106 protein-coding genes, 6 tRNA genes, 3 rRNA genes, 1 other RNA gene, 3 pseudogenes and 1 other annotated feature (2 of these 120 cut by a window edge) are annotated in these 113,619 nt (G+C 56.6%); of the genes and pseudogenes, 57 read left to right on the plus strand and 62 right to left on the minus strand.

All coding sequences use genetic code 11. The features are described from left to right. The 7 genes from gutQ to srlA form a co-directional block, all read right to left on the minus strand. Nucleotides 1–56, minus strand: the start of a protein-coding gene (gene gutQ / locus LGL98_RS05520; protein WP_136030387.1) for an arabinose-5-phosphate isomerase GutQ. Its footprint begins 910 nt before the window's first position; 56 of the gene's 966 nt are visible here — the first part of the coding sequence; its start codon is at nt 54–56; the stop codon falls past the left edge of the window. After that, nucleotides 49–822: a glucitol operon DNA-binding transcriptional repressor SrlR gene (gene srlR, locus LGL98_RS05525; protein WP_136030389.1), complete on the minus strand. Its 774-nt coding sequence runs from the start codon at nt 820–822 to the stop codon at nt 49–51. The genes gutQ and srlR overlap by 8 nt, the downstream gene beginning before the upstream one ends. Before the next feature lie 66 nt (nt 823–888). After that, a complete protein-coding gene (gene gutM / locus LGL98_RS05530; RefSeq protein ID WP_136030391.1) occupies nt 889–1,248 on the minus strand; it encodes a transcriptional regulator GutM in 360 nt (119 codons plus the stop codon). 124 nt (nt 1,249–1,372) lie between these two features. Continuing rightward, nucleotides 1,373–2,152 (minus strand): sorbitol-6-phosphate dehydrogenase, encoded by a 780-nt coding sequence (gene srlD, locus LGL98_RS05535; protein ID WP_002914815.1) that lies wholly within the window; start codon nt 2,150–2,152, stop codon nt 1,373–1,375. Between the two features lie 12 nt (nt 2,153–2,164). Further along, nucleotides 2,165–2,527, minus strand: a complete 363-nt coding sequence (gene srlB, locus LGL98_RS05540) for a PTS glucitol/sorbitol transporter subunit IIA (protein WP_136030392.1) — start codon at nt 2,525–2,527, stop codon at nt 2,165–2,167. 13 nt (nt 2,528–2,540) lie between these two features. Further along, the gene (srlE, locus tag LGL98_RS05545) at nt 2,541–3,521 is read right to left on the minus strand and encodes a PTS glucitol/sorbitol transporter subunit IIB (protein WP_040223733.1); all 981 of its coding nucleotides are present in this window, start codon (nt 3,519–3,521) and stop codon (nt 2,541–2,543) included. Then, a complete protein-coding gene (srlA, locus tag LGL98_RS05550; RefSeq protein ID WP_002914812.1) occupies nt 3,518–4,081 on the minus strand; it encodes a PTS glucitol/sorbitol transporter subunit IIC in 564 nt (187 codons plus the stop codon). The genes srlE and srlA overlap by 4 nt, the downstream gene beginning before the upstream one ends. 275 nt (nt 4,082–4,356) lie before the next feature. Between srlA and mltB the strand changes: the two genes are divergently transcribed. The 20 genes from mltB to LGL98_RS05650 all read left to right on the plus strand — a co-directional run bounded on the left by mltB (nt 4,357) and on the right by LGL98_RS05650 (nt 20,402). Beyond that, nucleotides 4,357–5,436 carry a lytic murein transglycosylase B gene (gene mltB, locus LGL98_RS05555; RefSeq protein ID WP_168435246.1) on the plus strand — a complete coding sequence of 360 codons (1,080 nt, stop codon included), beginning with the start codon at nt 4,357–4,359 and terminating at the stop codon, nt 5,434–5,436. Between the two features lie 648 nt (nt 5,437–6,084). After that, the gene (locus LGL98_RS05560; protein WP_168435247.1) at nt 6,085–6,795 is read left to right on the plus strand and encodes a metal ABC transporter ATP-binding protein; all 711 of its coding nucleotides are present in this window, start codon (nt 6,085–6,087) and stop codon (nt 6,793–6,795) included. Next, on the plus strand, nt 6,792–7,655 hold the full coding sequence (locus LGL98_RS05565) for a metal ABC transporter permease (protein ID WP_136030398.1): 864 nt from the start codon (nt 6,792–6,794) through the stop codon (nt 7,653–7,655). The genes LGL98_RS05560 and LGL98_RS05565 overlap by 4 nt, the downstream gene beginning before the upstream one ends. A 7-nt stretch (nt 7,656–7,662) precedes the next feature. After that, the gene (locus LGL98_RS05570) at nt 7,663–8,541 is read left to right on the plus strand and encodes a metal ABC transporter substrate-binding protein (protein WP_136030409.1); all 879 of its coding nucleotides are present in this window, start codon (nt 7,663–7,665) and stop codon (nt 8,539–8,541) included. 139 nt (nt 8,542–8,680) lie between these two features. Continuing rightward, complete coding sequence (gene pncC / locus LGL98_RS05575; RefSeq protein WP_136030400.1) at nt 8,681–9,178, plus strand: nicotinamide-nucleotide amidase; 498 nt, start codon at nt 8,681–8,683, stop codon at nt 9,176–9,178. Between the two features lie 90 nt (nt 9,179–9,268). Then, nucleotides 9,269–10,327, plus strand: coding sequence for a recombinase RecA (recA, locus tag LGL98_RS05580; protein WP_025712760.1), 1,059 nt, complete (start codon nt 9,269–9,271; stop codon nt 10,325–10,327). Nucleotides 10,328–10,394: 67 nt separating this feature from the next. Beyond that, nucleotides 10,395–10,895, plus strand: a complete 501-nt coding sequence (recX, locus tag LGL98_RS05585; RefSeq protein ID WP_136030401.1) for a recombination regulator RecX — start codon at nt 10,395–10,397, stop codon at nt 10,893–10,895. A gap of 250 nt (nt 10,896–11,145) precedes the next feature. Then, the gene (alaS, locus tag LGL98_RS05590) at nt 11,146–13,773 is read left to right on the plus strand and encodes an alanine--tRNA ligase (RefSeq protein ID WP_136030403.1); all 2,628 of its coding nucleotides are present in this window, start codon (nt 11,146–11,148) and stop codon (nt 13,771–13,773) included. 363 nt (nt 13,774–14,136) lie between these two features. Continuing rightward, nucleotides 14,137–14,322 (plus strand): carbon storage regulator CsrA, encoded by a 186-nt coding sequence (csrA, locus tag LGL98_RS05595; protein ID WP_000906486.1) that lies wholly within the window; start codon nt 14,137–14,139, stop codon nt 14,320–14,322. Between the two features lie 326 nt (nt 14,323–14,648). Beyond that, nucleotides 14,649–14,741: transfer RNA gene (locus tag LGL98_RS05600), tRNA-Ser, on the plus strand. A gap of 4 nt (nt 14,742–14,745) precedes the next feature. Beyond that, nucleotides 14,746–14,822: transfer RNA gene (locus LGL98_RS05605), tRNA-Arg, on the plus strand. A gap of 150 nt (nt 14,823–14,972) precedes the next feature. After that, nucleotides 14,973–15,049: transfer RNA gene (locus LGL98_RS05610), tRNA-Arg, on the plus strand. Nucleotides 15,050–15,110: 61 nt separating this feature from the next. Continuing rightward, nucleotides 15,111–15,187, plus strand: a tRNA-Arg gene (locus tag LGL98_RS05615). A 228-nt stretch (nt 15,188–15,415) separates the two neighbouring features. Next, nucleotides 15,416–15,492, plus strand: a tRNA-Arg gene (locus LGL98_RS05620). 355 nt (nt 15,493–15,847) lie between these two features. Then, nucleotides 15,848–16,162 (plus strand): BON domain-containing protein, encoded by a 315-nt coding sequence (locus LGL98_RS05625; RefSeq protein ID WP_002914359.1) that lies wholly within the window; start codon nt 15,848–15,850, stop codon nt 16,160–16,162. Nucleotides 16,163–16,287: 125 nt separating this feature from the next. Next, nucleotides 16,288–16,854: a fructose-1-phosphate/6-phosphogluconate phosphatase gene (gene yqaB, locus LGL98_RS05630; RefSeq protein WP_004174701.1), complete on the plus strand. Its 567-nt coding sequence runs from the start codon at nt 16,288–16,290 to the stop codon at nt 16,852–16,854. Further along, the gene (locus LGL98_RS05635) at nt 16,851–17,279 is read left to right on the plus strand and encodes a YqaA family protein (RefSeq protein ID WP_136030411.1); all 429 of its coding nucleotides are present in this window, start codon (nt 16,851–16,853) and stop codon (nt 17,277–17,279) included. Before yqaB ends, LGL98_RS05635 begins: the two co-directional genes overlap by 4 nt. A 66-nt stretch (nt 17,280–17,345) precedes the next feature. After that, a complete protein-coding gene (gene gshA / locus LGL98_RS05640) occupies nt 17,346–18,902 on the plus strand; it encodes a glutamate--cysteine ligase (protein WP_136030412.1) in 1,557 nt (518 codons plus the stop codon). Between the two features lie 164 nt (nt 18,903–19,066). Continuing rightward, complete coding sequence (luxS, locus tag LGL98_RS05645) at nt 19,067–19,582, plus strand: S-ribosylhomocysteine lyase (protein WP_002914351.1); 516 nt, start codon at nt 19,067–19,069, stop codon at nt 19,580–19,582. A gap of 52 nt (nt 19,583–19,634) precedes the next feature. Further along, complete coding sequence (locus LGL98_RS05650; protein ID WP_136030526.1) at nt 19,635–20,402, plus strand: AraC family transcriptional regulator; 768 nt, start codon at nt 19,635–19,637, stop codon at nt 20,400–20,402. Here LGL98_RS05650 and leuA read toward each other — a convergent pair. From leuA to LGL98_RS05720, 14 genes are all read right to left on the minus strand, one after another. Beyond that, nucleotides 20,381–22,057, minus strand: coding sequence for a 2-isopropylmalate synthase (gene leuA, locus LGL98_RS05655; RefSeq protein ID WP_136030414.1), 1,677 nt, complete (start codon nt 22,055–22,057; stop codon nt 20,381–20,383). The two genes, LGL98_RS05650 and leuA, sit on opposite strands and share 22 nt — an antisense overlap. A gap of 136 nt (nt 22,058–22,193) precedes the next feature. After that, nucleotides 22,194–23,732, minus strand: a complete 1,539-nt coding sequence (gene emrB, locus LGL98_RS05660; RefSeq protein WP_002914342.1) for a multidrug efflux MFS transporter permease subunit EmrB — start codon at nt 23,730–23,732, stop codon at nt 22,194–22,196. Nucleotides 23,733–23,747: 15 nt separating this feature from the next. Continuing rightward, a complete protein-coding gene (emrA, locus tag LGL98_RS05665) occupies nt 23,748–24,920 on the minus strand; it encodes a multidrug efflux MFS transporter periplasmic adaptor subunit EmrA (RefSeq protein WP_136030416.1) in 1,173 nt (390 codons plus the stop codon). A 125-nt stretch (nt 24,921–25,045) separates the two neighbouring features. Further along, entirely contained in the window at nt 25,046–25,576 is a 531-nt protein-coding gene (gene mprA, locus LGL98_RS05670; RefSeq protein ID WP_002914337.1) for a transcriptional repressor MprA, read from the minus strand. Between the two features lie 90 nt (nt 25,577–25,666). Continuing rightward, entirely contained in the window at nt 25,667–26,002 is a 336-nt protein-coding gene (gene ygaH, locus LGL98_RS05675; RefSeq protein WP_136030417.1) for an L-valine transporter subunit YgaH, read from the minus strand. Further along, nucleotides 25,992–26,738, minus strand: coding sequence for an AzlC family ABC transporter permease (locus LGL98_RS05680; protein WP_136030419.1), 747 nt, complete (start codon nt 26,736–26,738; stop codon nt 25,992–25,994). Before LGL98_RS05680 ends, ygaH begins: the two co-directional genes overlap by 11 nt. Before the next feature lie 179 nt (nt 26,739–26,917). Then, nucleotides 26,918–27,916 carry a glycine betaine/L-proline ABC transporter substrate-binding protein ProX gene (proX, locus tag LGL98_RS05685; protein ID WP_136030421.1) on the minus strand — a complete coding sequence of 333 codons (999 nt, stop codon included), beginning with the start codon at nt 27,914–27,916 and terminating at the stop codon, nt 26,918–26,920. A 77-nt stretch (nt 27,917–27,993) separates the two neighbouring features. Continuing rightward, the gene (gene proW, locus LGL98_RS05690) at nt 27,994–29,061 is read right to left on the minus strand and encodes a glycine betaine/L-proline ABC transporter permease ProW (protein ID WP_136030422.1); all 1,068 of its coding nucleotides are present in this window, start codon (nt 29,059–29,061) and stop codon (nt 27,994–27,996) included. Further along, entirely contained in the window at nt 29,054–30,256 is a 1,203-nt protein-coding gene (gene proV, locus LGL98_RS05695; protein ID WP_025714840.1) for a glycine betaine/L-proline ABC transporter ATP-binding protein ProV, read from the minus strand. Before proV ends, proW begins: the two co-directional genes overlap by 8 nt. 356 nt (nt 30,257–30,612) lie before the next feature. After that, entirely contained in the window at nt 30,613–31,575 is a 963-nt protein-coding gene (nrdF, locus tag LGL98_RS05700) for a class 1b ribonucleoside-diphosphate reductase subunit beta (RefSeq protein WP_136030424.1), read from the minus strand. A 10-nt stretch (nt 31,576–31,585) separates the two neighbouring features. Beyond that, the gene (gene nrdE / locus LGL98_RS05705; protein WP_136030426.1) at nt 31,586–33,727 is read right to left on the minus strand and encodes a class 1b ribonucleoside-diphosphate reductase subunit alpha; all 2,142 of its coding nucleotides are present in this window, start codon (nt 33,725–33,727) and stop codon (nt 31,586–31,588) included. After that, nucleotides 33,700–34,110, minus strand: coding sequence for a class Ib ribonucleoside-diphosphate reductase assembly flavoprotein NrdI (nrdI, locus tag LGL98_RS05710; RefSeq protein WP_136030428.1), 411 nt, complete (start codon nt 34,108–34,110; stop codon nt 33,700–33,702). Before nrdI ends, nrdE begins: the two co-directional genes overlap by 28 nt. Further along, nucleotides 34,107–34,352, minus strand: coding sequence for a glutaredoxin-like protein NrdH (gene nrdH, locus LGL98_RS05715; RefSeq protein ID WP_136030430.1), 246 nt, complete (start codon nt 34,350–34,352; stop codon nt 34,107–34,109). Before nrdH ends, nrdI begins: the two co-directional genes overlap by 4 nt. A gap of 183 nt (nt 34,353–34,535) precedes the next feature. Continuing rightward, nucleotides 34,536–34,967: a carboxymuconolactone decarboxylase family protein gene (locus tag LGL98_RS05720; protein WP_136030432.1), complete on the minus strand. Its 432-nt coding sequence runs from the start codon at nt 34,965–34,967 to the stop codon at nt 34,536–34,538. A gap of 88 nt (nt 34,968–35,055) precedes the next feature. Between LGL98_RS05720 and pdxR the strand changes: the two genes are divergently transcribed. Further along, nucleotides 35,056–36,417 carry a MocR-like pyridoxine biosynthesis transcription factor PdxR gene (gene pdxR, locus LGL98_RS05725; protein WP_136030434.1) on the plus strand — a complete coding sequence of 454 codons (1,362 nt, stop codon included), beginning with the start codon at nt 35,056–35,058 and terminating at the stop codon, nt 36,415–36,417. A 119-nt stretch (nt 36,418–36,536) separates the two neighbouring features. On the opposite strand, the gene LGL98_RS05730 is transcribed toward pdxR, so the two are convergent. After that, on the minus strand, nt 36,537–36,884 hold the full coding sequence (locus tag LGL98_RS05730) for an ElaB/YgaM/YqjD family protein (protein WP_002914293.1): 348 nt from the start codon (nt 36,882–36,884) through the stop codon (nt 36,537–36,539). A 149-nt stretch (nt 36,885–37,033) separates the two neighbouring features. On the opposite strand from LGL98_RS05730, the gene LGL98_RS05735 reads away from it, so the two are divergent. After that, nucleotides 37,034–37,396: a DUF2002 family protein gene (locus LGL98_RS05735; protein ID WP_002914291.1), complete on the plus strand. Its 363-nt coding sequence runs from the start codon at nt 37,034–37,036 to the stop codon at nt 37,394–37,396. 78 nt (nt 37,397–37,474) lie between these two features. Here the strand turns inward: LGL98_RS05735 and alaE are convergent, their stop codons facing one another. Beyond that, the gene (gene alaE / locus LGL98_RS05740; protein WP_136030436.1) at nt 37,475–37,924 is read right to left on the minus strand and encodes an L-alanine exporter AlaE; all 450 of its coding nucleotides are present in this window, start codon (nt 37,922–37,924) and stop codon (nt 37,475–37,477) included. Nucleotides 37,925–38,652: 728 nt separating this feature from the next. Here alaE and stpA point away from each other — a divergent pair. Continuing rightward, a complete protein-coding gene (gene stpA, locus LGL98_RS05745) occupies nt 38,653–39,054 on the plus strand; it encodes a DNA-binding protein StpA (protein WP_136030439.1) in 402 nt (133 codons plus the stop codon). Nucleotides 39,055–39,130: 76 nt separating this feature from the next. Here the strand turns inward: stpA and LGL98_RS05750 are convergent, their stop codons facing one another. Further along, complete coding sequence (locus LGL98_RS05750) at nt 39,131–39,310, minus strand: GDFGVC terminal motif YodC-like protein (protein WP_136030441.1); 180 nt, start codon at nt 39,308–39,310, stop codon at nt 39,131–39,133. 204 nt (nt 39,311–39,514) lie between these two features. Between LGL98_RS05750 and lpxO the strand changes: the two genes are divergently transcribed. Beyond that, complete coding sequence (lpxO, locus tag LGL98_RS05755; protein WP_136030443.1) at nt 39,515–40,417, plus strand: lipid A hydroxylase LpxO; 903 nt, start codon at nt 39,515–39,517, stop codon at nt 40,415–40,417. On the opposite strand, the gene LGL98_RS05760 is transcribed toward lpxO, so the two are convergent. From LGL98_RS05760 to LGL98_RS05770, 3 genes are all read right to left on the minus strand, one after another. Next, the gene (locus LGL98_RS05760) at nt 40,398–40,943 is read right to left on the minus strand and encodes a rhodanese family protein (protein ID WP_136030445.1); all 546 of its coding nucleotides are present in this window, start codon (nt 40,941–40,943) and stop codon (nt 40,398–40,400) included. The two genes, lpxO and LGL98_RS05760, sit on opposite strands and share 20 nt — an antisense overlap. Nucleotides 40,944–40,950: 7 nt before the next feature. After that, nucleotides 40,951–41,250, minus strand: a complete 300-nt coding sequence (locus LGL98_RS05765; protein ID WP_136030447.1) for an ArsR/SmtB family transcription factor — start codon at nt 41,248–41,250, stop codon at nt 40,951–40,953. A 75-nt stretch (nt 41,251–41,325) separates the two neighbouring features. Then, complete coding sequence (locus LGL98_RS05770; RefSeq protein WP_136030450.1) at nt 41,326–41,931, minus strand: FMN-dependent NADH-azoreductase; 606 nt, start codon at nt 41,929–41,931, stop codon at nt 41,326–41,328. Nucleotides 41,932–42,034: 103 nt separating this feature from the next. Between LGL98_RS05770 and LGL98_RS05775 the strand changes: the two genes are divergently transcribed. Together LGL98_RS05775 and LGL98_RS05780 are read left to right on the plus strand one after the other, a co-directional pair. Beyond that, nucleotides 42,035–42,952: a LysR family transcriptional regulator gene (locus LGL98_RS05775; protein WP_136030451.1), complete on the plus strand. Its 918-nt coding sequence runs from the start codon at nt 42,035–42,037 to the stop codon at nt 42,950–42,952. A gap of 59 nt (nt 42,953–43,011) precedes the next feature. Beyond that, nucleotides 43,012–43,608 (plus strand): undecaprenyl-diphosphatase, encoded by a 597-nt coding sequence (locus tag LGL98_RS05780; RefSeq protein ID WP_136030453.1) that lies wholly within the window; start codon nt 43,012–43,014, stop codon nt 43,606–43,608. Nucleotides 43,609–43,610: 2 nt separating this feature from the next. On the opposite strand, the gene LGL98_RS05785 is transcribed toward LGL98_RS05780, so the two are convergent. Next, complete coding sequence (locus LGL98_RS05785; protein WP_136030455.1) at nt 43,611–45,398, minus strand: sigma-54-dependent Fis family transcriptional regulator; 1,788 nt, start codon at nt 45,396–45,398, stop codon at nt 43,611–43,613. Between the two features lie 263 nt (nt 45,399–45,661). Between LGL98_RS05785 and exaC the strand changes: the two genes are divergently transcribed. The 5 genes from exaC to LGL98_RS05810 all read left to right on the plus strand — a co-directional run bounded on the left by exaC (nt 45,662) and on the right by LGL98_RS05810 (nt 53,021). After that, nucleotides 45,662–47,182, plus strand: coding sequence for an acetaldehyde dehydrogenase ExaC (exaC, locus tag LGL98_RS05790; protein WP_136030456.1), 1,521 nt, complete (start codon nt 45,662–45,664; stop codon nt 47,180–47,182). Nucleotides 47,183–47,881: 699 nt separating this feature from the next. Continuing rightward, a complete protein-coding gene (locus LGL98_RS05795; protein ID WP_136030460.1) occupies nt 47,882–48,475 on the plus strand; it encodes a fimbrial protein in 594 nt (197 codons plus the stop codon). A gap of 192 nt (nt 48,476–48,667) precedes the next feature. Then, nucleotides 48,668–49,330, plus strand: a complete 663-nt coding sequence (locus LGL98_RS05800) for a fimbrial biogenesis chaperone (RefSeq protein WP_136030462.1) — start codon at nt 48,668–48,670, stop codon at nt 49,328–49,330. 36 nt (nt 49,331–49,366) lie between these two features. Next, nucleotides 49,367–51,919, plus strand: a complete 2,553-nt coding sequence (locus LGL98_RS05805; protein ID WP_136030464.1) for a fimbria/pilus outer membrane usher protein — start codon at nt 49,367–49,369, stop codon at nt 51,917–51,919. A gap of 7 nt (nt 51,920–51,926) precedes the next feature. Further along, entirely contained in the window at nt 51,927–53,021 is a 1,095-nt protein-coding gene (locus LGL98_RS05810; RefSeq protein ID WP_136030466.1) for a fimbrial protein, read from the plus strand. 12 nt (nt 53,022–53,033) lie between these two features. On the opposite strand, the gene LGL98_RS05815 is transcribed toward LGL98_RS05810, so the two are convergent. From LGL98_RS05815 to LGL98_RS05835, 5 genes are all read right to left on the minus strand, one after another. Continuing rightward, on the minus strand, nt 53,034–54,062 hold the full coding sequence (locus tag LGL98_RS05815; protein ID WP_136030467.1) for a fimbrial protein: 1,029 nt from the start codon (nt 54,060–54,062) through the stop codon (nt 53,034–53,036). 2 nt (nt 54,063–54,064) lie between these two features. After that, complete coding sequence (locus LGL98_RS05820) at nt 54,065–56,602, minus strand: fimbria/pilus outer membrane usher protein (RefSeq protein ID WP_136030469.1); 2,538 nt, start codon at nt 56,600–56,602, stop codon at nt 54,065–54,067. A gap of 29 nt (nt 56,603–56,631) precedes the next feature. Beyond that, the gene (locus tag LGL98_RS05825) at nt 56,632–57,300 is read right to left on the minus strand and encodes a fimbrial biogenesis chaperone (RefSeq protein WP_009486158.1); all 669 of its coding nucleotides are present in this window, start codon (nt 57,298–57,300) and stop codon (nt 56,632–56,634) included. 41 nt (nt 57,301–57,341) lie between these two features. Next, nucleotides 57,342–57,890, minus strand: coding sequence for a fimbrial protein (locus tag LGL98_RS05830; protein WP_136030470.1), 549 nt, complete (start codon nt 57,888–57,890; stop codon nt 57,342–57,344). Between the two features lie 103 nt (nt 57,891–57,993). Beyond that, complete coding sequence (locus LGL98_RS05835) at nt 57,994–58,611, minus strand: LuxR C-terminal-related transcriptional regulator (protein WP_004218900.1); 618 nt, start codon at nt 58,609–58,611, stop codon at nt 57,994–57,996. A 353-nt stretch (nt 58,612–58,964) separates the two neighbouring features. Here LGL98_RS05835 and LGL98_RS05840 point away from each other — a divergent pair, with 353 nt between their 5' ends. Beyond that, entirely contained in the window at nt 58,965–59,813 is an 849-nt protein-coding gene (locus LGL98_RS05840; RefSeq protein WP_136030472.1) for a transporter substrate-binding domain-containing protein, read from the plus strand. Nucleotides 59,814–59,868: 55 nt separating this feature from the next. Here LGL98_RS05840 and LGL98_RS05845 read toward each other — a convergent pair whose 3' ends face one another. The 8 genes from LGL98_RS05845 to speB form a co-directional block, all read right to left on the minus strand. Beyond that, nucleotides 59,869–60,489 (minus strand): transporter, encoded by a 621-nt coding sequence (locus LGL98_RS05845; protein WP_136030474.1) that lies wholly within the window; start codon nt 60,487–60,489, stop codon nt 59,869–59,871. Between the two features lie 199 nt (nt 60,490–60,688). Then, on the minus strand, nt 60,689–61,621 hold the full coding sequence (locus LGL98_RS05850) for a 2-hydroxyacid dehydrogenase (RefSeq protein WP_136030476.1): 933 nt from the start codon (nt 61,619–61,621) through the stop codon (nt 60,689–60,691). A 5-nt stretch (nt 61,622–61,626) separates the two neighbouring features. Continuing rightward, complete coding sequence (locus LGL98_RS05855) at nt 61,627–62,355, minus strand: class II aldolase/adducin family protein (RefSeq protein WP_136030478.1); 729 nt, start codon at nt 62,353–62,355, stop codon at nt 61,627–61,629. Next, nucleotides 62,356–63,876, minus strand: a complete 1,521-nt coding sequence (locus LGL98_RS05860; RefSeq protein WP_136030480.1) for an amino acid ABC transporter permease/ATP-binding protein — start codon at nt 63,874–63,876, stop codon at nt 62,356–62,358. Nucleotides 63,877–63,906: 30 nt separating this feature from the next. Further along, complete coding sequence (locus tag LGL98_RS05865; protein ID WP_136030528.1) at nt 63,907–64,710, minus strand: ABC transporter substrate-binding protein; 804 nt, start codon at nt 64,708–64,710, stop codon at nt 63,907–63,909. Between the two features lie 19 nt (nt 64,711–64,729). Further along, a complete protein-coding gene (locus tag LGL98_RS05870; RefSeq protein ID WP_136030482.1) occupies nt 64,730–65,797 on the minus strand; it encodes an isopenicillin N synthase family dioxygenase in 1,068 nt (355 codons plus the stop codon). Next, the gene (locus LGL98_RS05875) at nt 65,794–66,657 is read right to left on the minus strand and encodes a sugar phosphate isomerase/epimerase family protein (RefSeq protein ID WP_136030484.1); all 864 of its coding nucleotides are present in this window, start codon (nt 66,655–66,657) and stop codon (nt 65,794–65,796) included. Before LGL98_RS05875 ends, LGL98_RS05870 begins: the two co-directional genes overlap by 4 nt. A 10-nt stretch (nt 66,658–66,667) precedes the next feature. Continuing rightward, nucleotides 66,668–67,618 carry an agmatinase gene (gene speB / locus LGL98_RS05880; RefSeq protein WP_136030486.1) on the minus strand — a complete coding sequence of 317 codons (951 nt, stop codon included), beginning with the start codon at nt 67,616–67,618 and terminating at the stop codon, nt 66,668–66,670. A 115-nt stretch (nt 67,619–67,733) separates the two neighbouring features. Here speB and LGL98_RS05885 point away from each other — a divergent pair, with 115 nt between their 5' ends. Further along, nucleotides 67,734–68,645, plus strand: coding sequence for a LysR family transcriptional regulator (locus LGL98_RS05885; RefSeq protein WP_004205760.1), 912 nt, complete (start codon nt 67,734–67,736; stop codon nt 68,643–68,645). Between the two features lie 412 nt (nt 68,646–69,057). After that, nucleotides 69,058–69,537, plus strand: coding sequence for an efflux pump transcriptional repressor OqxR (gene oqxR / locus LGL98_RS05890; protein ID WP_000888203.1), 480 nt, complete (start codon nt 69,058–69,060; stop codon nt 69,535–69,537). A gap of 67 nt (nt 69,538–69,604) precedes the next feature. Here oqxR and oqxB read toward each other — a convergent pair whose 3' ends face one another. After that, a complete protein-coding gene (oqxB, locus tag LGL98_RS05895; protein ID WP_000347934.1) occupies nt 69,605–72,757 on the minus strand; it encodes a multidrug efflux RND transporter permease subunit OqxB in 3,153 nt (1,050 codons plus the stop codon). A 23-nt stretch (nt 72,758–72,780) separates the two neighbouring features. Next, on the minus strand, nt 72,781–73,956 hold the full coding sequence (oqxA, locus tag LGL98_RS05900; protein WP_136030488.1) for a multidrug efflux RND transporter periplasmic adaptor subunit OqxA: 1,176 nt from the start codon (nt 73,954–73,956) through the stop codon (nt 72,781–72,783). Between the two features lie 333 nt (nt 73,957–74,289). Here oqxA and rarA point away from each other — a divergent pair, with 333 nt between their 5' ends. Then, on the plus strand, nt 74,290–74,643 hold the full coding sequence (gene rarA / locus LGL98_RS05905; protein WP_168435249.1) for an efflux pump transcriptional regulator RarA: 354 nt from the start codon (nt 74,290–74,292) through the stop codon (nt 74,641–74,643). Between the two features lie 19 nt (nt 74,644–74,662). Here rarA and LGL98_RS05910 read toward each other — a convergent pair. Further along, a pseudogene (locus LGL98_RS05910) lies at nt 74,663–74,866 on the minus strand (flavin reductase); the annotation flags it as partial. Nucleotides 74,867–74,896: 30 nt separating this feature from the next. Here LGL98_RS05910 and LGL98_RS05915 point away from each other — a divergent pair. Then, nucleotides 74,897–75,381: pseudogene (locus LGL98_RS05915) on the plus strand (LysR substrate-binding domain-containing protein); the annotation flags it as partial. Nucleotides 75,382–75,531: 150 nt separating this feature from the next. Here LGL98_RS05915 and LGL98_RS05920 read toward each other — a convergent pair. From LGL98_RS05920 to smpB, 4 genes and pseudogenes are all read right to left on the minus strand, one after another. Next, on the minus strand, nt 75,532–76,878 hold the full coding sequence (locus LGL98_RS05920; protein ID WP_136030492.1) for a B12-binding domain-containing radical SAM protein: 1,347 nt from the start codon (nt 76,876–76,878) through the stop codon (nt 75,532–75,534). Between the two features lie 192 nt (nt 76,879–77,070). Then, nucleotides 77,071–77,590 (minus strand): annotated as a pseudogene (locus tag LGL98_RS05925) (integrase core domain-containing protein); the annotation flags it as partial. Between the two features lie 184 nt (nt 77,591–77,774). Continuing rightward, nucleotides 77,775–78,137, minus strand: a transfer-messenger RNA (tmRNA) gene (gene ssrA, locus LGL98_RS05930). A gap of 143 nt (nt 78,138–78,280) precedes the next feature. Next, nucleotides 78,281–78,763, minus strand: coding sequence for an SsrA-binding protein SmpB (gene smpB, locus LGL98_RS05935; RefSeq protein WP_002914164.1), 483 nt, complete (start codon nt 78,761–78,763; stop codon nt 78,281–78,283). 149 nt (nt 78,764–78,912) lie between these two features. Here smpB and LGL98_RS05940 point away from each other — a divergent pair, with 149 nt between their 5' ends. Together LGL98_RS05940 and LGL98_RS05945 are read left to right on the plus strand one after the other, a co-directional pair. Then, nucleotides 78,913–79,350: a type II toxin-antitoxin system RatA family toxin gene (locus LGL98_RS05940; RefSeq protein WP_004174798.1), complete on the plus strand. Its 438-nt coding sequence runs from the start codon at nt 78,913–78,915 to the stop codon at nt 79,348–79,350. After that, nucleotides 79,340–79,630 (plus strand): RnfH family protein, encoded by a 291-nt coding sequence (locus tag LGL98_RS05945; protein WP_136030494.1) that lies wholly within the window; start codon nt 79,340–79,342, stop codon nt 79,628–79,630. Before LGL98_RS05940 ends, LGL98_RS05945 begins: the two co-directional genes overlap by 11 nt. A gap of 66 nt (nt 79,631–79,696) precedes the next feature. On the opposite strand, the gene bamE is transcribed toward LGL98_RS05945, so the two are convergent. The 3 genes from bamE to nadK form a co-directional block, all read right to left on the minus strand. Beyond that, on the minus strand, nt 79,697–80,038 hold the full coding sequence (gene bamE, locus LGL98_RS05950; protein WP_002914160.1) for an outer membrane protein assembly factor BamE: 342 nt from the start codon (nt 80,036–80,038) through the stop codon (nt 79,697–79,699). Nucleotides 80,039–80,185: 147 nt separating this feature from the next. Next, a complete protein-coding gene (gene recN / locus LGL98_RS05955; RefSeq protein WP_136030496.1) occupies nt 80,186–81,847 on the minus strand; it encodes a DNA repair protein RecN in 1,662 nt (553 codons plus the stop codon). A gap of 86 nt (nt 81,848–81,933) precedes the next feature. Further along, complete coding sequence (nadK, locus tag LGL98_RS05960) at nt 81,934–82,812, minus strand: NAD(+) kinase (protein ID WP_136030498.1); 879 nt, start codon at nt 82,810–82,812, stop codon at nt 81,934–81,936. A 124-nt stretch (nt 82,813–82,936) separates the two neighbouring features. On the opposite strand from nadK, the gene grpE reads away from it, so the two are divergent. Further along, on the plus strand, nt 82,937–83,527 hold the full coding sequence (gene grpE, locus LGL98_RS05965) for a nucleotide exchange factor GrpE (protein WP_008806096.1): 591 nt from the start codon (nt 82,937–82,939) through the stop codon (nt 83,525–83,527). A 119-nt stretch (nt 83,528–83,646) separates the two neighbouring features. On the opposite strand, the gene LGL98_RS05970 is transcribed toward grpE, so the two are convergent. Beyond that, entirely contained in the window at nt 83,647–84,933 is a 1,287-nt protein-coding gene (locus LGL98_RS05970; protein WP_136030500.1) for an HlyC/CorC family transporter, read from the minus strand. Between the two features lie 19 nt (nt 84,934–84,952). Beyond that, a complete protein-coding gene (locus tag LGL98_RS05975; protein ID WP_002914153.1) occupies nt 84,953–85,744 on the minus strand; it encodes a cytochrome C assembly family protein in 792 nt (263 codons plus the stop codon). A 163-nt stretch (nt 85,745–85,907) separates the two neighbouring features. Between LGL98_RS05975 and ffh the strand changes: the two genes are divergently transcribed. From ffh to LGL98_RS06010, 7 genes are all read left to right on the plus strand, one after another. Continuing rightward, complete coding sequence (ffh, locus tag LGL98_RS05980) at nt 85,908–87,272, plus strand: signal recognition particle protein (RefSeq protein WP_002914152.1); 1,365 nt, start codon at nt 85,908–85,910, stop codon at nt 87,270–87,272. Nucleotides 87,273–87,603: 331 nt separating this feature from the next. After that, nucleotides 87,604–87,852: a 30S ribosomal protein S16 gene (gene rpsP, locus LGL98_RS05985; protein ID WP_002914149.1), complete on the plus strand. Its 249-nt coding sequence runs from the start codon at nt 87,604–87,606 to the stop codon at nt 87,850–87,852. 18 nt (nt 87,853–87,870) lie between these two features. Then, the gene (gene rimM / locus LGL98_RS05990) at nt 87,871–88,419 is read left to right on the plus strand and encodes a ribosome maturation factor RimM (protein WP_004150977.1); all 549 of its coding nucleotides are present in this window, start codon (nt 87,871–87,873) and stop codon (nt 88,417–88,419) included. A 31-nt stretch (nt 88,420–88,450) separates the two neighbouring features. Beyond that, a complete protein-coding gene (gene trmD, locus LGL98_RS05995; protein ID WP_023318899.1) occupies nt 88,451–89,218 on the plus strand; it encodes a tRNA (guanosine(37)-N1)-methyltransferase TrmD in 768 nt (255 codons plus the stop codon). A gap of 39 nt (nt 89,219–89,257) precedes the next feature. After that, complete coding sequence (gene rplS / locus LGL98_RS06000) at nt 89,258–89,605, plus strand: 50S ribosomal protein L19 (RefSeq protein WP_002914145.1); 348 nt, start codon at nt 89,258–89,260, stop codon at nt 89,603–89,605. A 119-nt stretch (nt 89,606–89,724) separates the two neighbouring features. Further along, nucleotides 89,725–90,183 (plus strand): DUF2946 domain-containing protein, encoded by a 459-nt coding sequence (locus LGL98_RS06005; RefSeq protein ID WP_136030502.1) that lies wholly within the window; start codon nt 89,725–89,727, stop codon nt 90,181–90,183. Between the two features lie 56 nt (nt 90,184–90,239). After that, complete coding sequence (locus LGL98_RS06010) at nt 90,240–91,610, plus strand: PepSY-associated TM helix domain-containing protein (RefSeq protein WP_136030504.1); 1,371 nt, start codon at nt 90,240–90,242, stop codon at nt 91,608–91,610. Nucleotides 91,611–91,618: 8 nt separating this feature from the next. Here LGL98_RS06010 and LGL98_RS06015 read toward each other — a convergent pair whose 3' ends face one another. The 3 genes from LGL98_RS06015 to yfiR are packed head-to-tail and all read right to left on the minus strand — an operon-like array spanning nt 91,619 to nt 93,840. Beyond that, on the minus strand, nt 91,619–92,101 hold the full coding sequence (locus LGL98_RS06015) for an OmpA family protein (protein WP_136030506.1): 483 nt from the start codon (nt 92,099–92,101) through the stop codon (nt 91,619–91,621). Nucleotides 92,102–92,114: 13 nt separating this feature from the next. Beyond that, nucleotides 92,115–93,338, minus strand: a complete 1,224-nt coding sequence (gene dgcN, locus LGL98_RS06020) for a diguanylate cyclase DgcN/YfiN (protein ID WP_136030508.1) — start codon at nt 93,336–93,338, stop codon at nt 92,115–92,117. Then, the gene (gene yfiR / locus LGL98_RS06025; protein WP_136030510.1) at nt 93,331–93,840 is read right to left on the minus strand and encodes a regulatory sequestration protein YfiR; all 510 of its coding nucleotides are present in this window, start codon (nt 93,838–93,840) and stop codon (nt 93,331–93,333) included. The genes dgcN and yfiR overlap by 8 nt, the downstream gene beginning before the upstream one ends. A gap of 342 nt (nt 93,841–94,182) precedes the next feature. Here yfiR and aroF point away from each other — a divergent pair, with 342 nt between their 5' ends. The 3 genes from aroF (at nt 94,183) to LGL98_RS06040 (ending at nt 97,320) form a co-directional block, all read left to right on the plus strand. Beyond that, nucleotides 94,183–95,253 carry a 3-deoxy-7-phosphoheptulonate synthase AroF gene (gene aroF, locus LGL98_RS06030; protein WP_136030512.1) on the plus strand — a complete coding sequence of 357 codons (1,071 nt, stop codon included), beginning with the start codon at nt 94,183–94,185 and terminating at the stop codon, nt 95,251–95,253. Between the two features lie 9 nt (nt 95,254–95,262). Next, on the plus strand, nt 95,263–96,384 hold the full coding sequence (tyrA, locus tag LGL98_RS06035; protein WP_136030514.1) for a bifunctional chorismate mutase/prephenate dehydrogenase: 1,122 nt from the start codon (nt 95,263–95,265) through the stop codon (nt 96,382–96,384). Between the two features lie 63 nt (nt 96,385–96,447). Continuing rightward, nucleotides 96,448–97,320, plus strand: a complete 873-nt coding sequence (locus LGL98_RS06040; RefSeq protein ID WP_136030516.1) for an SMP-30/gluconolactonase/LRE family protein — start codon at nt 96,448–96,450, stop codon at nt 97,318–97,320. On the opposite strand, the gene pheA is transcribed toward LGL98_RS06040, so the two are convergent. The 4 genes from pheA to bamD form a co-directional block, all read right to left on the minus strand. Continuing rightward, a complete protein-coding gene (gene pheA / locus LGL98_RS06045; RefSeq protein ID WP_136030518.1) occupies nt 97,317–98,477 on the minus strand; it encodes a bifunctional chorismate mutase/prephenate dehydratase in 1,161 nt (386 codons plus the stop codon). The two genes, LGL98_RS06040 and pheA, sit on opposite strands and share 4 nt — an antisense overlap. Before the next feature lie 24 nt (nt 98,478–98,501). Next, nucleotides 98,502–98,626, minus strand: a sequence feature (Phe leader region). Beyond that, on the minus strand, nt 98,578–98,625 hold the full coding sequence (gene pheL / locus LGL98_RS06050; RefSeq protein ID WP_100250063.1) for a pheA operon leader peptide PheL: 48 nt from the start codon (nt 98,623–98,625) through the stop codon (nt 98,578–98,580). It overlaps the preceding feature by 48 nt. Before the next feature lie 105 nt (nt 98,627–98,731). Next, nucleotides 98,732–99,067, minus strand: a complete 336-nt coding sequence (gene raiA / locus LGL98_RS06055; protein WP_002914111.1) for a ribosome-associated translation inhibitor RaiA — start codon at nt 99,065–99,067, stop codon at nt 98,732–98,734. Between the two features lie 271 nt (nt 99,068–99,338). Further along, entirely contained in the window at nt 99,339–100,076 is a 738-nt protein-coding gene (gene bamD / locus LGL98_RS06060; protein ID WP_117120628.1) for an outer membrane protein assembly factor BamD, read from the minus strand. Between the two features lie 131 nt (nt 100,077–100,207). On the opposite strand from bamD, the gene rluD reads away from it, so the two are divergent. From rluD to LGL98_RS06100, 8 genes are all read left to right on the plus strand, one after another. Then, nucleotides 100,208–101,188: a 23S rRNA pseudouridine(1911/1915/1917) synthase RluD gene (gene rluD, locus LGL98_RS06065; RefSeq protein WP_136030520.1), complete on the plus strand. Its 981-nt coding sequence runs from the start codon at nt 100,208–100,210 to the stop codon at nt 101,186–101,188. Beyond that, nucleotides 101,185–101,916: a purine nucleoside phosphorylase YfiH gene (yfiH, locus tag LGL98_RS06070; protein ID WP_136030522.1), complete on the plus strand. Its 732-nt coding sequence runs from the start codon at nt 101,185–101,187 to the stop codon at nt 101,914–101,916. Before rluD ends, yfiH begins: the two co-directional genes overlap by 4 nt. A 128-nt stretch (nt 101,917–102,044) precedes the next feature. Then, the gene (gene clpB / locus LGL98_RS06075; RefSeq protein ID WP_136030524.1) at nt 102,045–104,618 is read left to right on the plus strand and encodes an ATP-dependent chaperone ClpB; all 2,574 of its coding nucleotides are present in this window, start codon (nt 102,045–102,047) and stop codon (nt 104,616–104,618) included. Between the two features lie 465 nt (nt 104,619–105,083). Next, a 16S ribosomal RNA gene (locus tag LGL98_RS06080) occupies nt 105,084–106,623 on the plus strand. 85 nt (nt 106,624–106,708) lie between these two features. Next, nucleotides 106,709–106,784: transfer RNA gene (locus tag LGL98_RS06085), tRNA-Glu, on the plus strand. 178 nt (nt 106,785–106,962) lie between these two features. Continuing rightward, nucleotides 106,963–109,864: ribosomal RNA gene (locus LGL98_RS06090) — 23S ribosomal RNA — on the plus strand. Nucleotides 109,865–110,057: 193 nt separating this feature from the next. Then, nucleotides 110,058–110,173: ribosomal RNA gene (rrf, locus tag LGL98_RS06095) — 5S ribosomal RNA — on the plus strand. The 16S, 23S and 5S rRNA genes sit together here with 1 tRNA gene alongside, the layout of an rRNA operon. A 453-nt stretch (nt 110,174–110,626) precedes the next feature. Next, nucleotides 110,627–111,925, plus strand: coding sequence for an MFS transporter (locus LGL98_RS06100; RefSeq protein WP_136030105.1), 1,299 nt, complete (start codon nt 110,627–110,629; stop codon nt 111,923–111,925). A gap of 3 nt (nt 111,926–111,928) precedes the next feature. Here the strand turns inward: LGL98_RS06100 and LGL98_RS06105 are convergent, their stop codons facing one another. After that, entirely contained in the window at nt 111,929–112,252 is a 324-nt protein-coding gene (locus tag LGL98_RS06105) for a YfiM family lipoprotein (RefSeq protein WP_136030103.1), read from the minus strand. A gap of 41 nt (nt 112,253–112,293) precedes the next feature. Next, nucleotides 112,294–113,619: the 3' portion of a CDP-diacylglycerol--serine O-phosphatidyltransferase gene (pssA, locus tag LGL98_RS06110; RefSeq protein ID WP_136030112.1), read on the minus strand. Its footprint extends 30 nt past the window's final position; only the last 1,326 of its 1,356 coding nucleotides appear in the window; the start codon falls outside the window, past its right edge; its stop codon occupies nt 112,294–112,296.

Genomic DNA, 113,619 nt, shown 5'->3' on the forward strand with positions numbered 1-113,619 from the left:
TCCTGCAGCTCAAGCATCAGGGTCTGGCGTCCGGCCTCTAACAGAAAGTTACTCATGATGTTCTCCAGTAATAATGACTTCTATGCCTTTGGCTTCCAGCGCCTGCTGGAATGCAGGGTCAATATCGGCATCGGTAATCAATTTATCCACGCGCTCCAGGCCGCAGACAATATTGGGGCTTTTACGACCAAACTTGGATGAGTCGGCCATCAGGATCACTTCGCGGGCGGCATTGCACATCGCTTTGCTGACGGTATACACCTCATTGAAGGTGGTCACGCCGGCGTTCAGATCGATGCCGTCGGTGCCCATAAACAGCTTGTCAAAACTGAACTGCTCAAAGGCGTTCTCCGCCAGTTGGCCATGGAACGAGGCCGATTTTTTGCGGAAGGTGCCGCCGGGCATCAGGATAGTCTGTTCATTATCCAGTTCGGCAAGGGCGTTGACGATATGCAGACTGTTGGTCATCACCGTGATGTTATTGAAGTGGCTGAGCAGCGGGACCATTTGCAGCACGGTGCTGCCAGCGTCGAGGATAAGGGAGTCGCCGTCGTGAATAAAACGGACGGCAGCTTCGGCGATGCGCGCTTTTTTATGAGTGTTGATCAGCGTCTTGTGATCGATCGGCGGATCGGCTTCATCCTTGTTAAGCATCACGCCACCGTAGGTGCGAATGACGGTGCCGGCATTTTCCAGCGTGACCAGATCCTTACGGATGGTGGTGCCGGTGGTATCGAAGTGTTGCGCCAGCTCTTCGACCGAGCATTTTCCCTGCGACTGCAGGAACTCGAGAATGGCTGCCTGGCGCTGACGGGGTTTCATAGGCGTCTATCCTGCGTTTAAGTTTCGAAGTGATAATTTCGCAAGATATTTACTTTTACAACGAAATTACCCATGTTTCGGATTAAGCGCTAATGATAGTGCATTCTGACAGCGCGGATCATGGGGAAAGATCACATCAGGTTGCAATTCCGCGATATGTTTGCCGGTAAGCGTGGGAATTTTTTGCGGGCGGGCGAAAATAGTAAAACCTTTCATCAGCAGCGTATCGCTAATGCGGTCGTTATCATCGACGGCGATGGCGACGATGGCGCGCGGTTGAAAGCGCCCGGCGGAGCGGCCGACGCCGACCCGGCCCTGCTGGCAAAGGCTATCAAAGGCGCGATTGAAGCGGCGGATCTGCCAGCCGCCAAAGGCCAGCTGGGTAAGCCAGGCGATGGCGGCGACGGTAATGAGTGCGGTAACCATAATGTCTCCTGAAAGTGTGATACCGGGAACAACCCGGGTACCGTTTGTTGTCGGGTGGCGGCTAGCGCCTGACCCGACCTACCGTTTTGTAGCCCGGATAAGCGCTGCGCCATCCGGGAACCTGTTAAAACATCACCTGGCCGCCGGTGACGTTAATTGACTGGCCCGTGCAGTACGACGCCTGCGGGCTGGCGTAAAACATCAATACGTTCAGCACATCCTGATATTCGCAGCCGCGCTTCAGCGGCACCTTATCGATGTAGTACTGCTCGACTTCGCTCTCATCGATACCGAGCTTGGTGGCGTACTGCGGCAGCAGCGACTGGAACATCGGCGATTTCAACAGATTGCCGAGCATCAGCGAATGGACGGTAATACCGTACTCCGCCAGATCCAGCGCCAGCGACTGGGTCAGCCCGACGCCGCCGAACTTCGCCGCGCTGTAGCCGGAGTTGTGCTTACTGCCGACTTTGCCGGATTTCGAGTTGATCTGAATGATGCGTCCCTTAATGCCGTCGCGGATCATCAGCCGGGAGAACTCGCGGGCGCAGAGGAAATAGCCCACCAGATTGACCTGTAGCGAGCGGTCGAAATCACCCAGCGCAAAGTCGCTAATAAACGCCGCTTTGGCGATCCCGGCACTGTATACCAGCAGATCGACGCGCGAGAAAATCTCGTCCACCCCATGGGCCAGCGCGGTGACGCTGGCCTCGCTGGTGGCGTCGGCGCCGAAACCGTACGCCATACCTTCGCCATATTCAGCGTTGATCTCTTGGGCGACGCGGCTGGCTTTTTCACTTTGAATATCGACCACCGCCACGCGGTAGCCCTCGGCGGCCAGCCCGCGGCACAGAAACTCTCCTAAGGTTTGTCCGCCACCAATGACAACAGCAACCTGATTCATCTCTCTCTCCTTTTAAGCAACAAATTTCAGTACGCAGCCGGGCGCGATGGCGTCCGGCACCGGGCCCGCCACATGGACGGTACCGGGGAACTCCGCTTCACGATGGCCGTCAAAGCGCAGGGTGATGTGGCCCAGCTCGCGCAGGTTTTGTTCGGCTACCTCGCCGACGGCGGTCACCGGGTAGCGCTGTTCGCCAAGCTGCAGCTCTGCCCCCGGCCGCAGCGCGCCGGCCAGCTCGCCGTGGTTGTGAATAAAGCAGTACTCTTCAATATCCGCCGGGGCGCCCTCGCGGAAGGTGATCAGCATTTGCTCTTCCAGCGCCATCGTCGCGCAGGCGCCGATGTGCGTAATGGTGGTCTGGTAAATCACAGTCATCTTCAGGAACCTCTTACTGGTAAATAAATCCGGAAACGAACCACGCGATCAGCACGGTTGGCGCGCCTGTCAGGAAGCGACTGACCAGCACCGACGGCACGCCGACGCGCACGGTATCCTGGCGGGCTTCGGCCAGCGACAGGCCTACCGGAATAAAATCGCAGGCGGCCTGGGCGTTAATGGCGAATAGCGCGGGCAGGGCGAGGTGCGGCGGAATGTTGCCAAGGCCGATTTGAACGCCGATCAGCACGCCGATGACCTGGGCGATAACCGCGCCGGGGCCGAGAAACGGCGACAGCAGCGGGAAGGAGCAGATCAGCGCCAGGGTCACCAGCCCCAGCGGATGGCTGGCGAGCGGCGCCAGGCCGTGGGCAATCCAGTCGCCAATGCCGGAGGCCATGATGATGCCGATCAGCGCCGAGACGAAGGCCATAAACGGCAGAATGGTTTTCAGCACCGTATCAATGGTGTCGCGCCCGGCCTGGAACAGCACTGCCACCACCGATCCCATCCCCATCCCGACCTTCGCCAGCAGGCCATCGCTCTGTTCGGTGATCTTCTTGCTAGTGTCGTAATCGCGACCCGCGCTCTTGTTTTCCGCCGGCGGCTCGGAAACCCCTGCGCTGTCGGGAGCGATGCACTGGATGTTGTCCTCTTTGACGCCGGAGACATAAATATCTTCCGTGATGTACTGGGCCAGCGGCCCTGATTTGCCGGTGGCATGGATATTCACCGTCGGGATGCGGCGTTTAGGATAGAGCCCGCAGCGCAGGGTGCCCCCGCAGTCGATAATCGCCACGCCGATCTCGCTTTCCGCTGGTTCTCCCTCTTTAAACCCGTCCACCGGCTGCCAGCCGGTCAGGCTGGCGATGCGGTCAACGATCGCCGGGCGGGTGCCGGCGGTGATATAGACGATCTTTTTGCCTTCGACGACGTCGAGCTCAAGCGGGCCGCCCCAGCCGCCGGTGCCTTTCTCTATACGAATACGGGTCATGATGTCGCTCCTGACAGATGCACTTTCTGGGAAAGCTGAATCGCCATTTTTCTCTCGAAAATTGAGGTGGTCAGATCGGTGACCCAGCCGCGGAAGAAGTTGGTCACCAGGCCGACCAGCAGGTAGCTCACCGCCAGCGGACCGAGCGGCAGGCCGAGGGTGGTGAGGCCATTGGCGATGCCGAGATAGACGAACAGCTCGCCGGGGTTGATATGTGGAAACAGCCCGTTCATTGAGTGGCAGCTATACGACGCCGCCGCGTAATAGCTGGGCTTGTACTTCTCAGGCATAAAGCGGCCGAGGCTTAACGTCATTGGGTTACAAAACACGAAGGTGCCGATGCAGGGTAGCAGCAGGTAACGGGATATCGGGTTTCCGGCGCAGCGCTGCGCCAGCTTCTCGATCCGCTGCTGGCCGATAAAGTTGATCAGCGCGTTCATGATCACCAGCAGGCTGATCAGTAAGGGGAGGATCCCGGTCACCATGCCGGTAAATACCTCGCCGCCTTTCTGAAACAGGCCGATAAACCACTCCGCGCCGTGGGTCACGACGTCAATCATTGTTCTCTCCTTCAGCATGTTATTTTTCTTGCTAACCGCAGGCTGATTTTAATCACTTTGAAAGGTTTTAAAGTGTTAAATAGATCGCAAAATGAAAGATAAATATTTTATTTTGAAAGATTGAAAGGGGGGATGAAACGTTGCAGGGCATGAAAGCACGCAAAGGAGGAGCCGTTGAAGGACTATTTTGTCTACAAACAGATTGTCGCTTTCTTGTTGGTCGTCGCATGCTTTACCATAATTATCCCTTGCTGAATTTGTTAAACGGAATTCCCATGTTGAAGCGTCGCTATCTGGCTTTACTTCCCCTTTGTGTGCTCCTCGCTGCCTGCAGCAGCAAACCCAACACCCCCGCGGAAACGGAGATGGCGAGTGGAACCGGCGGCTTTTTGCTGGAACCGCAGCATAACGTGATGCAGATGGGCGGCGACTTCGCCAACAACCCGGCGGCGGCACAGTTCATCGATAAGATGGTGGCGAAGCACGGCTTTGACCGGCAGCAGCTGCAGGAGATCCTCTCGCAGGCGAAGCGCCTGGATTACGTCCTGCGGCTGATGGATCGTCAGGCACCGACCGGCCTGCCGCCAACCGGGCCGACCGGCGCCTGGCTGCGCTACAAGAAACAGTTCATTACCCCGGATAATGTGCAAAACGGCGTGGTGTTCTGGAATCAGTATCAGGATGCGCTGAACCGCGCTTATCAGGTGTATGGTGTGCCGCCGGAAATCATCGTCGGTATTATTGGCGTGGAGACTCGCTGGGGCCGGGTGATGGGCAAAACCCGTATCCTTGATGCGCTGGCGACGCTGTCGTTTAGCTACCCGCGCCGCGCCGAATACTTCTCGTCGGAGCTGGAAACCTTCCTGTTAATGGCGCGCAGCGAAAGCGACGACCCGCTGGATCTGAAAGGCTCTTTCGCCGGGGCGATGGGCTACGGTCAGTTTATGCCGTCCTCCTATAAGCAGTATGCGGTCGATTTTAACGGTGACGGACATATCAACCTGTGGGATCCGGTGGATGCTATCGGCAGCGTGGCCAACTACTTCAAACAGCATGGCTGGGTGAGCGGCGATCTGGTGGCGGTGCAGGCGCTGGGCCAGGCCCCGGGGCTGGAGAATGGTTTCAAAACCAAATACAGCGTTTCACAGCTGGCGGCGGCGGGGCTGACCCCCACCCAGCCGCTGGGCAACCATCAGCAGGCCAGCCTGCTGCGGCTGGACGTCGGCACCGGCTATGAGTACTGGTACGGGCTGCCGAACTTTTACACCATCACCCGCTACAACCACAGCACCCACTACGCGATGGCCGTCTGGCAGCTTGGCCTGGCGGTTGCGCAGGCCCGCGGCGGTTATTGATCCTTTCATCCGGCTGACAGATTCCGAGCCTCCCCGGATAGCGGCGCGTAGCGCCTTATCCGGGCTACGGTCTGTTATCCGGTTGGTAGCCCCGGTAAGCGCAGCGCGACCGGGGGAGAGTTCAATGACAGCTTGTCGCCTATTGGCAACACTGCGGCTACGTTACTGACAGATTCCGAGCCTCCCCGGATAGCGGCGTAGCGCCTTATCCGGGCTACGGTCTGTTATCCGGTTGGTAGCCCCGGTAAGCGCAGCGCGACCGGGGGAGAGTTCAATGACAGCAATGACAGCTTGTCGCCTATTGGCAACACTGCGGCTACGTTACGCGTCGTCATCCGCACGTTGGCGGCGGAGTTCGCCAGCGCTTTATCCGGCTACGGTCTGGTATCCGGTTGGTAGCCCCGGTAAGCGCAGCGCGACCGGGGGATGACGCCGGGGAGGCCGCGCTTATCCTCCTGTTTTTTCCCGTCTCCAGGCCTCTTGTTGACCTTTGTTACATTACCGCTGACTGACGCTGATTTACATTCTTTCTTCGCTTCGTTATTGTTATGTTATAACATTAAATTGAGGCGAAAATATGTTCACATCGGTTTTTATGGCATCCGGCGCGACGCGCGCGGCCATCGCAGGCGTGCTGCTGGTGGCGCTATGGCTGGCGACCTGGTGGGCGGTGACGCTGCCATGATTGAACTGGAGCAACTGGTATCCGGCTATGACGGGGTAGCGATTACCCCTCCACTGAGCGGGATGATATGCCCCGGCAGCCTGACGGCAATCGTTGGCCTCAATGGCTGCGGAAAATCGACCCTGCTGAAAACCCTCGCCGGGTTTCTTCCGCCGGTCAGTGGCTGCCTGCGCTGGCAGGGGAAACGGCCGGTGATTGGCTGGCTGGCGCAGCGCCATGCCCTCGAGTCGCAGTTTCCTCTCAACGTGCAGGATGTGGTAAGCCAGGGCGCATGGCCCGGCGTGTCGCTGCTGCGCGGTCTGGGGGGCGACACCCGGCGACGCCTCGGCGCGGTGCTGGAGCGGGTCGGGCTGGCGGGCCTGGCGAAAACGCCGATCGAAGCGCTCTCCGGCGGCCAGTTTCAGCGCATGCTATTTGCCCGGGTGATGGTGCAGCAGGCGCCGCTGGTGATGCTCGACGAGCCTTTCACCGGTATTGACGAAGCGACAAGCCGCGAACTAATGGATTTGATCCTCGAGATGCACCGGCAGGGACAGACCATCCTGGCGGTGCTGCATGATAATCAGCGGGTAGCCGACTTTTTCCCCGAGACGCTGCTGCTGACTCCCCAGCGCGCCTGCTGGGGCGCTACCCGGGCGGTGCTTCCGGCTTTCACTCATGCGAGGTCGGCATGATCTGGCACACCTTCTTTCAGCCTTTCATTGAATTCGGCTTTATGCGCCGGGCCCTCGTGGTGTGTCTGGCGCTGTCGCTGAGCACCACCATGCTGGGCGTCTTACTGCTGCTGCGGCGCATGAGTCTGATGGGCGATGCGCTGTCGCACGCCATTCTCCCCGGGGTGGCGGTGGGGTATTTGCTGAACGGCATGTCGCTGCTGGCCATGACCCTGGGCGGCTTCATCGCCGGCATCATGGTGGCGCTGGTGGCCGGGTGGGTGAGCCGGCGGACACCGTTAAAAGAGGACGCCAGCTTTGCTGGATTTTATCTGGGCTCGCTGGCCCTGGGTGTCACCCTGGTGTCGCTGCGCGGCTCCAGCGTTGACCTCCTGCATCTGCTGTTTGGCTCCATTCTGGCGGTCGATCGCGACGCGGCGCTGTTTGTCAGCGGCGTCGCCAGCCTGACGCTGCTGTGCCTCGCGCTGTGCTACCGCGGTCTGGTCAGCGAGGCGTTCGACAGTGCCTGGCTGCAGGTGAACCACCCCCGCCTTCCCGCGCTGCTGCATGGGCTTTTTCTGGCGCTGCTGGTGCTTAATCTGGTGGCCGGGTTTCAGGTGCTCGGCACGCTGATGGCGGTGGGGGTGATGATGCTTCCGGCGGTCGCCGCGCGCTGCTGGGCGCGCACGCTGCCGGGCATTCTGCTGCTGGCGGCGGGAATGGGTGCGCTCTGCGCCTGGCTGGGATTAAGCCTCTCCTGGGCGATCAGTCTTCCCGCCGGGCCCGCTATTGTCCTGACTGCCAGCGCACTGTTTTTTGTTTCACTTTTTTTTGGCACGCGCAGCCGGCTGCTGGTCGGCTGGCGCACATTGATGGGGTAAGGAAATGATGAAACGTAGTGCAATAGTAGTCGCGCTGGCCCTCGGCCTGATGGCGCAGGGGGCCATGGCGAAAACGCTGAACGTGGTCAGCAGCTTTTCGGTGCTGGGCGATATGGTGCAGCAGGTCGGCGGGGAGCATGTCCATGTGGATACCCTGGTCGGCCCGGACGGCGATCCGCACACCTTCGAGCCCTCACCGAAGGATAGCGCGCTGCTCAGCAAGGCCGACGTGGTGGTAGTCAACGGCCTGGGACTGGAAGGGTGGCTGGATCGCCTGATTAAGGCCTCCGGTTTTAAGGGCGAGCTGGTGGTGGCATCGACAGGCGTCATGACCCATACCCTTGATGAGGATGGTAAAACGGTGACCGATCCCCACGCCTGGAACAGCGCGGCGAACGGCGCGTTGTATGCGCAGAATATCCTCGATGGTCTGGTGAAAGCCGACCCGCAAGATAAAGCGGCGTTGACCAACAGCGGCAAGCGCTACATCGACCAACTGACGAACATCGATGGCTGGGCAAAAACGCAGTTCAGCGCCATTCCGCTGGCAAAGCGCAAGGTCCTGACCAGCCATGACGCCTTCGGCTATTTTGGCCGGGCTTATCACGTGACCTTCCTCGCGCCACAGGGGCTCTCTTCAGAGAGCGAGGCCAGCGCGGCGCAGGTGGCGGCGCTGATTAAGCAAATCAAAGCGGATGGCGTCCATACCTGGTTTATGGAGAACCAGCTTGATCCGCGGTTGGTGAAGCAGATTGCCAGCGCCACCGGCGCGCAGCCCGGCGGCGAACTCTATCCGGAAGCGCTATCTAAGCCGGGCGGCGTGGCCGATAGCTACGTCAAAATGATGCGTCATAACGTTGAGCTTATCGCTAACAGCATGAAGTAACCGGTAGTCTGGTCGTCCTGGTTATCACAGGACGACCCATTTCTGGATCCCCCCTCGTAAAATCGCCACTTCATCCCCATATCTCTGTCGAAAGTGCTATCTTTGATGGCCTCTTTATCCGGAGCAAAGCGGAGCGATAATGACCGATTCAGAATTAATGCAGCTAAGCGAAAAGGTGGGCCGGGCGTTGAAGACGCGTGGTGCAACGGTGACCACGGCGGAATCCTGTACCGGCGGCTGGATAGCGAAAGCGATCACCGATATTGCCGGCAGCTCGGCGTGGTTTGAACGCGGCTTTGTGACCTACAGCAACGAAGCCAAATCGCAAATGATTGGCGTCAGCGAAGCGACGCTGCGCGACAACGGCGCGGTAAGCGAACCGGTGGTGGTTGAGATGGCGATCGGCGCGCTGCGCGCGGCGCGCGCGGATTATGCCATCTCCGTTAGCGGCGTCGCCGGGCCGGACGGTGGTAGCGAGGAAAAGCCGGTCGGGACGGTGTGGTTCGGCGTCGCCAGCGTCAGTGGGCAAGGGGTAACGCGGCGGGAATGCTTTGCCGGAGACCGCGAAGCGGTGCGTCGTCAGGCGACGGCCTATGCGCTCAATCTGCTCTGGCAACAATTTCTACAAAACACTTGATACTGTATGACCATACAGTATAATTGCCTCAACTGAACAAATATTAACGGCAAAGCGAACACGCTTTACCCTGCATGATTAGGAGTAACAATGGCGATCGACGAAAACAAACAGAAAGCGTTGGCGGCTGCACTGGGCCAGATCGAAAAGCAATTCGGTAAAGGCTCCATCATGCGCCTGGGTGAAGACCGCACCATGGATGTGGAAACCATCTCCACCGGCTCGCTTTCTCTGGATATTGCGCTGGGCGCCGGCGGTCTGCCAATGGGCCGTATTGTGGAAATCTACGGTCCGGAATCCTCCGGTAAAACCACCCTGACGCTGCAGGTTATTGCCGCAGCGCAGCGCGAAGGTAAAACCTGTGCGTTCATCGATGCCGAGCACGCGCTGGATCCTGTCTATGCACGCAAACTGGGCGTCGATATCGACAATCTGCTGTGTTCTCAGCCGGACACCGGCGAGCAGGCGCTGGAAATCTGTGACGCGCTGGCGCGCTCTGGCGCGGTTGACGTTATCGTCGTCGACTCCGTCGCGGCGCTGACGCCGAAAGCGGAAATCGAAGGCGAAATCGGTGACTCTCACATGGGCCTCGCGGCGCGTATGATGAGCCAGGCGATGCGTAAGCTGGCGGGTAACCTGAAGCAGTCCAACACGCTGCTGATCTTTATCAACCAGATCCGTATGAAAATTGGCGTGATGTTCGGTAACCCGGAAACCACTACCGGTGGTAACGCTCTGAAGTTCTACGCCTCTGTGCGTCTGGACATTCGCCGTATCGGCGCGGTGAAAGAGGGCGACAACGTCGTCGGCAGCGAAACCCGCGTCAAAGTGGTGAAAAACAAGATCGCGGCACCGTTTAAACAGGCCGAATTCCAGATCCTCTACGGCGAAGGCATCAACTTCTACGGCGAGCTGGTAGACCTCGGCGTGAAAGAGAAGCTGATTGAGAAAGCCGGCGCCTGGTATAGCTACAACGGCGACAAAATCGGTCAGGGTAAAGCGAACGCGATCACCTGGCTGAAAGAGAACCCGGCGGCGGCGAAAGAGATTGAGAAGAAAGTGCGCGAACTGCTGCTCAACAATCAAGATGCGAAGCCAGACTTCGTTGTTGATGACAACAGTGCAGAAGAAACCGAACAGGATTTCTGATATCGTCTGCAAGACTGACAGGGCTGCTTAGGCAGCCCTTTTGCTTTGTGAGATTATCGAGGTGCCTGTGACTGAACCTTCATCACGCCGCTCCGGCTACGCCCGCCTGCTGGACCGTGCTATCCGCATTCTGGCGATGCGCGACCATAGCGAGCAGGAGCTGCGACGCAAGCTGGTCGCTCCGGTGATGAGCAAAAACGGTCCTGAGGCGCTGGACGTTACCCCCGACGAGCTGGAGCAGGTTGTCGCCTGGTGTATCGAAAACCGCTACCTCGACGACAACCGCTTCGTCGGTCAGTTCATCGCCAGCCGGAGCCGCAAAGGCTATGGTCCGGCACGCATTCGCCAGGAACTCAGTCAGAAAGGGATTGCGCGTCAGGCCGTAGAACAGGCGATGCGCGAATGCGATATCGACTGGGTGAGTCTTGCCAGAGCGCAGGCACAGCGGAAATACGGCGAGCCGCTCCCCAACGCGTTTACCGAAAAAGTCAAAATCCAGCGATTCCTGCTCTACCGCGGCTACCTGATGGAAGATATCCAGGAAATCTGGCGAAATTTTGCAGATTGACCCATCGGGGATTTTACTTCGCCGTAAAGAAAACTTATCTTATTCCCACTTTATTCCGTCGGGCCGCTGGTTGTAACCGTGCAGGCAGCGTCCAGGGCGATTATTCCTTTACACCAAATCATTCAAGCTGCATCAGGGCGGCAAGAGAGTGGATCTTCTGGCGCGGACCTCAGTTCGTGAGCGGGGGAGCAAGCAGTGCCAGGACAGAGGCGGCTTGAAGGATGACGTGTAGCTTGATTTCAGGATAATTATGAGCAAGAGCACCGCTGAGATCCGTCAGGCGTTTCTCGACTTTTTCCATAGCAAGGGACATCAGGTAGTTGCCAGCAGCTCCCTGGTGCCGCACAACGACCCGACCCTGCTGTTTACCAACGCCGGGATGAACCAGTTCAAGGATGTTTTCCTTGGCCTCGACAAACGTAATTATTCGCGCGCGACCACCGCGCAGCGTTGCGTGCGTGCGGGTGGTAAGCACAACGATCTGGAAAACGTCGGCTACACCGCGCGCCACCACACCTTCTTCGAAATGCTGGGCAACTTCAGCTTCGGCGATTACTTCAAGCAGGATGCCATCAAATACGCATGGGAACTGCTGACCGGCGAAAACTGGTTTGCCCTGCCGAAAGAAAAACTGTGGGTTACTGTTTACGAGTCTGATGACGAAGCATTTGACATCTGGGCCAATGAAGTGGGCGTCCCGCGTGAGCGCATTATTCGCATCGGTGACAACAAAGGCGCGCCGTTTGCTTCCGATAACTTCTGGCAGATGGGCGACACCGGTCCGTGCGGCCCGTGCACCGAAATCTTTTTCGACCATGGCGACCATATCTGGGGCGGCCCTCCGGGAAGCCCGGAAGAAGACGGCGACCGTTACATTGAGATTTGGAATATCGTCTTCATGCAGTTCAACCGTCAGGCTGACGGTACCATGGAGCCGCTGCCTAAGCCGTCCGTCGATACCGGTATGGGTCTGGAACGTATTGCCGCGGTGCTGCAGCATGTTAACTCCAACTATGAAATCGATCTGTTCCGCGATCTGATTGCCAGCGTGGCGAAAGTGACTGGCGCGACCGACCTGAGCAACAAGTCGCTGCGCGTTATCGCCGACCATATTCGCTCCTGTGCGTTCCTGATTGCCGATGGCGTCATCCCGTCCAATGAAAACCGTGGCTATGTGCTGCGCCGCATTATTCGTCGCGCGATCCGTCACGGCAACATGCTGGGCGCGAAGGACACCTTCTTCTGGAAACTGGTTGCCCCGCTGATCGCTGTGATGGGCTCAGCGGGTGAAGATCTGAAGCAGCAGCAGGCTCAGGTTGAGCAGGTGCTGAAAACTGAAGAAGAGCAGTTTGCCCGCACGCTGGAGCGCGGTCTGGCGCTGCTGGATGAAGAGCTGGCCAAGCTGAAAGGCGACACTCTGGATGGCGAAACCGCTTTCCGTCTGTACGACACCTATGGCTTCCCGGTGGACCTGACCGCGGACGTGTGCCGCGAGCGCAATATCAAGGTTGACGAAGCGGGTTTTGAGGCCGCTATGGAAGAGCAGCGCCGCCGCGCACGCGAGTCCAGCGGTTTCGGCGCTGACTATAACGCGATGATCCGCGTTGACGGCGCCTCTGAATTTAAAGGCTACGATCATCTGGAACTGAATGGCAACGTCACTGCGCTGTTTGTCGACGGCAAAGCGGTGGATAGCGTTAGCGCGGGACAGGAAGCGGTGGTGATCCTCGACCAGACCCCGTTCTATGCGGAGTCCGGCGGTCAGGTAGGCGATAAAGGCGAACTGAAAGGCGCGGGCTTCTCCTTCACGGTCAGCGACACGCAGAAGTACGGCCAGGCCATTGGTCATATCGGTAAAGTCGCCAGCGGCTCCCTGAAAGTGGGTGACGCGGTGCAGGCCGATGTGGACGAGGCGCGCCGTCAGCGCATTCGTCTGAACCACTCCGCGACGCACCTGATGCACGCGGCGCTGCGCCAGGTGCTCGGCACCCATGTGGCGCAGAAAGGCTCGCTGGTCAACGATAAAGCGCTGCGTTTTGACTTCTCGCATTTCGAAGCGATGAAGCCGGAAGAAATTCGTGCAGTGGAAGATCTGGTCAACGCGCAGATCCGTCGTAACCTGGCTATCGAAACCAATATTATGGATATCGATGCTGCGCGGGCCTCCGGCGCCATGGCGCTGTTCGGTGAGAAATACGACGACCGCGTCCGCGTGCTGCAGATGGGAGACTTCTCCACCGAGCTGTGTGGCGGTACTCACGCGTCGCGTACGGGTGATATCGGCCTGTTCCGCATTACCTCTGAATCCGGTACCGCCGCTGGCGTGCGCCGTATTGAAGCGGTGACCGGGGAAGGGGCCATCGCCAGCCTGCATGCGGAAAGCGATCTGCTGGGCGATATTGCCCAACTACTGAAGGGCGATAGCCACAATCTCGGCGAGAAAGTTCGCGCCGCGCTGGAGCGTACCCGTCAGCTGGAAAAAGAGCTGCAGCAGCTGAAAGAGCAGGCTGCGGCGCAGGAGAGTGCAAACCTCTCCAGCAAAGCGGAAGAGATTAACGGCGTTAAGCTGCTGGTCAGCGAGCTGGCTGGCGTTGAGCCGAAGATGCTGCGTACTATGGTCGACGATCTGAAGAACCAGTTGGGTTCGACGGTTGTGGTGTTGGCTACGGTCGCAGACGGTAAGGTTTCTCTGATTGCCGGTGTGTCTAAGGATGTGACAGACCGCGTGAAAGCAGGGGAGCTGGTTGGTATGGTCGCTCAGCAGGTGGGCGGTAAAGGGGGCGGTCGTCCGGATATGGCGCAGGCCGGTGGTACCGATGCGTCTGCTCTCCCTGCAGCGTTAGCCAGTGTGAAAGGCTGGGTCAGCGCAAAACTGTAATAACTATAAACGCATGTACCCTAAATAATTCGGGTTGCAGGAAGGCGGCGACGCAGCGAATCCCCAGGCGCTTACTCAAGCAAGTGGCTGGGGAGAGCGGGGAAAGCCAACACATATGCAACTTGAAGTATGAGGGGGATAGGTGCCTAAGCCTCTGGTTACGGCACCTTGCGCAAGAGACACCGATAACGATAAAGTCGGGTTGAAATTGTGTATATCGGCTAAACTTAGGTTTAACAGAATGTGATGCCATGACTGCCTTATACCGCAAGGTATTTGTCATCGCTTACTTTTTGGCGTTATATGATGGATAATGCCGGGATACGAGAGACCCGACTCTTTTAATCTTTCAAGGAGCAAAGAATGCTGATTCTGACTCGTCGAGTTGGTGAGACCCTCATGATTGGAGATGAGGTCACTGTGACAGTTTTAGGGGTGAAGGGTAACCAGGTTCGTATTGGCGTAAACGCCCCTAAAGAAGTATCGGTTCACCGTGAAGAGATCTACCAGCGTATTCAGGCTGAAAAATCCCAGCAGTCCAGTTACTAAGGTTTCCGCGCCTCGCTGCTCAGTGAGGCGCATCCCTGTCTGCCCTTTTTCTCGCTTTTTCTGTTTTTACTCCCTGCGCAATATCGATTTTCATCAGCCGCGTCTGTGTTGTCCCTCTGGTGTTATGCCAGCGCCAGGGCTTATTTCCTGTTGATAAATTGCCCTTTTTGCCGTTTTTGCATGCGAATTGCGTGCGAAGTGTGCAAACGAAAAAAGGTCTCGAAAAAGTGTTTGACTTATAAGTACCAGAAAGTAATATGTGCGCCATCGCAGCGACGAAGAGCAGAAACAAGTTCTTCGAAGCACTCGAAAGAGGCGTGTTGTGTGGTGAGGTGGCCGAGAGGCTGAAGGCGCTCCCCTGCTAAGGGAGTATGCGGTCAAAAGCTGCATCCGGGGTTCGAATCCCCGCCTCACCGCCATTTTGCATCCGTAGCTCAGCTGGATAGAGTACTCGGCTACGAACCGAGCGGTCGGAGGTTCGAATCCTCCCGGATGCACCATCTTCTCTCTGTAAACAGAAAGAAGAACGCTGTGAAAACAGCGGCCCGCAGTGCGAGGCATAATCGAGTCACTCTACCGATTAGGCCATCATACTCAGTGTGGCATGTGTTAGTTGTGACACTGACGCGTAGTAAAGCAAGTTTTCCGATGCATCCGTAGCTCAGCTGGATAGAGTACTCGGCTACGAACCGAGCGGTCGGAGGTTCGAATCCTCCCGGATGCACCATTCTTTAATAAGAATGGCAAATCGCGAAATTTGATATCAGAATTACAGCAGTAATCCCGATGCATCCGTAGCTCAGCTGGATAGAGTACTCGGCTACGAACCGAGCGGTCGGAGGTTCGAATCCTCCCGGATGCACCATATTCTCCTTAGCAACAGCGACAAAGTTGTTTTATGGTCTGCGAAATCATCGCCAGCACCAGGGAGGATAACGTTGCGTAAGCAACGGCCCGTAGGGCGAGGCGCAGCCGAGTAATCCTCCCGGATGCACCATATTCTCCTTAGTAACAGCAACATTGTTGTTATCTGGTTTACGAAACCATCGTAAGTGCCAGGAGAGTAACCCCGCAGTAAAATAGCTTTCCCGATGCATCCGTAGCTCAGCTGGATAGAGTACTCGGCTACGAACCGAGCGGTCGGAGGTTCGAATCCTCCCGGATGCACCATATTCTCCTTAATAACAGCGACAATGTTGTTTTATGGTCTGCGAAATCATCGCCAGCACCAGGGAGGATAACGTTGCGTAAGCAACGGCCCGAAGGGCGAGGCGTAGCCGAGTCATCCTCCCGGATGCACCACATTCTCCTCAGTAACAATGACGATGTTGTTGCATAGGCTGCGAAATTATCGCAGCACCCGTTCTTAATGCATAATCTTCACTCTTCTCTCACTATCCCGATTACCTCGTTTTCCATTACTGGTTTCATCCTGACTTTTTTATTGGCAAGCCGCGCTTTCCACTATAATTTATCCTTGTATATCAGCGTTATCAGGCTGAGATAAATGCAAGGAGAGAAATCCATGAAATGGTTCAAAGCAATACCTGCTTTTTGCGCGACGCTGCTGGTGACGACTGCCCTCGCTGGCTGTGCGGGATCGGCGACAAAGGAGAGTACGGGCGGCTATATTGACGATACCGTGGTGACCACCAAGGTGAAAACGGCGCTCTTTAACGATAAAGACATCAAGTCTTCAGAAATTAGCGTCCAGACCTTTAAAGGTCGCGTGCAGCTGAGCGGGTTTGTTTCCTCCGCGGAAAGCGCTAAACGAGCCGTAGAAGTCACCCGCCGGGTGCAGGGCGTGAGAATGGTCGAGAACGATCTGCGTATTAAATAAGGTTGGTTATCCGGCCTTATGTTTGAAGGCGCCTGAGGGCGCCTTTGTCGTCTGCGCCGCTGGCCGCGACAACGGCGGGCTTTTGCGTTACAGTAATCATTCCCAAACCGGTTGGTGAGAAGACAATGTACGAAGGTTACGCAGGACTGATCTTTGATATGGATGGCACCATTCTCGATACCGAGCCGACCCATCGGCAGGCATGGAACGAGGTGTTGGGCCGCTACGGTATGCGTTTCGACGAACAGGCGATGGTCGCGCTCAATGGCTCACCAACCTGGCGAATTGCCCAGGCGATTATCGAACTCAACCAGGCCGATCTCGATCCACATCGTCTGGCGCAGGAAAAAACTCAGGCGGTCAAAGCGATGCTGCTGGACAGCGTACGCCCGTTGCCGCTGATTGAGGTAGTCAAGGCCTGGCATGGACGTCGCCCGATGTCGGTGGGAACCGGCAGCGAGAGCGCCGTCGCCGAAGCGCTGCTGGCGCACCTGGGGCTGCGTCATTACTTCTCCGCGGTGGTGGCGGCCGATCATGTGGTCAACCATAAACCCGCACCCGATACCTTCCTGCTGTGTGCCGAGCGCATGGGCGTCGCGCCGGAAAAATGCGTGGTCTTCGAAGATGCCGACTTTGGTCTGCAGGCGGCGAAGCGCGCGGGAATGGATGCTGTTGACGTGCGTTTGCTGTGAGCGACGCGCTGTCACTTACCTCTCTGTTTGCCAGTAGCTTTTTAAGTGCCACGCTGCTTCCCGGCAATTCGGAGGTTGTGCTGGTGGCTATGCTACTGACAGGGGTTAGTCATCCATGGTGGTTAGTATTAATAGCAACAATCGGCAATAGCCTTGGAGGGGTAACTAACGTTATTCTGGGGCGCTTGTTTCCGCTGCGCAAAACCTCGCGCTGGCAGGAGCGGGCGGCCGGCTGGCTTAAGCGCTACGGCGCGGTCACGCTCTTATTGAGCTGGGCGCCGGTTGTCGGCGATTTACTGTGTTTGCTGGCGGGATGGATGCGCATTTCCTGGGGACCGGTACTCTTTTTCTTATGCCTTGGTAAGGCGCTGCGCTATATCGCTATTGCGGCAGCAACGCTTCAGGGCATGACGTGGTGGCACTAATTGGACTGACAGTTCATCCATTACAATTATGCTTATTCAAACGATTTCGACAGGCGGGAGGTCAAATTGATCCCGGACGTATCACAGGCGCTGGCCTGGCTGGAAAAACATCCGCAGGCTCTGCAGGGTATTCAACGTGGTCTGGAGCGGGAGACGCTGCGTGTGAACGCAGACGGCACCCTTGCCACGACCGGTCACCCTCTGGCGTTAGGCTCAGCGCTGACGCATAAATGGATTACCACCGATTTTGCCGAAGCTTTACTCGAGTTCATTACGCCGGTAGATGGCGATATTGAGCATATGCTGACCTTTTTGCGCGATATCCACCGCTATACGGCGCGTCAGCTGGGCGACGAGCGGATGTGGCCGCTAAGTATGCCATGCTATATCGCTCCCGGTCAGGATATTGAACTGGCGCAGTACGGCACCTCTAACGTGGGGCGCCTGAAAACGCTATATCGCGAGGGGCTGAAGAACCGCTATGGCGCGCTGATGCAGACTATCTCCGGCGTGCACTATAACTTCTCCCTGCCGATGGCCTTCTGGCAGGCAAAATGTGGTGTGGAAGATGCCGAGAGTGGTAAAGAGGCCATTTCGGCGGGCTATTTCCGCTCAATTCGTAACTACTATCGCTTTGGCTGGGTGATCCCCTATCTGTTTGGCGCTTCGCCGGCGATTTGCTCCTCGTTCCTGCAAGGCAAACCGACGACGCTGCCTTTTGAGGAGACGGGCAACGGCATGTACTACCTGCCGTATGCCACCTCGCTGCGTCTCAGCGACCTCGGTTATACCAATAAGTCGCAAAGCAATCTCGGAATTACGTTTAACGATCTGCACGAGTATGTGGCAGGATTGAAGCGGGCGATTAAAACACCGTCGGAAGAGTACGCCAAAATCGGGCTGGAGAAAGACGGCAAGTATCTGCAGATCAACAGCAACATTCTGCAGATTGAAAATGAACTCTATGCGCCGATCCGTCCGAAACGCGTTACCCGTCGGGGCGAAACCCCGTCCGATGCGCTGCTGCGCGGCGGTATTGAGTATATCGAAGTGCGTTCGCTGGATATCAACCCGTTCTCGCCGATCGGTGTTGACGCCCAGCAGGTACGTTTCCTCGATCTGTTTATGGTCTGGTGCGCGTTGGCCGACGCGCCGGAGATGAGCAGCGATGAGCTGCTGTGTACACGCACCAACTGGAATCGGGTGATTCTGGAAGGGCGTAAGCCGGGCTTAACGCTGGGCATCGGTTGCGAAAGCGCGCAGTTCCCGCTGGCTCAGGTGGGGAAAGATCTGTTCCGCGATTTACGCCGCGTGGCGCAGACCCTTGACAGTATCCACGGTGGCCAGGCATATCAGCAGGTCTGCGACGAGCTGCTGGCCTGCTTTGACGATCCGGAATTAACCTTCTCAGCCCGCATTCTGCGTTCTATGATTGAAGAAGGGATTGGCGGTACCGGCCGTGCGTTGGCCGATCGCTACCGGACGCAGCTGCGCGAAGAGCCGCTGGAGATCCTGAGCGAAGAAGATTTCATCGCCGAGCGCGACGCGTCGGTGGCGCGGCAGAAGAAAGTGGAAGCCGAAGACAGCGAGCCGTTTGAGGCGCTGCTGGCGCGACACGCGTAGCGTATTGACGATACAAAAGAAAAAGGCCACATCACTGTGGCCAAACTTTCATCTCTGATTCAGGGATGATGATGATAATAAATGCGCGTCTTTCATATACTGAGACTCGCGGTTGAACAAAGAGTTCATTTTATTTTAAAAAAATTCACTCGCGGAGGTGAAGAATGCCGTTGTTAGATAGTTTCACAGTCGACCATACCCGAATGGAAGCCCCGGCGGTGCGTGTCGCGAAGAAAATGAACACGCCGCATGGCGATGAAATCACTGTTTTCGATCTGCGCTTCTGCGTGCCGAACCAGGAAGTGATGCCGGAGCGCGGTATCCACACCCTGGAGCATCTGTTCGCGGGCTTTATGCGCGATCATCTGAACGGGAATGGCGTGGAAATTATCGACATTTCGCCAATGGGCTGCCGTACCGGCTTCTATATGAGCCTGATTGGTACGCCGGACGAGCAGCGCGTCGCTGACGCCTGGAAAGCGGCGATGGCCGATGTGCTGAAGGTGAAAGATCAAAATCAGATCCCGGAGCTGAACGTCTACCAGTGCGGAACCTACACCATGCACTCGCTGGAAGAGGCCCAGGACATCGCGCGTCATATCATTGAGCGCGATGTGCGTATCAACAGCAACGACGAACTGGCGTTGCCGAAAGAAAAACTGCAGGAACTGCACATCTAGTGCTTCTGCCATGGCCCGACGCCTGTCGCCGGGCTGCTCTCCTGACGCCGCGATGACGACGACGCTTTCCTTTTCCTTTCAGCACCGCCCGCTGGTGCCCTTTGCTCATGATTACGCGCACGGTGACCAGGAAGACTGGCATCAGCATGACTGCGCCCAGCTGCTGCATATTTTAAGCGGCGTGGTGCGGGTCGCGACACCGGCAGGTTACTGGGTGGTGCCACCCGGGCGCGGCGTCTGGCTGCCGGCGGAAACCCCGCACGCGTTGCGCATGACCGGCAACGTGGCGGCGCGCACCCTGTTTATCGATCCGCTGGCGCGTGCCGATCTTCCGGCAGGCTGCCAGATCGTACAGATCACGCCGCTGCTGCGGGAACTGATCGTCTCATCCCTGGGACTGGCGGAGCGCTATGCTCCCGCCAGCCGTGACGAACGGATTTATGAGCTGATCCTCGATGAGATCCGCGGGATGCCGATCCTGCCGTTTGGCCTGCCGGAGCCGCAAAGTGACACGCTGCGTCGGCTGTGCCAGCAGGTACGCGAGGCGCCGGGCGAAGCCTGGAGCAGCGGCCAGGCGGCAAAGTTATGCAGCATGAGCGAGCGAACGCTTAACCGCCATTTTCAACAGCAGACTAGCCTGACGTGGCGCGAGTGGGTGCGCCGGGCGAAGCTAATGGAAGCGCTGGTGCGCCTGGCGCAGGGCCATTCCGTGCTGCGAGTGGCCCTGGAGCTGGGCTACGGCAGCCACAGCGCCTTCAGCGCCATGTTTCGTCGGGTGATGGGCGTTGCTCCCAGCGACTATTTTCGTCCACCGGCCTGATCGGCGACGCTGAGCGCATTGCACAATGCCTGCAGCGAAGCGCGCGCCACGTCATTATCAATACCTACCCCCCAGTAGCTTTCACCTTGCGGAAAAACGCAGCGGATATAGGCGACCGACCGGCTGTCGCTGCGTGCGCCAAGGGTATGCTCATGGTAGTCCTTGATCATAAACGGCTGTCTGAGCAGCGCGCTGAGCCCGCTGGCGGCAGCGGACAGCAGGCCGTTGCCCTGGCCCTGCAGGCGTCGGGTTTCGCCGTGGTGTCGCAGCGTCGCCTGCAGGGAAAGCTGACCATCCTGCTGGCTGGCGCTCTGATAATCGAGCAGCGTCAGCGCAGGCTGCGCCAGCAGGCCGTAGCGTGTGCGAAACAGCTGCCACAGCGCGTGGTGGGTCATCTCTTTGCCGTCGCTATCGGTAGCCTGCTGAACATGCTGGCTGAAGTCCTGCTGCAGCCCGCGGGGCAGTTTCAGGCCATGATTTTGTTCGATAAGCCAGGCGCTGCCGCTTTTTCCCGACTGGCTGTTGACGCGGATCACCGCCTCATAGCTACAGCCAATATCCTGTGGGTCAATCGGCAGGTAGGGCATCTGCCACGGATCGCCTGGCTGACGGGCATCAAACCCTTTTTTGATTGCATCCTGATGGGAGCCGGAGAAGGCGGTATAAGCCAGACTTCCCGCCCACGGGTGGCGCGGGTGAACGGGGATCTGGTTGCAGTTTTCCACCACCTCCACCACCCGGTTCATCTGCTCGAAGCGAAGCTCAGGGTCGATGCCCTGGCTGTAGAGGTTCATGGCCAGCGTGACCAGGCAGACGTTGCCGGTGCGTTCGCCATTGCCAAACAGGCAGCCTTCCACCCGATCGGCGCCAGCCATGACTGCCAGCTCGGCGCTGGCGACGCCGGTCCCGCGGTCGTTATGCGGGTGCACGCTGATGCAGACCTCGCCGCGGCGGGAGAAGTGGCGGCAAAAATACTCGATCTGATCGGCATAGACGTTGGGGGTGCTCACTTCCACCGTCGCCGGCAGATTGACGATCATCGGCCGTTCGGCGCAGGGCTGCCAGACATCCGCCACCGCCTCGCAAATTTCAAGCGCAAACTCGGGCTCGGTGAAGCAGAAGGTCTCTGGTGAATATTCGTATTGCCAGCGGGTCTCCGGCTGCTGTTCGCACTGCTGGCGGATAAGCCGGGTGGCGCGGGTCGCGAGGGCGATCACTTCGGCTTTATCCATGCCGAAGACCAGCTCGCGAAATAGCGGCGCGGTGGCATTGTAGAGGTGGACGGTGGCCTGACGGGCGCCGCGCAGCGCCTCAAAGGTGCGTAGGATCAGCGGATCCCGCGCCTGGGTCAGCACCTGGATGGTGACATCTTCCGGAATGCGCTGCTCGTCGATCAGCTGGCGGACAAAGTTGAAATCAGTTTGCGAAGCGGAAGGGAAGGCGACCTCAATTTCTTTAAAGCCGCACTCCAGCAGCAGATCCCAGAACTGCAGTTTGCGGGCGCTGTCCATGGGCTCGGCCAACGCCTGGTTGCCGTCGCGCAGGTCGGTCGACAGCCAGCGCGGGGCACGACTGATCTGCCGGTCGGGCCAGCGGCGGTCGGGCAGGGCAATCGGCGGATAGGGGCGGTATTTTTCAGCAGGATGGCTCAGCATAGTCTTCTCCTTATTGGTCAGCCTTTATCCTGCCCGAGCGCAGGGTGACGGGCTTTCGCAAACGAGACAGAAACTAGCGAGAACTGGACAACCTGACGCCGTAAAAAAGGGACCCGCAGGTCCCTTTATGTGAGGCTTAGTGCGCGCCGCCACCGCCGCCGCCGGCGCTGAACGGTGGTCTGGCGAACCACACCAGTCCCAACAGCAGGATGAAAATGGCCGCAGAAATCCAGAAGATTTCGTTGGCGGAGATAATCAGCCCCTGGTTGGTTATCTGCTGTGCTATCCAGCCGGACGCCTGCTGCTGCGTCATTCCCATGCCCTGCAGCTGATCGTAAATCTGCTGCGCGTTGGGGTTAAAGGGGGTCACCGATTCGGTAAGCTGCGCATGGTGCAGCGCCTCGCGGTTGGTCCACAGGGTGGTGGTGATGGAGGTCCCGATGGAGCCGGCAAGGGTACGGGTGAAGTTCGACAAGCTCGACGCCGCCGCCAGCCGCTCCGGCGGCAGGCCGGAGAGGGTGATGGTGGTCAACGGCATGAAGAAGCAGGCCACCGCGAAGCCCTGGATAAACTGCGGCCACGCCGAGGCGCCAAAGTCCATCCCCGGTTCGAAGGTCCAGGCGCGCCAGTAGAAGCAGACCGCGTACATGATAAAGCTGAAGGTGACCAGCCGCCGCATATCGAGCTTATGCGCGAAGCGGCCAATAATGGGCGACAGAATGACCGGGATCACCCCCACCGGCGCCGAAGCCAGACCGGCCCAGGTTGCGGTGTAGCCGTAAACCTCCTGCAACAGCTGCGGCAACAGCACGATGGCGCCGAAGTAGAGCATATAGGCCAGACTGATACAGAGGCAGCCGATGGTGAAGTTGCGCGACTTAAATAGCGACAGATCGACAATCGGGTTATCGTCGGTCAACTCCCAGACAATCAGGAAGCTTATCGCCACCACCGCCACGATGGTCAGAATGATAATCTCATTGGAGGAGAACCAGTCGAGCTCTTTGCCGCGGTCGAGCATCACCTGCAGGCTACCGATACCGATGATCAGCAGCGCCAGACCGACGCCGTCGATTCGCCGCTGTTCGGTTTTGGTTTCCCGGTTGCGCAGGGTTTGCAGGGTCATCAGCACCACCGCCACGCCAATGGGCACGTTGATAAAGAAGATCCATCCCCAGTGGTAGTTATCACTGATATAGCCGCCGAGGATCGGGCCGCAGATGGGGGCGACGATCACCGTCATCGACCACAACGCCAGGGCGATAGAGCGCTTCGCCGGCGGGTAGTTGCTGAGGAGCAAACTTTGCGACAGCGGGATCAGCGGCCCGGCGACAATCCCCTGAATGACGCGGAAGAAGATCAGCATCGTCAGACTGTTGGAGACGCCGCATGCCCAGGAGGCAATGGCGAACGCAGTGGTTGACCACAGGAACAGCTTCACCTCGCCGACGCGCTTGGCCAGCCAGCCGGTGATCGGGATGGAGATGGCGTTAGCAACCCCGAACGAGGTGATGACCCAGGTCCCCTGGCTCAGCGAAGAGCCAAGGTTGCCAGCAATGGTTGGGATCGCCACGTTGGCGATAGTGGAATCCAGCACCTGCATGAACGTCGCGAGCGACAGCGCAATGGTCATAATGACCAGCTGCGCGCCTTCCAGCGGTTTTTGCTGTTGCATTACACTCACCCCGAATTATCCGGCGTTGGCCTGAATGATCTCGTCTATCAGTTTATTAACCGGATCGAGAGCGATTTCGCGGGCATTGCTCTCGTAAACCGGGGAGCTCCGCACCTGGCTGGCCAGCATTTCACCATCGCGATCGGTGGTGTTGACTTCCACCAGCGTCGAGAGGCCGATGCGCAGCGGGTGCTCCGCCAGTTGTTTTTCATCCAGCTCGATACGAACCGGCAGACGCTGTACCACTTTGATCCAGTTGCCGGTGGCATTCTGCGCCGGCAGCAGGGAGAAGGCGCTGCCGGTGCCCATATCCAGACCAACCACTTTGCCGGTGTATTTCACGTCATCGCCATAGATGTCGCTGATCACGGTGGCCGGCTGGCCGATACGCATATGCGCCAGCTGCGTCTCTTTAAAGTTAGCGTCGATCCACAAGTTGGTCGCCGGGACCACCGCCATCAGCGGCGTGGTGGTGCCGATCTGCGCGCCAGGCTGTACCGAGCGACGGGAAACGTAGCCGCTAATCGGGCTGACGATCTGCGTACGCTGCAGGGCCAGCCAGGCGTTACGCACTTCAGTGGCCGCCTGGAGCACCGCCGGTTGCTGTTCCAGCCTGGTGCCCAGCACGATCGCCTGGTTGGCGTTGTACTGCTGGATTGCCACGTCGAGTTCGGCCTGCGCGCTGGCGACGGTATCGCGGGCGTGCTGCAGCTCTTCGCGGCCGATGAGGTTCGCCGCGCCCAGCGGGATACGACGGTTCAGGTCAGCCTGCGCCTGGGCGAGGGCGGTTTTTTTGACGTCAATATTCGCCTGCAGCTGCTTGCTGTTGATCATCTGCTGGCGGGTCTGACGGACGCTGGCGGCCAGCTGTGTTTTGGCTTTCTCGAACGCCTGCTGAGCATCGGTCCGATCGAGGGTCACCAGCGGATCGCCTTTCTGCACGAAGTCCGTATTGTCTGCCCAGACTTTGGTCACGCTGCCCGAGACCTGGGCCATAATTTGTACCTGGTTCCCTGCCACATAGGCATCGTCGGTCTCTTCGTAGTGACGCAGTACCAGAAACCAGTAAATCCCATATGCCACGGCAATAATAATAAAGAGCAATGTCAGCAACAGAAGGGCGCCTTTACGCTTCCCTTTTTTGCTGCCTGGTTGCTGCGGGGTTTGGCTCTCCGCATTTGCGCTCATGTTATTCTCCACCATCTTATTATTTCACATCGGCTGAGCCGACCTGTTTATCAGAAAGGCCAGCAGAGATCTGCTGGCCTGGCTGTTTTCCTTGCAACGTAAAAATGGGCTGAGCGATGCCGCCCTTAGCGTAGAGAGTCCGCCAGCACGCCTTCTTCTTCCATCTGGTCAAGGCGGCTCAGGAGTTTGCGGGTGATATGTTCGAGCTGATCTTTTTCGCTGGTGCTGAGTGAAGACCACAGCTGATGCAGACAGTTATGCTGCGGTGGCAGGACTTCACGCAAAAACTGATGGCCCTTTTCGGTCAGCTGCAGATGCAGACAGCGGCGATCGTTATCGCTCTCGCGGCGTTCAATCCAGCCGCGTTTTTCCAGTTCATCAGCGATACGAGTGGCGTTGGTACGTGATGAGCCCAGCGCGCAGCTCAGCTCGGACGGCTGGATGCTGTGGTTTTCCTGCGACTCCAGCGTAATCAGCGCCATAAATAATGTCTCGTTAATTCCCTGCGCTTTGAGCATTTTATTGCGATTTTCCAGCAGCTTACCTTGCATGTGCATGCAAAGACGAGTTAACAGGATCTCCTGAAACGGGAAATCTTCATGGCGGCTGGCGCGGAATTTGAGCATTTGCTCAATGGGAGTAAACGAACTATCCATTTGGGTATGACCTCATTAATTACAGCCGATATAATAACTATTGTGACAAATAAATCAAATGAATTATTGACTAAAACTGATACGTAAAGCTTAGAGCCCGCTGGCGATTTTCCAGGCCAGACCATAGGCAAACGCCGACAGCAGAGTCGGAACAATAATGCTGCGGGTTTTCCAGAAGGCGCCCCCCAGCACCAAAAAGCCGATCAGCGTCGGCACCAGGCGGTGGGCGTCGGCGAGGATCTCCGGTACGCTGGAGACAACCAGCAGCGCGCAAATCGAGGCGATGCCGATAGTGTCGAGTAACACGCTGACCGGGCCGCGGCGGGCAGGACGGGCATGGCCCGCGCGCAGACGCAGGGGAAGATAGCGAAACAGATAGTTGACGCCGCCGACAATCATTCCAAGCAGTAGGACCTCACTGTTCATCCGGCATCCCCTTGAGCATGGCCTGGACCAGCGCCGTCAGACACCCGCAGACAATTCCGGCGAGGATCGCCGCCGGAATGGAAAATAAGAGAATACCGCCCAGCGCGCCTGCCAGCGCCGCCGTGACGCAGAGCGACTGCTGACGCTGGAAAGAGGCCAGCAGGAAGCTCATAAACAGCGCCGGCAGCATAAAACCGAGGGCGGCTTCTATCGCGGGATAATCCACCAGCAGGCCATTGCCGGACCAGGCGCCAGCCAGCGTGCCGCATACCCACGACGCCCACGAGGTAAACGCGAGACCGAGCATCCAGTTTTCGCTCCAGCGACGGTTGTCGCGAACCAGCCTGGCGGTGGCGGCGGCGAAAACCTCATCGGTCAGGCCGAAGGCCCAGAGGGCGGTTTTCTTTTTGTTCAGCGCGGTATGGATGCGGCTGCGCAGCGAGGGGCCATACAGCACGTGGCGGACATCCATCGCCATCACCGTCAGGGCCGCGACCCACAGTGAACTGCCGGCGGCCAGCATGGCGGTGATCACAAACTGGCTGGCGCCGGCGTAAATAATGCAGGAGAAAAACAGGCTTTCCAGCGGGGTAAATCCCAACCGGGTAGCGTTCAATCCGAAGGCGAATGCCACCGGCAGGTAGCTGATGACGATGGGGAGGCTGTCTTTGATGCCTTCGCCGATCGTGGCGACACGTTCAGGTAAGGCACAGGTTAAGGGCGCGGGGTTTTCCATATGAATAACTTATCGCTGGATCCATGTGAAGGTGGCAATTTGATCGATGTATCCACCTTAACAGAGGGCGACGCGCCTTTACACTATGGAAATTCCTGGAATCCGCTTTTCCATGACCCTGGCGATGAGAAAGGGGGCAAGGGGGCGGATAAGGCGCAGAGCCTTATCCGTGAGCGGGTTTACTGCTGTGCGGCGAGCGCGGTTTTCACCCAGCTGTCGAACAGCGGCTGGTGGGCTTTGATCCAGCCGTCAACATGACCATTGATGTCGGCTTCGGAAGCATGGCCTTCGTGCATCATCGCATTCTCGGCGTTGATGTCGGCGATCGGCAGCTTCATGACGCTAAACAAGGTGGCGGCGGCCGGATTTTTCTCCGCCCATGCCTTGTTGGCGACAATATGCATGGTGTTCACCGGGAAGCCATAGTTGGCGCCGTTGGCCAGTTTGGTGTCGATATTTTTCTGCTCGCCTGGCAGGGAGGAGAACGGTACCTGCAGCCAGACGACGTCTTTGCCAGGCTTCAGCACGTCGCTGACCCAGTACGGCGTCCAGGTATAGTAGAGCACCGGTTTACCTTCTTTATAGCGGGCGATGGTGTCGGCCATCATCGCCGCGTAGTTGCCCTGGTTATGGGTGACGGTGTTGCTCAGGCCATAGGCGTCAATCTGATGGTTAATTACCGCTTCGCAGCCCCAGCCTGGGGTGCAGCCGGTGAGATCCGCTTTACCGTCGTTGTTGGTATCAAACAGTTTGGCGATCTGCGGATCTTTGAGCTGATCGATGGAGGTGATGTGGTACTGCTCAGCGGTTTTTTTGTCGATCAAATAGCCCTGGGCGGCGCCTGAGACGTACACTCCTTTGCGATAGAATTTGTTATCACCGCCCGCCGCTGCGTACATGTCATCGTGCAGGGGCTGCCAGTTAGTGGCGATAAAGGTGGTATCCCCGGCGGCAATCGACGTATAGGCGACGTTATAGTCTACTTCGCTGGGCTTCTCGACGGTGTAGCCCAGCTTCTCCAGCGCGCGACTGACCAGCAAGGTCTGGAATGTTTCTTCCGAAATGGTGCTCTGGGCGGGCTTCACGGTAATCCCTTTGCCCGGCAGGTCGGCGGCGAAGGCGCTGGTGGCGAGCAGGGTGGCAAAGGCGGCGGTGGCCATCATCGTGCTATGTCGCATGGTGGTTCCTTTTTTTGTTTAACGGGAAGGGCCGCTCCCGGGCATCGGCTGCTGTCGGGGAGCGGCGCTGTATCGGCTTATCGACAGAAAGGACGAGTGATAAGCCCCAGCGGGCCGGTGGTGTACCAGCGGCGGTTGCCGCGACTGCGGGCGTCGCGGCCGACGGCCTGAGTGAGGCGGTCAAGGATAATCGCCAGGATCACAATCCCCACCCCGCCGACGGTGGCCAGACCCATATCGAGGCGGCCAATGCCGCGCAGTACCATCTGGCCGAGACCGCCGACGGCGATCATCGAGGCGATCACTACCATCGACAGGGCCAGCATCAGGGTCTGGTTAACCCCGGCCATAATGGTGGGCATCGCCAGCGGCAGCTGAACTTTAAACAGCAGCTGGCGCGGGCTGGCGCCAAACGAGCGCGACGCTTCGATCAGATCCGCCGGTACCTGGTTTATCCCGAGGATGGTCAGACGGACGATCGGCGGCAGGGCGAAGATAATCGTCACCACTACGCCGGGCACGTTGCCGATGCCGAACAGCATCACGATCGGCACCAGGTAGACGAAGGCCGGTGTGGTCTGCATGGCATCCAGCAGCGGGCGGATAATTTTCGCCGCCCGCGGACTGCGCGCCAGCCAGATCCCCAGCGGCAGGCCGATGATCATGCAGAACAGCAGGGCAGTGAGGACCAGCGCCAGGGTGACCATCGCCTGCGACCACGCGCCGATGGCGCCGATGGCAATCAGCGATACCAGGGTGGCGACCCCCATGCCGAGGCTGGAGATCTGCCAGGCGATCAGCGCGAAGACGATAATCGCCACTGGCGCCGGCATCCCCAACAGCAGCTGCTGGAAGGCGCTGAGGATGTAGTCGATCGGCACGCGGATCCCCTGGAACAGCGGACGGAAGTGCAGCACGATCCAGTCAATGGCGTGGGTGACCCAGCTGTCGAGTGGGATCAGGGTTTTGTGGAACGGGTCCATGATATTGAATTGTTCCGGCTGCGGCGCCGGGGCGCTGTGCAGCCAGTCGGCGCCGCCGCCATTGGCCGGTGCGGCATTCGAGGCGCCACCCCAGGCGTCGGCAGCCTGCGCGGCGCTGTCGGTTGCCGGGGCGCTGTCCCACGGATTAGTTTGATCAGCCATGATTCACCCCCTCGCGATCTAAAGCCTGGAGCAACATTCGTTTGGAAATGATGCCAATGTATTGTTGTTCTTCATCCACTACCGGGACGGCGCACGGGGCCTGACCGACGTGGGAGAGCAGATCGCTGAGCGGCGTTTGCGCCTCTACCGCCAGCGGGGCGTCAATCAACGCCGCCTCGATCCCCTGGCCGGCGCTGAGGGCTGTTTTCAGAGAATCAATTGAGACAATCCCGACAAAGCGATTCCCGCGCTCGATGACATAGCCATATTCCCGGTCTTCATCCTGTAATAATTTCAGCGCGGAGCGGGGGCCAAAACCAGGCGTTTTACGAATCAGGCCGACCGGGCTACGGCGGGCAATATCTTTCGCGCTGAAGACCTGGCTAATATCCACACCGCGGAAGAAGGTGCGGACATAATCATTGGCCGGATTATTTAATATTTCATCCGGAGTGCCGACCTGAACCACTTCGCCATTTTGCATAATAGCGATGCGATCGCCAATGCGCATGGCTTCATCAAGGTCATGGGAAATAAAAACGATAGTCCGTTGATGCTTAGCCTGTAATTTGATGAGCTCATCCTGCATTTCGGTGCGAATGAGCGGATCGAGCGCGGAGAAGGCTTCATCCATCAGCAGAATATCGGGATTAATTGCCAGGGCACGGGCTAAACCGACGCGCTGACGCATCCCGCCGGAGAGCTCATCCGGCCAGGCGTGAGCATAATTCTCCAGCCCCACCTGACGCAGCGCCTCCCGCGCTTTTTGCTCTCGTTCGGCGGCCGGAACGCCGGCCAGCGCCATGCCAAACGCCGTGTTGTCCAGCACGCTCATGTGCGGCATCAGTGCAAAGGACTGAAAAACCATCGCAATTTTCTTGCGGCGCACCTCGCGTAGCTCGGCATCCGACATTTTGGCGATATCGACCCCGTCAATCAGCACCTGGCCGCGGGTGGGTTCAATCAGGCGATTGAGAAGGCGAACCATGGTGGATTTCCCCGAGCCGGAGAGCCCCATGATGACGAATATCTCGCCTTCTTCAATGGCCAGACTGGCGTCTTTGACGCCAAGCGACAGCCCCGTTTTTTCCAGTATTTGCGCTTTGTTGAGTCCTTTCTCAATATATTTGAAAGCCCGGTGGGGGTGCTCGCCAAATATCTTATAAAGATTTTTAATTTCTAATTTAATTGCCATGCAATAGAGAAGTTCCTGTTATTTGTTTATTGCGATATGATACCCGATGGTGATTATGATCTTTTTACACCCTAACATACTCAGATTCTGTGACAACCCTCAATGGCAAACTCTCGGCAAAATGGGAAGACGGGATTTACGGTTCAGCCCCCGTGATATAAGGGCTGAGAGGCAATTTATTGCGGGTGATATTTTTTGATTATCTTTGGATAATTCGTCTGGAATGGCATGGTTTTCTGCTAAATATGACGCAGTGATGACAGTTAAGCTATGGAGGGAATATTTGGCAGAGAAAGCGTTATTCTGAGAAATAGAAAACCAGGAATTCGTCCGTGATATTCCTGGTGAAAGTAGGGTTAAAAGTCCCAGTCGTCGTCGGCGGTTTCTTCCGTTTTACCTATCACATAAGAGGAGCCTGAGCCGGAGAAAAAGTCGTGGTTTTCATCGGCGTTGGGTGACAGCGCCGCGAGGATCGCCGGGTTAACCGCTGCCATCTCCGCGGGAAACAGCGCCTCGTAGCCGAGGTTCATCAGCGCTTTGTTGGCGTTGTAGCACAGGAAAGCGCTGACGTCGTCGAACCAGCCGCTCTCGCCGTACAGCTCCCGGCTGTAGGCCAGTTCGTTGTCGTAAAGATCCATCAGCAGATCGAGGGCGAAATTTTTCAATTCTTCGCGCTTGCCGGGGCTGACGATCTCCAGTCCTTTCTGATACTTGTAGCCGATGTAATAGCCATGTACCGCTTCATCGCGAATGATAAGACGGATCAGATCCGCGGTATTGGTCAATTTTCCACGGCTGGAAAAGTGCATTGGTAGCCAGAAGCCGGAGTAGAAGAGAAAGGATTCGAGGAACACACTGGCGATTTTTTTCTTCAGCGGCTCGTCGGCCTGATAGTAGCCCAGCATCAGCTGTGCCTTGCGCTGCAGGGGGGCGCAGCTTTCGCTCCAGGCGAAGGCGGCATCCACCTCCTTGCTGTGGCACAGCGTGGAAAAGATGGAGCTGTAAGAGCGGGCATGAACCGCTTCCATAAAGCTGATGTTCGACAGCACCGCCTCCTCATGCGGGGTTAGGGCATCCGCCATCAGCGCCGGCGCGCCGACGGTGTTCTGAATGGTATCGAGCAGCGTCAGCCCGGTAAAGACGCGAATGGTCAACTGCTGCTCCGCCGCGCTGAGGGTTTGCCAGGCGGGAATGTCGTTCGACAGCGGCACTTTCTCCGGCAGCCAGAAGTTGCTGGTGAGACGATTCCAGACCTCAAGATCTTTGTCGTCATCAATGCGGTTCCAGTTGATAGCGCTGATGCGCGTTAAATGAGTCATCCTGTTCTCCTTACAGCGCGCAGGACACGCAGCCTTCAATTTCAGTGCCTTCCAGCGCCAGCTGGCGCAGACGGATGTAGTAGAGCGTCTTGATGCCTTTCTTCCAGGCGTAGATTTGCGCTTTATTGATATCGCGGGTGGTGGCGGTATCGGGGAAGAACAGGGTCAGCGACAGCCCCTGGTCGACGTGGCGCGTCGCCTCGGCGTAGGTGTCAATGATCTTCTCCGGCCCTATCTCGTACGCATCCTGGTAGAGTGCCAGATTGTCGTTATGCATAAACGGCGCGGGGTAGTATACCCGCCCGGTTTTCCCCTCTTTGCGGATCTCAATCTTCGAGACGATCGGATGAATGCTGGAGGTAGCATGGTTGATGTACGAGATCGACCCGGTGGGCGGCACCGCCTGCAGATAGCGGTTATAGATGCCATAGCGCATGACATCGTCGCGCAGCTGGCGCCAGCTTTCCCGGTCGGGAAGAGGGATGCCGGCGCGGGCGAACAGCGCGCGCACGCGTTCGGTTTTCGGCTGCCACTCCTCCTGCAGATATTTGTCGAAGTACGCCCCGCTGGCGTAGCGTGACTGTTCGAAGCCAGCGAAGCGCTGGCCGCGCTCGCGGGCCAGCAGCATCGAGGTGTGCAGGGCATGCCAGGTCACGGTGTAAAAATAGATATTGGTGAAGTCCAGCCCCTCCGGACTGCCGTAGGCAATGCCTTCCCGCGCCAGGTAGCCGTGAAGATTCATCTGCCCCAGGCCGATGGCGTGGGAGGCCGCATTGCCGGCCGCCACCGAGGGAACCGACTGTATGTCGCTCATATCGGACACCGCGGTCAGGGCGCGCACCGCGGTGGTGATAGTGCGGGCAAAGTCCGGCGAGTCCATGGTATGGGCAATATTCAGCGAGCCGAGGTTACAGGAGATATCTTCTCCAATATGGGCGTAACTGAGGTTCTCATCATAGGTGGACGGCGTACTGACCTGCAGGATCTCCGAACACAGGTTGCTCATGGTTATTCGCCCAGCTACCGGATTGGCGCGATTAACAGTGTCTTCAAACATGATGTACGGATAGCCGGATTCGAACTGGATCTCCGCCAGCCGCTGGAACAGGTCGCGGGCGCGGATCCAGCGCTTGCGCACCCGCTCGTCGGCCACCAGCTGCGGATAGAGGTCGCCGATGGCGCAGTCGGCGAAGGGTTTACCGTACAGCCGCTCGACGTCATACGGCGAGAACAGGGCCATCTGCGCGTCTTCTTTCGCCAGCTGGAAGGTGATATCAGGGATCACTACCCCCAGCGATAAGGTTTTGATGCGGATTTTCTCATCGGCATTCTCACGCCGGGTATCAAGAAAGCGCAAAATATCGGGATGGTGAACATGCAGCCAGACCGCTCCTGCCCCCTGGCGGGCACCGAGCTGATTGGCATAGGAGAACGCGTCTTCCAGCATCTTCATCACCGGCACCACCCCGGAGGACTGGTTTTCGATGCGCTTGATCGGCGCCCCGGCCTCGCGCAGGTTGGAGAGTAAAAAGGCCACCCCGCCGCCGCGTTTCGACAGTTGCAGCGCCGAGTTAACCGCCCGGCCGATGGACTCCATATTATCTTCAATGCGCAGCAGGAAGCAGGAGATCAGCTCCCCGCGCTGCTGTTTGCCGGCGTTGAGGAAGGTGGGGGTGGCCGGCTGGAAACGGCCGCTGAGCATCTCTTCCATTAGCTGCTGCGCCTGCTGGTCATCCCCCTGGGCCAGCGTCAGCGCCACCATTACGCAGCGATCGGCAAAATCCTCGAGGTAATGCTTGCCGTCAAAAGTCTTCAGCGCGTAGCTGGTATAGAACTTCCAGGCGCCGAGGAAGGTCTGAAAGCGAAATGCGGCGCGCCGGGCCTGGGCGAACAATGCCAGCACAAACCCGCGGTCATAGCCGGCCAGCACCTGCGGATCGTAATAGCCCTCGCGGACGAGCCAGGTGAGTTTATCGTCCTGGCTGGCGAAGGTGAGGGTGTTGGGCCGTATCTGGGCGGTCATAAAGGCCTCTACCGCCTGGCGATCTTTCTCAAACGGGATGCGGCCCTCGCTATCGTACAAATTCAGCATCGCGTTGAGGGCGTGAAAATCCGCCGCGGCGGTTATACGTTCTGCGGTTGTCGTTGCCAAAATTCGCTGACTCCTTTACGCACAGTGTTGATATCGTCAGGGGTTCCCATCAGCTCGAAGCGGTAGAGATAGGGCACGGCGCATTTTTGCGCGATGACCTCCCCGGCGCGCCCCCAGGCGTCGCCAAAGTTGCGGTTGCCAGCGGCAATCACTCCGCGGATCAGCTGGCGGTTATGCACGTCGTTTAAAAAGCGGATCGCCTGACGCGGCACCGCGCCAGCCGTACCGCCGCCGCCATAGCTGGGAACGATGAGAATATAGGGGGCGTCTACCTGCAGATGTTCGCGCTCGTTCAGCGGGATGCGCACCGCCGGCAGCCCCAGGCGCTGCACAAAGCGATGGGTATTCTCTGAACGGCTGGAGAAGTAGACGATGAGGCTCATGCGCTGGCCGCCGTGGCGGAGGGGCGCAGGCGATTGATCATATCCGGGCGGAAGCCGCTCCAGCGCAGATCGCCGGCGATCACCACCGGCAGCTGGCGAAATCCCTGCTCGCGCAGGGTGTCGATAGCGTCCGGCTGCTGGTCGATGTTTATCATTTCAAAAGGCAGTCCCCGGCTCTCCATGGCTCGCCGGGTGGCATGACATTGCACGCAGTCATTTCGAGTGTAAATAATAATGCGCATGATTCGTATTTCCATTTAAGATAACAACACGGCGCTAAACGCAGCGTCGAACGTTGTGGGTCATTCGATAAGGAAATACTAGATGTAGTTATTTAAAACTTCAACCACTCAATATATAGCGTTTTTGGCAAAGAATTCCCCCGCCGGGATCGTTCGGCGGAGGAGGAGGGAGGCTGTGCGGAACTACAGGCGCATAGCGACGGCGAGGCGGTTAAAGGCGTTCATCAGGCTGATGGCTAAGGTCAGATCGCTTATCTGACGCGGGGTAAAATGCTCCTGCAGCGGCAGGTAGACGTCATCTTCCGCATGGCTGGCAGCAATATCAGTGACCGACTCGGCCCACGCCAGCGCTGCGCGTTCGGCAGGTGTGAAGTGAGCGCTTACCCGCCAGCCGGCCAGAGCATCCAGCTTGCTTTGCGCCATGCCGCCTTTGCGCAGCGCCTGGCTGTGCTTCTCAAGGCAGAAGGCGCAGCCGTTGATCTGCGACACGCGTAAATAAACCAGCTCCACCAGGGCGCTGCCCAGCTCGCTTTTCTCCAGCGCGATGCTGGCCTGTACCAGTCCTTTATAAACTTCCGCGCTCAGTTCACTGAATGGCTGACGTAATTGGCTCATGGTGTTCTCCTCTCTAAGTCGGCAGCCAAAATAGCACTATAATGGACTGCAAAAGATAGCCATATTGTGATGAAAAAAGCAGACCATAATGGAAGTGACTTACCTCCCGCTTTATCAGCGTATCGCCCGCCAGCTGAAATCGGCGATTGAACGTGGCGAACTGGCTCCGGGCAGCCGTCTGCCCGCCAGCCGGGTGTTTGCTCAGGAGCAGGGCGTCTCCCGGGCGACTATCGAAAGCGCCTGGGGCGAACTGGTCGCTCAGGGCTGGCTTGAGCGGCGTGGGCAGGCGGGGACTTTTGTCAGCGAGCGGCTCAGCCCGCGCCAGCTGGCACCGGTACCGCCAGCGCAACCAGCCGCATCGGCGGAGCCGTTGCCCTTTCAGATGGGGCTGCCGGCGCTGGATCTCTTTCCGCGTGGGCTGTGGGCGCGAGTGATGGGCCGTCGGCTGCGGACGCAGTCGCGGTTCGACCTTGCTCCCGGCGATCCCGGCGGCGACCCGCTTCTGCGCCAGGCGATCGTCGATTATCTGCGCCTGTCGCGCAGTATTGACTGCCAGCCGGAGCAAGTGCTGATCACCAGCAACTATGCTACCTCCATGGATCTTATCCTGCGTACCCTGGCTCAGCCCGGCCAGCATATGTGGATGGAAGATCCCGGTTACCCCTTTATCCGCCCGGTCGTTGAGGCCCGGCAGCTGGTGGTGGATGCGATCCCGGTGGATGAGCAAGGGATGGATATCGGCTGGGGCCAACGCTACCACGCGCAGGCGCGGTTTGCTCTGCTCACCCCGGCGCACCAGAGCCCGCTGGGAGTTGCGCTGTCGCTGCCCCGGCGTCGCCAGCTGCTGGCGTGGGCCGCAGAGCGCGACGCGTGGATTATTGAAGACGATTACGATAGTGAGTTTCGCTATCATGGCAAACCGCTACCGCCATTGAAAAGTCTCGATGCGCCGCAGCGGGTTATCTACGCGGGTACCTTCAGTAAGTCGATGTTCCCGGCGCTACGCACCGCCTGGCTGGTGGTGCCGACTTCTCTGGTGGCGCGTTTTCGTCGGGCGGTGGAGCCCCAGCCCTGCACCGTTCCCACCTTGTGGCAGCAGACGCTGGCGGATTTTATCCAGCAGGGCCATTTCTGGCGTCATCTGAAGAAAATGCGCACCAGCTACAGCCAACGTAGGCAATGGCTGGAGTCGGCTCTGCAGGCGCAGGGCTTTCAGGTCACGCCGCAGCAGGGAGGTATTCAACTGGTCATGCCGGTCAGCGGCGACGATTGCCTGCTGGCGCGACGGGCGACAGCGGCCGGGCTGGCGGTGCAGGCGCTGAGTGACTGGCGGATACGCCATGTTGGAGAAGGGGGATTACTGATGAGTTTTACCAATATTCGCTCGGCGGCAATGGCTGATACGCTGGCCCAGCGGCTCAGAGAGGCGATCGCGAAAAAGGGTGCATAAAAAACCCCTGCGGCCAGAGGCGCGCAGGGGCTGACGCGTATTTGTTATCTTCATTTCTATCCGTGAAACTGGCGGGCTCCCGCTCGCTCGTAGAACAGCGGAAGCTGACGCTTTAGGTATTATCGACGTAAATTGAGCAATACGCCAATAAATACCCCGACGGCGGCGGCAGCACCCACGCTGTGCCATGGTTTATTGCGTACATAGGTGTCGGCGCAACCCAGCGCATCGCATGCTGCCTGGCGTGCATCTAACGCCGCCTGCTGCACCCGGTTGTGGCCGTTAAGGCGGGCACGGGTCTCTTTTAACAGCGACTGTGCTTTAACACGCGCCGCTTCCGCTTCCTCTTTTGCGTCACTGCCCCATGATTTCAGCACCTCTTCCAGCGTATCCGCTAATTGGCTGACATCGTTATGAATATCTTCGGCATTCTCGTCAAAATTGTTGCGGTTCACATGGTTAGCCATCGTTATCTCCCTTAATTCCATCGAGTGAGTAAGTGTAGGACAAGATTTTGAATTATGCTTACTGCTGTGGTTTCTGGAATTTTCCGAAAGCACTGCGCTTAATGAATAAGGTAAGGTCAATGTGCGGTAAAAGATAACGAGGAATCAGTATGTATTTAAGACCCGATGAGGTGGCGCGTGTTCTTGAAAAAGCCGGCTTCACCATGGATGTTGTGACGCAAAAAGCGTACGGCTATCGCCGCGGCGATAATTATGTTTATGTGAACCGCGAAGCGCGCATGGGGCGAACAGCGTTAGTTATTCATCCGGCGTTAAAAGAGCGCAGCAATATGCTGGCCGAACCGGCTTCAGATATCAAAACTTGCGACCATTATGAACAATTTCCGCTGTATTTAGCCGGGGATGCGCAGCAGCATTATGGTATTCCGCATGGGTTTAGCTCACGTATGGCGCTTGAGCGTTTTCTGAATGGATTATTTGGCGAAGCCCAGCCGGCCATGTCGACGAATTAATTAGGCAATGGATTAGTCAGGCGGAGCGGACGGAGATGAAAAAGCGACTGGCAGCGCCAGTCGCTGATAACGCGTCGGTCAGGCTTTCGCCTGCTGGTAGGGTGCAACACGGAACAGGCGGCGGCAATAGTCGAGGAAGTAGCCGTAAGCGGCGCCCATCATCATCGACACCGCCAGGTTTGAGCTCACCGCAGCGACAATCTGGTGCCCGTCTGCACCCACGCCCCACAATATTGCCACATACACCGGCGACTGAAAGGTAACGTAGGCCAGCACGTCGGCCATATTTTTCATCCAGCCAGCCGGGCTAATGCGCCGGGCCTGGCGCATCGCAAAGTCGCGATAAAAACCATAAGGCACTGCAATAATAATGTTGACCGGGATCGCCACCAGGCGCGACGATAACGACTGCTCAAACGTCATACCAGAGAGAAAAATTTCGATCATCATGTTGACGACAGTGCAGTAAACCACCATCGCAAAGGTGTCTGCAACCGCGTGCCGCAAGCGGGAGTGCGCAGAGAACATCGGAGTGCTCCTCGAAAATGAAGTCAATAACGCCGAAAAATGCGCGTTGGTATAGCGTTTTTGGGCTGCCTGTTTTGATGTGCGTAGAGTATATCTCTGCATTAAAAGTGGCAACTAGCTATAAATTTTTATTTATCGCCTTTTTGTCGATAAAATACTCTGTGGTGGTTCGTTTTTTGTTCGTTACGCTACTTTTATTCCCGATGTCGTTAAAATTATTGTTTTTCAATGGCTTATGTTTTTCTTTTCTCTTGTGGTTTGCCGACAGTTCGGCGCCTGGCTGGCCACTGTGGCGCAAAATCACGTTAGCGTGTGACTGATGTCATATTTAGAATTTTTTATGCCATTGGTCGCATTTTTATGGTGAAAAACTCTGAGTTGGTGCGTGTTGTTTTATTCCAAATGACTGATTAACTATTCAGTGTGTCGTGAGGGAGGGATCGGCGAGACCACCGACGATGAGCTGGTAACCTGCTGACCGAAAAGGTAATATTCTCGGCGGGATATATTTTATTGCGCGCCTGAATACCGGTTTTATCTATTCATTATCTCTTTTGGTCTGATTTATGAAAAAGGCAAAGAGATGTACCAATATAGTCCCGGTGGATAAAGGACATTATCCGGATAATATATTTTTCTGGATAACCGAAGGCTGGAAATAAATAAGCGTTTCTATTACACTTGCCGCGTCGTATCTTTTAATTTGTTATCTGGGATTTTTTAATTTTATGTCTTTAATGTTACACAAACTGAATAATATCCGTTCACTGCGATCCCTGTCCCGTGAATTCTCCATTGACGTGCTTGAAGAGATGCTGGAAAAGCTCAGGATCGTCACTGAAGAAAAACGGACGCAACAGCAGCTGGAAGCGCAGCAGCAGGCTGAATATCAGGAAAAAGTAAACACCTGGCTTGAGCTAATGCGCGCCGATGGTATTTCTCCTGACGAGCTGGTGGCGGATATTCAGCCACCGAAGACGGGCGGTAAAAAGCGTCAACCGCGTCCGGCGAAATATCGTTATATCGATCATACTGGTGCAGAGAAAACCTGGACCGGCCAGGGAAGAATGCCGAAGCCGATTGCCCAGGCGGTCGCTCAGGGTAAATCGCTCGACAGCTTTTTAATTTAACGCTTACGGGCCAGCGCCAGCCCGGTGGGTGAGTCCCACCGCCTGGCCTGGCCTGGTGATCTTAAATGAGTGGGCTTCAGCAGACACCGAAGTCTCCCTCTTCCTGATAGGGTGTCACCTCGTCTGACTTCAGCGTATAGCGTTCCCCTTGCTCCTGTGCGGCCTGGACCACGACCAGCTGCTCCCCATTCACTTCCACCACTTTCAGTTTTGGCCCACCCGCGCGCGGTTGTACCAGATCGCCGATAGCAAACATCACTTACTCCTCACGGTTAACATCCTGGATGAACCTAAACCATAGCTCAACGCCCGGGCACTGAACACCGGTGTGTTGTTTTTTGTTAAAACAATTTGGAGTTATATGTATTAATGTTGTTAATGCTTCGCTGACGCCATACCGCTGCTGACAAGGGGGGGACGGCGAGGGTAGGGTTACCATTAACAGGTCAGGAAAGACACCATGAAGTATATCATTCTGTTGATCATTGTTATTGCTGTGCTGTATGTCCATTACCGCGGACGCGTGCGCTATCGTTTCTGGCGCCAACTCTCCGACCATTCCACATTTACCGCACCGCTGAATGGATTTATGTATTTATTTTCCCGTGTGCCGAATACGCCATATCTGCGTCCGGAGATATTTCCCGAGCTGGCGATATTGCAGCAGAACTGGCAGGTTATTCGCGACGAAGGGATCCACCTCCAGCAACTGGAGCAGATCAAAGCGGCCGATAAATACAACGATGCCGGATTTAACTCATTTTTTAAAACCGGCTGGAAACGCTTTTATCTGAAATGGTATGAAGATGCCCATCCTTCCGCCAGCCAGCTTTGCCCACACACCACCGCGCTGCTGCGGGACATTCCGTCGATAAAAGCAGCCATGTTCGCCACCCTGCCGGACGGCAGCCGTCTGCCGCGCCACCGCGATCCCTACGCCGGATCGCTGCGCTACCATCTTGGCCTGGCGACGCCGAACGATGACCGCTGTTTTATCGAAGTGGACGGTCAGCGCTACAGCTGGCGCGATGGGGAAGGGGTACTGTTTGATGAGACCTATATCCATTACGCGGAAAATACCAGCGGTGAGAATCGCCTGATTTTGTTCTGCGATATTGAACGGCCGATGCGCTACCGCTGGGCGCAGAAAGTGAACTACTGGCTGGGACGTCATCTGATGAGCGCCGCCTCGGCACCCAATGATACCGGCGATCGTACCGGCGGAATTAACCGGGCGTTTCGCTATATCTATCAGATCCGCATAGTTGGCAAGCGGCTGAAAAAATGGAATAAGACGGTCTATTACATCGTCAAATGGTTGTTGTTCGGCGGTATTGCCTGGCTTATCTGGAGTGCGTTTTAACCTCCTGGCGCCGGTTCCAGGGCATGATTGCCAGCAAGCGCGCCATACCGCAAAAGCCGGTCACCCCGGCGAAGGTGAGCCCGGCGCCGACCGCGCCGCTGAGCAGGAAGAAGCCGCTACTCACGGTATAGCCCAGCAGCACACCGAGTAAAATCAGGGCGCCAGCGGCAATTTGTACCTGGCGCATCAGCGGCAGCGGCTGGGATTTATCTTCTGCTACCGGCAGCCCTGCGGCTTTCCACGCCTGAATTCCTCCCGCCAGCAGGCAGGCCTGCGCTGGCGCGGCGGCCGCGGCCAGGCGAATCGCATTATTCTGCGTCCGGGAACCCGCCTGGCAGTGAAAGATGATCGTCTCTCCGGCCCGGGCATTGAGAGTCGCACCGCTGGTCAGGGTGGCGAGCGGCACCAGCTCGGCATCGGGAATATGTTCGCGCGCGTATTCATCTGCATCACGAATATCAATCAGTCTGGCGCCCTGGGCAATCAGCGCCCGGGCTTCGGCAGGGGGTAAGGTGGCGATGGTCATAGGATCCTCACGGGCAATAGAGCGTTTTCAGCGTATTGATCACCTGCTGTACCGCAGGGTGGGTGATGAAATAGTGGATACGCTGGGCGTCGCGCTCGCTGTCGATCAGCCCCTCGTCACGCATCCGCGCGAGGTGTTGCGAGGTGGCGGAGGGGCTCAGGCCGGTAGCCCGGGCGAGTTCACCGGCGCTGGCCCGAGGCGCATCGCACAGCATGCACAGGATCAGCAATCGGTGAGGATTGCTCATCGCTTTCATCAGCCTGGCGGCTTCTCCGGCGCGGGCCTGCAGGTCTTCAGGTGTGGTCATGTATTTTAGCTTTTTCTAAATTTAGATAACTCTAAAATAAAAAGGCCGCCAGCGCCAGCACAATTTCTCCACGACTCAGGCCGGAACGGCGAGCTGGGCAATCTGCGCCCGGGCGTTGGCGATCCCGGCGTCGCGACCATGCGGACGATGGTCCAGCCCTTCGGCATAGATAAATTCCACCTCATGGATCCCCATCAGCCCCAGTACCGCGCGTAGATAAGGCGTGATGGCGTCGGTGGTCTCACCCAGATGAATACCGCCGCGGCTGCTGACGACCACCGCCCGAACGCCCTCGACCAGCCCCTGCGGCCAGCTGTCGGTATAGCGAAAGGTTTCCCGCGCCCGCGCCACGAGGTCGAACCATTTTTTCAGATCGGTCGGGACGTTGAGGTTATACATCGGCGCGCCAATCACCAGCAGGTCGCTGGCCTTTAACTCGGTGATAAGCTGGTCGGAGAGCGCGACCGCCTCGCGGATGGCCGGCTGCGGATCCGCCGCCCCGCGCAGGGCGGCGAACAGGGGGCGATCCAGCGTCGGCAGCGACATGGCGCTAAGATCGTGTTCGGTGAGCCGATCGTGGTGTCCCGCCGCCTGGCGCGCCGCGAGAAATTCGTTAATCAGCTGATTGGTCAGGGATGTTTCGCCGTTAATGCTGGATTTCAATACCAGTACGTTAGACATGATGAGTGCCTCCAATGAAAGATAGAAGCAAAGACTAACACTGTCTTTTTGGTCTCAGGAGTGACATTATTTTCCACTATTGTATCCCGTCAGGAACCAATCTGTGCGCGACGATCTGAATGCGATCCCGGTATTTGTCACCGTGGTCGAGAGCGGCAACTTTGCCAGCGCGGCGGCGATCCTCCATGTGACGCGTTCGGCGGTGGGAAAAACCATTGCCCGGCTGGAAGCGCGTCTCGGCGTGGCGTTATTCCAGCGGACTACCCGCAGGCAACTGCTGACGGAAGAGGGAGAGCAATTCTACCACCAGTGCCGGGAAGCGCTGGGGCGGATCCGCGAGGCCGAAGAGGCGCTGCAGCGCGGCAAAGGTGAGGTGCAGGGGCGGCTGCGGGTGTCGTTGCCGGTGCTGTTTGGCCAGCGCTGCGTGGCACCGCTGCTGTTCCGCCTCAGCCAGCGCTATCCGTTACTGAAGCTCGAGCTCCACTATAGCGACCGGCAGGTTAATCTGCTGGAAGAGGGGTTTGATCTCGCGGTGCGTATCGGGAGCCTGGCCGATACCGGGTCGCTACGGGCGCGGGCGCTGGGGGAGCATGGCATGGTGCTGTGTGCGGCGGCGGAATACCTGCGCCAGCAGCCGGCGCCGCAGAACATCGCCGGGTTGAACGAGCACCGTACCCTCGGCTATCTGCACAACGGCCAGCTGCAAAAATGTCAACTGTATGACCCGCAGCAGGGCGAAGTGCGCTTCAGTCCGCAGACGTGGCTGATACAGGATGATTTTGCCGCCATCGCGGCGGCAGTGCAGCAGGGGATGGGCATCGCCTGGCTGCCGGACTGGCTGGTGGCGCAGGCGCTTGCCGATGGGACATTGCAGCAGGTGTTGGCGCCCAGCACTCAGGTGCGTTTCGCCATCCACGCGGTGTGGCCGGAAGGGCCGTGGCTGCCGCAGAAAACGCGGGCGGCGATCGACGCCCTGCGGGAAGGGCTGCCTCTTGCGGCCAACCTGCCCTCCCGCGGTTAAGGGTATCTTAAGGCGTCCGGGCGATAATGACAGAAAGATGACGACTGAGAGCTCTCGCCATGAACGCCCTGGAAACCCTGAATCAAACTGTTTTTCTCGCGCTTAATGCGCAGCCTGGCGCCGCGGAAGGCCTGCTGTCGCTGGCCCGTTTTTGCGCCACGGGCATCGTGTTTATGATGCCGGCGATCGCGCTCGGCCTGTGGTTCCTCGGCGGCCGTGAGGGGCACCGCCAGGCGTTGTTTATGACCATTGCCGTGGTGATTTCCCTCGGGCTGGGGATGGTGTGCGGAACGCTCTGGTTCCATCCGCGGCCGTTTATGATCCCCCTCGGCCATACCTGGATAAGTCATCCGGCGGATAACAGTTTCCCCAGCGATCACGGGACGGTGATGTTCAGCGCCGCGTTTGCGCTGCTGTCGCTGCGCCTGCGGACGCTTGGTCTGCTGATGCTGCTGGCCGCGCTGCCGGTGGCCTGGTCGCGGATCTATCTTGGGGTGCATTTTCCGCTGGATATGGTGGGCGCGGCCCTGGTCGCCGTCGGTGGGCTCATCGTGGCAAAACGAGTCTGGCAGGCGGCCGGCTCACGTCTGGTGCTGCTGTGCGAGGCCATCAGCCAGCGAATGTTCTCCTGGTTGCCGGCGCGCTTTACACCGTAGCCTCAGCGACGAGGCCGTCCGGCACGTGCGGCGCGGCGGTACAGCGTGCTGCGGGCGATGCCCAGCATCTGCGCCGCCCGGCTGACGTTGCCGTTGACCCTGGCCAGGGTATCGACAATCAACTGCTCGTCATGGGCCTGCAATCCCCCGCGCGGCAGCGGCGCAGGCGCGGTGCGATATGTCTCCGGCAGTGCATCGGGCGTTAATGTATCGCCCTCATCAGCGAGGGCCAGCATCACCTTCAGGACGCTCTGCAGCTGGCGCACGTTTCCCGGCCACGGCAGCTGGCTGAGGTGAGTCAGCAGGGCGGTGGACAGCGTCACCCGGCGCGAAGCGCCGCCCAGGTCACGCCACAGCGTGGCGATAAAGGCTTCCAGCGCTGGCCACTCGCGCAGAGGAGGCAGCGCCAGGGCATACTCCCGCAGGCGCCACAGCAGATCTTCGCGGAATTCACCGGCGCTGACCCGCTGGGGCAAACTGCGGTGGGTGGCGCAGATCACCGCGAAGTTCACCGGCACGCTGCGGCTGGCGCCCAGCGGAGCGACCTCTTTCTCCTGCAGTACCCGCAGAAGGCGGGTCTGCAGCGCCAGCGGCATATCGCCGATCTCATCAAGAAACAGCACCCCGCCCTCGGCCTCGCGAATTTTGCCGATGTAGCCATTTTTACTGGCGCCGGTAAACGCCCCCGGTTGGTAGCCGAAAAGCTCGGACTCGATCAGCGATTCCGGGATGGCGGCGCAGTTAATGGCGACAAATTTACCGCTGCGCCAGCGGCTGTGCTGGTGCAGCGTGCGGCTGACATACTCTTTGCCGCTGCCGGTTTCCCCCTCAATACAGAGCGAAATGCCAGCATTAAGCAGCCGCAGCAGCTTTTCGCCTTCGCGGGGGCTGGTGAAGGGGAGCTGCATGGCTGGCGGAGCGCTCACCGCGACCCGGCGGCGAGTGGGCTCGCGCAGGCGATAGTGATAGCGGCCCTGCGTCGTGGTTAGCGGCAGCGGGACGCTGACCGCCGTTTGCGTCAGCGTCGGGAAAAGCGACGCAAAGGTGAGCTGGCCAAACTGCGCCGCGCTCAGGCCGAACTCGCGCATCGCCAGCCGGTTGCCGGCGGTAAGGACGTTGTCAGAAAAGACCAACAGCAGCTCCTCAACGCTGTCGAGCTTATCCACCTGCCGGTGGAGGCTCATCAGCCACTGTTCCGGATGCAGGCTCTGTTTCACCCACAGATATTCAATTTGCTTTGCCGCCGCCTTCACCCAGCCAAAGGTGTGCTGATGGGGAAAATCTGCCGGGCCGGAGATATCCAGCACCCCGGCAATACTTCCGTCCGGTCGCTGGAGCGGCATTGCCGCGCAGTACAGATTCTGATTGCGGGTGAGAAAGTGCTGACGACCATCGATTTCGCAGCCGTCGTCAATGACCAGCGCGGTGCCAATGGCGTTGGTCCCGCGCCCGCTTTCGCTCCACAGATTGCCGGGGGCCAGCGCCACGCACTGGGCCTTCTGCAGCGCCTGGGTATCGCCGACGGTGTGCAGTACCAGGCCGCCAGGGTCGGAGAGGATCACTACCGACTGCTGGTCTGCGACCTGGCGCGACAGCGTCTCCACCACCGGCTGCGCCAGCTGCTGCAGGCTGCGGTGGCTGGCGAGCCTGTCCGCCAGCTCGCCGGCACCGAGGCGGGGAAAGTCCTCGGTAGCGGGATCCAGACCATAGCGCTGGCAGCGAGACCACGAGTCGCTAAGCAAGGGGTTAGTGCGCACCTCTGGGGCAAGAAGAAAGGGATTAGCTGGCACAGGGCACCTCAGGGTCGATGTTGCTGTGTTGCGATATTGTAGCTATTTGGTTTAATTGGTGTTGCGATTTGCAACACATAAGTGGAAAACTGCGCGACAGCGTTCGATAGTTTGACAAAAGATTCTTTGTAACGCTTTGATAATGAAGGTTATTAGAAAGCGTCAAAAAACTGGCATAACCCCTGCAAAGTGAACAGCGTTCGGCGGCAAGTTTAAAAAATCAATATGCCGCTGCGTCTCAACCCTACAGAAGGAGATTTGCGATGCGTTATGCACACCCTGGCCAGCCCGGCGCCCTGGTTTCATTCAAATCCGCTTACGGCAATTTCATTGACGGTAAATTTATCGAGCCGCTGAGCGGTGAGTTCTTTATGAATACCTCCCCGGTCGACGGCAGCAACATTGCGCAGTTTCCCCGCTCGGATGCCAGAGACATCGACTTCGCCCTCGACGCCGCTCACCGTGCGGCGCCGGAGTGGGGTAAAACCTCAGTGCAGCAGCGCTCCAGGCTGCTGCTGCAGGTCGCCGATCGTATTGAACAACATCTGGAATATCTGGCGGTGGCGGAGAGTTGGGACAACGGGAAACCGATCCGCGAAACCCTGAATGCCGATCTGCCGCTGGCGGTGGACCATTTTCGCTACTTCGCCGGCTGCCTGCGCGCCCAGGAGGGCAGCACCGCAGAAATAGATGAAACCACGGTGGCCTACCATTTCCATGAACCGCTGGGGGTGGTCGGACAGATTATCCCGTGGAACTTCCCGCTGCTGATGGCCGCGTGGAAGCTGGCCCCGGCCCTGGCGGCGGGTAACTGCGTGGTGCTCAAGCCGGCGGAACAGACGCCGCTGAGCATTACCCTGCTGCTGGAGCTGATCGGCGATCTGTTCCCGGCCGGGGTACTCAATGTAGTGCAGGGTTTCGGCAAAGAGGCGGGAGAGGCGCTGGCGACCAGCAAGCGTATCGCCAAGCTGGCGTTCACCGGCTCCACGCCGGTCGGGCGGCATATTCTCGCCTGCGCGGCGGAAAATATTATCCCATGTACCGTCGAGCTGGGCGGCAAATCGCCCAACATCTACTTTGCCGATGTGATGGACGGAGAAGAGGAATTTATTGAGAAGGCGGTGGAGGGACTGGTGCTCGGCTTCTTCAACCAGGGGGAAGTCTGTACCTGCCCGTCGCGGGCGTTGATCCATGAATCCATCTATGAGCCGTTTATGGCGCGGGTCATGGAGAAGGTGGCGCAGATCCGCCGCGGTGACCCGCTCGATACCGACACCATGATCGGCGCTCAGGCTTCCCGCCAGCAGTTCGATAAGATCCTCTCCTACATTCAGATTGCCCGGGAAGAGGGGGGGCAAATTCTGACCGGCGGCGAACGGGCCGTTATCGCGCCGGCGCTGGATAACGGCTTTTATATTCAGCCCACGCTGATTAAAGGTCGCAACGATATGCGCTCCTTCCAGGAGGAGATCTTTGGGCCGGTGATCGGGGTGACCACCTTTAAGGACGAGGCGGAAGCGCTGGCCATCGCCAATGAGACCCAGTTTGGCCTTGGCGCCGGGGTATGGACGCGGGATACCAACCTCGCCTATCGCATGGGGCGCGGCATCAAGGCCGGTCGCGTATGGACTAACTGCTATCACGTCTACCCGGCTCATGCGGCGTTTGGCGGCTATAAGCAGTCCGGCGTCGGCCGGGAAACCCACAAGATGGCGCTGGATGCCTATCAGCAAACCAAAAACCTGCTGGTGAGCTACGGTACGGCGCCGTTGGGCCTGTTCTAAGCCAGTCTCTGGCGCTGATCCGTTCTTCAGTCCGCAATCCTTCCGGGTTGCGGATTTTTTTAACCACAAAATAACCCTGCTTTGTTAACGGTTTTTTTCTGCTGACGGCGCCGATACATTTACATCGCTGATGTAAATGCTTTCACATGAAATTAAAAAAGCTTCCACAACAAGAAATTATGTCCATGGTGAGGCTCGCATTGGCGCAATTTGTGTAGAAATGATGAATATTAATACCAGGAAAATTCCTAATTTTTCTAGGGTGGCCAACGGAAGCACAATAAAGCAAGACGATTTTTTGAACACTTATCTTTAAAATTGTTAATTAAATTGATCCGTTGTTGTTGAAAGGTATTTAATTGACTTTTGTATAGATATGTAAATTAACATTGAAATGTCATTTCAAAACTATATGGCAGGGTGTGGATAAACCTTAACTTATACGCAACATTCCCTCGAGTTGCCTTTTTTTACGCCTGGTAATATATTTATTTTGCACACCAAAATAACTTTTCTAGCGTCTGTTTTTTATGAAGGCCCCCTTTGGCGAAATAAAACAGAGCGAGAGCGCGTGTGCCTTATATCCTGCGGAAGGAACGCAATGAACATTTACAGGGAGGACACGATGAACAGTTTCTCGATAGCCATGGCGCTATTGTTGATGACTGTACGATATATTCGTTAACGATGAGATAAAGAATGAAAACCCAACTTCGTATTATGGCAATTCTCATGGGCGCGCTGGTTTCTGGCGCGGCAATTTCTGGCAATACGCAACCGGCAGGATCGACAATGACCGTTAATCCAGGTACCAGCGCGGGTACCCAGGGTACCGGTGGGCAGGTCATCTTCAACGGTTCCATCACCGACAGCTCCTGCAACGTCGACAGCGGTTCCGCCAGTCAGACGGTGGATCTTGGCAAATGGGCCAGCAGCTATTTCACCGGCACCGGCTCCGAAACTACCAAAACTCCCTTCCATATCAAAGTGAAAGACTGCCCTGCCAGTGTGACGAAGGTGGCCGTGTTGTTTGACGGCGCGCGCGATAAGTCTGATACCTCTTTGCTGGCCACTAACGGCGGCGCCACCGGCGTGGCGATCAAGCTGTATGAAGACGACCAGAACACAGCGGTCAGCCTCGGCAAAGTGTCCAAAGATCACACTGTCGTGGCGGGCGCTACTGCTGGCACCGGCTCTGCTGACCTTGAGTTTTACGCTGACTATGTCTCTACCGGAGCCGTAGCAGCAGGCGATGCCAACGGTACGGCTAATTTCAATATGATTTATAACTAATCATATTGCGCGTTATTCAGAGCCAGCCCATTGCGTCTGGATCCATAGCAGTCTGTTGAAACATTAATGGCGAAGCAGTCGCGATATATATTCGTGACGGTATTGTTGTTCCTGCTAATTATCACAATGAACTGGCTCTGATATCGACTGCTTTATTTTATTGTCTGTTCAACCTTTACCTGATGGTTATTAATGATGAAGAAAATAATTGCCGTTGCGGCTTTTCTGCTGTGCTCCACAGCAGCGCAGGCCGGTATTGTCATGGGTGGAACCCGTGTGATTTATCAGGAAGGGAAGCGTGAGGCCGCTATTTCAGTCACCAATGCTGATACCCATACGCCGTATCTGGTGCAGTCGTGGGTGGAAAATTACGCCGAAAATGACAAGAGCAAGGTGCCCTTCATTGTCACACCGCCGCTGTTTCGTCTCGATCCGGAACAAAATAACGTTCTGCGCATTAACTTTATCGGTGCGTCGCTGCCCGGCGACCGCGAGTCGGTGTTCTGGCTGAACGTTAAAAGTATTTCTCCGACGCCGCAGGGTGAAGTAAACAAGCTGCAGGTCAATATTAAGTCGAAATTCAAAATTTTTTATCGCCCCCACGGCCTGGCGGGCGACCCGGCGAAAGCCTGGCAACAGCTGAAGTTTTCCCAGTCCGGCGGTCACCTGACGGTGGCAAACCCCACCCCTTATTTTGTCTCTTTTTACTCCGTCGCAGTGGGCGGGCAGAACATCGATGAGCCTGGCATGGTGGCCCCCTTCGGCCAGAAGACGTGGCCGGTGAGCGGACACGGTACCGTCAAATGGCGGGCGATTAACGATTACGGCGGCATTAGCGACTTCGCTCAGCAGTGATTTCCCTTTGTAATGACATTACCGGACGGCGCCAGCATGAACATAAAAACAACAGCGAAGGTGCGGGAGTATGGCGCCAGGCCAGTGACTGCAAGATGGGCACTGGCGCTGGCGACAGTGCCGACGGTGATGTTTTGTCTCAGCCCGCTGAATCGGGCACTGGCCGACGATTATTTTGACCCGGCGGCACTGGAGTTTGCCGACCCGCAGCAGCAGACTTCCGATCTGCACTACTTCGCCAGGCCCGGCGGCCAGCAACCGGGCACTTATCCTGTCACCGTGGTGGTTAACGACCAGGAGCTGGGTCAGGCCGATATCACTTTTGTTGACGATGGCGGGCAGCTGCGCCCGGTACTGACGCCCGGGCAACTGGCAGACTATGGGGTCAACATTAGCGCCTTTCCGGCGTTTCAAACGCTGCATGAAGGCGAAACCTTCACCCGTATCGAGAAATTTATTCCGGATGCCAGCAGTCGGTTTACCTTCGCTAACCAACGCCTGGCGCTGAGTATTCCCCAGGCGGCGATGAACGTGCAAAGCCGCGGCTACGTCGATCCGTCGCGCTGGGACGATGGCGTGCCGGCTGCGTTTGTCGATTACTATTTTTCCGGCGCGCAAATTAAGAATGCGGATGATGGCGAAAGCAGTCGCTCAAACTATCTCAATTTACGCAGCGGCGTGAACCTGGGCGCGTGGCGGCTGCGCAATATCTCCTCAATGCAGTACGACCAGCAGCGTCGACACTGGGACACGCAAAGCACCTGGCTGCAGCGCGACGTTCGCTCGTTGAAGAGTCTGCTGCGCATTGGCGATACCTACACCTCCGGCGATGTGTTTGACAGCATCCCGTTTCGCGGCGTCCAACTGATGTCTGACGACGAGATGCTCCCGGATAGCCAGCGCGGCTTTGCCCCGACTATCCGCGGCGTGGCGCACAGCAATGCCAAAGTGACCGTCTCCCAGCACGGGTATGTGATCTACGAAACCTTCGTGTCGCCGGGGGCGTTTGCCATCAGCGATCTCTACCCTACCTCGCAGAGCGGCGATCTGGAGGTGAAGGTAACCGAGAGCAATGGCGCGGTGCGCACCTTTACCCAGCCTTTTTCCGCGGTACCCTTCATGCTGCGTGAAGGGCGGGGCAAATTTAGCCTCAGCGCCGGACGCTACCATGCCGGATCGGATTCGGTACGCTCCCCGGAATTCCTGCAGGGCACCCTGTTCTACGGCCTGTCGGCGGGATTTACCCTCTATGGCGGCACACAGCTGGCCCAGGACTATCAGTCGTGGGCGCTGGGCCTGGGCCGCGGCTTTGGCGAGTTTGGATCGCTGGGAGGGGATGTCACCCAGGCGGTCACCCGTACGCCGTCGGGCAAGCGCTACGCGGGTCATTCACTGCGCGCCCAGTATCAGAAAGATTTCGTCAGCTCGGGCACCTCGTTCAGCCTCGCCAGCTATCGCTACTCCTCCAGTGGCTATTACGATTTTGCCGAAGCCAGCGCCCTCGAAAGCGCGCAGGGGCAGGTGGACAACCGGCGTCGCCGGGAAGAAATTTCAGTGTCGCAAAGCCTTGGTGGCCTGGGTAGTCTGGCGATCTCCGCCTGGTCGCAAGAGTACTGGCACCGGCAGAGCCGGGATGAAACCGTACACCTCGGGTTCTATAGCGCCTGGAAGGGGATCTCCTGGGGCGTGGGCTATTACTACACCCGCGCCAGCGATCAGGAAAAAAACGACCGCTCCTGGTCATTCAATATCAACATTCCGCTGGGCGGCCCGCTGGCGGACAGCGCGGTGAGTTACAACACCACCTCGGACAGCAATGGCTATACCTCGCAGCAGGTGTCGCTGTATGGCGCGGTGCCGACGCGGCCAAATCTGTTCTACTCGGTCCAGCAGGGCTATGGCAACCAGGGGCGAGGCAGCAACAGCAGCGTCGCCATGGATTACCACGGCGGTTTCGGCAACGCCCAGCTTGGCTATCGTCATGACGCCGCCAGCAACCAGCTGACCTGGGGGGGCGCCGGCTCGGTGGTCGCCCATCCGCACGGCATTACTTTTGGCCAGACGGTGGGCGAAAGCTTTGCCATTGTCCGTGCGCCAGGGGCCGCCGGCGTGGCGGTGCAAAACGGCAACAATATCCACACCGACTGGCGCGGCTATGCCGTGGTGCCGTCCCTGACCGCCTACCGGAAAAATGTCATTACCCTCGACACAGAGTCGATGGCCGACGACACCGACGTCGACCAGGAGGGGCAGACCGTGATCCCCGGCGGTGGCGCGGTAGTGATGGCCAACTACCGGACCCACATTGGCAACCGGGTGCTGTTTACCCTGCGCAACGCCCAGGGGCCGTTACCGTTTGGCGCCAGCGCGCGGCTGGTCGAGGAGGAGAGCGGCAATGCGCCGGGTGGCATGGTGGCCGATGGCGGTCAGGTGTATCTCAGCGGTGTACCGCAGGAGGGAACCCTGGCGGTGAGCTGGATCGTTAACAACCAGTCACAGAGCTGCAGGCTGCATTTTCATCTTCCGGATAACCCACAGCAGAGTCTGAATACGGTGAAAACCGTCTCCGGACTGTGCCAGACACGCTGAGGCGGCTATGAAATCTGTTTTTCGTCTACTTCCTTTTCTTTTTCTGCTGGCGCTGGGCGGCTATCTTCCTGGCGTGCGGGCTGAAACCTGCCGGGCGAATATTGGCCAGACCACAGTCAATATCCCGAATATTAAATATTTGCCCACGCTACCGGTTAACACCCAGATGACCAGCGCGATGGCCGATAACGGCAGCGGGATCCCCTTTTCCTGCGATTTGCAGCTGCCGACGGCGAGCGCCAAACGTATCGTGTATAAACAGCTAAAAACCGGCGGCTCGCCGGTGGTGATTAACGGGCAGCACGTCTATCCCAGCGCCATCGACGGCATTGGCTACGCGCTCAGTTTCCAGTGCGCGGGGGGCCCGATGCGCGCCATCGATGGCAGCCACTCCGCCGGTGGCGAGACGGTGGTGGTCTGCGACAGCACGATGCTCCCGGCGCTGATGACGCAGCAGCAAACCACGGTCAGGATCGCGGTCACCTTCTATAAAACCGGTACGGTACAGCTGGCGGACGGGACACATACCAACTCGCCGTCGCTGCCGCAGGTGGGTGAGATGACCATTGAGCAGCAGGCCAGCGGAAGCGCCAGCTACGTTGCCAGCACGCCGGTGAGTATCGATATGGCTGCCCTGAACGTAGACATCGGCAGCAGCGGCAGCTGTCAGGTGGCGACATCGACGATCCACGTCAGTCTGGGCACGGTTAACCGGGCGGAATTTCATGGTAAAGGGACCACCGGCGGCCAGGCGAAGCGCTTTTCGATTCCGGTGTTCTGCCCGTCGCCGACCGATGTGCGCATCGGTTTTTTCGGCGTCACGGTAGAGAGCGATACCCTGGCGCTGAGCCAGGCCAGCAACAGCGCCAGCGGCGTCGGTGTGAAGCTGACCTATGGCAATAACGCCGGCGCGGCGGTCTCTGATGGCACCAGCGTCAAGATCAATGAGGCCAGCAATTTGCCGATCCTGAAAAGGGTGACCGGCGCCAACGCCGGTACCGCCGAAGCGATCAATTTCAACGCCCAGTATGTGCAAACTGACGCCACGGTGGCGGCGGGCACGGCCAACAGCATGGTGACCTTCGCCCTGGAGTATAATTAGCCCCGAGCGGTGTTATTCAAAGGTCACGGTGATTTTGGCGGTTGCGGAAAAAGGACCCAGCTTCGGCGTTCTCGACAACCAGAGCAGCCCCGCCGTATAGGTGCTCGCGAGGGTCGCGCCCGTTGCCAGCGTAAAGTGAATCGGAGCATTCATCTCAATACGTGGAAGCATACTGGCGTTTGGCGAGATGACAATGCCGAAGCCGCTGTCCGGCTGCGGCAAAATAATGGCGCTCTCCTGTATCGTATTGGTGGTGCTAAACGTAGCAAGCATAGGTTCGGTCCCGCAATCACTGCCGTTACCCTGCTTGACCAGACCATAGGTGACGGTAAAGGGGCGTGTTTTTTCATAGTAGCCCGGTCGGGCGTTACCGGCAGGAATATCGCCAAAGTTAATTTCGCTTGGCGAAATAGATACCGTGGGGACGCAGGCCATTGTTCTGATACGGTTCAGGCCGGTAATGAAAAGATTATAGTTGGCGCCAGCGGTGCCGTTGCGTAGACCGCCTTGGCCATCTACCTGAAAAAGCGACAATTTTAGGTTATCGTCTATTGTAGTCTCCCCGGTCACGCTGCGGCCCGTCGAGATGATATAGACCTGGTAAACCAGGCTGAATGTCTGCCCAATGGCGGGGGACTTGCAGGTATTCCCGCTTTTATCACACAGCGTCGCCGGGCCAATCTCCACCGATTTTTTATTTTGTAGCAGATAGTCGATGCCGTTGTAAGTAATGCCTACCTGGATAAAGTTGGGCAAGCTGCTGGCTTTATTTTCCGGATCCAGCCAGAAATAGGCGCTTTCACCGTTCGGAAAATTATCGGTATCTTCGCAACTGAAGGTGGCGGTAATAGGACTGGAGACCCATATCTTTTTATTGGCAATAAGCTCGCTGCTGGAGACTTTAATGATGCTCTCGATATTCACGACTTCGCTGATCGTGGACGAGGTGGTCTTGCAGGTCAGCGCCTGCGCCGGGAAGGCGCTCAGCATGAACAGAACGGAAAGCCATGTCAGAAATAACGTATCGCTAAGTCGGCGCATAATTACCTCGTGGGGGTCACTGTGCAGATTAAGGATAATTCACGCCAGGCCGTCGCCTGCTGAGGCTCCTGGCGCAGTTCGGGCAGGGTGATTTCGCAGCTTTGCTGGTGCGTTTCGCCCCATTTTATCTGCAGTTTTTCGCCTGAATCGACTCCGCTGACATAGACATCTCCTCCCGGGCCGACCAGACCATTGCTGAACCCACTGGCGCGATAGAGCTCTGCGCCCAATGGTGGATAGCTGCCGTCGGCGAGGGTGGTATGGATCAGCACGCTATATCCCCGGAACGTATCAAAGCGCACCCGGGTAATTGCCCCGCGGGTAGGCACGGTATCCGCCACTGCGTTAGGGACATCAAGAAAGGCATCGAAGTCCTGAGGGTTGAGTGCGACAGAATTGACCCGATAAGGAACGCTTTGTGGTACGACAGCGTAGCCGAATGGATCGATGCGCACGCCGGTCTGATTCTCTATCCCTACCCCCTGAGCGTCTTTGGCTTCCACCAGCGCAAAGGTTGATCCCAGCGGTTGCGAGAGGGTAACGCCGCCGCGGTGTGCCACCACGCCGCCGCTCAGATTCAGACTCGCCTGACGATGGCTTTTGCTGTAGGCGTAGCCGGTATACAGGTTACCGTACTGGCCGAGATAACCCAGGCTGGCGCTGTTGGTGCTATGGCTGGTGTCATCATAGGCGCTGGTGACGGCCCAGCTCAGGCGACCATCATCGAGCAGAGTGCCGTTTACCCCAGCCTGCCCGGACGTGCCAGACGATTTACTGTGGGCGAGGGTAAATGCGGTATTGATCCGGCGATCTTCTTGCAGAGTAAAAGGGATGGAAACGCGCAGTGTGATGCTATTGTCGTCATGCGTGAAGTGGCTACGCGTATTCTGATAGTACAGACCATAGTTCACGTTATGGATAGTGCTGTTAAAGCCCGCCTGCAGCGAGATATCGCTTCCTGAGCTATTCCAGTAATTTTGCTGGCTGAAGTTAAGGAAGAAAGCACTGTTCTTACCGAGAGTTTGCCGGGCAGAAATATCAAAGCGATGCTTTTTATTATAAAACCAGGACGTGTAATAGTGTTGGGGAGCGCTTGCCTGCCAGCTTTCGTCTTCGTCAGAGGGCCAGTAATCATTTTCGTACAGGCCATTGTGCCAGCGTCGACGCTCGTTAACCGCATCGCTGAGGCTATAATAACCTGCGGTTGAGTAACGGTAGCCCGCGATTTGAAAGTCGGTCTTGCTCGATAAAAAGGATTTAGCATACAGAAAACGCACGCTCCCTCCCTGCTTGCGCTGGCCATTCGCCAGCGTCGTTCCCGCCAGCGTATAGTCGGCTGAGAGGGCGCCAATCTCTCCCAGATTGCTACCAACGCCAAAGGCGCCGGCGCGATAGTTCTCCGCGGCAAGGGCGCCACCGTATAGTGTGAAGGTATTATTCAGGCCATAAGAGAGCGAGCTTTGCATCAGGGCGGGGGCATAGCCGTCAGCGCCGTCATGATACTTACCCGCCGACAGCTGATAATTCCATTGGCCTGCCCGCACCAGCTGTGGCAGGGTGGTGTAGGCGACAGTAAAGGTCGTCTGGCTACCGTCGGCTTCAATGACGGTCACGTAGAAGTCACCGCTGCGGTTAACGGCGCTGATATCATTTAGCTCAAAGGGACCGGCTGGGACATTCTCGCTGTAAATCAGATAGTTGTTCTGCCGAACTTCCACCCGGGCATTGCTGTTGGCCACACCGCGAATGACCGGCGCGAAGCCGGTCTGGCTGCTGGGGCGCATTTCGGCATCGGTGCCAAGCTGTACGCCGCGAAACTGGACGCTATCGAAGACGCTGTTGTCGGTACTGGTCTGGCCGACGACAAACCGGCTGCGCCAGGGAATGATGTTCGTTTCCGCCCAACTGGCGATGCTTTGCCACTTATCCGCCTGCCCGCTGAACTTATTCCAGTAGGCATTATTGCGAAATCGCCACGATGCAATATTTATCCCGCTGTTTAGCGAAAGATATTGATACTGGTGGCTGCCCCCGTCGCCATTATTGGCATCGGTAGAATAGCTGTAGTTGACGAAAGCAGCGTTAATACCTTCATCAAAGCGCATGGGGGAAACATAGTCACGGGGATAGTGCTCAATATATTGCTGAGGGATATGAATGATCAGCCGATGATTAGCGATATCCAGCTGTTGCTCTGCCTGGCCGATCGTCTGCGACAGCGCGAAACAGGGCTGGTGGTCATCGTCAATCTTGACGCCATAGCGGATATATTCCGCCGCGCTCAGGCAAGGGGCCAACCCGCCATGCGCGCTATCCTCTGAGAAGCGAACGGGGCGACTATCCACCAGAAGATCGTTAATGTAAATATTAACGTCATAGGTGCCCGGCATGACGTCGCCATCGCTGGCGACAAACTGATTAAAAGCCAGCGGGTCGATACCGTTCACAAACTGGGCATTATAGCGTTCCGCACAGTCTGCCGGTAACGTGATGGAGATTAACCATGCGCTGGCAAAATAGCGTAATTTACTATCGTCCATCACTCTATCTCCCTAAAGAGGTGCGACGTTTATTTTTTTATTGGAATATCAACAACGGCGCCGTAATCATTAATATATTTCATTTTATGCAAACGCTGCATGCTGGCGATATTGACAGCGTGGTGACTGTACGGCAGCAACATAAAGTTTTTCAGAGGATAGATTTTGCCTTTGTTGTCGATCGCCTCGGCATTAATAACCGTAATATGCAGTGGACTGTTGTTAGTAAAAGATAACGTGTTAGCGCTTTGCTGCCACTGCAGATTTTCAACAGCTTTGGGCAGCGATGTGGCAATCCCTTGCGGGCGATAAAATAGTTTTAATCGGGTGCGAATCGCGAACTGCAGGATGTTATTTTCCTCAGGCGCAGGAGGGACCTCCTGAATATTCACCCAAAACAGACTTTCCCTGTCGGCAGGAAGACCGGTTCCTGAGTAAATAAAGCGCAGTTGTGCCGATTGCTCGGGGCGTAATTTGACCAGGGGCGGCGTGGCCACAATGGGTAAGCCGCTGCTGGGGGTCTCCGGACCCGTATCAAGCCAGGTCTGGACGATATAGTTTTTGCTGCTTCGGTTGTTAATTTTCAGACTGGCCGATTTATCTTTGCCCGAATAAATAACCCGTGAGGCATCGATGGTAATGGCCGCCTGGGTCTGAAAAGCCAAAGCGCCTATGATCACTGCCAGCAGCGTTTTCATATCTTACCCCTTATCCGCGTCGTGCCGTCCCTGGCCAGGCGTTATTGCTGTATAATGGTAAACCGGGCGGTCGCATTGCCGTCGCCAGCGTCGGCGTGGTCTTTATCCCAGGTATAGTAATAGGCTTTCAGGTTGAAGGTACCGGTGCCATCGGCACTGACCGTAATACTCGGGTCGACGTCGGGATCGAAAGGTTTATCGAGCGTGACCGGGGTATTATTGCGGTCGGTTAGTTTAATGCCGACTTTTTTAGCTGTAGGATCACCCGCATCGAGAGCCAGTACGTTAGTGATAGGTGCTTCGGTGGCTGATGCACCGTCGAGCACAATATAGTACGTGCCCGCGTCACAATTTTTGACGCTAATATTGACCCCAACTTCTGGTCCGGTGCCATTAATATCATTTTTTAATTTAGACAGCGGAACAGAGCCCATCTTAACTACAATGAGACCGTCATCATTGTCGCTTACAAGCGTGCAAGATGAGTTGACAATTTTACCGATAAAATTCAGCGTACCGTCCGCCGCGGCGGCATAGTGTGAGGTCAAGCCGACGAGTGCCATTGCCAGGCAAAGTGATTTCATTTTCATAGCCAATTCCTTCTGTTGTGACCCAGGGAAGCTAATAGCCAGGCATACTCATTGACGCTGCATAAGCCGTTAGCTCTGTTGTTGTGATAGCCATAAAGCGAACTTATCCCCCCTCCAGGGAGTGCAGGAAATGATACAGGCCTGCAATATTGCGGACATTGAGTTTCTGGTAGATGTTTCTCCGATAGTGACTGATCATCATATTGCTAAGGTCGGTGGCCTGAGCAATTTTCTTATTATTTAAACCTGATATAATATAGGGGAGAAGAGAGTCCTCCTGTTTCGTAAGTTTAATATTGACACAACTGTCCAGCGAGCTAATTGATTTTCTGAACACTTTAATACAGCGATGGTCAGACGCATTCTGTAAGTATTTCTGCAGCCGTTGGGTAACATCTATATAATCAAGCACGATCGTCGAAATAGAGTTTATGATAATGTTTTCGACTGGATCGGCAAGAATCTCACTTTTTACGACAAAAACGATATCGCCATGAATGATCTTTTTTTTACGATAGAGCAGTGCGGCTAATTGTTGAATGTCCGGGTGGCTATAGTCCACGATAATGGTTCTGGCTATGGTTAGACTTTTATCATTCACGTCAGAAATATTATCCAGAAACAATGTTTGACTATACCGACGTTGAGCACTCATGGTCATGTTAACCAGAGACCGGATGCCGTTAATAAAAAATTTATTGGCGGAAATGATAATAATCATAATGTATTTCCTTATACACTGCTTCTGTAACCAAGTATTACTGTTGGAGAGGAGGGGAGTAAATAAGATGATAAGCACGATCATTAGAAAAATCCTAATGAAAGTTGTTGCGTGAGGTGTTTTTGCTTATTAATCAGAAGGTTATAATTTAAGATTCAACTATTAACGCATAAGAGAAAGGTAAAATAAACGATAATAAATAATATATTAAACGTATAGCCAGGAATAAAATATGAATGCGCTGCGGGGCATTTTACTGAAAGTCAAAACAACCAGCAAGCTCATAGCGAGAAAGAGGATTAATTAACGTTTTGCCCCACGTCGGGTTGTATGTCCCGGTGTTTAAAAATAGGATGAATGCCCTGGCTCGCGCTGCGGATACTGTGACTGATGCGGCCGGTCACTCTGGCATGAAAACCGATAACTTTAAGGATGGCGAAATGAGACTGACGGTGGGGCTGGCGCTGACGCTGGCGATAATGACCTGCGGCGCCCAGGCGCGCGATATGCAATCTATCGAGCACAGCGGTGAACTGAAGGTGGGCGTGCCGGGCGATTACGCCCCGCTGGCGTTTCGCAATGCCGCCGGCGAACTGCAGGGCTATGACGTGGACATGGCCCGCGATCTCGGGCGCACGCTCGGCCTCAAGGTGAGCTTCGTCTACACCAGCTGGCCCGCGCTCGCCGCCGATCTGCAGGCGGACAAGTTTGATATTGCGATGGGTGGGGTTACCGAGACCCCGGCGCGCGCGCAAGCCTTCGCCCTCAGCCATCCGGTGGTGGCGAACGGAAAAATCGCCTTAGCCAACTGCCAGGCCGCCCCGCGGCTCGGTTCGCTGGAAAAAATTGACCGTCCGGACGTGAAAGTGATCGTCAACCCTGGCGGCACAAACCAGAGTTTTGTCGATGAACACCTCAAGCAGGCGCAAATTATTCGCGTGCAGAACAATGTCGATAACCTGCAGGCGCTGCGGCAGAAAACGGCCGATATGATGGTGACCGATCTGATTGAAGGCGACTATTACCAGAGCAAAGAGCCCGGCGTGTTCTGCGTTGCTAACGAAACACCGTTCGCCGGTACCGCCAGCAACAAGGTGTATATGATGAGTAAAGATAACCCGGCGCTGCTGGAGAAAGTGAACCAGTGGCTGGATAGCCAGGACAAAGAGGTTCTCAAACGGAAGTGGAAAATTCGCGGTTAACCGCGGCGGCGCGCCACCGCCGGCAGACACGCCCGGCGGTGGCTATTGTCCACGGTTAGCGCTGCGGCGACAGCGCCTGTCGCGCCAGACCGCGAAAGTAGCAGGCGTAGCCGAGGGTAGCGGTCAGGCACAGCATATAGCCAAACGACTCGCTGCCTTCCTCCACCGTATTTTTCACCACCCGGGCGTAGTTCTCATCCAGCACGGCATACCACAGGCCGTGCATGCCAAATAGCCGCGAGAAGACCAGAATCGCCAGCAGGCCGCTAATCATCATCCCGTAATATGGGGTGCGGGTATACTCCGCCAGCTGCGACAGGGTCTGACGCAGATGGCGCAACGGCAACAGCAGCGCCCCTGCGGTGGCCAGCAGCGCAAACCACACCCAGCTGCCGTGGGCGAGTAAATCAAACAGGCCATCCAGTTCGCGGATCAGCATGGCGAGAAAGAAGCCGCCGATAAGGATATTGCTATAGCGTAAGTGGGCATATTTCCGCGCCAGCAGAAGATGAACCAGCACGATAACGGCCAGTACGCTCTCCTGCACCACTTCGGTCAGCGACACCTCCGGGATGTCGTTACCAAATACCCGAATATCCACCCACAGACAGAGTACCGCGAGGGCGGCCGCGACCGCTGCGCCGAGAAAGAAGAGCAAGCTTCGTAACAGAGACATTAACACCACAACTTATACTTAAAACAAATATCATAAGTTTTGGGAATGTATGTTCCTGTTCACTTTGTGCGACTTTGCCGCTGTTTTTTAACATTTTGCGCTGTTTAGCACCGGGGAAGGCGGTAAGGGCGCTCAGACAGCGCCTCTACCTTGCAGGTGCGCCCTCCGGGCGGATACGCCTGGGCGCCTCCGGACGCAATCAGTAACCGGCGTGCTTATTGACCAGGTTTTTCAGCGGCAGCCCGCGGCGCTGGCGCTGAATGTTCTCCAGCAGCTGGCGGGCGATCACCTCGGCAGGGGCCGCAGAGGCCATATGCGGGGTGATCACTACCTTCGGATGGCGCCACAGCGGATCGTCCACCGGCAAGGGCTCCTGCGGGAAGACGTCGAGCACCGCCCCGGCAAGCTGGCCGCTCTCCAGCGCCGCCAGCACATCCTCATTGACCATATGCTCTCCGCGGCCGCAGTTGATCAACACCGCCCCGGCGGGTAGCCGGCTGAACAGCGGCGCGGCGAGGATACCGCGAGTTTGCGCGGTGAGCGGCAGAAGGTTAATCAGCCCGTCAAGCGACCCAAGGAAGTTGTCGAGCGCCTCCTCGCCGCGATAGCAGGTGACGCCAGCCAGCTGCTTTTCACTGCGCGACCAGCCGGAGACCCGATAGCCGAGGCGGGCCAACTGGTCGGCGATATAGCCGCCAATTTCGCCGAGCCCCATAATGCCGATATGGAAGTCGGCGGCGGCGCGCTGGGGATAGAGCTTCCAGGTTTGGGTTCGCTGGTGGGCCAGCGCCCGGTCGAAATGGCGCTGAAACCACAGGACGCTCCACAGGGCATATTCAAACATGCCGTGACGAAAGTCTTCATCGATCACCCGGCACAGCGGGATCTCGCTGGCGAACAGCGCGGGCGGCAGATGATCGACCCCGGCGGACGCGGCCTGGATCAGCTTCAGCCCCGGCGAACGGGTCAACAGCTGCGGGTCCGGAAACCAGCAGCTGGCGTACTGGGCGTCGCGCGCCGCCTGGTGATGGGGCAGAAGCGCGGTGACGTCGGGAAACTGCTGCAGGGCGGCGCAGATATCGCGGGCGAAATCCGCGTCGTTACAATCCACCACGATAGTGATATCAGACATAGGCGCTAGTCTTTGTAAGAGGTATCGAGACGGTCAAGACGGCGCAGCCACGCCTGCCAGACCTGTTGACGTTCATGCTCCACACCCATCAGTTGCGCGCAGGCGTGCTGGCTGAGGTGCGGGGCGATGGTGTGGATCGGGCTGATGGCCGCCAGCTGGGCGGCGGCCATCTGGATCTCGCAGGCGCGGTTCAGGTAGTACATGATATAAAACGCGTCGGCCACGGTGCGGCCCACCGACAGCAGGCCGTGGCTCTGAAGGATCATGGCGATATTATTCCCCAGCGAGCGCTGAATGCGTGTCCGTTCGTCGAGGTCAAAGGCCACCCCTTCATAGGGATGGTAGCCGACGCGCTGGTAAAACTCGGTGCTGATCTGGTTGAGCTGCAGCAGGCCGTCCTCGCAGGCGGCCACCGCCATTCCCGGTAGCGTATGGGTGTGGATCACGCAGTGGGCATCTTCCCTGGCCATATGAACCGCACTGTGGATGGTAAAGCCCGCCGAGTTAGCCGGCGCGTCGCCCTCTACGACCTTGCCCTGCATATCCACCACGATCAGGTTGCTGGCGGTGACTTCGTCAAACATCATGCCGAAGGGATTAATTAAAAAACGCGGCTCGCCGTCGCCGGGCAGGCGCACGGAGAAGTGGGTGTAGAGGGTATCCTCCCAGCCGAACAGCGCCGCCAGACGGTAGGCGGCGGCCAGCTGCTGGCGCAGGTGTTGCTCAGTTGCCATTTAGTGCACTCCCATAAATTCACGGATTCGTTGCAGAGAAGGGGCTTCCAGCGGGCTGCGGATCACCTGCGGGGCAATATCGGCCTGCACCACGCCATTCTCCATCAGCACCACGCGGTCGGAAATCGACAAGGCGAAGTCCATCTCGTGAGTGACAATCAGCATGGTCATACCTTCGCGGGCCAGCGACTGAATGACCTTCAGCACTTCGCCCACCAGCTCCGGATCCAGCGCCGAGGTCGGCTCGTCAAACAGCATAATGTCCGGCTTCAGCGCCAGCGCCCGGGCGATCGCCACGCGCTGCTGTTGACCGCCGGAGAGCTGCCCGGGGTACTTGTGGGCATGGGCCAGCAGGCCGACGCGGTCGAGCAGCGCCAGGGCCTGCTCGCGGGCGACCGGCTGGTCCAGCAGTTGGTGATAGCGCGGGGCCAGCATCACGTTGTCGAGCACCGTGCGGTGGGGGAACAGGTTGAAGCTCTGGAAGACCATGCCGATGCGCCGCACCCCGGCACGCATCTGGCGTTTGTCGACGATAGCTCCGCCCTTCAGATAGTCTTCGCCGTAGAGAATGATCTCCCCGCCATCAAGGCTTTCGAGGGCGTTGATGGTGCGGATCAGGGTGGTTTTGCCGGAGCCGGATGGGCCGATGATGCTGATCACCTCCCCGTTCTCCACCTGCAGATCGATGCCTTTCAGCACCTCATGCTGACCCCAGGATTTGCGGATGCCCCGCAGATCGAGCGCTGGCGGCGCGCCGTTGACGGCCGGCGTTTTGATCTCCTCCGTCAGCGCCGGCAGGCTCTGGCGCAGCGCCTGGCATTCCGCCTCGCTGAGGGTTTGCGGACGCTTGCGCTGAATATCGAGACGATTTTCCAGCGCCCGGAACAGCCAGGTGAAGACGGTAACCACCATCACGTAGTACACCGCCACCGCCAGCAGGGTCTCCATCACGAGGAAATTTTGCGCATACAAGCGCTGGCCGGTGAGCAGCAGCTCGGGTAAGGAGACCACCGACAGAATCGAGCTCAGCTTAATGATGGTGATGTATTCATTGATCAGCGTCGGCAGCGAGATGCGAAACGCCTGAGGGATCACAATCAACCGCTGGATGCCGATAAAGCTGAAGCTCAGCGCATGGCCCGCCTCGCTCTGCCCCTTGGCCACCGACAGCAGTCCGCCGCGGTGGATCTCCGCCATATAGGCCGCTTCGGTGACGGTCATTGACACCAGCCCGGCGATAAACGGCACCCCGAGCAGCGGCTGGGTCACCGGAAACAGCTGCGGCAGGTTGTAGACAAACACCAGCAGCACCATCAGCGGCACGCTGCGAAAAAACCAGATATAGAGTTCGACGGGGATCTTGATCCAGCGCGGCGCCGAGAGCTTCGCGCAGGCTAGCAGAAAACCGACCACCAGGCCGATCCCCCAGGACAGAGTGCTGATCACGATGACGGTCACGCACGCCTGCCAGAATGCTCCAATGCTAAACAATGAAAAAAAGTAACCCCAATCGAACGCCATACCGACTCCTGTTGCGCAGTGCTTATTGTCTTAATCGATGCTTTCTAAGTTGTATTTTTTGATCAGCGCGGCATATTGGCCGTTGGCTTTCAGCGTGGCCAGGGTAGCCTTGATCGCCTCCGCCAGCTCGGTGTTGCCTTTGGCGACGTAGATCCCCAGCGGCAGCGGGTAGACCAGACGCGTAGAGCTTATCGCCAGGCGACCGCGGCTCTTGTCGACGATGATCTGCGCCGCCGGGGCTATCTCTAGCTGGGCGCCGATGTTCTTCGACAGCAGGGCCTGGGAGGCTTCCGGCGCCGTCGGGAACTCCTGAATGGTGATGGCCGATTTGCCGTTTTTCAGGCACCACTCATCGGAGTGTTTTTTCAGGCTGGTCACCCAGGTGGTGCCTGCCTGCAGACCGACCTTCACGCCGCACAGCTCATCTTCGGTTTTCGGCTGCACCGCGCCACCCTTCAGGGCGATGATCGACGCGCCAGAGAGGGCGTAAGGGATGGCGTCGGCCTGCTTCTGGCGCTCCGGCGTCACGTACATCCCGGAGATCACCGCGTCATATTTCTTGCCGATGCCGAGGATCAGGCTGGTGAACTTGGTGTCGATGAGCTGCGGTTTGGCCTGCAGATGCTCGGCGATCAGCGTCGCGAACTCCGGGTCGAGACCGACGATGTTGTTATTGCTGTCATAGGACTCAAACGGCGGGTAGGTGACCTCCATCCCCACCTTAAAGACGCCTTCGGTCAGCAGTTCCGCCGCCTGGGTGACAGGGGAAAAACAGGCGCTGACGGCGAGGGTAAGCGCAACGCGGCGCGAGATTTTTTTCAGGGTGCTAGTCATCATGGTTCCTCACGGGGGGTTAGGGGTTTTTTTGCTGTGCCTGTTTTTTCAGATGGCCAAACGTATTGGTGCCGCGCGCGCGCTCCGGCAGCTGGAGCTCGCCGCGATTGACCTTTTCGCGCAGGTAGCGATAGGTTTGCAGGGCCTGGCTCCACATATGCTCCCCGATGCTGAGTTCCTGATATTCACCGGCTTCGCCGGCGGCGAGAAAGGTCGGCAGCGGGCGGATCAGCGTGTGGTAATCGCAGGCGAAAAACAGCGGGAAGGAGTACCGCTCCTGCGGCACTTTGCGCACCCGGTGGGCTGTAGCAACAAATGTGCCAGCGCTGAGCACTTCCAGCATGTCGCCGATATTGATCACGAACGCCTCTTCTCCGGCGGCGTTCTTGACGGGAGGTGCATCGATCCACACGCTTTCTTCATTGAGGACTTCAAGCCCGGGCTGGTCGGCGAGCAGCAGGGTGAAGCACTCATAGTCGGTGTGTGCACCAATTCCGGGAACATCTTCGACGCTGGCGTCGAACGGGTAATGGATCAGCCGAAGCTTAGCCGGCGGGCAGGTCACCATCGGTTTGAAATACCCTTCCGGCAGGCCGAGCGCGAGGGCGAAAGCGTCGAACAGGCGGTGGCCGAGGGCGAAGACCGCGTCGTAGTAGGCCAGCACCCGCGCGCGGAAATCCGGCAGATCGGGCCACTCGTTGGCGCCGATAAGCGGCGTACCGGCGAGCACCAGCGGATGGTCATCCGCCGCCTGGAAGCCGATATCGAAAGCCTCTTTATGGTCCGGCTTGCCGGCGCCGTAGATCTCTTCTCCTTCCGGAACGTAGCCCTTATGGCTTTTGGATCGGCCGATGTAATAGTTCATCTTCTCCTCCATCGGCAGGGCGAAGATCTGCTTCGCCGCCTCGCGGACGCCAGCGATCAGCGCCGGGTCGATGCCGTGGCCGGTGATATAGAAAAAGCCCACCTCGCGCGCCGCGCGGCCGATGGCGTCGGCCACCGCCTGACGCCTGGCGAGGTCATCGCCGGCCAGATCGCGGATATCGATGGTCGGGAGTTCAGTAAAAGCGTGCTTCACGGCGGTCATGGCTGCGGTTCCTGTTCAGTGAGCGATAAAAACTGCTGAAAGTGGGCCTGCTGGCGCGCGGCCATCCAGGCGTTGAGCGACCAGAGATCGGCGACCGGGACGTTGGTGAACGGCAGGTGGTGCAGATAGCCGTCGGCGCCAAACTCCGGGGTCAGCGTGGTCTGCGGGTAGCCGCGCCGGCGCTGTGAATGCCAGACCTGCTCCCAGAAACGCTCGGCAAAGGCCAGCGCCGGCTGATACTCCGGCGCCGCCGGATGCGGCACCTGCGGCCCCTGGTCGTAGCCCACCCGGGCCTGCACGTGATGCACGCGGTCGATAAAGACGCTGAAGTCATCGCAGGGGTCATCCAGCAGGCGCTCGCTGACCACCACCCAGTGGCTGATGTCGGCGGTAAAGCGCAGCTGGGGGAGTTGCTGAACGATCTCCAGGGTGAGCCACGGGCTGTACAGCGAGGTGGCGCGATGGGTTTCAAAACTGCAGGTCAAACCAAACCCGGCGGCCAGCTCGTGCGCCTTGCCGAGAAAATCGACCTGCTGCGCCAGCGGCCAGCGATCGTTGCCCGCCAGCAGATTGACAAAGCGCGGGTTGAGGCTGCTGGCCTCGGCGAAGCGGGTCTGCAGGCGCGCCAGATGCTGCTCTGGCGTTTCATGCTGGGCGGGGAGCACTCCGCCGCCGCTGAAAAGAATGGCGATATACTCCAGCCCCGACGCCTGCAGGCGGTCGGCGAGCTGCCGTCGCTCGGCCACCATTAACGGCACGCGGGCTTCGATACCGCAGCAGCCGACGCGCTGCAGTTCATCCAGCGTTTGCGACCAGGGGGTGGTGACTCCCCAGAGGGTGCGAAAGCATTTCAGCTCCATGGCGGCTTCCTCAGGCGTACTTCACGCCGGGCAGGACGCAGAGCATCTCGTACAGCAGGTTGGCCGCCAGCTGGGAGGTATTACCGCTCACGTCATAGGGGGGCGAGACCTCGACCAGATCGGCGCCAATCAGGTTCAGGCCGCGGCAGCCGCGGACGATCTCCAGCGCCTGAATGGAGGTCAGGCCGCCGACTTCCGGCGTCCCGGTTCCCGGAGCCCAGATGGGATCGAGGCTGTCGATATCAAAGCTGAGATACACCGGTCCGTCGCCCATCTGCTGACGGACTTCGGCCATCAGCGGCGCCAGCGAGGTATGCCAGCACTGTTCCGCCTGCACCAGGCGAAAGCCCTGGTCAACGCCCCACTGGAAGTCGCCGGCGGCATAGCCCTGGGCGCGCTGGCCAATCTGCACCACCCGTTTGAGGTCGAGCAGTCCCTCCTCAACGGCGCGGCGGAAGGTGGTGCCGTGGGCGATTTTCTCTCCGAACATCTCATCATTGGTATCGGTATGGGCGTCGACGTGGATGAGCCCCACCGGACCATGTTTTTTGGTCAGCGCCCGCAGGATCGGCAGGGTAATGGTGTGGTCCCCGCCGAGGGTCAGCGGGATCAGCGGATAACTATTCAAACCGGTGTAGTAATCTTCAATAATTTGCACCGATTTGAGCAGGCTATAGGTATTGATCGGCACATCGCCGATGTCGGCCACCGACAGCGAGTCGAACGGCGCGGCGCCGGTCGCCATATTGTACGGACGGATCATCACCGATTCGGCGCGAATATAGCGTGGTCCGTAGCGCGTGCCTGAGCGCTGCGAGGTGCCGATATCCAGCGGAATGCCGATAAACGCCGCGTCAAGTCCCTGTAAATCTTCGATAAACGGCAGGCGCATCATTGTGGCGCGGCCGGCGAAGCGTGGCATCTCATTGCCACCCTGCGGTTGGTGAAAAAGGTTATCCATGTCTGCTCCTGATTCTGACGGATGAAACGTAACAGGAGAGATAGTGCGCAACCCGCGCTGGACTTTACATCGTCTGGCGTAAATACTCAGTTCATTTATTGGTGAACTAAATACGATGCATAACGACGCCAGCCTCAATATTCGCCAGCTGCAGGTTTTCGAGGCGGTGGCCCGCCTGGAGAGCTATAGCCGTGCCCAGCAGGAGCTGGGTATTTCGGTCTCCGCCATCAGCAATGCGATGTCGCAGCTGGAGGGGCAGCTCGGCTTCACCCTCTGCCAGCGCGGGCGCGGCGGCTTTTCCTTAACGGAAAAAGGACAGCAGTTTTTACAGCAGGCGATCCGCGTACTGAGCGAACTCAATGAGCTGGAGCGGCAGTCGGCGCTGCTCAAAGGGGAGCATAGCGGCACCCTGTGTATCTCGACGCTCGACTCCATCGAGACCGAAACGGCGCTCTCGCTGCCGGTGGTCCTGCGCAGCTTCAGCGACAAATTTCCCCATGTGCATATCAAACTGATTATTCGCACCCCGGCGGAGCAACTGAACGGGGTGCTGAACAACCATATCGACCTGGCCATCGGCAGCTACAACTCGCAGGTGCATAACATCATCAGCGAGCCGCTGTACCGCGAACAGCACTGGCTCTACTGCAGCGATCTGCACCCGATGTTCTTCAGCCGTCAGCTGGATAAAGAGCAGATCAGCCAGTGCCCGCTGGTGACCCGCAGCTACTGGAACACCAGTGACCTGCGCCGCCGGGGCTTCAGCAAAGGCAGCGCCACCGTTGAGACCGTCGACGCCCAGCTGCTGTTGATCCTCTCGGGGAAATATATTGGCTATTTGCCGGAGCATTACGCCTGGCCGTGGATCAAAGAGAACCGCCTGCGGGTGCTGCTGCCCAACGAGTTTGGCTTTCAGTCGCCGTTCTCGGCCATCTGTAAGCGCGGGCGCAGCAATGAGCCCTATCTGAAAGCGTTCCGCGACCTGCTGAAGAAAAACACGGTGGCGCGACCGAAGTGGAATTACTGAGTGGGGTAGGGCTTCCTTCCGCCGTGATGGTGGCTCTGGCGCTCAGCGCACAGCCTGGGTGGGGGAGTTTTCCCTGTTCAAAAAACGAACGGCAGCCGGTAGCCCGCCCGGGCTGCGGCTGCCAGGCAACTGCCTCCAGGTTATCCACAGGGTTAGGCGCCGCTGGTGTGGACAGGTCGCCGGGCGACAGGGCGCGGCTAGCGGACCAAAGGATGGCGTTTGCGTTCAATAAAACGGTACGAAAGGGAATCTGTGTTTGCCCGCCTTTGCCCGTGAAATCAGAAAATTTACTTCGCAGGCTAACCGCAGATTGCTTCAAAAAAATTCCCGTATTTGTTATATTGTTGTTCATTGCTTATTCACCTCTGCGGTGCCAAAAAGAACAAGATTCACCGCAACCCAGGACACTACCATGTTAGATTACCGCTTCCCGACAGCTTTGCAGATGGTTCTCAGCGTAGCAATGGCGGAGCAGATGGGTGAACGTTCGACGAGTGCGATTCTGGCCTACGGCCTGGAAGCGAACCCGAGCTTTATCCGTAAACTAATGGTTCCGCTTACTCGTGACGGCATTATCGTCTCCACGCTTGGCCGCAACGGCTCTATTCATCTTGGCCGCCCGGCGGACAAGATCACCCTGCGTGATATCTATCTTTCGGTTATCGAAGATAAAAAACTGTGGGCGTCGCGTCCTGACGTCCCGGCCCGCTGCGTGGTCAGCGCCAACGCCTGCTGGTACTTCAAATCGGTTGCCGATGAAGCAGAGCAGGCTTCGTTAAACGTCCTCGCTCGCCACACCGTGGCCAGCGCGCTGGAGGCGGTCAAAAACGCCGATACCAGCGGCTGCGACCCGGTGCCGGAAATGATCGCCCGCTTTAAAAAAGCGCATTAATCATTTTCTGGTGACGAAAAAAAACCGCCTTCAATTGTGAAGGCGGTTTTTTATTATCTGCTGCAGGCTAGGCGGGCAGATCCTCCTGGACCGGTTTCCTGCGGGTCACCAGTTTCCGCAGCGTCACGTAAAACACCGGCGTCAGGAACAGACCGAAGAGCGTCACGCCCAGCATCCCGGAGAATACCGTGATCCCGGTGACGCCGCGGACTTCCGCCCCCGCGCCATGGCCGAGGATCAGCGGAATGGTTCCGGCGATAAAGGCGATGGAGGTCATCACGATCGGGCGCAGACGCAGGCGGCATGCCTCCAGCGCCGCTTCCATGATGCCTTTCCCCTGGATCTCCAGCTCGCGGGCAAACTCGACGATCAGAATGGCGTTTTTACAGGCCAGGCCCATCAGGACCACCAGCCCCACCTGCACGAAGACGTTGTTATCGCCCCCGGTCAGCCAGACGCCAAACAGCGCGGAGAGCATCGTCATCGGCACGATAAGGATCACCGCCAGCGGCAGGGTCCAGCTTTCATACAGCGCCGCCAGCACGAGGAACGCCAGCAGCACCGCCACCGGGAAGACGATCAGCGCCGTGTTGCCCTGGGTGGCCTGCTGGAAGCTCAGATCCGTCCACTCAATATTCATCCCATTCGGCAGGATCTGCTTCGACAGCTCCTCCAGATGCGTCATCGCCTGCGAAGAAGAGAGGACCCGCGGATCGGCATCGCCAATCAGGTCCGCCGCCGGATAACCGTTGTAGCGGATCACCGGATCCGGCCCGTAGGTGGTACTGATATTCACCATACTGCCGATCGGCACCATTTCGCCCTGATTATTGCGGGTGCGCAGATTGGCGATATCTTCCACGCTCTCGCGGTATGGCCCATCGGCCTGGGCCATCACGCGCCAGGTACGCCCGAACTGGTTAAAGTCATTGACATAAGACGAGCCGAGATAGGTCTGCAGCGTACCGAACAGATCGGTCAGCGATACCCCCTGCGCTTTCGCCTTATCGCGATCGACCTGCACGTCCAGCTGCGGCACGTTAGCCTGGTAAGTCGAGATCGGGAAGTGCATCCCCGGCGTCTGCATAATCGCCCCGGACATCGCATTCACCGCGCTTTGCAGCGCGCCATAGCCCAGCCCACCGCGATCCTGGATGTACAGGGAGTAGCCGGAACCCTGGCCCAGTCCTAAAATCGGCGGCGGCAGGATGGAGAAGCCAAAGCCCTGCTGAATTTGCGCGATTTTGGCGTTGATCTCGGCGTTAATTTCCGCCGCCGTGTGTTTGCGCTGGTCGAACGGTTTGAGGCCAAAAAAGACCGTCCCGGTATTCGGCGTGTTGGTGAACTGCAGCGCGTTAAGCCCCGGGAAAGCGACCGCATAGTCGACCCCTTCGGTATTCATCCCGATCTCGCTCATCTTGCGGATCACCGCATCGGTGCGCGCCAGCGACGACCCTTCCGGCATCTTCACGCCGCCAATGAGATACAGCTTATCCTGGGTGGGAATAAACCCGCCGGGGACGACTTTAAACATCACCCCAGCGGCGCAGAGCAGCAGCAGATACACCGCAAACACTGCGCCACGGCGTCCAAGCGTTTTGCCTACCAGTCCCTGATAGCCGTTCGAGCTGCGCAGGAAAAAGCGGTTAAACGGACGGAAAATCCAGCCAAACAGGCGATCGATCAGCCGGGTAGGGAGGTCTTTCTTCGCGCCGTGCGGCTTTAACAGCAGGGCCGCCAGCGCCGGGGAGAGCGTCAGCGAGTTGATGGCCGAGATCACCGTCGAGATGGCGATGGTCACCGCGAACTGTTTGTAGAACTGGCCGGTGACCCCGGAGAGAAACGCCATCGGCACGAACACCGCACACAGCACCAGCGCAATGGCGATAATCGGCCCGGAGACCTCACGCATCGCCTGATGCGCCGCGGCAAGCGGCGCAAGCCCCTCTTCGATATTACGCTCGACGTTCTCCACCACCACGATGGCGTCGTCCACCACGATACCAATAGCCAGTACCAGCCCGAACAGGCTGAGAGTATTCAGCGAGAAGCCCAGCAGATAGAGAATGCTGAAGGTACCCACCACCGATACCGGCACCGCGATCAGCGGGATAATCGACGCGCGCCAGGTCTGCAGGAACAGGATCACCACCAGCACCACCAGCACCACTGCTTCCAGCAACGTCTGCACCACCGCGCGGATGGAGTCGCGCACGAAAACCGTCGGGTCGTACGGCGCCGCCCATTGCATATCTTCCGGGAAGCGGGTGGCCAGTTCAGCCATTTTGGCGCGTACCGCGTTCGACAGATCGATGGCGTTTGCCCCCGGCGACTGGAAGATACCGATCCCGACCGCATCCTTATTGTTGAGCTGGGAGCGCAGCGCATAGCTGCCGGAACCCATCTCGATGCGCGCCACGTCGCGCAGGCGGACCAGCGAGCCGTCCTGCGCCGTTTTCAGAATGATATTGCCAAACTCTTCTTCGGTATGCAGACGGCCCTGGGCGTTAATGGAGATCAGGAAATCGCTCTCCTGCGGCAGCGGCTCGGCGCCAAGCTGTCCGGCAGACACCTGGACGTTTTGCTCCTGCATCGCCGTCACCACATCCGAAGCCGTCAGACCGCGGGCCGCGACCTTATTGGGATCCAGCCAGACGCGCATCGCATATTCACCGGAGCCAAAAATCTGGATCTGGCCGACGCCGGGCAGGCGCGCCAGCTCATCCTTCACTTTCAGCGTGGCGTAGTTGCGCATATACAGCGAGTCGTACTTCCCGCCGGGGGAGAACAGATGCACCACCAGGGTCAGCGTCGGAGACTGTTTCTGGGTGGTGATCCCCAGACGGCGCACATCCTCCGGCAGACGCGCTTCCGCCTGCGCGACCCGGTTCTGCACCTGAACCTGCGCCTGATCCGGGTCGGTACCCGGGCGGAAGGTGACGGTGGTGACCAGCACGCCGTCGGAGCCAGCGACCGATTTCATGTACATCATGTTTTCAACGCCGTTGATCGCTTCCTCCAGCGGCGTCGCCACGGTCTCGGCAATCACTTTCGGGTTGGCGCCGGGATACTCCGCGCGCACCTGGACGCTCGGCGGGACGACGTCCGGATATTCGCTCACCGGCAGCAGCGGGATAGCGATTAACCCGGTGATAAAAATTAAAATCGACAGCACCGCGGCGAAAATCGGCCTGTCGATAAAAAAGCGGGAAAAGTCCATGTCTTGGATTCTCTGATTAGGGATCAGTTGAGGGCTGCGCTGGAGGTCATGGCAACGTTTTTGGCGTTAACCGGCATACCCGGCATAAACACTTTTTGTAACCCGTCGACGATGACGCTATCCCCAGGGTTTAACCCCTTCTGAACGATGCGTAAACCGTCTGCCAGACGCCCCGAGGTAATATCACGTCGCTGCGCTTTACCATCTTTATCAACGATATAGACGTATTTACGATCCTGATCGGTCAGTACCGCTTTGTCGTCGATCAGCGTGGCGTTGAACTCGGCGCTGCCCGGCAGACGCACGCGGGCAAACAGCCCCGGCGTGAACAGACGCTGCGAGTTATCCAGCAGCGCACGCATGCGGATGGTGCCGGTACTCGGCGTTAACTGATTATCGAGAAAATCCACTTTGCCCTGATGGGGGTAGCCCTCCTCGCCAACCAGGCCAATCTCCACCGGGAGCGCCTGATTATCGCTGGACGCCCCTTGCCCACGGCGGGCGAGGTTTTGATAGTGAAGGTAGGTTGACTCGTCGACGTCAAAGTAAACGTACACCGTCTTCTGCGAGACCAGAGTGGTGAGCACGCTGGCGGTGTCGCCCGCGGTGACCAGGTTACCGCTGGTGATCAGCGCCCGGCTGGCGCGGCCGTCAATAGGGGCGGTCACTTTGGTGAAGTCAAGGTTAAGCTGCGCGGCATCCACTGCCGCCTGCGCGGCGCGAATATCAGCCTGCGCCTGAACCGCGGTTGACCGGCGCTGCTCCCACTCTTCACGGGAGACAAGATTGGTATGGACTAATTTATCGGTGCGGTTCGCCTCGCTTTGCGCCAGGCTGGCCTGCGTTTTGGCTCTCGCCAGCGTCGCCTGCGCCTGCTCCAGCGCGGCGCGATAGGTTCTGTCATCTATGGTGAACAGCACCTGGCCCTTTTTCACCTCCTGGCCGTCGGTGTAATTCACTTTATCGATATATCCCGAGACGCGGGGGCGGAGCTGAACACTCTCCACCGCTTCAATGCGACCGTTAAAACTATCCCACTGACTGATCGACTTCACCAGCACCTTAGCGGCGCTGACCGTCGGAGCGGGAGGCGTGGCGTTTTGCGCGACGCTGTCGTCGCAGCCGACGAGCAGAAAGGAGAGCATCATCGCGCCGAGCGCGGTCAGGTGAATGTTTCCCCAGGTTTTTTGCAGGCTCATTATTTTTATTCCGGTAAATGTAGCCGCCGGGCAAGACGCAGCGTGAGAGGCCGCGCCACTTCCTTTGTCCGGGCTGGCTTAAGGCCATTTGTGTCGATCATCGCCACAAAACTGTAACAATTTCGAATACACTATCGCGGCGATTGTAGGAAGGCGCTTAACTAAGTGCAAGAATAATTGTTGCACTTTATGTGCGGTCCAGGGGGAGATAAAAAACCGCGATCCTGGCGTGGATTTAAATGTAACAATAAAACTTGCATTTTGTGTAAAAACAGGCCACCTTTAAATGCAATTGACAAAGATGCTTTTAACCGGCCGCGAGGGGGTAACATGATGAACACTGGCGCCATCATTCAGGATCTGATCGACTGGATCGACAACCATCTTGATAGCCGTCTGGATATTGACACCGTTGCCCGACGAGCCGGCTATTCGAAGTGGCACCTGCAGCGGATCTTCAAAGAACATACCGGGCAGCCCCTCGGAGAATATATTCGGGCGAAAAAGCTGCAAAAGTCGATCGAACGCTTGGCCCACAGCAACGAGCCGATCCTCAACGTGGCGATTGCCCTCGGCTTTGACTCCCAGCAGTCCTTCAACCGCAGCTTTAAGCGCCAGTTTGGCCAGGCGCCCGGCGTCTGGCGCCGGAGTATCAGCCGCTCTGCAGGGCAGGTATCTCATCATTGAGCTGCATGACCGGGGAGGGTCAGTCCTGACCCGGCCCATGATCAAACTTGCTGCCTTTGCCGATGGCATAGAATTGCCCGCCTGCGACATAGTGAACGGTCCGTAGCTCGTCCGGCGCATCATCAAAAATCCAGTGTCCGTTGCGGAATAGCCGATCATCGCTCCAGGCGGCGACGATATCGCCCATAAACAGAGCGTGTTGCTGCTGAACCGGAGCACAAGGCGGGTGAGTTTTACCCCGTAAGGGGTGTTGCATCTGCCGAACTTTTCCCGGCGCTATCCCGAGAACGACCTGGCGATCGGCGTCAGCGAGCGGCAGGTCGATCCCATTCATGAAGGCGTTGATGGCGTGATACAAACGGGAGAGCTGAACAACTCCAGCCTGATCGCCCGCCCTCTGGGCCGCTTTTGCTGGTTAATCTGCGCGTCACCGGACTATCTCTGGGAATATGGCGTACCGCCGTCACCGGAGGCGCTCTCTGCACCGGGCCATGCAATATTTCTCCGGCCAGGCGAGACGGGCCGATGAATTTCGCTTCGTTCGCCACGAAGAGGCCTTTTCTGTACCTGTCAGCGGGAACGCCGCGGTGAATGACTCGGGGCTCTATATAAAAATGAGCCAGGCAGGATTTAGGCTGGCGCAGCTGGCGGAGAATATCGTTGCTGACCACCTGCAGGGGGGAAGCTGGTGGAAGTGCTGCGGACTGGCAGCCACCCCCGGTACCCGTCATATTTTTGATAGTTGATGGCCATGTTTTTACGCTTAGATTAACTATTTTAATATGAGACAGCGTTTGTTTAAGTCCGCTTTATATAAAGCGGACAATTCTAGCGCAGTTTTTTTTAGCTTGCCAACTTTAATTAATGAGTTTTTGAGTTGTCAGATTATTAATCACATTTGAAGCTATAATTAGCATTCTCGAGGGCGATTTCTTTTTTGAACTGCTCGAAACTAAAATCGCGTGGATAATATGAGAATGCTTTTAAATTAAAAAAATGCTCCATAGACATAAATTCTCTGGAGAGTTTTTTTGCTTCATCTAAGGCTTTGTAATAATTTAACGTGTTACTAAGGTGAAAATTTGTAACACCGAGAAAACTCTCTTCATGACATATTGTTGCACCATGTTGCATAAGGTTGTCAATAAAGCTTTGTTTGTTATGATCCCAGCCGAACGCAGATACAACTCCACATGAAACACCGTAAATATATTCTCTGTGAGCGTTTAACCATTTACGAGTTTCACTTATTGTAGTATCAGTTTCTCCTGCGTAAAACATGATATTAACTTTTGTTTTTATTTTATTTTTGAAGCAAAGCTCTAATAGTCTGGATGCTCGGTTTAAGTAATTTTCTGGCTTTGGTGTTTTATGCATCTTTTGCAATTGCTCTAAACTGGCACTCTCAAGACCAAGATCTATTACACGCATGCCTGCTTCGGCCATCAGGGGGATGATTTTGTTTGACAGGGCGTCAACTCGGCATTCAGCACGCCATGAGAAGAAATTTTGATTTTTTTTACGTACATCAATAAGCTCTTTCAACCATTCTTCAGTAGGAGTAAAAAGGGATGCTTCAAAATAGGGGGTCATTGTTCGATAATTATCATGAAGCAGTAAATCATTGTATTCTTCCATGATAAGTTTTGGTGGTTTTAGTTTCGTTAGTAGCTCATCTTTTTCCTGACAAAACAAGCAACCTTTACCACAACCTCTCGATACTTCAATACTTGGTTGGTAATATTTGCGATCATTTAGTAATGAATAATTAAGTGGTAAATAGCTATAGTCATTATTGTCGGTTTTACCAGTAAGGGTCTTGAGTATTTTATTCTCACCTAAACCACTAATTATCTCATCAATGTATGGAAGTTCGGCCTTTAAAAGATCTTCGTCGTCATTGATTACCCATCGTCCACCGATGATTATTTTGTTGTTTATCTTATGTTTAATAAGGGATGTGAGTTCCTTTGTCCAAGACAAAGCGTAGTAACTTGGTATAGATATATAAATTGGATGTTGTGTATTTAATAGACCATTGTCTATTAATTTTTCAAAAAAATTGATTGGCGACATAAAGTTACCATGAAAAACACGGGGCTTATAACCCGCATTATTTACTACAGTGGCTAAGGAAAGAAGGCCGTAGTTAAGGTACATATTTCGCTGATTAGAAATATTTGCCCCTTTCTTTGTTTTGAGTTGCCCGGCAGAAATAAAGAAAATATAACTCATTTTATTTAACTTTTTAGAGAAGTGGTGGATTTTAGTATGGTATTGAATGTTCTGGTCTTTCAAGGTAATTAATTGTTGAAATATTGATTTAAATCAATGGAGTAAAATATAACTGTAGTTTATGTAACAATAATTAATTATAGGTCAAAATTAATTGTTGGAAGTCTAAGTGTAAATAGACTCGCATTAGTTTCAGGTGTTTTTTGATATCCTGGTACAATAGTTGTGTTGCCGATCTTCCTCCGGCGTCATATTGTCATGTGATTCATGGGGAGCGTTTTCAGTTATATTCTGGCATCCGTATTCCCGTGTTTTCTCGCACTTCATTCAGCATTCTGAACAGATAAAAACGAGTATTTCTGTACGGTATGTTCGGTTAAAACATCCAATGAAAGTGTTTGGCGTTGGCTTACCGGGCTGAATAAATTCCAGTTCTACTGCGTGTTGCTCTGACCGTTCAGTCAATGCAAGTGAGATAAATTCCGGACCATTATCCATGCGTAGCATGACCGGATAGCCGCAATCCTGTCGAGCATACGGACCACGCATAGCGCTAGCAAATTCAGATCAATTTCAATCGACAACGCCTCACTGTTAAAGTCATCAACGACATTGAACGTGAGAAAACGACGGCACAGACCAGGGCATCATGCATAAAATCGACAGACCAGCTCTGGTTCAGCGCTTCCGGTGTGGCCAGTGGTGAGACATTAGGCCCAACGAAAACAATAGAGCTTTTCGTTGGGCCTATCAATGGGCCTAAAAAGTTCAGGTTAAATTAGTTTTCTTGAGATTTTACGGGACGAATTGAAGATACAAAAAAGCCCGCAGGGCTTGCGCCGTGCGGGCTCTTAGGACTTCATCGGATGACTCTGGTAATCACCGATGGAGAATTTTGGTGGAGCTGGCGGGAGTTGAACCCGCGTCCGAAATTCCTACATCCTCGGCACTACATGCTTAGTCAGTCTTTACATTCGCTTGCCAGCTGCGGACAGACACGCCACTAACAAACTAGCCTGATTAGATTTAACGCTTCAACCCCAGGCAGGGCATCCACGCGATCTCTTTTGGGTTTGACCTCTCTTTGATCCCCGTCTTAAGAGCGGAAGCTAGGGAGAGAGGGCTCAGAGCAGGTTATTAAGCTGCTAAAGCGTAGTTTTCGTCGTTTGCGACTATTTTTTGCGGCTTTTTACGAGGCCAACCGCCCCTCGGCATGCACCTTGGGTTTCGCAAATCCCGTCGAATCCAGAATCAGCCCCAATGTGTAGGTCAAGTATAACAGATTTGTGAATGTCGTTACCAGCCCCATCACGCAGGATTATTTCAGCAGGGTGGACGAAAAAGCAGCATCAACAAGGATATAGCGTAAGGGCCAGCGAGAGCTGGCCCTCAGGGGAGGGGATTAACGCCCGGCGTGCTTCATAATACGCGCCTTATCCAGCGCCCATTCACGATCTTTCAGGTCGGTACGTTTGTCGTGCTGTTTCTTACCTTTGGCGACGCCGATTTTCACTTTGCACCAGGCGTTCTTCCAGTACAGCGATAGGGCGACGACAGTGTAACCTTCGCGGTTAATGCGGCCGTACAGGGTGTCCAGCTCACGCTGGTTGAGCAGCAGCTTACGGGTGCGCGTCGGGTCACACACATAGTGAGTGGAAGCCACGGCCATGGGCGTAAAGTTGGCGCCGAACAGGAAGGCCTCGCCATCCTTCAGGATGACATAGCTATCGCCGATGTTGGCTTTGCCTGCACGCAGGGATTTGACTTCCCAGCCCTGCAGGGCGAGACCAGCCTCGTATTCATCTTCGATAAAGTATTCGTGACGGGCGCGTTTATTCAGCGCAATGGTGGCTGATCCAGGTTTGTGGGCTTTTTTCTTAGTCATAATGTCCTGAAGTCATCGTCTTATACACAGTTACCTCGATCGCATCCTGCGAGGTGTACTGCGCATCTTAGCACGAGTTGTGGCACAGCGTTTTTTTTAGCAGCAGATAAATGATATTATTTGCACTGTGTTTAAATGTGGAACCTGCTATGCCTCAGATTAGCCGTACTGCGCTGGTGCCTTTCAGCGCGGAACAGATGTATCAACTGGTAAACGATGTGAAGTCCTATCCTGATTTTCTGCCAGGCTGCACCGGTAGCCGCGTGCTGGAATTGGGGCCGACGCAAATGACGGCGGCGGTTGATGTGTCCAAAGCCGGCATCAGTAAGACCTTCACCACACGCAATACACTGACCAGCAACCAGAGCATTTTGATGAGCCTGGTAGATGGCCCGTTCAAGAAGCTGATTGGCGGCTGGAAGTTTATTCCGCTGAGCCCCGAGGCCTGCAAAATCGAATTCCATCTCGATTTCGAGTTTACCAATAAACTGATTGAGATGGCTTTTGGCCGGATCTTCAAAGAGCTGGCCGCTAACATGGTGCAGGCGTTCACTTCGCGCGCCAAAGAGGTTTACAGTGCCGGCTAATATTCGTGTTGAAGTCGCCTACGCACTGCCTGAAAAGCAGTATCTGCAGCAGGTCACCCTGGACGAGGGGGCGACGGTCGAGCAGGCGATTATCGCCAGCGGTCTGCTGGCGCTGCGTGATGACATCGATCTGGCGAAAAACAAGCTGGGTATCTACAGTCGTCCGGTTAAGCTGCATGACGAAGTTCACGACGGCGACCGGGTGGAAATCTATCGTCCGCTTATCGCAGACCCGAAAGAGCTGCGTCGCCAGCGGGCAGAGAAAAGCGCCGCTAAGTAACCTGCAGCAGACCGACTGTTAGCCATAAAAAAAGCGCTCACCGAGCGCTTTTTGCTTTTCCGGGCCTTACTGACTGGTCAGCGCGGGCTTGTTATCAATGTTAGTCAACACACCGCCGCTGTTGAAGGTCAGGGTCAGGGTCTGCTGAGTCACTTTCTGGTGGCCCGGCTCCTGACGGAAGACATAGAACCAGGTATTGGTGCCGAACGGATCCGTCATCATTGGCGTCCCCAGAGCATAAGCAACCTGCTGTTGCGTCATACCGACACGAATTTTTGCTACATCGTTTGGTGCCAGATAGTTACCCTGGTTGATGTCAGGACGGTAAACCACTCGTTCCAGAGTGGAACAGCCTGCGGTCAACATAAGAAGAACCGCTGCGGCAGCAGTCAGCGTTTTACAGCGCATAGTGATTTGATTCCTTTTTGGGCCCGAGCAGTACGTGGCTCATCTGTAATATGCCGATAATAATAGACCTTCGCGCCGTTGGAAACCTCCGGCTGCAGGTCAGCAGGCAATTTGCTGTTCACTATGACCCTGTGAAAATCAAAAAGTTTACGCCGCAAGCAACTCTTTCGCGTTCGCCAGGGTGTTGCGCGTGACTTCGCTGCCGCCCAGCAGACGGGCCAGCTCCTGCAAGCGAGCTCGTTTATCCAGCGGCTGCATATGGGTTTCGGTCATCTCGCCATCGGTCTCTTTGCAGACAAAGAAATGATGGTGGCCGCAGCCCGCAACCTGCGGCAGGTGGGTCACGCACATCACCTGCGTGGACTCGCCCAGCTGGCGCAGCAGCTTGCCGACCACCGCAGCGGTCGGGCCGCTGATGCCGACGTCCACTTCGTCGAAAATCAGCGCTGGGGTTTCCATTTTACGCGCGGTGATCACCTGAATCGCCAGCGCAATGCGCGACAGTTCGCCGCCGGAGGCCACTTTAGCGATCGGCTGCAGCGGCTGACCGGGGTTAGTGGTGACGCGGAACTCAATATGGTCGGCGCCGTCGGCGGTGAGATGGCGTTCATCGAACGCGACCTCAATCGCGAAGACCCCGTGCGGCATCGAAAGTGAGTGCATACTTTCGGTGATAAGCTGGGTCAGCTCGTCGGCGCTGGCCTGGCGCAGGGCATGCAGCTGGCGCGCGGTCTCCAGCGCCAGCTGATGATGTTCGACCACCTGCTGGCTGAGGGATTCCAGCGAGCCGGCGCTGCCGTCCAGCAGGCGCTGCTCTTCCAGCATCGCCTGATAAACCGCCGGCAGCTCTTCCGGCATCACCTGGTGTTTACGCGCCAGCGCGATCTGTCGGGAAATCCGTTGCTCAAGTTCAAACAGACGGTTCGGATCGAGATCCAGACGGTCGTGATAGTGGCGCAACTCGTCGCTGGCCTCGCTGAGCTGAATGGCTGCTTCTTCCAGCATATCCAGCACGCCGGAAAGCTTGCTGTCCATACCCACCAGCTCGCTGACCAGCTGCTTAGCGGTATAAAGCTGGCTCTGCAGATTGGCCTCTTCGCCGTCCGCCAGTACCGTCAGGGCGTGCTGGCAGGTGCTGAGCAGCTGGCCGCTGTTGGCCAGGCGCTTGTACTCTTCGTCAATTTGCTCGAATTCTCCCGGCAGCGGGTTAAATTCGTTCAGCTCTTTAAGCTGATACTGCAGCAGATCGGCGCGGGCGGCGCGCTCCTGGCTCTGCTGCTGATGCTGGGCCAGCTCGCGGCAGCTCTGGTGCCACTGGCGATAGTGCTCGGCCATGCGCTGAGTGAGCACATACTCACCGGTATAGCCGTCGAGCAGCGTTTTTTGGTGTTCGGGTTTGGTCAGCAGCTGGTGGGCATGCTGGCCGTGGATCTGGATCAGCAGCTGGCCCAGCTCGCGCAGCTGCGAGAGCGGGACGGCGGTGCCGTTGATGAAGCCGCGCGAGCGGCCGTCGGCGCTGATCACCCGGCGAAGTAAACACTCACGCCCGCTCTCCAGCTGATTCTCTTCCAGCCAGCGCTGGGCGGCAGGGGTATCTTTTAGCGCGAAGCGCGCGCACAGGTCGGCACGGGTGGCGCCGCGACGCACCATGTCGGCTTCTGCTCTGCCGCCGAGGCACAGCCCCAGCGCGTCGATGGCAATGGATTTCCCGGCGCCGGTTTCCCCGGTGATTGCGGTCATGCCGCTGTGGAAATCAATTTCCAGTTCACGAACGATAGCAAAATTACTGATGGTGAGTTGCGCCAACATAGCTGCCTTCCTGTATGAAAAACCAATACTGTGTTTTCGTACAGTATAGACTGGTTTTTTATCCAGTAAAGAGGCAGCCGTGAAAATCAGAACAATTTTTTCGACCAGCCGAGCTTGGTGCTTAATGTATTGAAATAGCTGTAATCTTTAGGGTGAATCAGATTGAGGTGGTAATCGCAGCGGCGAATGAGAACGTCTTCGCCATCCTGGATCGGCAGGGCAATCTGGCTGTCGCAGCTGATCTCCAGATCGCTGCAGCGATGAGAGAAGCGTAGGCGGATGGTGCTGTCGCCGTTGATCACCAGCGGTCGCGCTGAAAGGGTGTGCGGGAACATCGGCACCAGGGTGATGGCGTCCAGCGACGGCGTAAGGATGGGGCCACCAGCCGACAGCGAATAGGCCGTGGAGCCGGTCGGGGTGGAGATTATCAGGCCATCAGAGCGCTGAGAGAAGGCAAAGACTTCGTCGATATAGACTTCGAACTCAATCATATGCGCCACTTTGCCGGGGTGCAGCACCACTTCGTTGATGGCGGTGCTGATGCGTTTCTGGCAATCTTGCTGGCACACTTGGGCCTCCAGCAGAAAGCGTTTCTCTGCGATGTAGTAGCCTTCCAGCACGTCGGCGAGCTGCTGCAGGGCGTTGTCCGGGTCAAGGTCGGTGAGAAAGCCGAGGTTGCCGCGGTTAATGCCGATGACGTTAATGTCGTAACGGGCCAGGGTCCGCGCCGCGCCGAGCATATTGCCGTCGCCGCCCACCACCACCGCGAGGTCGGCCTGTTGGCCAATCTCTGCCAGCGTGCCGGTTTTCACGTTGCTGAGCTGAAGTTCATGGGCGATCTGCTGTTCAACCAGCACTTCATACCCTTTGCTGCACAGCCAGCGCCAGAGCATTTCATGTGTGGTCAGGGCGGTGGGGTGACGAGGATGTCCCACAATGCCGATACACTTGAAATGGTTCTTCATGATCTGGATGTCCTTGCGTTAAATGAAATAGTGACAATCTGTCCGCTTCCCTTGAAACCCGGAAACTGATCCCCATAATAAGCGAAGTTAGCGAGATGAATGCGAAAAAAACGCGGAGAAATTCATGAGTAGTAAAGAACAGAAAACGCCTGAGGGGCAAGCCCCGGAAGAAATTATCACGGAGCAGCACGACGACGTTGAGGCAGTAGAGCCTGAAGTTTCGGCTGAGCAGGTGGATCCGCGCGATGAAAAAATTGCGAATCTGGAAGCCCAGCTGGCTGAAGCGCAGAAACGTGAACGTGAAGTGATGCTGCGTGCGAAAGCTGACGAAGATAACCTGCGTCGTCGTACCGAGCAGGACATCGAGAAAGCGCACAAATTCGCGCTGGAAAAATTCGTCAATGAACTGCTGCCGGTGATCGACAGCCTGGACCGCGCGCTGGAAGTGGCCGACAAGGCTAACCCGGACCTGGCGCCGATGGTGGAAGGGATCGAACTGACCCTGAAATCCATGCTGGACGTGGTGCGTAAGTTCGGCGTGGAAGTGATCGCCGATACCAACGTTCCGCTGGATCCGAACGTCCACCAGGCTATTGCGATGGTCGAGTCTGAAGACGTGGCGGCGGGCAACGTGCTGGCCGTGATGCAGAAAGGTTATACCCTGAACGGCCGTACTATTCGCGCCGCGATGGTGACGGTAGCGAAAGCGAAATAACGCTTGTTGCCTTGCTCAACGGCTGCCCGCGGGCGGCCGTTTTTTGTGCCATCGCTCCCGGCGCGAGATAAAAAAACGGCGAGCCGCAGCCCACCGTGATGCTTTTTCTTTCGCTTGCGCTACTCCGCGACGCTCTCGCGTAATGATTTCACCGGCATCACTTTCACCTGTTTGATCATGTTGTCCTGCACGTCGAGGATATCAATATCATACTGCTCAATGCGCACGCGGGTGCCCGGGACCGGGATCTCTTCCAGCGCTTCAAGGATGATACCGTTGATGGTGCGCGCCTCATCTTCCGGCAGGTGCCAGTTGAAGGCTTTATTGATCTCGCGAACGTTGGCGCTGCCGTCGATAATCACTGTGCCGTCGTTGAGCGGGGTCACTTCCTCCGCCAGGGTGGGTGACATGGAGGTGGTGAAGTCGCCGACAATCTCTTCAAGAATATCTTCGACGGTGACCAGCCCCTGAATATCACCGTATTCATCGACCACCAGACCGACTTTCTTTTTATTGCGCTGAAACTTCACCAGCTGAGTGCTGAGCGGCGTCCCTTCCGGAACAAAGTAGATCTCATCTGCCGCCCGCAGCATGATCTCTTTTGTGAACTCTTTCTTCTCCGTCATCAGACGGTAGGCTTCGCGAACGCGCAGCATGCTGATGGCATCGTCCAACGAATCGCGATAGAGCACGATGCGGCCGTGCGGGGAGTGGGTCAGCTGGCGGACGATAGATTTCCAGTCGTCATTGATGTCAATGCCGACAATCTCATTGCGCGGCACCATGATGTCGTTAACGCTGACTTTCTCCAGATCCAGGACCGACAGCAGCATATCCTGGTTGCGCCGTGAGATTTGTGAACGGGATTCATTCACAATCGTGCGCAGTTCATCTTTGCTCAAAGCGCTGCTAATGACGGTATCGGTGCGGATGCCCATCATGCGCATCAACATGCGGGTGATGGTATTCAGCAGCCACACCAGCGGCATCATCAGCACCTGCAGGGGCGCCAACAGGAAGCTGCTGGGGTAGGCAACCTTTTCCGGATAGAGGGCGGCGATGGTCTTCGGCAGCACTTCGGCAAATACCAGCACCACAAAGGTAAGTACGCCGGTGGCGATCGCGACGCCGGCGTCACCGTACAGGCGCATGCCGACGATGGTGCCCAGCGCCGAGGCGAGAATGTTGACAAGGTTATTGCCGATCAGCACAAGGCTAATCAGGCGGTCCGGCTTGCGCAGCAGCTTCTCCACGCGCTTGGCGGGGCGGTTGCCTTGTTTCGCCATGTGGCGCAACCGGTAGCGGTTCAGCGTCATCATGCCGGTTTCGGAGCCGGAGAAATAGGCAGAGATAATCACCATGACGATCAGCGTTATGATCAGCGTGGTGGTGGAGATATGTTCCACGTAGGATTCCTTAAAAGACTTAGCTCACGAACTGCTGCAGCACGCGGCTACCAAAATAGGCCAGCGTCAGCAGACCGGCGCCAGCGACGCTGAACCAGACCACACGACGTCCGCGCCACCCTTCATGATAGTGGCCCCACAGCAGAACGATATAGACGAACCACGCAATAATCGACAGCACCGCTTTATCAATGTTTTCGCTGCTGAACAGATTGTGCATATAGAACAGGCCGCTGCACAGCGTCAAAGTCAGCAGCACCACGCCGACCTGGGTGATGTGGAACATTTTGCGCTCAATGCTCATCAGCGGCGGCATTTCGCTGCTGAAGGCCAGCTTTTTATTCTTGAGCTGGTAGTCGATCCACGCCAGCTGCAGCGCATAGAGCGCGGCAATGATCAGCGTGGCGTACGAGAAGAGCGACAGGCCGATATGCACCAGCATACCCGGGGTGGTTTCCAGGTGGGTGATATATTCGTTAGGCACGAAAGTGGCGAAGGCCAGATTGATCAGCGCGAAGGCATAGACGATAGGCAGCAGCAGCCAGCCGCGATTGCGCGAGGCCACGATAGTCATCACCGTACAGATCATCAGACTGACCAGCGACCCGACGTTCAGTAAACTGAGGTTTTGCCCGCTCTCGCCGCCGGGGAATATCCGTGCTTCCAGCGCAAAAGCATGGCAGATCAAGGCGATAGTCGCTGATAAAATCGCCATTCGCCGCCAGCTGCTGTTTTTTTGCAGCAAGCCGGGGATAATCAGCGCGAGGCTGACGGAGTAGGCGACAAGGGCGAGTAGAGCAAAAACAGGCATAGGTGTCGGCTGTTGGCTAAATAAGAAAGAGAAGCAGTATAACGTCAGCAGGCCTCTGCTCCAACCGTTGCAGCACATTCAGATTGATGTCGTGTTATACTCCGCCACATTCGTTTTGTGTGTCGCTGCGGCGACCGACCGTTTCCACCTCAGGCGAGAGACAATGTTTGATAATTTAACCGATCGTTTGTCGCGTACGCTGCGCAACATTAGCGGCCGCGGACGCCTTACAGAAGACAATATTAAAGACACCCTGCGCGAAGTGCGCATGGCGCTGCTGGAAGCGGACGTTGCGCTTCCGGTGGTCCGTGATTTCATCAGCCGCGTCAAAGAGAGCGCGGTCGGCCATGAAGTCAATAAAAGCCTGACTCCGGGTCAGGAGTTCGTCAAAATCGTCCGCAACGAGCTGGTGGCGGCGATGGGCGAAGAGAACCAGACGCTCGACCTGGCCGCGCAGCCGCCGGCCGTGGTGCTAATGGCGGGCCTGCAAGGTGCTGGTAAAACCACCAGCGTCGGTAAGCTGGGGAAATTCCTGCGCGAGAAGCACAAGAAGAAAGTGCTGGTCGTTTCCGCGGACGTTTACCGCCCCGCGGCGATCAAACAGCTGGAAACCCTGGCCGAGCAGGTTGGTGTTGATTTCTTCCCGTCTGACGTCGGCCAGAAGCCGGTTGATATCGTCAATGCGGCGCTGAAAGAAGCGAAACTCAAATTCTACGACGTGCTGCTGGTGGATACCGCCGGTCGTCTGCATGTTGACGAAGCGATGATGGACGAAATCAAGCACGTCCACGCCGCCATTAACCCGGTTGAAACCCTGTTCGTCGTCGATGCGATGACCGGTCAGGATGCGGCGAATACCGCGAAGGCCTTTAACGAAGCGCTGCCGCTGACCGGCGTGGTGCTGACCAAAGTGGACGGCGACGCCCGCGGCGGTGCGGCGCTGTCGATTCGCCATATTACCGGCAAGCCGATTAAATTCCTTGGCGTCGGCGAGAAAACCGAAGCGCTGGAGCCGTTCCATCCGGACCGCGTCGCTTCCCGTATCCTCGGCATGGGCGACGTGCTGTCGCTGATCGAAGATATTGAAAGCAAAGTCGACCGCGCGCAGGCCGAGAAGCTGGCCTCCAAGCTGAAGAAAGGCGACGGTTTCGACCTCACCGACTTCCTTGAGCAACTGCGTCAGATGAAAAACATGGGCGGCATGGCCAGCCTGATGGGCAAGCTGCCGGGCATGGGCCAGATCCCAGACAACGTGAAAGCGCAGATGGACGACAAAGTGTTGGTGCGTATGGAAGCCATCATCAACTCGATGACCCTGAAAGAGCGCGCCAAGCCGGAAATCATCAAAGGTTCACGTAAGCGCCGTATAGCCGCTGGCTGCGGGATGCAGGTGCAGGATGTGAACCGTCTGCTCAAGCAGTTCGACGATATGCAGCGCATGATGAAGAAGATGAAGTCGAAAGGCGGCATGATGAAGATGATGCGCGGGATGAAGGGGATGATGCCGCCTGGCTTCCCTGGGCGCTAAAAACAAGGGTACAAGGCTATCTTGTTTGCCATTTTAGCTCCGGGGTGTGCTCGACAAAACACCAACGTGTTTTGAACGCCCTTCTGGGCGGCCCGGAGGGCGAGCGGAGCGAGTAAATGCTCACGTACTATGTGTACGCTCCGCTTTCTGCGCGCACGCCGGAACTAAACTAGCTGCACCGATATACGCCTTCTATCCCTTGTTTAATGCTCAGTACCAAGATGCTGATTGCATTTTTCCCAGAAATCAGTAAAATTTTCGGGCTTTTAATATGACACCGGGCTCCGTTCCTCGATGGGGCCCGGTTGTTTTATTCACACAAGAGGATGTTATGGTAACTATTCGTTTAGCACGTCACGGCGCTAAAAAGCGTCCGTTCTACCAGGTTGTTGTTACTGACAGCCGTAATGCACGCAACGGTCGCTTCATCGAGCGCGTTGGTTTCTTCAACCCGATCGCTAACGGCGCGGAAGAAGAAACTCGCCTGGATCTGGATCGTATCGCTCACTGGGTTGGCCAGGGCGCTACTGTTTCCGATCGCGTTGCCGCGCTGATCAAAGCCGCTAACAAAGCAGCTTAATCTGTCACGGTGGTCATGATGAGCAAGCAACACACCGCACAAGCACCTGTTGATCCGATCGTATTGGGGAAAATGGGTTCTTCCTACGGTATCCGTGGTTGGCTCAGAGTGTTTTCTTCCACCGAAGACGCCGAAAGCATTTTTGACTATCAGCCCTGGTTAATCCAGAAGGCGGGTCAGTGGCAGGTCGTTGAGCTGGAAAGCTGGCGCCACCACAATCAGGACATCATCATCAAGCTGAAAGGCGTTGACGATCGTGATGCCGCGAATCTACTGACTAATTGCGAAATTATCGTGGATTCATCGCAGTTGCCGGAGCTGGAAGAGGGTGACTACTACTGGAAAGACCTGATGGGCTGCCAGGTAGTTACGACGGAAGGCTATAGCCTCGGTAAAGTCATCGATATGATGGAAACCGGGTCTAATGACGTGCTCGTCATCAAGGCAAACCTGAAAGATGCATTTGGTATCAAGGAGCGGTTGGTTCCGTTCCTCGATGGGCAGGTTATCAAGAAAGTCGATCTCACTACGCGTACTATCGAAGTAGATTGGGATCCTGGTTTTTAAATTCTCCGGATAAACGGTAAAAGACGGCGCTATGTGGATTGGCATAATTAGCCTGTTTCCTGAAATGTTCCGCGCAATTACCGATTACGGGGTAACTGGCCGGGCAGTAAAAAATGGCCTGCTGAGCATCGAAAGCTGGAGTCCTCGTGACTTCACGCATGACCGGCACCGTACCGTGGACGATCGTCCTTACGGCGGCGGACCGGGGATGCTAATGATGGTGCAACCCTTACGGGATGCCATTCATGCAGCAAAAGCCGCGGCAGGTGAAGGCGCGAAGGTGATTTATCTGTCACCTCAGGGACGCAAGCTTGATCAAGCGGGCGTCAGCGAACTGGCAACGAATCAGAAACTGATTCTGGTGTGCGGTCGCTACGAAGGGATAGACGAGCGTGTAATCCAAACCGAGATTGACGAAGAATGGTCAATCGGCGATTACGTTCTCAGCGGTGGTGAGTTACCGGCAATGACGCTGATTGACTCCGTTTCCCGGTTCATTCCGGGGGTACTGGGCCATGAAGCTTCAGCAACGGAAGATTCCTTTGCTGATGGGTTGCTGGATTGCCCGCACTATACCCGTCCTGAAGTGTTAGAAGAGATGGAGGTACCGTCAGTATTGCTGTCGGGAAACCATGCTGAGATACGTCGCTGGCGTCTGAAGCAGTCGCTGGGCCGCACCTGGCTTAGAAGACCTGAACTTCTGGAAAACCTGGCTCTGACTGAAGAGCAAGCAAAGCTGCTGGCGGAGTTCAAAACTGAACACGCGCAACAGCAGCATAAACATGATGGGCAGGCGTGAGCCCCCAATATCAGTTTACCCAGGATAAGAGATTAAATTATGAGCAACATTATTAAGCAACTTGAACAAGAACAGATGAAGCAGGACGTACCTTCCTTCCGTCCGGGTGATACCGTGGAAGTGAAAGTATGGGTTGTTGAAGGTTCCAAAAAACGTCTGCAGGCATTCGAGGGCGTGGTTATCGCTATTCGTAACCGCGGTCTGCATTCTGCATTCACTGTTCGCAAAATTTCCAACGGCGAAGGCGTTGAGCGTGTCTTCCAGACTCACTCTCCGGTAGTTGACAGCATTGCTGTTAAACGTCGTGGTGCTGTACGTAAAGCTAAACTGTACTACCTGCGTGAGCGCACTGGTAAGTCTGCTCGTATCAAAGAGCGTCTTAACTAAGATTCGCTTTCGCGACATCCTGACAAAAAGGGCTGGCCTCAGGGCCGGCCCTTTTTTTATCTTTGTTGTAACCATCGTGATGTAAATCATTTACAATACGCCCTCTATACGGAGGGGCGGTGGTCAGTAACAGTTTTCAGCAAACGACACCTAAACGGCGAGCCGCCTGGCTGGCGCTGTTGGCGATCCTGCTGATCGTGGTGGCCCCCCTGATCTCCATCTCCCTGCAAAAAGACCCTATGAGCGCCATGTCCGGCATGCACCACGCCATGATGATGGACAGCTCGCCAGCGAGTATGGCGCAGATGCCCGGCCACGATATGGCGATGATGCACAGCACTGACGGCGCTACGCATACCGGACACGAACTGCCGCTGGACCATGCCGAAGCGTGTGGTTATTGCGTGCTGTTAGCCCATGTCCCGGGGCTCCTTTTCGCGCTGGCGCTGTTCGTCGCCATGCTCCTGCGGCGTATTCGCCTGCCGGTTTCTCGCCCGGTATTAAAGCACTGGCACTACTTTCCCTGGCTCTACCCCGAAACCCGCGCCCCGCCGCGGCTGTCTGCTTTTTCCCTTTAATAAAAATCAATCTGCGCACCGCGCAACGACCTCTTTTGCTTTAAAAAAGGAAAAGTATGACAACCTGCACCTCGCGCGCGGCATGGCTGAACCTGCTGCGTCGCCTCCATTTCTATATCGGGCTGTTTATCGGACCGTTTATCTTTGTCGCTGCCCTGACCGGCACGCTGTACGTGGCGACGCCGCAGCTGGAAAACTGGCTCTATCACGACGCGCTGCATGGCCTATCCGATGGGATCCCGCAGCCGCTCAGCGCCCAGATCGCGGTGGCGGAAGAAGCGACCCAGGGTAATCTGCGGCTGCTGGCGGTGCGTCCGGCGCCTGCATTGGGCGAGACCACGCGCATTATGTTTGCCGATCCGAGTCTCGGGGAGTCGGAATCCCGGGCCATTTTTGTCGATCCGATCGCGCTGCGGGTGAAGGGCGATATGACGGTCTACGGCACCAGCGGCATCCTGCCGCTGCGCCAGTGGATTGATTATGCGCATCGCTCTTTGCTGTTGGGCGACATCGGGAGGCTCTACAGCGAACTGGCTGCCTCATGGATGTGGGTGGCTGCGCTGGGGGGCATTGCCCTGTGGGCGATGACGCGTCCAAAACGGCGGCTGAATAACGCCCTGCAGAACCATCGTCGGCTGCACGTGATGCTGGGCTGGGGGTTACTGGTGGGTATGCTGCTCTTCTCCGCCACCGGCCTGACCTGGTCGCAATGGGCCGGCGGTAATGTGGATAAAATGCGGGCAGCGTTCGGCTGGCTAACGCCGCAGGTCAATACCCAGCTGCAGGGCGCGATGCCGATGACGCACGATCCCCACGCCGGGCATCATATGGATACGATGATCATGGCTCAGCATCGGCCAACGCTGCAGCCGGCCCAGTTTGACCAGGCGCTGGCGGTAGCCCGTCAGGCGGGGCTGAACGCCAGCCGGCTGGAGATCCGTCCGCCAGTGTCTGACGACCGCGCCTGGACGGTGGGTGAGATCGACCGCCGCTGGCCGACGCAGGTCGACACGGTGGCGATCGATGGCGCTACGATGCAGGTGGTGGATCGCACCCGTTTTGCCGACTTTCCGCTGATGGCGAAGCTCACCCGCTGGGGCGTCGATTTCCATATGGGGATCCTCTTTGGTCTGGCGAATCAGCTGCTGCTGGTGGGGTTTGGTTGTGCGCTGTGCGTTACCATCGGAGTGGGATACCGGCTATGGTGGATCCGCCGTCCGCCTCAGGCCGTGTGGGATCCGGCGCATTCGCTGCTGCAGGCGTGGTTATCACTGGCCTGGCCTGCTCGTGGGCTGGTGCTGGGTCTGGCGTTAGCCCTGGGTCTGGCCATGCCGCTGATGGGGACCAGCCTGGTGCTGTTCATTGCCGTTGACTATCTGCGCTGGCGTACGGCAACGGCAATGAAGATGGCGAAGTCTAGCGATTAAGCGGACGTCTACGGCGTGCTGATCACCACTGTCACTCGGCGGTTTTCAGCGCGTCCGGCCGCCGTGTCGTTGCTGGCGATCGGGTATTTTTTGCCAAGGCCGCGGGTGACTAAATTACTGCGCGGGATATGGGCGCCTTGCGCCCAGGCATCGGCCACATTGTTGGCGCGCTTAAGCGACAGGGCTTCGTTGTAGCTATCCTCACCATAATTATCGGTGTGGCCTTCGAGGCGGCTATGGGTGATCCCGGTCGCCGCCAGCCGTGAGGCCATTGTGGTGATCTGCTGGCGGCTGTCGGGACGTAGTCGGTAGTCATTCTTGTCAAACAGGATGCTATCGGATAAGCCCAGGGACCAATCGCCATTGCTTTCAGTGAAGCCGTAAGACTTCATCGCCGCGACCTGTTCCGGGGTAAATTTTCCCTGAGGGGCCTGGCAACCGGTCAAAAGCGCCACCGTTATCAGGGCGGGCGCGAAACATTTTCTGAGCATAATGAGTCCTTTATTATTTCAGCATCTGCTGTATACGTTGGTTTTTCATCCGATACATATTTTGATCGGCAAGTTCTTGCAGTGATTCCGCGGTGGCATGCTCCCACGCCAGCGCGTAGCCGACGCTCAGCGAGAGCGTAGCGGTGTGGCCATTGTGCAGATTGAATGGCGGAAGAAACAGCTGCGACAGCGACTGGCACAGCGCCTGCACTTCCGCTTCTGAGCGCACCTCGCGCAGCAGAACGGCAAACTCATCGCCGCCAAGACGCCAGGCCAGATGGCGTTTGCCAGCGAAGGCCATCAGGCGGCTGGCGACCTCCGTCAGCACTTTATCGCCTGCCGCGTGGCCCCAGTTGTCATTGATCAGCTTGAAGTTATCGCCATCGAGAAACAGTAACGCCGAGGTTTGGTGACCCACCTCGTTCTTCATCAGTTCGGCGAGCGCGTTGCGAAAGGCGGCACGGTTAGCCAGGCCGGTCAGCGGGTCGTGTAGCGAGCTGCGCAAAAGCTGCGCATTTTTGGCCTGCAGCTGACGCTGCCAGTCCTCCATCTCCCCCAGCAGACTATTAAAGTCCTGGGCAAAAAGATGGAACTCCTCAATACGTTCCTCAGGCACCCGACGTGAGAAGTGACGGTTTTCGCGAATATCATGCACAACTTCGGTGATGCTCTGCAGTGCGGCAACGATCCCCCGGTGTAGGGAGTGGGTCAGCAGCAGGGCGATAAACGAGGCGAGCAGGATGCTGCCGGTCAGGACCAGAATCGAGATGCCGAGAAAGTGGCTGATCAGCTTATCGAGAGCCGTTAGCTGCAGTTCGCCAATTTTTTTCCCCTGATGCCAGATGGGCTGCACCGTGGGCTCCGGGAACAGCCATTTACTGACAAGGCCGCTAACTTGCTCTTTATTCGCCAGCGGTTCATGGCGCCAGGCAGCAAAGGGCTGCTTCTGGCTGTTGAGCACAATAGCCTGGGAAATCTGCCCTTGTTTCCCTAGCGAGGCGAGGGTTTCCTCTGCTGCCGCACTGTCGCCAAATACCAGAGCCGCTTCGAGGCTGCGGCCCAGGGTGGCGGCAGTAAGCTCAAGGTTTTTCTGCGCGTACTGTTTGAGCGTAAAAATAGAGGCCGTGCTCAACAACAGCCAGACCAGCGTCATGGAGATCACCACGCTTATCACGCTAATGCGACGGAGCGCGCGTTTAAATGTCGGGCGCGGAGTCTGTGAAAAGTCCTTATTCATGTGGTTTCTTCCGGGCAAGCATCAGGACGTCCGGGTTGACCCGGACGCCACTGTGCGTCAGAACGTCCAGATTAACGGAGAAGCGGACCCTGTCATCGTTGATGATCAGGCAAAACGCGCTACCAGTTGAGCATTCCGTATTTTGTTCTGCGATAAGTAACAGCGGCTTCGGGCCATAACGGCGGGTTAATTCCGCCTGTTGGGTCGGTGATTCGCTGCCAAAATAAAAACCATCGCAGGTCGTTTTTAACGCTTCTTCACTATTACGTACTATCACCGGTTGATAGGGCAAGGCATCAGGATCTTCATGCGCCAGGCTATGAGTGAAGCGTGATGAGGCAAAAATGCACAGCTTCGGCGCCCCTGTTAATGACGGCCAACGGGTGTAGGTCACGATCCCGGAAACGATAGCGCGAACATGTTCTGATGGTCCGGCAGCAAAAACAGGAGATACCGCGATGAGAAAAAATACAGTCAATAAAAGACGGTGTAATACTGTCATTCACGCTTCCGTCAAATTCGCCATAGCGCGGAAAAAGCCGCTGCCGATGCCCGGCGCAGAATACCACTGATAGCAAAACCCGTCATTAGATGCGCCCTTTGCTTTGGGACAAATCTTACCAGGATTTTTCGTAATACCGATGGCGTGAGTGCGCAAGTTTGGCGTGTTTTTTCTAACTGTAAATAATTATATACATATTCCGTCGCAAAAAGTGGCAATGAATTCGCAAGTGTAAAGTAAAATTTACGTAATATGGATTGAATTCTTTACTTTGTGTGGTATCGTTACGTCATGCCCGCTGAGGCAACCCTTATCGCAAACGAGCTACACAGGATCGCAATCATGCAAAAAGACGCGCTGAATAACGTACATATTACCGACGAACATGTGTTAATGACCCCGGAGCAACTGAAGGCGGAATTCCCGCTGAGCGTTGAACAGGAAGCGCAGATTGCGCACGCCCGTGAGACCATCTCCGATATCATCGCCGGTCGCGATCCGCGCCTGCTGGTGGTTTGTGGCCCTTGCTCGATTCACGATCCGGAAGCTGCGATTGAATATGCTCGTCGATTTAAAGCTCTTGCCGCAGAGGTCAGCGATAGCCTCTATCTGGTAATGCGCGTCTACTTTGAAAAACCCCGTACCACCGTCGGCTGGAAGGGGCTGATTAACGATCCGCACATGGATGGTTCGTTCGATGTTGAAGGCGGCCTGAAGATTGCGCGTCGTCTGCTGGTCGAGCTCGTCAATATGGGACTGCCGCTGGCGACGGAAGCGCTGGATCCGAACAGCCCGCAATACCTTGGCGATCTGTTCAGCTGGTCTGCCATCGGCGCACGTACCACAGAATCCCAAACGCACCGCGAAATGGCCTCTGGCCTGTCGATGCCGGTTGGCTTTAAAAACGGTACCGACGGTAGCCTGGCGACGGCCATCAACGCCATGCGCGCCGCGGCGATGCCGCACCGTTTCGTCGGCATCAACCAGGCCGGGCAGGTCTGCCTGCTGCAAACGCAGGGTAATCCGAACGGCCATGTGATCCTCCGCGGCGGCAAGGCGCCGAACTATGGTCCGGAAGATGTGGCGAAATGCGAAAAAGAAATGGCGCAGGCGGGACTGAAACCATCGCTGATGGTAGATTGCAGTCATGGGAACTCCAATAAAGATTTCCGCCGCCAGCCGGCCGTGGCTGAATCCGTAGTCGCGCAGATCAAAGACGGCAATCGTTCCATTATCGGCCTGATGATCGAGAGTAATATCCACGAAGGCAATCAGTCCTCTGAACAGCCGCGTGAGGCGATGAAATACGGCGTTTCGGTGACTGATGCGTGCATCAGCTGGGAAACCACCGATGCGCTGCTGCGTGAACTGGATAAGGATCTCCGCGGCCACCTGGCGGCCCGTTTGGTGTAAGAGGAAAGTATGGTTGCTGAACTGACCGCGTTACGCGATCAAATTGATGAAGTGGATAAAGCGTTGCTTAGCCTGCTGGCTAAGCGTCTGGAACTGGTGGCCGAAGTCGGCGAGGTAAAGAGCCAGTATGGCCTGCCGATTTACGTCCCGGAACGCGAGGCGGCGATGCTTGCCTCCCGGCGTGAAGAGGCGGCAGCGCTCGGCGTACCGCCGGATCTGATCGAGGATGTTCTGCGTCGCGTAATGCGGGAATCCTATTCCAGCGAAAACGACAAAGGCTTCAAAACCCTGCAGCCGAATCTGCGGCCGGTGGTGATCGTCGGCGGCGGCGGGCAGATGGGACGTCTGTTTGAGAAGATGTTAATGCTGTCCGGCTACCAGGTGCGTATTCTGGAAAAAGACGATTGGGCGCGGGCGGCGGAAATCGTCGCCGATGCCGGCATGGTCATCGTCAGCGTACCGATTCACACCACCGTGGAGACGATTGGCAGGCTGCCGCCCCTGCCGGCGGATTGCATCCTGGTCGATCTCGCCTCGGTGAAAGCGGAGCCGCTGCAGGCGATGCTGGCGGCGCATCAGGGCCCGGTTCTTGGCCTGCATCCGATGTTTGGTCCGGACAGCGGCAGCCTGGCGAAACAGGTGGTGGTCTATTGCGATGGCCGGCAGCCGGAGGCCTATCAGTGGTTTCTCGAACAAATTCAGGTCTGGGGAGCGCGGCTGCATCGCATCAGCGCCGTAGAGCACGACCAGAATATGGCCTTCATTCAGGCGCTGCGCCACTTTGCCACCTTTGCCTATGGGCTGCACCTGGCGGAAGAGAATGTGCGTCTTGAGCAACTGCTGGCGCTTTCGTCACCTATTTACCGTCTGGAACTGGCGATGGTAGGCCGTCTGTTTGCCCAGGATCCGCAGCTATACGCCGACATTATTATGTCATCGGAAAACAACCTGGCGCTGATTAAGCGCTATTACCAGCGTTTTGGCGAAGCGATTGGCCTGCTGGAGCAGGGCGATAAGCAGGCGTTTATCGACAGCTTCCGTAAAGTTGAACACTGGTTTGGCGATTACGCCCAGCGTTTCCAGAGCGAGAGCCGCACGCTACTGCGTCAGGCGAATGATAATCGGCAGTAAAGCGAAAAAAGGTGTATACAATAAAGCCAGCGACCGCTGGCTTTTTTTATAGGGATGACAACGATGGCTGAACCAAAACCGCTGTTTGACTACACCGGATATCTGCCGGAATGCCCGACCTGGAGCGAGGCTGAGCAGGCCCTCTACTGGGCCGATATCATGGAGTGTGAAATCCACCGCTACGATACCCGCAGCGGCGAACACCAGGTGCTGCAGTTTCCAGAGGAGGTCGGCTGTTTTGCCCTGCGTGAGAAGGGCGGATTTATCGTTGCATTACGCAGCGGCATCTGGCTGACCGACGCCCACGGCCTGCTGCGGCGGAAAGTCTGTGATAATCCGAGCAACCCGGAGCTGGCGCGGTTTAACGATGGTGGGACCGATCGCGAGGGGCGTTTTTATGCCGGCACCTTCTGGGGACCGGGGGATTACAACGGCGCGCTGCTGATGCGAGTCGATAATGACCTGAAGCCGAAAGTGATCCAGTGTGATATCCATGGCGCCAACGGTCTGGCGTTTAGCGCCGACCAGCGCTGGATGTATACCTCTGATACGCCGAACGCCGTGATCTACCGTACGCCGCTGGATGACCAGGGTGAGCCTGGCCGACGCGAGGTGTTTCGCCGTTTCCAGCCGGGCGAAGGGATCCCTGACGGGGCGGCAATCGACGTGGAGGGCTGTTACTGGAGCGCCATGTTTGACGGCTGGCGGATTGCTCGTTTCTCGCCGCAGGGAGAGGAGCTGGAGACTTACCCGATGCCGGTTCGTTGTCCGACAATGGTCTGCTTCGGTGGGGCGGATATGAAAACGCTCTATATCACCACCACCCGGGAAAATATGGAGACCGATGAGCTGGCGAAGTATCCGCTGTCAGGCGCCATCTTCACCCTGCCGGTGGCGGTGGCAGGGATGAAGAAATTACCGTTCCGCGAACGTTAAACCGGATCCACCGGCACTACGTTTTCGCTGGGGTAGCAACCGAGGACCTTCATGGAGCGGGTGATTTCCGCCAGCTCCTTTAATGCTTTGCGCATGGCCAGCGAGTCCAGGTTGGCCTGAATATCGAGATAAAACATCTCTTCCCACGGATTGCCGTGAATGGGGCGAGATTCCAGTTTGGTCATGATCAGATTGTGGTTGCGCAGCACCAGCAGGGCTTCTACCAGGGCGCCCGCCTGCTGACCGGTCGCCATTAACAGCGTGGTCTTGGCCGGAACCTGATCGGAGACGTTCACCGCTTTGCGCGCCAGGACGAGGAAGCGCGTGATGTTCTGCGTCTGGTTGGCCTGGCAGTGCTCCAGCACCTGCAGGCTATACAGGGCGCCACCCGCTTCGCTGCCCAGGGCCGCAACGGCCGGGGAGTTCGCCTGCGCCACTTTTTCCATTGCCGCCGAGGTGCTCTCGGTATATTCAATCTTCCAGTGCGGGTAGCGGCTCAGATACTGGCTGCACTGCTGGAACGGCTGCGGATGGCTGTAGACGGTCTGAATTGTATCGGCATCCGTCGAGGTGCTGACCAGCACGCAATGATCGATAGGGATCGTCAGCTCGCCAACGATCGACAGGCTGGTGTGCTGCAGAAGATCGTAGACGTCGTTGATCCCGCCGGAGCTAGTGTTTTCAATCGGCACCACCGCGTAATCGGCCTGGCCGGTCTCCACCTGATTAAAAATATCGGCGAACTTCGCGCAGCCGCTTTCAATAAACTGTTCAAAGTGGCGAGCGGCGTACTGACGCGCCGCCAGATGCGAGTAAGAGCCTTTGGGGCCGAGGAACGCCACGCGAGCTGAATGTGGGTTAATTTTATTCAGATGCTGCTGCAGCAGGGTTTGCTGGGTCAGAACAGAGTCTTCGATAATCAGCTGGAACAGGCGGGTGATGTAATGAGCGTCAAGATTATGGCGTTTGCCGAGGGTCATCAGACGCTCCAGCAGATCGCGTTCGCGGTCAATGTCACGCACCGGGCGATGGGAGGCCAGTTTGGCTTTACCAACCTCAACAGCCAGCCCGCGACGCTCCGCCAGCAGAGCAAGCAGTTTCTCATCCAGGGCGCTTATCTTATCGCGCAGCGCCAGTAATGGGTTTTCCTCGGTCATAGATGTTGCCTTTGTTGTTATCAAATAAAAAAGGCCTCCCGGGTGGGAGGCCTTATTGTTCGTCTTCGCATTCTTTCTTATACGACGAATTGCCTCCCGGTCAGGGGAAGGTAAAAAAGAATGCGAAGAAGAACGGGACAAGTTTCATGGTAAATTCCTTTAGGTAGTGGGGATTACAGTACCTGTACTGTTTTCACTCTGTCAATAAAAAACGCGCCCGAAGGCGCGTGGCATGACACAACTTAAGTTAAGGATTACTCTTCTTCTTCCACAAAGCCTGCCTCTTTCACCGACGTTGCGGCGCGGCGGGCTTCCCCTTTGTGTTGCACTTTATTGAGCTGCCGTTCCAGCTTGTTGATCAATTCGTTAATGGCGGCGTACATATCTTCATGACGCGCACTGGCAACCAGATGGCCGTTTGGCGTGTTGATGGTTGCATCAGCAATAAAACCCTGCGGCTCCTTAGACAGAATGATATGCGGGTTGATTAAATGAGTTTGCCACTTATCCAGTTTGGCGAGACGGTCTGCGACATGCTGGCGAATTGCCGGAGTAATTTCCATTTGTTTACTGGTAATGTTCATTGTCATAAATTTTACCTCTTGTCTTTCCCGTCTTGGTGAATCCAGCATACCTTTCCCAATGTCAAAATGTGTGATCTAAATCACATTTTATTGTCACTTTTTGTCAACGAATTCATTTTGTGAGACAGGGCAGGAAGAAGTGAGATTTTACTTGTCGAACCTTGTAAAGCAGGCCATATTTGATGAGTTAACCAGGCGCTAAACCGCTTCAGCTAGCCAGAATAAAGTATAAAAAAACGGCAGCCAGTGGCTGCCGTTTGCGATCTATGAGTCAGGCTCAGGTGTTCTTGCTGTTCGCGGCGATAATCTTCGCGACTTTGTCCGCCTGAGCATTCATTTGCATCTGGCGATAGGCGTTTTCCATCTTCGGCAGAGCATCGCGGGTGGCCTGAGTATCCGGATAATTACGCATCATACCATCCACGCGGTTCACCACGGCCACCCATGCGCCACGATCGGTGTAGTAATCCACCACCGACAGCTCATACTTCGCCAGGCGATCTTTCAGGAACACCATGCGCTTGTAGGCGTCAGTGGCATACTGGCTGTTCGGGTAACCACGTACCAGTTTGGAGAAGTCATTGAAGGCATCACGCGCGTGCTGCGGATCGCGATCGGAACGATCCACGCCGAAGAACCCCTGCAGGGCGCTGTCGTCCAGAGCCATGTTGGTCAGGCCGCGCATATAGATGACGTAATCGATGTTCGGATGGGTAGGATTCAAGCGCATGAAGCGATCGATAGCCGCCTGAGCCAGCGGAAGATCGGCGTTTTTGTAATACGCATAAATCAGATCCAGCTGTACCTGTTGGGAATAAGGGCCGAATGGATAACGGTTATCCAACGCTTCCAGTTGCGTTATCGCCTGTTTCCAGTTACCGTCCTGCAGTTTTTGCTGGGCGGTCGCGTAGATTTCATTCGGCGGATTATCAGGCACCTCTTCCTTAGAGCCGGAGCAACCCACCAAAGCCAGGCTCAGTGTGGCGGCTGCCACCAGGTATTTCATGCGCGTCATGACGTTTTGACTTCCTCAAAATGTTTATGCGGGAGAATCTCTGTTCCTGCTCCCGATTAAGACCAGCTACAATAGCACACTATATTAAACGGCAAAGCCGTAAAACCCAACGTTAAACGAAGAAGCTGTATATGGCACAACGAGTACAACTCACCGCAACGGTGACCGAAAATCAACTCGGTCAACGCTTAGATCAGGCTTTGGCCGAATTGTTCCCTGATTATTCGCGATCGCGGATAAAAGAATGGATCCTCGACCAACGCGTATTAGTCAATGGCACCATTGGCGATAAACCGAAAGAAAAAGTGCTGGGGGGAGAGCACATCGCTATCGATGTGGAAATCGAAGAAGAGGCGCGCTTCCAGCCGCAGGATATTCCGCTCAATATCGTTTACGAAGATGATGACATCATCGTGATCAACAAACCGCGCGATCTGGTTGTGCATCCTGGCGCGGGCAACCCTGACGGTACTGTGCTGAATGCGCTGCTGCACTACTATCCGCCTATCGCCGATGTGCCGCGTGCGGGTATTGTCCATCGTCTGGATAAAGACACCACAGGCCTGATGGTGGTGGCGAAAACCATTCCGGCGCAAACCCGTCTGGTGGAGTCGCTGCAGCTGCGCGAGATCACCCGTGAATACGAAGCGGTAGCGATCGGTCATATGACCGCCGGCGGTACGGTGGAAGAGCCGATCAGCCGTCACCCGACCAAGCGTACGCATATGGCGGTTCACCCCATGGGCAAACCGGCGGTGACCCATTACCGCATTATGGAACATTTCCGCATCCATACCCGTCTGCGTCTGCGTCTGGAAACCGGTCGTACGCATCAGATCCGCGTGCATATGTCGCATATCACCCATCCGCTGGTGGGTGACCAGGTGTATGGCGGCCGGCCGCGTCCGCCAAAGGGCGCGTCGGAGGAGTTCATCACCGCGCTGCGTAAATTCGACCGCCAGGCGCTGCACGCCACCATGCTGCGTCTGTACCACCCGATTACCGGTATTGAAATGGAGTGGCATGCGCCCATTCCACAGGATATGGTCGAGCTTATCGAGGCGATGCGCGCCGATTTTGAAGCCCATAAGGACGATATTGACTGGTTATGACGAAACTGATTGTACCGCAGTGGCCAATGCCCGCCAGCGTGGCGGCCTGTAGCTCTACCCGCGATGGCGGCGTAAGTTTGCCGCCCTATGATTCGCTCAACCTGGGCGCCCATTGCGGAGACAATCTGCAGCATGTCGAAGAAAACCGGCGGCGGATGTTTGCCGCCGGCGGCTTGCCGTCTTATCCGGTTTGGCTGGAGCAGGTTCATGGCACCGACGTGCTCACGCTGGACGGCGGACCCTATCCATCGAAACGTGCAGATGCTTCTTATAGTTGTACGCCAGGGACCGTCTGCGCGGTGATGACCGCCGACTGCCTGCCAGTCCTGTTCTGTAATCGTGCCGGTACGGAAGTCGCTGCGGCGCATGCGGGATGGCGCGGCTTATGCGAAGGGGTTCTGGAAGAGACGGTCGCCCGTTTCGCCGATAAAGCCGAAAACATTATGGCGTGGCTGGGGCCCGCCATCGGTCCGCAGGCCTTTGAGGTGGGGCCTGAAGTTCGCGACGCGTTTATGGCGAAGGATGAGAATGCGCATCAGGCTTTTCGTCCAGCAGGCGAGAAATATTTTGCTGATATCTACCAACTGGCTCGGCAGCGTCTGGCAAACGTCGGGGTTGAGCAGATTTTCGGCGGCGATCGCTGCACGCTAAGCGAAAAGAATGATTTTTTCTCTTACCGTCGCGACAAGACCACCGGTCGTATGGCAAGTTTCATTTGGCTGATATAACCTAGAGAATCAAGACGATCCAGAAGGCAAACTTATTTTTCGCATAGTTCAGGTCTTTAACCTTGAATAATTGAGGGATGACCTCATTTAATCTCCAGTAGCAAATTTGACCTGTTATGGGAGGAGTTATGCGTCTGGATCGTCTTACCAATAAATTCCAGCTTGCTCTTGCCGATGCCCAGTCGCTTGCACTCGGGCACGACAACCAATTCATCGAACCTCTTCATTTAATGAGCGCCTTGCTGAATCAGGAAGGGGGATCGGTACGTCCTTTATTAACCTCGGCGGGTGTGAATGCCGGGAAACTGCGCACTGACATCGAACAGGCATTAAGCCGTTTACCGCAGGTGGAAGGCACCGGCGGCGATGTGCAACCTTCTCAGGATTTGGTGCGGATCCTGAACCTTTGCGACAAGCTGGCGCAAAAGAAAAAGGACAACTTTATTTCGTCGGAACTGTTCGTTCTGGCGGCGCTTGAATCACGCGGTACGCTGACCGACCTTTTAAAATCCGCCGGAGCAACAACCGCCAATGTGACTCAGGCGATTGAACAAATGCGCGGAGGTGAAAGCGTGAACGATCAGGGTGCCGAAGACCAACGTCAGGCATTGAAGAAATTTACCGTCGATCTGACCGAGCGAGCCGAGCAGGGCAAGCTGGACCCGGTGATCGGCCGTGATGAAGAGATTCGCCGTACCATCCAGGTACTGCAGCGTCGTACCAAAAACAACCCGGTGCTGATTGGTGAACCCGGGGTAGGTAAAACGGCAATCGTCGAAGGACTGGCGCAGCGTATCGTCAACGGCGAAGTACCTGAAGGGCTGAAAGGCCGTCGGGTGCTAGCGCTGGATATGGGGGCGCTGGTGGCCGGGGCGAAATACCGTGGTGAGTTTGAAGAGCGTCTGAAAGGCGTGCTGACCGACCTGTCAAAACAGGAAGGCAACGTCATTCTGTTTATCGACGAACTGCATACCATGGTCGGCGCGGGTAAAGCCGACGGTGCGATGGACGCGGGTAACATGCTGAAGCCGGCGCTGGCGCGTGGTGAACTGCACTGCGTCGGGGCGACGACGCTTGATGAATACCGTCAGTACATCGAAAAAGACGCCGCGCTGGAACGTCGCTTCCAGAAAGTGTTTGTCGCCGAGCCATCGGTGGAAGATACCATCGCTATCCTGCGTGGTCTGAAAGAACGTTACGAGCTGCACCACCACGTGCAGATCACTGACCCGGCGATTGTCGCGGCGGCAACCTTGTCGCATCGCTATATTGCCGACCGTCAGCTGCCGGATAAAGCCATCGACCTTATCGATGAGGCTGCGTCCAGCATCCGTATGCAGATTGACTCCAAACCGGAAGAGCTGGACCGTCTCGATCGGCGTATTATCCAGCTGAAACTGGAGCAGCAGGCGCTGAAGAAAGAGTCTGATGAAGCGAGCCTGAAACGTCTCGATATGCTCAACGAAGAGCTGGCGGATAAAGAACGTCAGTACTCGGTACTGGAAGAAGAGTGGAAAGCGGAAAAAGCCTCTCTCTCCGGCACCCAGACTATTAAAGCCGAGCTGGAACAAGCGAAAATCGCTATCGAACAGGCGCGTCGCGTCGGCGATCTGGCGCGGATGTCCGAGCTGCAGTACGGCAAAATTCCGGAACTGGAGAAACAGCTGGCGGCGGCCACTCAGTCCGAAGGAAAAACCATGCGTCTGCTGCGTAATAAAGTGACGGATGCTGAAATCGCCGAAGTGTTGGCTCGCTGGACCGGTATCCCGGTCTCCCGGATGATGGAAAGCGAGCGTGACAAGCTGCTGCGTATGGAGCAGGAACTGCATCATCGGGTGATTGGCCAGGATGAGGCGGTTGAAGCGGTATCCAACGCCATTCGCCGTAGCCGCGCTGGGCTATCCGATCCGAACCGGCCGATTGGTTCGTTCCTGTTCCTCGGTCCGACCGGGGTGGGTAAAACAGAGCTGTGTAAAACGCTGGCTAACTTTATGTTCGACAGCGACGACGCGATGGTGCGTATCGACATGTCCGAGTTTATGGAGAAACACTCTGTCTCGCGTCTGGTCGGTGCGCCTCCGGGATACGTCGGCTATGAAGAGGGCGGTTACCTGACCGAGGCGGTGCGTCGTCGTCCTTATTCCGTCATTCTGCTGGATGAAGTGGAAAAAGCGCACCCGGATGTGTTCAACATTCTGCTGCAGGTACTCGACGACGGGCGTCTGACCGACGGACAGGGGAGAACGGTCGACTTCCGTAATACGGTGGTCATCATGACCTCGAACCTCGGTTCCGATCTGATTCAGGAACGGTTCGGCGAACTGGACTACGGTCATATGAAGGACCTGGTGCTGGGGGTAGTCAGCCAGAACTTCCGTCCGGAGTTTATTAACCGTATCGACGAAGTGGTGGTCTTCCATCCGCTGGGCGAGAAACATATTGCTTCTATTGCCCAGATCCAGCTGCAGCGTCTGTATAAACGCCTGGAAGAGCGCGGGTATGAAGTGCGGATGTCCGATGAGGCGCTGAAGTTGCTGAGCGCCAATGGTTACGATCCGGTATACGGCGCGCGGCCATTGAAACGCGCAATTCAGCAGCAGATAGAGAACCCGTTAGCCCAGCAGATCCTTTCCGGTGAGCTGGTTCCGGGGAAAACCGTCGAGCTGGTGGTGAAAGACAACCGTATCGTGGCAGTGCAGTAAATCACAAAACGACAAAAACGGGCCCAGCGGGCTCGTTTTTGTTTAAAAACCAGGCAAGAATTAAAGCCCAGCGCTTGATTTGGTTGAGAAGTGAGCAGTTGAATTCTTTTTTTGAATTTATCCTTGTCACTTCAGAATTACTCCCTATAATGCGCCTCCACTGACACGGAACAACGGCAAACAAGCCGCCGGGTCAGCAGGATTCAACGGCGAAAAGCAATGTTGAACGCCGACAGAGAAAAGCAAAATAAAGGCTTGACTCTGAAAGAGGAAAGCGTAATATACGCCACCTCGCGACAGAGCGCTAAAGCGCGTCGCAACTGCTCTTTAACAATTTATCAGACAATCTGTGTGGGCACTCAAAGTGACATGGATTCTTAACGTCCTCGGACGAAAAATGAATACCAAGTCTCTGAGTGAACATACGTAATTCATTACGAAGTTTAATTCACGAGCATCAAACTTAAATTGAAGAGTTTGATCATGGCTCAGATTGAACGCTGGCGGCAGGCCTAACACATGCAAGTCGAGCGGTAGCACAGAGAGCTTGCTCTCGGGTGACGAGCGGCGGACGGGTGAGTAATGTCTGGGAAACTGCCTGATGGAGGGGGATAACTACTGGAAACGGTAGCTAATACCGCATAACGTCGCAAGACCAAAGTGGGGGACCTTCGGGCCTCATGCCATCAGATGTGCCCAGATGGGATTAGCTAGTAGGTGGGGTAACGGCTCACCTAGGCGACGATCCCTAGCTGGTCTGAGAGGATGACCAGCCACACTGGAACTGAGACACGGTCCAGACTCCTACGGGAGGCAGCAGTGGGGAATATTGCACAATGGGCGCAAGCCTGATGCAGCCATGCCGCGTGTGTGAAGAAGGCCTTCGGGTTGTAAAGCACTTTCAGCGGGGAGGAAGGCAATAAGGTTAATAACCTTGTTGATTGACGTTACCCGCAGAAGAAGCACCGGCTAACTCCGTGCCAGCAGCCGCGGTAATACGGAGGGTGCAAGCGTTAATCGGAATTACTGGGCGTAAAGCGCACGCAGGCGGTCTGTCAAGTCGGATGTGAAATCCCCGGGCTCAACCTGGGAACTGCATTCGAAACTGGCAGGCTAGAGTCTTGTAGAGGGGGGTAGAATTCCAGGTGTAGCGGTGAAATGCGTAGAGATCTGGAGGAATACCGGTGGCGAAGGCGGCCCCCTGGACAAAGACTGACGCTCAGGTGCGAAAGCGTGGGGAGCAAACAGGATTAGATACCCTGGTAGTCCACGCCGTAAACGATGTCGATTTGGAGGTTGTGCCCTTGAGGCGTGGCTTCCGGAGCTAACGCGTTAAATCGACCGCCTGGGGAGTACGGCCGCAAGGTTAAAACTCAAATGAATTGACGGGGGCCCGCACAAGCGGTGGAGCATGTGGTTTAATTCGATGCAACGCGAAGAACCTTACCTGGTCTTGACATCCACAGAACTTAGCAGAGATGCTTTGGTGCCTTCGGGAACTGTGAGACAGGTGCTGCATGGCTGTCGTCAGCTCGTGTTGTGAAATGTTGGGTTAAGTCCCGCAACGAGCGCAACCCTTATCCTTTGTTGCCAGCGGTCCGGCCGGGAACTCAAAGGAGACTGCCAGTGATAAACTGGAGGAAGGTGGGGATGACGTCAAGTCATCATGGCCCTTACGACCAGGGCTACACACGTGCTACAATGGCATATACAAAGAGAAGCGACCTCGCGAGAGCAAGCGGACCTCATAAAGTATGTCGTAGTCCGGATTGGAGTCTGCAACTCGACTCCATGAAGTCGGAATCGCTAGTAATCGTAGATCAGAATGCTACGGTGAATACGTTCCCGGGCCTTGTACACACCGCCCGTCACACCATGGGAGTGGGTTGCAAAAGAAGTAGGTAGCTTAACCTTCGGGAGGGCGCTTACCACTTTGTGATTCATGACTGGGGTGAAGTCGTAACAAGGTAACCGTAGGGGAACCTGCGGTTGGATCACCTCCTTACCTTAAAGAACCTGCCTTTGTAGTGCTCACACAGATTGTCTGATGAACGTAAAGAAGCAAGGCGTCTTGCGATTGAGACTTCAGTGTCCCCTTCGTCTAGAGGCCCAGGACACCGCCCTTTCACGGCGGTAACAGGGGTTCGAATCCCCTAGGGGACGCCACTTGCTGGTTCGTGAGTGAAAGACGCGTGCCGATATATCTCAAAACTCATCTTCGGGTGACGTTTGAGATATTTGCTCTTTAAAAATCTGGATCAAGCTGAAAATTGAAACGACACACTGTTTAAGTGTGTTCGAGTCTCTCAAATTTTCGCAATCTGAAGACATCTTCGGGTTGTGAGGTTAAGCGACTAAGCGTACACGGTGGATGCCCTGGCAGTCAGAGGCGATGAAGGACGTGCTAATCTGCGAAAAGCGTCGGTAAGGTGATATGAACCGTTATAACCGGCGATGTCCGAATGGGGAAACCCAGTGCAATTCGTTGCACTATCGTTAACTGAATACATAGGTTAACGAGGCGAACCGGGGGAACTGAAACATCTAAGTACCCCGAGGAAAAGAAATCAACCGAGATTCCCCCAGTAGCGGCGAGCGAACGGGGAGCAGCCCAGAGTCTGAATCAGCTTGTGTGTTAGTGGAACGGTCTGGAAAGTCCGACGGTACAGGGTGATAGTCCCGTACACCAAAATGCACAGGTTGTGAACTCGAAGAGTAGGGCGGGACACGTGGTATCCTGTCTGAATATGGGGGGACCATCCTCCAAGGCTAAATACTCCTGACTGACCGATAGTGAACCAGTACCGTGAGGGAAAGGCGAAAAGAACCCCGGCGAGGGGAGTGAAAAAGAACCTGAAACCGTGTACGTACAAGCAGTGGGAGCACCTTCGGGTGTGACTGCGTACCTTTTGTATAATGGGTCAGCGACTTATATTCTGTAGCAAGGTTAACCGTATAGGGGAGCCGCAGGGAAACCGAGTCTTAACTGGGCGTTAAGTTGCAGGGTATAGACCCGAAACCCGGTGATCTAGCCATGGGCAGGTTGAAGGTTGGGTAACACTAACTGGAGGACCGAACCGACTAATGTTGAAAAATTAGCGGATGACTTGTGGCTGGGGGTGAAAGGCCAATCAAACCGGGAGATAGCTGGTTCTCCCCGAAAGCTATTTAGGTAGCGCCTCGTGAATTCATCTTCGGGGGTAGAGCACTGTTTCGGCTAGGGGGTCATCCCGACTTACCAACCCGATGCAAACTACGAATACCGAAGAATGTTATCACGGGAGACACACGGCGGGTGCTAACGTCCGTCGTGAAGAGGGAAACAACCCAGACCGCCAGCTAAGGTCCCAAAGTCATGGTTAAGTGGGAAACGATGTGGGAAGGCCCAGACAGCCAGGATGTTGGCTTAGAAGCAGCCATCATTTAAAGAAAGCGTAATAGCTCACTGGTCGAGTCGGCCTGCGCGGAAGATGTAACGGGGCTAAACCATGCACCGAAGCTGCGGCAGCGACACTATGTGTTGTTGGGTAGGGGAGCGTTCTGTAAGCCTGCGAAGGTGACCTGTGAGGGTTGCTGGAGGTATCAGAAGTGCGAATGCTGACATAAGTAACGATAAAGCGGGTGAAAAGCCCGCTCGCCGGAAGACCAAGGGTTCCTGTCCAACGTTAATCGGGGCAGGGTGAGTCGACCCCTAAGGCGAGGCCGAAAGGCGTAGTCGATGGGAAACAGGTTAATATTCCTGTACTTGGTGTTACTGCGAAGGGGGGACGGAGAAGGCTATGTCATCCGGGCGACGGTTGTCCCGGTTTAAGCATGTAGGCTGGTTATCCAGGCAAATCCGGATAATCAAGGCTGAGGTGTGATGACGAGGTACCACGGTACTGAAGTGACAGATGCCCTGCTTCCAGGAAAAGCCTCTAAGCATCAGGTAACATTAAATCGTACCCCAAACCGACACAGGTGGTCAGGTAGAGAATACCAAGGCGCTTGAGAGAACTCGGGTGAAGGAACTAGGCAAAATGGTGCCGTAACTTCGGGAGAAGGCACGCTGGTGTGTAGGTGAAGTCCCTGCGGACGGAGCTGAGACCAGTCGAAGATACCAGCTGGCTGCAACTGTTTATTAAAAACACAGCACTGTGCAAACACGAAAGTGGACGTATACGGTGTGACGCCTGCCCGGTGCCGGAAGGTTAATTGATGGGGTTATCCGTAAGGAGAAGCTCTTGATCGAAGCCCCGGTAAACGGCGGCCGTAACTATAACGGTCCTAAGGTAGCGAAATTCCTTGTCGGGTAAGTTCCGACCTGCACGAATGGCGTAATGATGGCCAGGCTGTCTCCACCCGAGACTCAGTGAAATTGAACTCGCTGTGAAGATGCAGTGTACCCGCGGCAAGACGGAAAGACCCCGTGAACCTTTACTATAGCTTGACACTGAACATTGAGCCTTGATGTGTAGGATAGGTGGGAGGCTTTGAAGCGTGGACGCCAGTCTGCGTGGAGCCAACCTTGAAATACCACCCTTTAATGTTTGATGTTCTAACGTCGACCCGTAATCCGGGTTGCGGACAGTGTCTGGTGGGTAGTTTGACTGGGGCGGTCTCCTCCCAAAGCGTAACGGAGGAGCACGAAGGTTAGCTAATCCTGGTCGGACATCAGGAGGTTAGTGCAATGGCATAAGCTAGCTTGACTGCGAGCGTGACGGCGCGAGCAGGTGCGAAAGCAGGTCATAGTGATCCGGTGGTTCTGAATGGAAGGGCCATCGCTCAACGGATAAAAGGTACTCCGGGGATAACAGGCTGATACCGCCCAAGAGTTCATATCGACGGCGGTGTTTGGCACCTCGATGTCGGCTCATCACATCCTGGGGCTGAAGTAGGTCCCAAGGGTATGGCTGTTCGCCATTTAAAGTGGTACGCGAGCTGGGTTTAGAACGTCGTGAGACAGTTCGGTCCCTATCTGCCGTGGGCGCTGGAGAATTGAGGGGGGCTGCTCCTAGTACGAGAGGACCGGAGTGGACGCATCACTGGTGTTCGGGTTGTCATGCCAATGGCACTGCCCGGTAGCTAAATGCGGAAGAGATAAGTGCTGAAAGCATCTAAGCACGAAACTTGCCCCGAGATGAGTTCTCCCTGAGACTTTAAGTCTCCTGAAGGAACGTTGAAGACGACGACGTTGATAGGCCGGGTGTGTAAGCGCAGCGATGCGTTGAGCTAACCGGTACTAATGAACCGTGAGGCTTAACCTTACAACGCCGAAGATGTTTTGGCGGATTTGAGAGAAGATTTTCAGCTTAGATTCAGAGTCCGAAGGATTTTTGCGCTGAGACAAGGCGGCAAACGACGCGATGGAAGGAGCATACATAAGTATGTGACTGACACTCGCGAGAGCAGCCAACGCAGTATGAGCGCAAAAGACACAGGACGAGCACAAAGAATTTGCCTGGCGGCACTAGCGCGGTGGTCCCACCTGACCCCATGCCGAACTCAGAAGTGAAACGCCGTAGCGCCGATGGTAGTGTGGGGTCTCCCCATGTGAGAGTAGGGAACTGCCAGGCATCAAATAAAGCAGAAAGCTCAGTCGAAAGGCTGAGCTTTTTGTTTTTGCGTTTTAACAAGAACCCCGTCCCGAAAGGTGCGGGGTTTTTTGCTGTGTGGGGTCGATCTCCCCGGTGGCGCTGCGCTTACCGGGGCTACAAAACCGTAGCCCGGACAAGGTGCGCAGCACCGCCTCCGGGGAAAATCCTGCCATACCCGCACCATTATCTTCATTTGAAGCAAAATAAAACCCCGTCATGGCACTCCCTTCGCCATAATCCACTTTTTCCCTGCCTCTGCGCTGGCGATAATCGCGAAAACCGCTCTTGCGAAAAAAAATGTGAATACAATCACATATAAAGATATAACAATTATATAACATTTAGTTTACTAATTAATTTGTCTGCGTGACGTGGTACGCCCGATAAGACAGATTGCAGTCTTTTTGCAGTCTTTGCTGGAGCAATATAACAATGACAGAAAGTAGCATTACCGAACGGGGCGCGCCGGAACTGGCCGATACCCGTCGTCGTATTTGGGCAATTGTTGGCGCATCCTCGGGGAATCTGGTTGAATGGTTTGATTTTTACGTCTACTCATTCTGCTCGCTCTATTTCGCCCACATCTTCTTTCCATCCGGAAATACCACCACCCAACTGCTGCAGACGGCAGGCGTATTTGCCGCCGGATTCCTGATGCGTCCCATCGGCGGATGGCTGTTTGGTCGAATCGCCGACCGTCGCGGACGTAAAGCCTCCATGCTTATCTCGGTCTGTATGATGTGCTTTGGCTCACTGGTGATTGCCTGTCTGCCGGGTTATGCGGTCATTGGCACCTGGGCCCCGGCGCTGCTGCTGTTGGCGCGTCTGTTCCAGGGGCTGTCTGTTGGCGGAGAATACGGCACCAGTGCGACTTATATGAGTGAAGTCGCGGTGGAAGGTAAGAAAGGCTTCTATGCCTCCTTCCAGTACGTTACGCTGATTGGTGGGCAACTGCTGGCGGTATTAGTCGTTGTGGCGCTCCAGCAGGTGCTCAGCGATGAAGATCTCCATGCCTGGGGATGGCGTATTCCTTTTGCTCTTGGGGCGGTACTGGCTATCGTGGCGCTGTGGCTGCGTCGCCAGCTGGACGAAACCTCGAAGCAGGAGACCCGGGCGCTGAAAGAGGCTGGCTCGTTTAAAGGGTTGTGGCGTAATCGCCGGGCCTTTGCGATGGTGTTAGGCTTTACCGCTGCCGGATCGCTGACCTTCTACACCTTCACCACCTATATGCAAAAGTATCTGGTCAACACGGCGGGCATGACGGCCAGCACCGCCAGCGTGATCATGACCGCGGCGCTGTTCGTTTATATGCTGGTTCAGCCACTGTTCGGCGCCTTCTCGGATAAAGTTGGCCGTCGCACCTCCATGCTGTGCTTTGGCGTGCTGGCGACGTTATTTACTGTGCCAATCCTAAGTGCCCTGCAGAAGGTGAGCTCACCTTACGCTGCCTTTGGGCTGGTGATTTGTGCCTTGCTGATCGTCAGTTTCTATACCTCGATCAGCGGCATCCTGAAAGCAGAGATGTTCCCGGCTCAGGTTCGCGCACTAGGGGTCGGGTTGTCCTATGCCGTCGCGAACGCGTTGTTCGGCGGCTCTGCGGAGTACGTCGCGCTGTCGCTTAAATCGGCAGGGATAGAGCACGCGTTCTACTGGTATGTGACGGCGATGGCGGCCATTGCCTTCCTGGTCTCCCTGATGTTGCATCGGAAGGGGAAAGGGTTGCGTCTTTAGCCGTTACTGGTGTGCCAGCTGCCACACCGCGTAGCCGGTGGTCGCGCCGGCGACATCCCAGGCAAAGTCCTTCCAGCTCCAGCCGCTCCCAGCCGGGCGGCTGTCCCAAAGCTCTTTTGACGCGCCAAGGCTGACGGAAAACATCAATCCGATAGCGGCGCTGCGGTCCCGGCTGTAACCCTGGTGTTGTGCATATTCATTGCCAGCGGCAGAGAGTATCGCTGAGGCCAGAAAATGCTGGGCTTTGTCCTGACCGGACCATGCATCATTTGCCATGTGGCTGCAGCCGGTTAACAGCAGCGATGTCATCACTATTATCGAACGCATAGCGCTTCCAGAAAAAAGCCCCGTCGAGGCGGGGCTGATAGTCAGAGGATACGGCTGATCAGCCGGTCAATACGGATCCGTCGTAGACGGCGGATCAATTTCCGCACTTTAACCGGGTAGTCGGCGATGCTTTGCAGATCCCGATAGTGTTTCACAATCGTGGTGTGGGTGCGGATGAGCTTTAGCTCTTTCTCCCGCATCGCTCCCAGCTGTTGCTTTGGATCGTGAATCAGAATAGCGTTTTCCAGATCGAGCCGCCAGGCGCGCGGGTTAAGGTTGTTGCCGGTGAGCAGCATCCACTCATCGTCAACCCACATGCCTTTCAGGTGATAGCTGTTATCGTCATCCTTCCACAGGCGGACGATCAGCTGATCGGTATTCACATAATACTGCAGCCGGCTGAGGAAACGCCGCAGGTTGATTTCATAAAGATAAGGAAGCGCACCGATGATTTTAAACGGCTGATCTTCCGGAATATAGAAATCGTTAGCGGTTTTATCGCCGACAATAATCTCCACCTGTTTACCGTCGCGCAGCAGCTGAATGATATTTCTTACCAGCACGGCAGGGAGGTTGAAGTAGGGGGTGCAGATCGTCAGCTTGTGCTCGGCACAGGGCATCAGGTGAAAGATCGTTTTATTCAGCAGGCTGGATTTACCCAAACCTACCAGCGGGGTGACGGAGAGTTCTTCGTCACCAGCGGTGCCGACAAAATGGTAGCTGCGGTCGCGGAGCTCCTGACGGTACTGGCGAATGTCGTTTTTGATTTCCGGGCTTTTTGGCCGATCCGGTCTGTCGAGACGATTAACGCCGCGCCCCTGAACCAGATTATTGTCGACCCAGTCGAACATGACGTCCGCCATTTTGCCGTTACGGATGCACTGATAGCGATCATAGCGGTACTTATCATGCTGATGCAGATAAACATCGTTCAGGCTGGCGCCGCTGTAGAGGACGCTGTCATCGATAATAAAGCCTTTGAAATGGAGAACGCCGAGCGCCTCCCGGGTGTTAATCGGCACGCCGTAAACGGGGATATCTACCCCTGGATTTTCATTGGCCATCCGACAATACCAGTCGGCATTGGTGTTGGAGGCGGCGGCGCCGATACGGCCACGCTGAGCGCGGTGCCAGTCCACCAGAACGCGGACATCCAGATCCGGACGCTGGCGTTTGGCGTCATAGAGGGCCTGCAAAATTCCTTTTCCGCCATCATCTTGCTCCAGATAGAGCGCAATAATGCATATACGCTGAGTGGCGTGGGCAATCCGGGTCAGTAACGCTTCCCTGAAATCTGCAGGGGCGTAAAAGAACTCTACATCATCAACTGACTGAGAAAGCTTAGGGAGTTGGGCAAGGTGTTGTTG

Origin of the sequence: Klebsiella africana (assembly GCF_020526085.1) — a bacterium.
GTDB classification, from domain to species: domain Bacteria; phylum Pseudomonadota; class Gammaproteobacteria; order Enterobacterales; family Enterobacteriaceae; genus Klebsiella; species Klebsiella africana.

Excerpts from the sequence above, each read along its gene's own strand:
- srlR (WP_136030389.1), bottom strand. The coding sequence starts at position 822 with ATGAAACCCCGTCAGCGCCAGGCAGCCATTCTCGAGTTCCTGCAGTCG.
- gutM (WP_136030391.1), bottom strand. The coding sequence starts at position 1,248 with ATGGTTACCGCACTCATTACCGTCGCCGCCATCGCCTGGCTTACCCAG.
- srlD (WP_002914815.1), bottom strand. The coding sequence starts at position 2,152 with ATGAATCAGGTTGCTGTTGTCATTGGTGGCGGACAAACCTTAGGAGAG.
- srlB (WP_136030392.1), bottom strand. The coding sequence starts at position 2,527 with ATGACTGTGATTTACCAGACCACCATTACGCACATCGGCGCCTGCGCG.
- srlE (WP_040223733.1), bottom strand. The coding sequence starts at position 3,521 with ATGACCCGTATTCGTATAGAGAAAGGCACCGGCGGCTGGGGCGGCCCG.
- srlA (WP_002914812.1), bottom strand. The coding sequence starts at position 4,081 with ATGATTGACGTCGTGACCCACGGCGCGGAGTGGTTTATCGGCCTGTTT.
- mltB (WP_168435246.1), top strand. The coding sequence starts at position 4,357 with ATGTTGAAGCGTCGCTATCTGGCTTTACTTCCCCTTTGTGTGCTCCTC.
- LGL98_RS05560 (WP_168435247.1), top strand. The coding sequence starts at position 6,085 with ATGGCTGGCGACCTGGTGGGCGGTGACGCTGCCATGATTGAACTGGAG.
- LGL98_RS05565 (WP_136030398.1), top strand. The coding sequence starts at position 6,792 with ATGATCTGGCACACCTTCTTTCAGCCTTTCATTGAATTCGGCTTTATG.
- LGL98_RS05570 (WP_136030409.1), top strand. The coding sequence starts at position 7,663 with ATGAAACGTAGTGCAATAGTAGTCGCGCTGGCCCTCGGCCTGATGGCG.
- pncC (WP_136030400.1), top strand. The coding sequence starts at position 8,681 with ATGACCGATTCAGAATTAATGCAGCTAAGCGAAAAGGTGGGCCGGGCG.
- recA (WP_025712760.1), top strand. The coding sequence starts at position 9,269 with ATGGCGATCGACGAAAACAAACAGAAAGCGTTGGCGGCTGCACTGGGC.
- alaS (WP_136030403.1), top strand. The coding sequence starts at position 11,146 with ATGAGCAAGAGCACCGCTGAGATCCGTCAGGCGTTTCTCGACTTTTTC.
- csrA (WP_000906486.1), top strand. The coding sequence starts at position 14,137 with ATGCTGATTCTGACTCGTCGAGTTGGTGAGACCCTCATGATTGGAGAT.
- LGL98_RS05625 (WP_002914359.1), top strand. The coding sequence starts at position 15,848 with ATGAAATGGTTCAAAGCAATACCTGCTTTTTGCGCGACGCTGCTGGTG.
- yqaB (WP_004174701.1), top strand. The coding sequence starts at position 16,288 with ATGTACGAAGGTTACGCAGGACTGATCTTTGATATGGATGGCACCATT.
- luxS (WP_002914351.1), top strand. The coding sequence starts at position 19,067 with ATGCCGTTGTTAGATAGTTTCACAGTCGACCATACCCGAATGGAAGCC.
- LGL98_RS05650 (WP_136030526.1), top strand. The coding sequence starts at position 19,635 with ATGACGACGACGCTTTCCTTTTCCTTTCAGCACCGCCCGCTGGTGCCC.
- leuA (WP_136030414.1), bottom strand. The coding sequence starts at position 22,057 with ATGCTGAGCCATCCTGCTGAAAAATACCGCCCCTATCCGCCGATTGCC.
- emrB (WP_002914342.1), bottom strand. The coding sequence starts at position 23,732 with ATGCAACAGCAAAAACCGCTGGAAGGCGCGCAGCTGGTCATTATGACC.
- emrA (WP_136030416.1), bottom strand. The coding sequence starts at position 24,920 with ATGAGCGCAAATGCGGAGAGCCAAACCCCGCAGCAACCAGGCAGCAAA.
- mprA (WP_002914337.1), bottom strand. The coding sequence starts at position 25,576 with ATGGATAGTTCGTTTACTCCCATTGAGCAAATGCTCAAATTCCGCGCC.
- ygaH (WP_136030417.1), bottom strand. The coding sequence starts at position 26,002 with ATGAACAGTGAGGTCCTACTGCTTGGAATGATTGTCGGCGGCGTCAAC.
- LGL98_RS05680 (WP_136030419.1), bottom strand. The coding sequence starts at position 26,738 with ATGGAAAACCCCGCGCCCTTAACCTGTGCCTTACCTGAACGTGTCGCC.
- proX (WP_136030421.1), bottom strand. The coding sequence starts at position 27,916 with ATGCGACATAGCACGATGATGGCCACCGCCGCCTTTGCCACCCTGCTC.
- proW (WP_136030422.1), bottom strand. The coding sequence starts at position 29,061 with ATGGCTGATCAAACTAATCCGTGGGACAGCGCCCCGGCAACCGACAGC.
- proV (WP_025714840.1), bottom strand. The coding sequence starts at position 30,256 with ATGGCAATTAAATTAGAAATTAAAAATCTTTATAAGATATTTGGCGAG.
- nrdF (WP_136030424.1), bottom strand. The coding sequence starts at position 31,575 with ATGACTCATTTAACGCGCATCAGCGCTATCAACTGGAACCGCATTGAT.
- nrdI (WP_136030428.1), bottom strand. The coding sequence starts at position 34,110 with ATGAGCCTCATCGTCTACTTCTCCAGCCGTTCAGAGAATACCCATCGC.
- nrdH (WP_136030430.1), bottom strand. The coding sequence starts at position 34,352 with ATGCGCATTATTATTTACACTCGAAATGACTGCGTGCAATGTCATGCC.
- LGL98_RS05720 (WP_136030432.1), bottom strand. The coding sequence starts at position 34,967 with ATGAGCCAATTACGTCAGCCATTCAGTGAACTGAGCGCGGAAGTTTAT.
- pdxR (WP_136030434.1), top strand. The coding sequence starts at position 35,056 with ATGGAAGTGACTTACCTCCCGCTTTATCAGCGTATCGCCCGCCAGCTG.
- LGL98_RS05730 (WP_002914293.1), bottom strand. The coding sequence starts at position 36,884 with ATGGCTAACCATGTGAACCGCAACAATTTTGACGAGAATGCCGAAGAT.
- LGL98_RS05735 (WP_002914291.1), top strand. The coding sequence starts at position 37,034 with ATGTATTTAAGACCCGATGAGGTGGCGCGTGTTCTTGAAAAAGCCGGC.
- alaE (WP_136030436.1), bottom strand. The coding sequence starts at position 37,924 with ATGTTCTCTGCGCACTCCCGCTTGCGGCACGCGGTTGCAGACACCTTT.
- stpA (WP_136030439.1), top strand. The coding sequence starts at position 38,653 with ATGTCTTTAATGTTACACAAACTGAATAATATCCGTTCACTGCGATCC.
- LGL98_RS05750 (WP_136030441.1), bottom strand. The coding sequence starts at position 39,310 with ATGTTTGCTATCGGCGATCTGGTACAACCGCGCGCGGGTGGGCCAAAA.
- lpxO (WP_136030443.1), top strand. The coding sequence starts at position 39,515 with ATGAAGTATATCATTCTGTTGATCATTGTTATTGCTGTGCTGTATGTC.
- LGL98_RS05760 (WP_136030445.1), bottom strand. The coding sequence starts at position 40,943 with ATGACCATCGCCACCTTACCCCCTGCCGAAGCCCGGGCGCTGATTGCC.
- LGL98_RS05765 (WP_136030447.1), bottom strand. The coding sequence starts at position 41,250 with ATGACCACACCTGAAGACCTGCAGGCCCGCGCCGGAGAAGCCGCCAGG.
- LGL98_RS05770 (WP_136030450.1), bottom strand. The coding sequence starts at position 41,931 with ATGTCTAACGTACTGGTATTGAAATCCAGCATTAACGGCGAAACATCC.
- LGL98_RS05780 (WP_136030453.1), top strand. The coding sequence starts at position 43,012 with ATGAACGCCCTGGAAACCCTGAATCAAACTGTTTTTCTCGCGCTTAAT.
- exaC (WP_136030456.1), top strand. The coding sequence starts at position 45,662 with ATGCGTTATGCACACCCTGGCCAGCCCGGCGCCCTGGTTTCATTCAAA.
- LGL98_RS05795 (WP_136030460.1), top strand. The coding sequence starts at position 47,882 with ATGAAAACCCAACTTCGTATTATGGCAATTCTCATGGGCGCGCTGGTT.
- LGL98_RS05800 (WP_136030462.1), top strand. The coding sequence starts at position 48,668 with ATGATGAAGAAAATAATTGCCGTTGCGGCTTTTCTGCTGTGCTCCACA.
- LGL98_RS05805 (WP_136030464.1), top strand. The coding sequence starts at position 49,367 with ATGAACATAAAAACAACAGCGAAGGTGCGGGAGTATGGCGCCAGGCCA.
- LGL98_RS05810 (WP_136030466.1), top strand. The coding sequence starts at position 51,927 with ATGAAATCTGTTTTTCGTCTACTTCCTTTTCTTTTTCTGCTGGCGCTG.
- LGL98_RS05815 (WP_136030467.1), bottom strand. The coding sequence starts at position 54,062 with ATGCGCCGACTTAGCGATACGTTATTTCTGACATGGCTTTCCGTTCTG.
- LGL98_RS05820 (WP_136030469.1), bottom strand. The coding sequence starts at position 56,602 with ATGGACGATAGTAAATTACGCTATTTTGCCAGCGCATGGTTAATCTCC.
- LGL98_RS05825 (WP_009486158.1), bottom strand. The coding sequence starts at position 57,300 with ATGAAAACGCTGCTGGCAGTGATCATAGGCGCTTTGGCTTTTCAGACC.
- LGL98_RS05830 (WP_136030470.1), bottom strand. The coding sequence starts at position 57,890 with ATGAAAATGAAATCACTTTGCCTGGCAATGGCACTCGTCGGCTTGACC.
- LGL98_RS05835 (WP_004218900.1), bottom strand. The coding sequence starts at position 58,611 with ATGATTATTATCATTTCCGCCAATAAATTTTTTATTAACGGCATCCGG.
- LGL98_RS05840 (WP_136030472.1), top strand. The coding sequence starts at position 58,965 with ATGAATGCCCTGGCTCGCGCTGCGGATACTGTGACTGATGCGGCCGGT.
- LGL98_RS05845 (WP_136030474.1), bottom strand. The coding sequence starts at position 60,489 with ATGTCTCTGTTACGAAGCTTGCTCTTCTTTCTCGGCGCAGCGGTCGCG.
- LGL98_RS05850 (WP_136030476.1), bottom strand. The coding sequence starts at position 61,621 with ATGTCTGATATCACTATCGTGGTGGATTGTAACGACGCGGATTTCGCC.
- LGL98_RS05855 (WP_136030478.1), bottom strand. The coding sequence starts at position 62,355 with ATGGCAACTGAGCAACACCTGCGCCAGCAGCTGGCCGCCGCCTACCGT.
- LGL98_RS05860 (WP_136030480.1), bottom strand. The coding sequence starts at position 63,876 with ATGGCGTTCGATTGGGGTTACTTTTTTTCATTGTTTAGCATTGGAGCA.
- LGL98_RS05865 (WP_136030528.1), bottom strand. The coding sequence starts at position 64,710 with ATGACTAGCACCCTGAAAAAAATCTCGCGCCGCGTTGCGCTTACCCTC.
- LGL98_RS05870 (WP_136030482.1), bottom strand. The coding sequence starts at position 65,797 with ATGACCGCCGTGAAGCACGCTTTTACTGAACTCCCGACCATCGATATC.
- LGL98_RS05875 (WP_136030484.1), bottom strand. The coding sequence starts at position 66,657 with ATGGAGCTGAAATGCTTTCGCACCCTCTGGGGAGTCACCACCCCCTGG.
- speB (WP_136030486.1), bottom strand. The coding sequence starts at position 67,618 with ATGGATAACCTTTTTCACCAACCGCAGGGTGGCAATGAGATGCCACGC.
- LGL98_RS05885 (WP_004205760.1), top strand. The coding sequence starts at position 67,734 with ATGCATAACGACGCCAGCCTCAATATTCGCCAGCTGCAGGTTTTCGAG.
- oqxR (WP_000888203.1), top strand. The coding sequence starts at position 69,058 with ATGTTAGATTACCGCTTCCCGACAGCTTTGCAGATGGTTCTCAGCGTA.
- oqxB (WP_000347934.1), bottom strand. The coding sequence starts at position 72,757 with ATGGACTTTTCCCGCTTTTTTATCGACAGGCCGATTTTCGCCGCGGTG.
- oqxA (WP_136030488.1), bottom strand. The coding sequence starts at position 73,956 with ATGAGCCTGCAAAAAACCTGGGGAAACATTCACCTGACCGCGCTCGGC.
- rarA (WP_168435249.1), top strand. The coding sequence starts at position 74,290 with ATGAACACTGGCGCCATCATTCAGGATCTGATCGACTGGATCGACAAC.
- LGL98_RS05920 (WP_136030492.1), bottom strand. The coding sequence starts at position 76,878 with ATGAGTTATATTTTCTTTATTTCTGCCGGGCAACTCAAAACAAAGAAA.
- smpB (WP_002914164.1), bottom strand. The coding sequence starts at position 78,763 with ATGACTAAGAAAAAAGCCCACAAACCTGGATCAGCCACCATTGCGCTG.
- LGL98_RS05940 (WP_004174798.1), top strand. The coding sequence starts at position 78,913 with ATGCCTCAGATTAGCCGTACTGCGCTGGTGCCTTTCAGCGCGGAACAG.
- bamE (WP_002914160.1), bottom strand. The coding sequence starts at position 80,038 with ATGCGCTGTAAAACGCTGACTGCTGCCGCAGCGGTTCTTCTTATGTTG.
- recN (WP_136030496.1), bottom strand. The coding sequence starts at position 81,847 with ATGTTGGCGCAACTCACCATCAGTAATTTTGCTATCGTTCGTGAACTG.
- nadK (WP_136030498.1), bottom strand. The coding sequence starts at position 82,812 with ATGAAGAACCATTTCAAGTGTATCGGCATTGTGGGACATCCTCGTCAC.
- grpE (WP_008806096.1), top strand. The coding sequence starts at position 82,937 with ATGAGTAGTAAAGAACAGAAAACGCCTGAGGGGCAAGCCCCGGAAGAA.
- LGL98_RS05975 (WP_002914153.1), bottom strand. The coding sequence starts at position 85,744 with ATGCCTGTTTTTGCTCTACTCGCCCTTGTCGCCTACTCCGTCAGCCTC.
- ffh (WP_002914152.1), top strand. The coding sequence starts at position 85,908 with ATGTTTGATAATTTAACCGATCGTTTGTCGCGTACGCTGCGCAACATT.
- rpsP (WP_002914149.1), top strand. The coding sequence starts at position 87,604 with ATGGTAACTATTCGTTTAGCACGTCACGGCGCTAAAAAGCGTCCGTTC.
- rimM (WP_004150977.1), top strand. The coding sequence starts at position 87,871 with ATGAGCAAGCAACACACCGCACAAGCACCTGTTGATCCGATCGTATTG.
- trmD (WP_023318899.1), top strand. The coding sequence starts at position 88,451 with ATGTGGATTGGCATAATTAGCCTGTTTCCTGAAATGTTCCGCGCAATT.
- rplS (WP_002914145.1), top strand. The coding sequence starts at position 89,258 with ATGAGCAACATTATTAAGCAACTTGAACAAGAACAGATGAAGCAGGAC.
- LGL98_RS06010 (WP_136030504.1), top strand. The coding sequence starts at position 90,240 with ATGACAACCTGCACCTCGCGCGCGGCATGGCTGAACCTGCTGCGTCGC.
- LGL98_RS06015 (WP_136030506.1), bottom strand. The coding sequence starts at position 92,101 with ATGCTCAGAAAATGTTTCGCGCCCGCCCTGATAACGGTGGCGCTTTTG.
- dgcN (WP_136030508.1), bottom strand. The coding sequence starts at position 93,338 with ATGAATAAGGACTTTTCACAGACTCCGCGCCCGACATTTAAACGCGCG.
- yfiR (WP_136030510.1), bottom strand. The coding sequence starts at position 93,840 with ATGACAGTATTACACCGTCTTTTATTGACTGTATTTTTTCTCATCGCG.
- aroF (WP_136030512.1), top strand. The coding sequence starts at position 94,183 with ATGCAAAAAGACGCGCTGAATAACGTACATATTACCGACGAACATGTG.
- tyrA (WP_136030514.1), top strand. The coding sequence starts at position 95,263 with ATGGTTGCTGAACTGACCGCGTTACGCGATCAAATTGATGAAGTGGAT.
- LGL98_RS06040 (WP_136030516.1), top strand. The coding sequence starts at position 96,448 with ATGGCTGAACCAAAACCGCTGTTTGACTACACCGGATATCTGCCGGAA.
- pheA (WP_136030518.1), bottom strand. The coding sequence starts at position 98,477 with ATGACCGAGGAAAACCCATTACTGGCGCTGCGCGATAAGATAAGCGCC.
- raiA (WP_002914111.1), bottom strand. The coding sequence starts at position 99,067 with ATGACAATGAACATTACCAGTAAACAAATGGAAATTACTCCGGCAATT.
- bamD (WP_117120628.1), bottom strand. The coding sequence starts at position 100,076 with ATGACGCGCATGAAATACCTGGTGGCAGCCGCCACACTGAGCCTGGCT.
- rluD (WP_136030520.1), top strand. The coding sequence starts at position 100,208 with ATGGCACAACGAGTACAACTCACCGCAACGGTGACCGAAAATCAACTC.
- yfiH (WP_136030522.1), top strand. The coding sequence starts at position 101,185 with ATGACGAAACTGATTGTACCGCAGTGGCCAATGCCCGCCAGCGTGGCG.
- clpB (WP_136030524.1), top strand. The coding sequence starts at position 102,045 with ATGCGTCTGGATCGTCTTACCAATAAATTCCAGCTTGCTCTTGCCGAT.
- LGL98_RS06100 (WP_136030105.1), top strand. The coding sequence starts at position 110,627 with ATGACAGAAAGTAGCATTACCGAACGGGGCGCGCCGGAACTGGCCGAT.
- LGL98_RS06105 (WP_136030103.1), bottom strand. The coding sequence starts at position 112,252 with ATGCGTTCGATAATAGTGATGACATCGCTGCTGTTAACCGGCTGCAGC.